This is a genomic window from Stenotrophomonas sp. I18B00994 (genome assembly GCF_014145825.1).
In the GTDB taxonomy this organism is placed as follows: domain Bacteria; phylum Pseudomonadota; class Gammaproteobacteria; order Xanthomonadales; family Xanthomonadaceae; genus Stenotrophomonas; species Stenotrophomonas maltophilia.
The window spans coordinates 1-95108 of sequence record NZ_JACIUW010000017.1 but is presented as its reverse complement, the minus strand read 5'-3'; the positions used below and the strand labels follow the sequence as shown (position 1 = coordinate 95108).

Below are 95108 nucleotides of genomic sequence, written 5' to 3'. Positions count from 1 at the left end.
GGCCGCTGGCCGGCAACCTAGCAATGCCACCGAAGATCATGAGGATGCCGGCCAGCGGCCGGCACTACCGGAATACCACGCGCTGTTGCGTCAGGCGACGCCCGGCGGACGGGAACGCGCGGCTGCGGCGGTTCTACGGCGAGCCGCCGAAGATCGAAACACGGTAGTGCCGGCCGCTGGCCGGCAACCTGGCAATGCCACCGAAGATCATGAGGATGCGGGCCAGCGGCCGGCACTACCGGAATACCACACGCTGTTGCGTCAGGCGACGCCCGGCGGACGGGAACGCGCGGCTGCGGCGGTTCTATGGCGAGCCGCCAAAGATCGAAACACGGTAGTGCCGGCCGCTGGCCGGCAACCTGGCAATGCCACCGAAGATCATGAGGATGCCGGCCAGCGGCCGGCACTAGATCATGAGGGTGCCGGCCAGCGGCCGGCACTACCGATTGCGAAGGTTTACGGCCCTGGCGGCAAACGCACTTCGAAACGGGCGCCGCCCAGTTCGCTGGAACGGCCGACGGCCAGTTCGCCGCGGTAATCCTTGATCAGGTCCTGCACGATCGACAGACCGATGCCGTGGCCCTGCACGCGCTCGTCGCCACGCACGCCACGCTGCAGCACCTTGCCGATGTCGTCCGGGGCGATACCCGGGCCATCGTCGTCCACCGCCAGCAGCAGGCCTGCGCGGCGCGCGTTCGGTGCCGGCAGCGGCTGCGCGGTCAGCAGCACGCGGCGGTTGGCCCACTTGAAGGCGTTTTCCAGCAGGTTGCCGAGCAGTTCCTGCAGGTCGCCCGGTTCGCCGTGGAAGCGCGCGGCCGGATCGATGTCGAACTCGCACAGCACGCCCTTGGAGGCGTAGACCTTCTCCAGGCCACGCACGATTTCCTCGGCGTTGGACTCGATCGGAAGCGGCGCGGAGAACAGCTTGTGGCCCGACGACGCAGCACGTGCCAGCTGGTACGAAACCAAGTTGTTCATGCGCTGCAGCTGCACGTCCAGCTCTTCTCGCAGCGCGCCATCGCCCGCGCCGCTGTCCATCTGCGTGCGCAGCACCGCAATGGGCGTCTTCAGGCTGTGTGCCAGGTCGGCCAGGGTGTTGCGCTGGCGCTCGAGGTTCTCGCGCTCGCTTTCGATGAAGGCGTTGATGCTGTCGGTCAGCGGTTCCAGCTCGCGCGGGTGGCGCTCGCTCATGCGCTCGGTCTCGCCGCGCTGCACCTTGGTCAGCTCGGTGATCACCCGACGCAGCGGACGCAGGCTCCACTGCAGGATGACGGTCTGCAGCAGCAGCAGGATCAGGCCGATGCCGCCCAGGTAGAACCAGACACGGCCACGGAACACGCGCAGCTGCGCGCCCAACGCGCGCGAGTCTTCCATCACATAGATGGTGTACGGGAATTCGGTGGCCGGGTCGGCGTCGGCGTCCCACACCAGGCCCAGGCCATAGCGGTACACCGAGCCCTGGCTGCCGTCGATCTGGATCATCGGCAGCGGGCCTTCGAACACTTCCTGGCGTGGCGCCAGCAGGCCGCCGCCGACGGTGGGCAGCATCGGGCCTTCGGCGGACATCGAATTGCCCTTGCCGTGCGGCATCACCACCTGCAGGTACAGGCCACTGCCCGGCACGTCGAAGCGCGAATCCGGCGGCTGCTCGCGGATGTACAGCGAGCGGTCGCGGGTGAAGTCGATGCCGGCCGCGTACGCGGTGGCGTAGTTCTTCAGGCGCTCACGCAGGTTCGCCTTCGCCGTATCGGCGAAGGCGGCGTCGAGTGCGTAACCGGCCAGGGCCAGGAACGCGACCAGGCCCACGGACGCGGCAAGCATCTGGCGCGCCTGCAGGGAGCGCGGCCGCCAGCGTCGGAAGAACCACAGACGGCCGGACATCATGGTCTCGCCAGGCTGAGCCGGCTCAGCCCTCGTTGCGCGGAATCGCGAAACGGTAGCCGCGGCCGCGCACGGTCTCGATCGGCTTCAGTTCGCCATCCGGGTCCAGCTTCTTGCGCAGGCGGCCGATGAACACTTCCAGCACGTTCGAGTCGCGGTCGAAGTCCTGCTGGTAGATGTGCTCGGTGAGGTCGGCCTTGGAGACCAGTTCACCGGCGTGCATCATCAGGTACTCCAGCACCTTGTATTCGTAGCTGGTCAGGTCGACATTGCTGCCGGCCACGCTGACGGTCTGCGCAGCCAGGTCCAGGGCGACCGGGCCGCATTCCAGGGTCGGCTTGCTCCAGCCGGCGGCGCGGCGCAGCAGCGCGTTGACGCGGGCCAGCAGCTCTTCAACGTGGAACGGCTTGACCAGGTAGTCGTCGGCGCCCTGCTTCAGGCCTTCGACCTTGTCCTGCCAGCTCGAACGCGCGGTCAGGATCAGCACCGGGAACTTCTTGCCTTCGTCACGCAGGGCCTTGATCAGCTCCATGCCCGACATCTTGGGCAGGCCGAGGTCGATGATGCCGACATCGAACGGAACTTCGCGCCCCATGTAGAGGCCTTCCTCGCCGTCCTGCGCAGCATCGACGGCAAAGCCTTCGCGCTTGAGCCGGGCTGCCAGGGTCTCACGCAGCGGGGCTTCGTCTTCGACCAGAAGGATACGCATGAACTCTCCCTAGTGTCCTGGGTGTGGCCCGGAGGCCTGTGGGGTACGGGTTGATAGCGACAACTATCCCTGTTCAGGGGTTATCGCCGCGTAGTGATGACATATCCGACCGCGGCGTGCGCGGCTGTGAACGCGACGGTGCGGGGTCGTCCATGTAGCGGACCCGGCCCCGGTCGTCCATGTACTTCACCCGGTTGATGTCACGCCCATCGAACGGCACGCGCTCGGCGCCGAGGATGTGGCCGCCGGTGGTGCGCTGCACGCGGCGCACGGCATCGGACAGCGAGCGCTCGTCGCCACGGCCACCGCGCTCGCCCCGCTCCATCATCTCCGCGCGCCCCTGATCGCCGCGCGGCGGCTGTTGCGCCAGCGCCGAAGACAGCGGCGCAGCCGCCAGCACCACGCAGGTGGCCAGGGCAATGCGGCGATGGAAGGGAGCGGAAGACATCGATGCGATCCTAGCCGAGCACGGCGATTCGTTCAAAAGTCGTAAATCCGGGAGCCGGGTTCGGGACCCGGCGCTTTACAAATCCTTTGCAAATTCTTGGTTTGGGGCAGTGAATCCGGTCTGAACTTTTCCGGCCCTGCGCTCGCGTCGTTCATCTAGGTGAACATTCGGGACGAATCGCCGCCCCTTGTCAAGTCAGGACCGTGACCGACGTCACGCCGCGGCGCGATCAGCTTCGCGTTCGGTGACCGCCAAGGCCTGTTCGATCAGGCTCCAGCCGGCGCCCGGGCGGTGTGCGCCCTCGCTCAGCACCTGGCGGAAGGCGCGACCACCGGGCTGGCCATGGAACAGGCCGAGCAGGTGGCGGGTGATGTGCTTCAGCGCCAGGCCTTCGCCCAGCCGCGCCTCGATGTAGGGGCGCATCGCGCGCAGCAGGTCACCACGTGCCTGTAGCGGGGCGCCGGTGTGCAGCGCCTCCAGCTGATGCAGCAGATAGGGGTCGTGATAGGCCGCCCGGCCCAGCATCACGCCATCGACGTGCGCGGCCTGCGCCTGTACCGCCTCGATGCTGGCCAGGCCACCGTTGATCACCACCGGCAGTGCTGGGCGTTCCTGCTTCAGGCGGTAGGCCCAGTCGTACTTCAGCGGCGGAACCTCGCGGTTCTCCTTCGGTGACAGGCCCTTCAGCCACGCGTTGCGCGCATGCACCACCACCATCGCCGCACCAGCGGCGACCTGGCGGTCGACGAAGCTGGCAAACACGTCGTAGTCGTTGTCCTCGTCCACGCCCAGGCGGCACTTCACCGTTACCGGGATGTCGGCCGCATCGACCATGGCCGCCACGCACTCGGCCACCAGTACCGGCTCGCGCATCAGGCAGGCGCCGAAACGCCCGGCCTGCACGCGGTCGGACGGGCAGCCGCAGTTGAGGTTGACCTCGTCGTATCCCCACTCGGCGGCAATGCGCGCAGCCTGCGCCAGCAGGGCCGGATCGCTGCCGCCCAGCTGCAGCGCCAGCGGCTGTTCGCTGCGGTCGAAGCCGAGCAAGCGCTCGCGGTCACCGTGGATGACCGCGTTGGCGTGCACCATCTCCGTGTACAGGCGTGCACCCGGCGCCAGCACGCGATGGAACACGCGGCAATGGCGGTCGGTCCAGTCCATCATCGGGGCAACGGACAGGCGCAGGGAATCAGCGTAACGGGCGGTGGCGGACGTCATCGGGGTGTTGATCGTGGAGACTGGCATTGTCAGTGAGATCAATAGTTTACACCGCTCGGCTGAATGGCGGCGGCTGGCGCCCGGATAGCGCTGGGGCGCCCGGGCCCGAGGGCCGTCCGCAGGCCGGGCGGCGCCACCCCACAATGACGGGCAACCGGTCACAGTTGTCGCGATTCGTTGACGACGACGAAATATTGACGCCGCTATAGTCCGTCGCTCGCAATGGATTGGACGTGTGGAGCAGATGATGCAGCACAAGCGTTTGAGCAGGACCCTCGCCACCGCGCTGGCGGTCGCCGTACTGGCCATCGGCACGGCAACCGCAGCACCGGCGGCCACCGGGCTGAGCCCGGCCTTCACCACCTGCCGTGACAAGGCACAGGGTGCGATCGAGCAGGCCGCCTGCCTGACCTCGGAAAGCGCACGCCAGGACCAGCGCCTGAACCAGGCCTACCGCCAGCTGCAGGCAAAGCTGAGTGGCGCAAAGAAGACCAAGCTGGTGAATGCCCAGCGCGCGTGGCTGCAGTCGCGCAGCCGCGATAGCGAACTGGATACCGCGCTGTACGACGATTCGCAGCCCGGCAACCTGCAGGGCGAGCTGAACGATGTGATGCGCCTGAGCGCGCGTGCCGACCAGCTGCAGAAGTATCTGCAGCTGCTGGACTGACCCTTGAGGGGCAAACCCTCTGACTGCACAAGGATGTAAGACATGCCAACCAACATCGATACCCATGATCTCGATGCCACCTCCGGCGCCGTGTATTTCGCCGTCGGCCGTGGTACCGAAGGGGGTCCCGCCTCCTACCATCTGGCCATCGCCGGCATCACCCAGGGCGTGACCGAACCGCACTGGGGCACAGTGAACAAAGTCGCGCAGAACAGCGGTTACAGCCTGGGCGCGATCCAGGTCGACTTCGGCCAGCGCGGCGAGTGGGCGCTGGGCGCCATCGACGGCCACGCACTGAAGGCGGGCGAGACGACCTATGTCGACGCCGTGATCGATCAGGCCAGCAGCTATGCCAAGGCGCACAACCTGCCGTTCACCCAGGACCACGCCGACCTGCGCCGCGACCTGCTCAGCCACGGCAATGGCCTGAGCGGGCGCAGCTCGATCCAGTTCATCGATACCAACACGCGCGACAGCATCAACGCCTGGGCCGGTTCGGCCGAGGGCAAGCAGTGGATCCACGCGAACATCGACTACCCGCAGGTGCGCAACGCCACCCGGATCGGCATGGCGATGGTGGACGCACACGGCAGCGGCATCGCCGAGGAAAACCGCTTCGAAGCGATCAGCCTGATCGCCAAGACCGCCAACCAGTTGCCCAGCCAGCTGCCCAAGCTGCAGAAGGTGCTGGAAGAAGGCGGTGACTACGAGGCGCTGCGCGCGAAGGCCGGGCAGATCCGCGAGACCTACCAGTACTTCGACGCGCCCAAGGCCGGCGACATCGCCGTGCGCTACGAAAATGCCTACGCCAACAACAAGGACGCAATGGACCGCGCCCATGCCAAGGTCAGCAGCCGCGACTACTCGCCCGCCGGTGAGCACAACGATGCGGACATCATGGTGGCGCTGGACCAGATCGGCGCACCGCGCCAGCAGGCCGGTTCGCAGACGTTGAAGGAAGGGTCCAGCGGCCGTGACGTGCTGAAGCTGGAGAGCAATCTGGTCACGCTGGGCTATGCCAGTGATGGCGGCCAGCAGACGCTGAATCCGGACCGGCGCTTCGATGCCACCACCCGCAAGGCGGTGGAAGACTTCCAGCGCGCACACAATCTGGACCCGGTGGACGGCAAGGCCGGGCCAGCCACGCTGGCCGCGATCGACCGCGACGCGCGCGAACTCCAGGGCAACCTGGCCGCGCTGGGGCTGACCGACGCCAAGGGTCAGGCCATCGGCAGCGACGGCTATCTGGGCGGTGGCAGCCGCCATGCGATCAACGCGTTCCAGCAGCAGCATGGCCTGCCTGCGACCGGCATTGCCGATGCGGAAACCCGCCAGGCGCTGGCCAATGAAGTGCAGCAGCGTGCGCAGGCACAGGGCAACACCCAGGAGCAGCAGGCCGCGGCCGAGCCTGCGCGCGAGACGGTGTACCCGATGTCCGACCCGCGCAGCCCGCAGAACTGGCTGTACACCGAGACCCTGGTGCAGGTGAAGTTCGCCGAGGAAGCGCGTGGCCTGCCCTCCGGCGAGCACAGCGAGAAGCTGGCCGCTGCGCTTACCGTGGAAGCTGCACGTGCCGGCCTGTACCGGGTTGATCGCGTTGAGCTGAACCAGGATGGCTCGATGGCGCGCGCGGTGCAGGCCAATGCGCTGCATGACGAAAGCGCGTTGAACCGCAATACCGCGCCGGTATCGACCGCTGACGCGATGCGCCAGAGCGTGCAGGAGAACAGCGAGCGGGCGTTGCAGGTGAGCGATCAGCAGCGCGAGCAGCAGAAGATCGACCAGCAGACCCAGCAGCACGGCCCGCGGGCCATGATGGCGTAAGAGAGCGGGCCCACGGGCCTGCGAGTGCCATTACCTTGCTCACCCCTCGTCGGCTTGAGGCCGACGGGGGCATTGGTTGAGGTGCGTCGAGGATTGTCGCAAATGCGAGGTCTTGCGCCTCGGAGCGTGCCCACGCTTCGAGGGAGTCGGCCTCGAGGTGTAGCCGATCCGGTTTGATCGCGTCGACGCTTTGACGACAGATAAGTCCGTCCGGAGCTTTCCCTAAGTGGTCAGTACCCGCCATCCATAGGCGGTCTGCTTCTTGAAACACTGCCGCCTCAGGCGGTCAGGTCTCACAGGTGGGCGTCGCGCAGATCAATCTGTACCTTCGGCGTCACGTGCGGGTAATCGAACACCGCACCCAGAGGGCCGGCCGAGGCAAAGAACACCTGCCCACGCACGCGGTAGACCTGCGTGTCACCGGCATCGTAGCGCTGCATATCCAGCATGCGGCCGAGGAGTTCGATGACCATGTTGGCCATGCCCTGGGCGACGAATCCGCGGTCACGCTCGCTGGGCGTCTCGGCGATGTCCTCGACGTTCTGCGACGATGCCGGACAGCGGAAGGCAGCGAAGCATGCCGCCGCTCTACAATCGGGCCATGGCCACCCACCGCCCGCAGTTCTTCGACCCCGCCACCGAACAGGGCGTGCTGCGCCTGTCGATCGCCGCCTCGCTGCTGCTGGCCGCCGCCGCAGTGGTATTCGGCCTGCTGGCCAATTCCTCGCTGATCATCTTCGACGGCATCTACGGCCTGATCGACGTGGTCATGACCTGGCTGTCGCTGCTGGTGGCACGCCTGATCGCGCTGTCCACCCAGACCGACGCGTTGCAGTCGAGGCTCAACCAACGCTTCACCATGGGCTTCTGGCACCTGGAACCGATCGTGCTGGGGGTCAGCGGCACGCTGATGATCGGTGCGGCACTGTATGCCCTGGTCAATGCGGTGGATGCACTGATGTCCGGTGGCCGCCACATCGCACTGGGCCCGGCCATCGCCTTCGCCGGGCTGTCCATCGTCGGCGAAGGCGCGCTGGCCTGGTTCATCCTGCGCGCCAACCGCCGCATCGGCTCGGAGTTCATCGCACTGGATGCGAAAAACTGGGTGATCGCGGCCAGCATGTCAGCCTGCTACCTGCTGGCCTTCCTCGGCGGCGTGCTGGTGCAGGGCACCTCGTGGGCCTGGGTCGGGCCGTACATCGACCCGGCCATCCTCGCCTTCGTCTGCGTGCTGGTGATGATCGCCCCGCTCGGCACCGTGCGCCGGGCGCTGGCCGGCATCCTGCTGGTCACCCCGCCGGAGCTGCAGGCGCACGTGGATGCCGTGGCACGCGCGATCGTGGCCAAGCATGGCTTCGTCGAGCACCGCAGCTACGTGGCGCAGGTGGGGCGAGGCGAGCAGATCGAGCTGTTCTTCGTGGTGCCGGAAAACGACCCGCCGCGGCCGCTGGTGGAATGGGACCAGCTGCGCGACGAGATCGGCGACGCGCTGGGCGAGGCCTCGCCGGACCGCTGGTTGACCATCATGTTCACCACCGACCGCGAGTGGACGATCTAGGCCACCAGGACGATCGATCAAGTTTTTCGTACGCCCTGCAACCCAACGTACGCGGAAACCGGGCAAAGTACGCTCCAACGCACCACCCACCCACCGACCAGGAGCATCCCGATGTCCATCGAAAAGGTTCTGTACACCGCCCAGGCCACCTCCACCGGCGGCCGTGAAGGCCGTTCCGTCTCCTCCGACAACGTGCTGGACATCCAGCTGTCGACCCCGCGCGAGCTGGGCGGCGCCGGTGGCCCGGGCACCAACCCGGAACAGCTGTTCGCCGCCGGCTACTCGGCCTGCTTCCTGGGCGCGCTGAAGTTCGTGGCCGGCCAGGCCAAGGTCGCGCTGCCGGCCGACACCACCGTCACTGGCAAGGTCGGCATCGGCCAGATCCCGACCGGCTTCGGCATCGAAGCCGAGCTGACCATCAGCGCTCCGGGCGTGCCGCGCGAGCAGCTGGAAGAGCTGGTGCAGAAGGCGCACATCGTGTGCCCGTACTCGAATGCCACCCGCGGCAACATCGACGTGACGCTGATCGTTGCCTGATGGGGTGCTGCCGGCCAGCGGCCGGCACTACCAACGTAAAGAGCAAAAAAATGGGCGGATGCCGGTCGAAACCGAACATCCGCCCATCCCACCTTCGTTGTCCCACAGGGGGGCATGAGGTTGCCGGCCAGCGGCCGGCACTACCAGGTCACTTCTCGCTCGTGATGAGCTGCACGACGCTGGAGAAATCCAGCTTGCCGCGGCCGGCCTGGTGGTTCATCGAGTACAGGTTGCGGGCCACTTCGCCCAGCGGAATCGAGGCACCGACACTCATCGCCGCTTCCACCGCCAGGCCCATGTCCTTCAGCATCAGATCGCTGCCGAAACCGCCGCTGTAGCCGCGCGAGGCCGGCGCGTTTTCCAGCACGCCCGGCCACGGGTTGCACACTTCAGTGGCCCAGCTGCGGCCGGTGCTGACCGCCATCATCTGCGACAGCACCTTCGGGTCCAGGCCGTGCGCCACGCCCAGCGCGATGGCTTCACCGGTCACCGCCATGATCACGCCCAGCGCCATGTTGTTGCACAGCTTGGCGACCTGGCCGGCGCCGCTGGCGCCGACATGGAAGATGTTCTTGCCCATCGCCTGCAGCACCGGGCGCGCGCGTTCCAGCGCGTCCTCTTCGCCACCGACGATGAAGGTCAGGGTGCCGGCCTGGGCACCGGCGGTACCGCCGGACACCGGTGCGTCGATCATCTGCAGGCCACGCGCGGCAGCGGCTTCGGAGACCTTGCGGGCGCTGGCCGGGGCGATCGTGCTGCAGTCGATGACCAGCGCACCGGCCGGAATCGCGGCAAGGATGCCGTCGTCGCCCAGGTACACGCCTTCGACATGGCGGCTGGCCGGCAGCATCGAGATCACCACTTCGGCATCGGCCAGGGTGTCGCGTGCCGACGAAGCAGCGCTGGCGCCGGCATCGACGGCGGCCTGCACCGCGGCCGGGACCAGATCGAACACGCGCACGCTGTGGCCGTTCTTGACCAGATTGGCGGCCATCGGGCCACCCATGTTGCCCAACCCGATGAATGCAATGCGGCTCATGCTAGGCTCCTTTCAACAAGGGGAGTACCCAGGTCGGCCAGCGGATGCGCGGCATCGGCCCAGGGGGAAGCGAAGAAGGTGTCGGCCCACGCGCCGGTGGCCTCGGCCAGGGTGGCCGGGTTCCACTGCGGATTGCGGTCCTTGTCGATCAGCAGCGCGCGGATGCCTTCGGCGAAATCACCGTGGGCGGCGCAGTGCAGGGCGACGATGTACTCCAGGCGATAGATCGCGGCCAGGTCCTGGCCGGCACTGCGGCGCTGCAGTTCGTACGCCAACCGTGCCGAACCCGGTGCGCCGGCAGCCAGGGTCTTCTGTGCCGCCTGCAGCCAGGCATCGTCGGTCTGCAGCTTGCTGATGCGGTTGATGATCGCGGGCAGGTCATCGCCCTCGCACAGCGCCTCGACCTGCGCGGCATTGGCCAGCAGCGGGCCGGTGGCGGCATCGCTGGCATGCGACTGCAGCAGATGGGTCAGGCGTTCGTGGTTGTGTGCGGAATCACTGGACCAGGCCACCTGCAGCAGCGCATCGAACACTGCACTGCGGCGCTCTTCGGCCACGTGCACGTCGGCCAGGCCGGCGTAGATGGCATCGCCCGGGTTGAGCAGTGCGCCGGTCAGCGCCAGGAACAGGCCGCCCTTGCCCGGTACGCGCGGCAGCAGCCAGCTGCCACCGACATCGGGGAACAGGCCGACGGTGATTTCCGGGAAGGCCAGCTTGGAACGCTCGCTGACCACGCGGTGGCTGGCGCCGGACATCAGGCCGATGCCGCCACCCATCACGATGCCATGGCCCCAGCACAGGATCGGCTTGGCGTAGGTGTGGATGAGATGATCGACGCGGTATTCGACGTCGAAGAACTCGGCGGCGTAGTCGTTCTCGCGGATGTCGCTGCAGCCGGCCTCGCGGAAGGCGACCATGCTCTTGTACAGGCTGTGCAGGTCGCCGCCGGCGCAGAACGCCTTCTCACCGGCGCCCTGCAGCACCACCATGGCGATGCCGTCGTCATCGGCCCAGGCCTTCAGCTGCTTCAGCAGCAGGTGCGCCATCGGCAGCGAGAAACCATTGAGCGTGCGCGGCGCGTTGAGCGTGGCGATGCCGATGCGCGCGCCGTTGCCGGCCACGCGCTCCTCGAACAGCACCGGTGCGTCGTCGGCAACGGTGTCGGTGCTCATGCGTTCTTCCACTGCGCGGTGCGCTTTTCCAGGAAGGCGGTCACGCCCTCGACCTGGTCGGCGGTGTCGAACAGGTCGACGAAGGCTTCACGCTCGGCCACCAGCGCCGAGGCGTGGGTGCCGGTGCGGGTGGACTGCACCAGGGTCTTGCAGGCGGCGATGCTGGTCGGGCTCTGCTTGCCGGCCTTCTTCGCCCATTCCAGGGCCAGTGCCTTGGCTTCGCCCTTGCCGACCTTTTCTTCGGCCAGGCCAATGCGCAGTGCGGTCTCGGCATTGATGCGCTCGCCCAGCAGGATCATGCGCTTGGCCCAGCCCTCGCCGACCAGGCGCGGCAGGTTCTGGGTGCCGCCAGCACACGGCAGCAGGCCGACGGTGGCCTCCGGCAGCGCGACCTGGGCGTGGTCTTCGATGATGCGCAGGTCGCAGGCCAGCGCGCATTCCAGGCCACCGCCCATGGCGTAGCCGTTGATCGCGGCGATCGACACGCCACGGAAACCGGACAGCGCTTCGAAGGCTTCACCGAAGCGGCGCGCGGCCTCGCGTGCAGCGGCCTTGTCGCCGGAGGCGAACTGGTTGAGGTCCGCACCGGCGGAGAAGAACTTCTCGCCGTCACCGGTGATCACCAGCGCGTAGATGTCGCGGTCTGCGTTGAGCGCGCCCACCAGGTCGCGCAGCGCCGACAGGCTGTGCACGGTCCAGGTGTGCGCCGGCGGGTTGTTCAGGGTGACCACGGCGGTGTGGCCATCCACCTCCACCTTCAGGCCCACGTGCTCCTGGGTACGCCAATCCTTCATCGCAGTTCCTCTTCGGTGTTGAGCAGGTGACGGGCAACGATCACCCGCATGATCTCGTTGGTGCCTTCCAGGATCTGGTGCACGCGGCAGTCACGCAGCAGGCGCTCGATCGGGTATTCGCGGATGTAGCCGTAGCCACCGTGGATCTGCAGCGCTTCGTTGCAGACGTTGAAGCCGGCATCGGTGGCGAAGCGCTTGGCCATCGCGCACCACACGTTGGCGTCGCTGGCACCGGCATCGAGCTTGCGCGCGGCGGTGTGCACCATCTGCCGGGCGGCGACCAGCTGGGTGACCATGTCGGCCAGCTTGAACTGCAGCGCCTGGAACTCGGCCAGCGCCTTGCCGAACTGGCGGCGCTCGCCCATGTAGCGGCGTGCGGCATCCAGCGCACCCTGCGCGGCACCCAGCGAGCAGGCGGCGATGTTGATGCGGCCGCCGTCCAGACCCTTCATCGCCAGCTTGAATCCGCCGCCTTCCTCTCCCAGAAGGTGGCTGACCGGCACGCGGACGTTTTCGAAGGTGATGCCACGGGTGGGCTGGCTGTTCCAGCCCATCTTCTCTTCCTTGCGGCCGAAGCTGATGCCCGGCAGGTCCGACGGCACCGCAATCGCGCTGACACCCCCGGCACCGGGGCCACCGGTGCGCGCCATCACCACCAGCAGCTCGGTGGCACCGGCGCCGGAAATGAAGGCCTTGGAGCCGTTCAGCACATAGAAGTCGCCATCGCGCACGGCGGTGGTCTTCAGCGACGCCGCATCGGAACCCGCACCCGGTTCGGTCAGGCAGTACGAGGCCAGCTTGCTGCCCGAGGACAGATCGGCGCCCCACGCATCGCGCAGGGCCGGCTGGCCCCACTTGGACACCATCCACGAGGCCATGTTGTGGATGCTGATGTACGCCGCGGTCGACGGATCGACGTTGGCGAGCTCCTCGATGACGACGGCGGCGTCCAGTCGGCTCAGGCCGCTGCCGCCCACTTCCGGGTCCATGTACAGGCCGCAGAAGCCCAGTTCACCGGCCTTGGCGATCGCCTCGCGCGGAAAGATGCCCTCCGCATCCCATCGCGCGGCGTGCGGCGCCAGTTCGGCCTGTGCGAAGTCGCGCGCCGCCTCGCGGTACGCCTGCTGCGCTTCTTCCAGTTCCGTCGTCATCGAGTGGCTCATGGCTGCTCCTGCCGTTACTTCAGGCTGATCGTGGTGTTGACGCCGTGGCTCAGCGTCTCGTCATCGAACCAGCGCGCGGTGACCGTCTTGGTCTGGGTGTAGAACAGCACCACCTGCTTGCCGTACGGGCCGAGGTCACCCAGCTTGGAGGCGCGCGAACCGGTGAACGAGAACAGCGGCACCGGCACCGGGATCGGCACGTTGATGCCGACCTGGCCGACGTCGATGTCTTCCTGGAACTTGCGCGCGGCCGCGCCGGACTGGGTGAACAGTGCGGTGCCGTTGCCGTTCGGGTTGCTGTTGACCATCGCGATGGCGTCTTCCAACGTTTCCGCTTCGAGGATGACCAGTACCGGCCCGAAGATTTCTTCCTGGTAGATGCGCATGTCGGTGGTGACACCGGCAAAGATGGTCGGGCCGACGAAGTTGCCCTTCTCGAAACCATCGACCTGCGGCTTGCGGCCGTCGAGTACCAGCTTGGCGCCCTGCTCCACGCCCGAGGCGATCAGGCCTTCCACGCGCTCACGGGCGCTGCAGGAAATGACCGGGCCGACGTCGGTGCCGGACACGGTGCCGGCGCTGACCTTCAACGTCTTGGCCTTTTCGACCAGGTCCTGCACCCAGTTGCGCGCCTCACCGACCAGCACCAGGGTGGAGGCGGCCATGCAGCGCTGGCCCGCGGCACCGAAGGCGGCACCGACCATCGCGTTGAGGGTCTGTTCCTTGTTGGCGTCCGGCAGCACCACGGCGTGGTTCTTGGCGCCCATCATGCACTGCACGCGCTTGCCGGCCAGCGAGGCGCGGTTGTAGACGTGGGTACCGACGCGGGTGGAGCCGACGAACGACACGGCCTTGATGTCCGGGTGGTCGCAGATCGCGTTGACCACTTCCTCGCCGCCGTGGACGACGTTCAGCACGCCCTTCGGAATGCCGGCTTCCAAGGCAAGCTCGACCAGGCGCATGGTGACCATCGGGTCCTGCTCGGACGGCTTGAGGATGAAGGTGTTGCCCGTTGCAATCGCCATCGGGAACATCCACAGCGGGATCATCGCCGGGAAGTTGAACGGGGTGATGCCAGCGCACACGCCCAGCGGCTGCATGATCGTGTAGGTGTCCACGCCATTGGCCACGTTGTTGGCCAGCTCGCCCAGCTGCAGGTTGCCGATGGCGGCGGCGTGCTCGACCACTTCCAGGCCACGGAACACATCGCCTTCGGCGTCCGGCAGGGTCTTGCCCTGTTCGGCGGTGAGGATGTGGGCCAGCTCGCTCATGTTCTCGCGGATCAGCTGCTGGTACTTCAGGAAGATGCGCGCGCGGGTACCGATCGGGGTCTTGCGCCAGGTCTTGAAGGCTTCCTTGGCAGCGGCGACGGCGGCGTCCACTTCGCCGGTGGTGGCGAACGGCACTTTGGCCAGCACGTCCTGGGTAGCCGGATTGATCACGTCCTGCCAGTGGGAGGTGGCCGATTCAACGAACTGGCCATCGATCAGCATGCGGATACGGGGCGCTGCAACAGTCATGACGACAATCCCACGGGGTGCGAAAGATGCTTGGCATTATTCACATCACCCGTCTCGATTTCCGGGCTGAATCCGCTTAATCTGGCCAACACGCCAGACGATTCATGTTAATTCTGTGAATTATTCAGCCACCCAGCGGCAGCTTGGCCTGCGCTTGCTACGGCTGCGCGAGCAACGCGGCTACAGCCAGGTGGACCTGGCCCGCGCCTTGGGCCTGTCGGCCAGTTACCTGAACCAGATCGAGCGCAACAAACGCCCACTCACCCCGGCCGTGCAGAAGAAGCTGGGCGAGGTATTGGGCGATGTTTCCTCACTGTTCGACGAAGATGAGCCCGCTGCCCTGCAGGAAGCCCTGGGCGAGACCCTGCGCGACCTCGGCTTGGCCGAAGTGAGCGCGACCGAGCTGCGCGCCCTGGCCGGCAACCTGCCGCAGGTCAGCCGCGCACTGCTGGACCTGCACCGCCGCCACCTGGCGCTGCGCGAGCATGCCGCCGCGCTGGAGTTCCAGCTGGGCGAGCCCGGTGCCGGCAGCACCCTGCCCGCCGGTGACCAGGTGCGCGAGTTCTTCAACCGCATGCACAACCACATCCCCGAACTGGACGAGCTGGCCGAGCAGCTGTTCGCCGAATGGGGGCTGTCGCCCGGGCATGTGGCACCGCGGCTGCGCCAGCTGCTGGCCGACCGCCATGGCGTGCTGGTGGAAGTGGCCGCACTGCAGGCCGGGCGCGAGAAACGGCAATACGATGCCGATGCGCGGCGGCTGTGGCTGCCCGATTACCTGGAGCCCGGCCAGCAGGCGTTCCAGATGGCGGCCGAGCTGGCCCTTCACGGCTACCTGCCGCAGATCGATGCGGTAGTGGCGCGCGCTGGCTTCAGCGATGAGGCACGCATCGCGCAGGCGCGGATTGGCTTGTCGAATTACTTCGCCGGTGCGTTGGTGATGCCGTACATGCGTTTCCTGCGTGCGGCCGAGACCAGCAGTTACGACATCGAGCTGCTGGCGCACCAGTTCGGCGTGGGCTTCGAAGCGGTCTGCCATCGGCTGAGCACGCTGGCACGGCGCAGTGCGCCCGGGCTGCCGTTCTTCTTCATCCGCGTGGACCGTGCCGGCAACGTGTCCAAACGCCATTCGGCCACCGATTTCCACTTCTCGCAGGTGGGAGGGTCGTGCCCGCTGTGGATCGTCTACGAGGCGTTCAACCAGCCCGGGCGCATCCTCACCCAGACCGCGCGCATGCCCGATGGCCGCCGTCATTTCTGGCTGGCGCGGCAGGTCAGCAGCGGGCCGGTGGGCCATGGCCAGCCACGCAAGACGTTCGCGGTGGCGTTGGGCTGCGACCTGCAGCATGCCGAACGCCTGGTGTATTCGCTGGGGCTGGATGTACAGAGCCCGGGGAACTCGGTGTCGATCGGGCCGGGTTGCCGGGTGTGCCCGCGCGAGGACTGCATGCAGCGCGCGTTCGCGCAGTTGCCGGGGCGGTAGGGTTGGTTCGGCAGGGCTGCGCCCTGCACCTGCTTCAATCCAAGGCAACAGCAAAAGCAACAGCGGGCTTTCCGTGGGATGGCGGGGTGGGTCCGGTGGCGGGGGACGCCGTAGACCCGTCCTTGGGGGCTTGGCCGCGGCATCCATGCCGCGGACACCCCCGCCACCGGACCCACCCCGCCTTCGACAGATCTCCGCGAGCTGTCAAAACGGCATCCTTTGCTGCTGTGGGTAGGTGTCGACCTTGGTCGACACGCTTGATCCACGCCACGCGTGGATGCTCTTCGATGAATGTTCGAAATGCTCGACTTCAACGGGGTTCCATCCACGCATGGCGTGGATCTGCTACCCGGTCAGTAGATCGGCGTCACCTTCATCTGCGGCAGCGGGCGTGGTGCGCCGTCGGTCAGGTCCGGGCCAAGGTCTTCCCAGGTGCGGCCCTGCTCGACCATCTGCGCCCACAGCTGCTGCGAGCCGCGACGCTTGTCGTCCGAGCCCAGCTTGTACGACGGCGGTGCCGGTTCACCCCGGGCGACCATCGAATAGGCCGCGCGGTAGGCCAGCACCTGCTGCGCCGGGTCGTCGGTACGCGCCACTTCCAGCGTGTAGCGCTGGTAGGCCGAGGCCAGGTTGCGCCAGCGGATCCAGTAGTGGTTCTCGAACGAGAACGAACAGAAGCGCGCACCGGCCAGGCTGCCCTTGTCGGCGATGCGGGTCAGCACCTCCTGCGGCATGTCCAGGTTCATGCCGCCTTCGTCGCCCTGCAGGCTGACGTGCACGATGCGGTCGCGGTAGCCCGGCGCGCGCGCCTGCAGCAGATCGCGCCAGTTCTGCATGGTCGCCACCACCGCGAACAGGAAGCGGCCCAGCTCGGCGGCCGCCAGCGGTGTGGCGATCGACTGGTAGGTGCGCTGCCAGCCGTGTCGGTTCTCGGTGGGCAGGAACACCGCGTGCTCCAGCGACTGGCGGCCACTGCTGCCGTGGTTCACCTCTTCAGCGTGCTGCGGGTAGACCAGATTGATGGCGAAGGTCGGCCAGCGCGGCAACGCGGCATCGAACAGATGGATCGGGAAATTGCTGCTGATGCCACCATCGGAGAACCAGCAGATGCGGAAGGCGGTGATCACCGGGCCGCAAGCCTGCCCGGCGCTGGTCAGCCCTTCCATGCTGTCGGCCACGTTGTGCTCGGGGTCGGCCGCCGGCGCGGTCGGCTCGCAGCGTCGTTCGCGGCGTGAGGGTTCATGCAGCGGCACCGCGCTGATCAGCAGCGGGAAGCTCAGGCTCATGCGCGTGGCCACCAGTACCGGCAGCTTCGGGCCCGGCGGCAGGTGGTAGTACTGCCGCCCTTCCACCTCCAGCGGCGGGCCGGCCTGCGTCACCAGCCACTGCACCACGCTGGCCGGGAACAGCTGCTCGAATTCCTCGCGCAGGAACCAGAACTGCGCGCCGCCCAGCGGCAGCGTGCGCGGCTCGTTGTGCGACACGCAGGTGGTGATCATCTGCAGGCTGATCGCATGCGGGCTGTCCGGCTCGCCGGCATAGCGCGGCGCATCGTGCAGGTCGGCGAAGGTGAGCGGTGCATCCAGCGGCTTGCCGGACAACTGCTGCAGGCATTCGTGCAGCCACTCGGTCAGTGCCGGCGTGCGTGCATCGCGGCCGAGGCCGCTGCACAGGCCCAGCAGATTGCGTCGCGCCACGCGTGCCACACGAAGCGCGGCACCGGCCACACCCGCACCGTACGCGCACAGCAGAGACGGCAGCAGCGTGGCCGCCACCCCGCTCCAACCACCGCCCCACCAGCCCAGGCCGAGCAGCAGCGCCAGCGACACCAGCACTTCCAGCGGCGCGATCTCGAACACGGCAACGGCCAGGCACAGCAGCTTGTGCGGCAGGCTGGCATTGCCGGTCAGCACCACCAGCAGGCGATAGGCCGCGCGTGCGCCGCGTGCGGGCTGGAACAGGCTGTAGATGAAGCCGCGCCGCGACAGCTGCGCCGACACCGCCGACAACCCGCCATAGCCTGCATCGCCGGGCAGGTGCTCGCCGGCCTGCTGGCGACGATCACCGCAGGCCGCCGCAGCCGCCACGGCGGCGGCGATGGCGCCGGCCGAAGTGCCGCCGATGCTCTTGAAGCGATACTCGCGCGCCAGCGCCAGTACCGCATTGGGGTACACGATGCCGCTGGTGATGCCGCCTTTCATGACCAGATCGCAGTACTTGTCCGCCACTGTCTTGCCCCCGAGCATGCCGTCCGCCGCGTGGGTGCCAGTATGGCGCAGGGGCTTCTCAGGGCCTGAGAACAACGGCGCAGTCCGCGCACGCAATGCGCCGTTCAGCAGAAAGCACGGCTGCAGGCTTGACCCGCCCCGCCATCGGCGTAGCATCTGCAGCAAGCCAAGGGACAGACCCGCGGCTGCCACAACGACATGAGGGATTCTCATGGAATTCGACTATCTCGTCTTCATCGGGCGATTCGAGCCCTTCCACAACGGCCACGCCGCCGTTGCCCGCCTGGCCCTGAGCCGGGCCCGCAAGCTGATCTTCCTGGTCGGCTCTGCCGATACCCCCCGCAGCCTGCGCAATCCCTGGACCGTGGCCGAACGCGCCGTGATGATCCAGGCCGCCCTCGATGGCCACACCGACCGTCTGCTGATCCGCCCGCTGCGTGACCACCTGTACAACGAAGCGCAGTGGATCGCCAACGTGCAGCGCCAGGTGGCTGAAGCCCTGCGCAACGACGGCGCCGCCGCCGATGCGAAGGTGGGCCTGATCGGCATGGACAAGGACGCGTCCAGCTACTACCTGCGCGAGTTCCCGCAGTGGCCGCTGGTGGACGTGCAGCATACCGCCACCCTGTCGGCCACCGAGCTGCGGCGCTACCTGTTCGAAGCCGGCGACGTCGACTTCCACGGCGCGCTGCTGATGCTGCGTGGCAATGTGCCGGCGCCGGTGTACGACATGCTCGAAGCGTTCCGCAAAAGCGCGCCTGCGTATGGCCAACTGGTGGCCGAGTACCGCTTCATCGAACAGTACAAGGCCGCCTGGAAGGATGCGCCCTACGCGCCCACCTTCGTCACCACCGATGCGGTGGTGGTGCATTCAGGACACGTGCTGCTGGTGCGTCGCCGCTCGGAACCCGGCAAGGGGCTGTGGGCGCTGCCCGGCGGCTTCGTCGGCCAGGAACAGAGCCTGCTCGACAGCTGCCTGCGCGAACTGCGCGAGGAAACCCGGCTGAAGATTCCACTGCCGGTGCTGAAGGGTTCGCTGAAGGGCCAGCAGGTCTTCGACCACCCCGACCGCAGCCAGCGCGGCCGCACCATCACCCACGGCTTCCACTTCGAGTTTCCGGCCGGTGACCTGCCGCCGGTGCGCGGCGGCGATGACGCCGACAAGGCGCGCTGGATACCGGTGAGTGAAGCCCTGGACATGGGCCCGCAGCTGTTCGAAGACCACCTGCACATCCTGGAGTATTTCCTCGGCCGCGGCTGACAGGCCCGGCCTCCCCACTGGCGGACAGACCGCTGGTGTCACTCGACGCGAAGGAGCTTCCGTCATGCACTACCTCGATAATCTTCTCCTCAACACCGACAGCTACAAGGTCAGCCATTGGCTGCAGTACCCGCCGGGTACCGATGCCACGTTCTTCTACGTCGAATCACGTGGCGGCCTGCACGATCGCACGGTGTTCTTCGGCCTGCAGGCGATCCTCAAGGACGCGCTGGCACGACCGGTCACCCACGCCGACATCGACGACGCTGCTGCGGTATTCGCCGCCCATGGCGAACCGTTCAACGAGGCCGGCTGGCGCGATATCGTCGACCGGCTTGGCGGCCACCTGCCGGTGCGCATCCGCGCCGTTCCCGAGGGCAGCGTGGTGCCCACCCACCAGGCACTGATGACCATCGAGTCGACCGATCCGGCTGCGTTCTGGGTGCCGTCGTATCTGGAAACGCTGCTGCTGCGCGTGTGGTATCCGGTCACCGTGGCCACCATCAGCTGGCACGCACGGCAGACCATCGCCGCGTTCCTGCAGCAGACCAGCGACGACCCGCAGGGGCAGCTGCCGTTCAAGCTGCACGACTTCGGCGCGCGCGGTGTATCGAGCCTGGAATCGGCCGCGTTGGGCGGTGCCGCGCACCTGGTCAACTTCCTCGGCACCGATACCGTGTCGGCGCTGTGCCTGGCACGCGCGCACTATCACGCGCCGATGGCCGGCTATTCGATTCCGGCCGCCGAGCACAGCACCATCACCAGTTGGGGCCGCGAACGCGAGGTGGACGCCTATCGCAACATGCTGCGCCAGTTCGGCAAGCCCGGTTCGATCGTGGCGGTGGTGTCGGACAGCTATGACATCTACCGCGCGATCAGCGAACACTGGGGCACCACCCTGCGCGATGACGTGATCGCGTCGGGCGCCACCCTGGTCATCCGTCCCGACTCGGGTGACCCGGTGGAGGTGGTGGCCGAAAGCCTGCGCCGGCTGGATGAAGCCTTCGGCCACAGCCTCAACGGCAAGGGCTATCGCGTGCTCAACCACGTGCGGGTGATCCAGGGCGATGGCATCAATCCGGACACCATCCGCGCGATCCTGCAGCGCATCACCGACGACGGCTACGCCGTCGACAACGTGGCCTTCGGCATGGGCGGTGCACTGCTGCAGCGGCTGGACCGCGATACGCAGAAGTTCGCGCTGAAGTGCTCGGCGGCGCGGGTCGAGGGTGAGTGGATCGACGTCTACAAGGATCCGGTCACCGACGCCGGCAAGGCCAGCAAGCGTGGCCGCATGCGCCTGCTGCGCCGCCTGGACGATGGCAGCCTGCATACGGTGCCACTGCCGGCCAATGGCGACGACACCCTGCCGGACGGCTTCGAGGACGCAATGGTGACCGTGTGGGAGAACGGCCGCCTGCTGCACGACCAGCGGCTGGACGACATCCGCACGCGGGCGGCCGTGGGGCATTGAAGGTGCATCCCGACCGGGAAGGTGCATCCCGACCGGGGTTGGATCCCGTTGCAGCGCAGCGGGCTCTGCCCCCTGCGCTCTTGACCGGCGCCACCAACAGGTCCACCTTGCACACGCCGAAGGTATCCCTCCCATCGCTGCGGCGCGGGGAGGGATTTAAACGGGAATCCGGTGAAGGCGCCTCGCGCGTCCATTCCGGAGCTGCCCCGCAGCGGTGAATGGAAACGAATCCTGCCAACAGCACTGGGCTCGCGCCTGGGAAGCGGCAGGTAGTAGGTGGGCTGCGGCCCGAGTCCATCAGCCCGAATACCGGCCCCGGCCGGGGGACACGACCGTCCCCTGACTCGACCTGGAATCTCCGCGGGGAGGTTGCCGGGGCCGTCGTCGTCCTGCGCGTGCAGGCGGTGTGGCCGCGCGCGTCCTGTTCACGGTATCCGGCCAGACCCGTTCACCCACGCGCTGATGCATGGGCCACCGCCGTTGCCGGCGGTCCATGCGGTACCTGACGATGACCGAGCTCCAACGCCCCACCCTGACCCTGCCCGCCGACGGCAAGCGCCTGCTGCTGCATTCGTGCTGCGCGCCCTGTTCCGGCGAAGTGATGGAGGCGATCACCGCCTCCGGGATCGACTACGCGATCTTCTTCTACAACCCCAACATCCACCCGGTGAAAGAGTACGAGCTGCGCAAGCAGGAGAACATCCGCTTCGCCGAGCAGCACGGCATTCCTTTCATCGACTGCGACTACGACACCGACAACTGGTTCAGCCGTGCACGCGGCATGGAAAACGAGCCCGAACGCGGCATCCGCTGCACGATGTGCTTCGACATGCGCTTCGAGCGCACTGCGCTGTACGCGCACGAGCACGGCTACGACACCATCAGTTCTTCGCTGGGCATCTCGCGCTGGAAGAACATGGCGCAGATCAACGACTGCGGCATCCGCGCCGCCTCGCGCTATGAAGGCCTGCAGTACTGGGACTACAACTGGCGCAAGGGCGGCGGTGCCAGCCGCATGATCGAGATCAGCAAGCGCGAGCAGTTCTACCAGCAGGAATACTGCGGCTGCGTGTACTCGCTGCGCGATGCCAACCGCCATCGCCGCGAGAATGGCCGCGAGCGGATCAAGATCGGCCTGTTGTACTACGGGCAGGACGCTGGGACGCCGCAGGACGATTGACGTGCAGGCATGGGGCGGCCACGCTGGTCGCCCCTTCTGTTGTACCGGAACTGCCATGACCGCCCTGCCCGCCGATGTCGCCCTGCTGGTGATCGACCTGCAGCCGGACTTCATGCCCGGTGGCGCCCTGGCCTGCGACCAGGGCGATGCGCTGGTGGCACCCATTGCCGATCTGCTGGCGCAGCGCCGCTACCGCACCGTGGTGGCAACACAGGACTGGCACCCGGCCGACCATGCCTCGTTCGCCAGCCAGCACCCCGGCCAACGCCCGTTCGAGACCATCCTGCTGCACGCGCAGCCGCAGACCCTGTGGCCGGACCACTGCGTGCAGGGCAGCGCCGGTGCCGCCCTGCACCCGGGCGTGGACTGGACCGTGGCCGACCTGATCCTGCGCAAGGGCACGCGCCAACAGGTGGATTCGTACAGCGCCTTCCGCGAGAACCACGGCCCCGAGGGCGAGCGCCCGGCCACCGGCCTGGCCGGCTGGCTGCATGAACGCCGCATCCGCGAAGTGCACGTATGCGGCCTGGCCCGTGACTACTGCGTGCTGTGGAGCGCGCAGGACGCGGTGAAGTCCGGCTTCCGGGTGAAGTTCCTGTGGGAGTTGACCAAGCCGGTGACCGAAGCCAACGACGTGATGGTGCGCGAGGCGCTGGGCAAGGCGGGGATCGCGATCGTCTGAGGCGTGACCGCCGGGCATGGCCCGGCGCGGCGCTACCGCGCACGTCGCCTATGCCGCTTGCGCGCTCCTGCCCACAACAACACAATCGATTCATCCAGCCCCCTAACTACGCCCCCCTATAGATCGCGGGACGGCCGAACCGGGGGCTTTTCATTGGATGAAATCAGGATTCGGTAGTGCCGGCCGCTGGCCGGCAACCTCGGGACCTCTGCAGTTGCCGGCCAGCGGCCGGCACTACCGGATAGCACCCGTGGTAGCGCCGGGCCATGCCCGGCGGACGCGGGATGGGCGATTACCGGAATACCACCGTGCGATGCCCGTTGAGCAGGATGCGGTGCTCCACATGGCGGCGAACCGCGCGCGCCAGCACCAGCGATTCGGTATCGCTGCCCAGCCGCACCAGTTCGCGCGGTGCCATCGCATGGTCCACGCGGGCCACGTCCTGTTCGATGATCGGGCCTTCGTCCAAGTCCTCGGTGACGTAGTGCGCGGTGGCGCCGATGATCTTGACCCCACGCGCGTGTGCCTGGTGGTACGGCTGCGCGCCCTTGAAGCTGGGCAGGAAGCTGTGGTGGATGTTGATCGCACGGCCGGCCAGCGCGCGGCACAGCGTGGGTGACAGGATCTGCATGTAGCGCGCCAGCACCACCAGGTCGATGCGCTCGCGCTCGACCAGGTCGATGATCTGCTGCTCCTGCACCGCGCGTGTATCGGCGGTCACCGGCAGGTGGTGGAACGGCACCTGGTAGGACGCCGCCAGCGGCGCAAAGTCGGCGTGGTTGGACGCCACTGCTGCGATGTCCACCTTCAGCTGGCCGCTGTGGGCGCGGAACAGCAGGTCGTTGAGGCAATGCCCCTGTTTGCTGACCAGCACCAGCAGCCGCGCGCGGCGTCGGCCATCGTGCAGCTGCCAGTCCATGCCGAAGCCTTCGGCAAGCGTGGCCATGGCGGCGTGCACGGTCTCCAGCGGCAGGCCGGCATCGCGGTCGAAGTGCACGCGCAGGAAGAAGCGGCCACTCTCCTCATCACCGAACTGCTGGGCGTCGAGGATGTTGCAGCCGTGGTCGAACAGCAGGCCGGACACGCGGTAGACGATGCCGGTGCGGTCGGGGCAGGACAGGGTAAGAATGGAATCGGGGCGCATCGCCACAGTGTAGGGCAGCGCCCTGCCCAGCGGCCGGATGATCACGGGTGCAACCGACCTGCTTGGTTCAGTACCAAGCGATACTTGGACCTTCCCGTGGCAAGCTGGTCGGTCATGAACCTGTTGCAACTGATCCGCAGCTTCACCCGCACCGCAGAGACCGGCAGCATTGCCGCCGCGGCCCGCATCCTTGGCATCAGCGCCACCGCGGTCGGCCAGAACATCAACCGGCTGGAGGCCCATCTGGGCGTACGGTTGCTGAACCGGAGTACGCGGCAGCTGGCCCTCAGCGAGGCCGGCGCGCTGTACCTGGCGCAGGTGCGCCACATCGAAGCCGACCTGGCGCGCGCGCAGGCGATGGTCACCGCCGGTGACATCGAACCGGCCGGGCCGCTGCGCATCGCCAGCAGCAGCGCGTTCGGTCGCCACGTGCTGGCACCGTTGCTGCCTTCACTGCAGCAGCGCTACCCGCAACTGCAGCTGGAGCTGCGCCTGACCGACCGCGCCGTGCAACATGGCCCGGAAGCGGTGGATGCCAGCATCCGCATCGGGGCGCAGCTGGAGGATGGGGTGGTCGCGCGGCAGCTGGCGCGTGTTCCGTTCGTGTTCTGTGCCTCGCCGGCCTACCTGAAGGCGCACGGCACCCCGCAGCAGCCTTCCGATCTGGGCGGTCATCGCGGGTTGCTGCACCGCTTCCCCACCGATGGCCGGCCATTGCGCTGGGGCCTGCTGAAGGACGGCCAGCGCGTGGACGCCGCGCTGCCACCGAGCATGGTCTGCGATGACATCGATGCGCTGGCGACGCTGGCGGCGGCCGGTGCCGGCATCACCCGGCTGGCCGCATTCGTGGCCGAGCCGTACCTGCGCGAGGGCCGCCTGCAGGCGGTGTTCGGCGCCGACACCGCGTGGCGCCCGGAACCGATGGAGGTCTACTTCTGCGTCAGCGACCGCCGCGATTTCACCGCCAAGATCCGCGCGCTGTTCGAACACCTTCAGGCCGGCATCGCGCCGGCCTGGCGGGTGTGAGCCTCAGCGCGTCTTGAACACGCCGCGCGCATCGCGCGGCTCGCAGCGCAGGTACTGTGGCGCAGGTTCCACGCTGTCGCGCAATGCGGCAGCGGCATGCCACGGCCAGCGCGGGTCGTAGAGGATGCCGCGCGCCAGGGCCACGGCATCGGCGTGGCGATGGCGCAGGATCGATTCGGCCTGCTCGGGCTCGGTGATCATGCCCACGGCGATGACCGGCATGCGCACCTTGGCCTTGATCGCTGCCGCGAACGGCACCTGGTAGCCCGGACCGACGGTGATCTTCTGGCGTTCGTCCAGGCCACCGCTGGAGACGTGCAGGAAATTGCAGCCGCGCGCGTCCAGCACCTGGGCCAGCGCTTCGCTCTGCACCAGATCCCAGCCGCCATCGACCCAGTCGCTGGCGGAGATGCGCACGCCCACGGCGACCTTGTCCGATACCGCCGCACGCACGGCGTCGAACACTTCCACCAGCAGGCGCAGGCGGTTCGGCAATGAGCCACCGTAGCCATCAGTGCGACGGTTGCTCAGCGGCGACAGGAACTGGTGCAGCAGGTAGCCGTGGGCGGCATGCAGCTCGATCAGCTCGAAGCCGAGGCGCTCGGCACGCACCGCACTGGCGGCGAAGGCGGCGATGACCTCGGCGATGCCGGCCTCGTCCAGTTCCTGCGGTGCCGGATCGGCGGCGTGGAACGGCAGCGGCGACGGCGCCACGGTGGCCCAGCCACGCGCATCGTCGGCCGGCAGCTGGCCACCGCCGTCCCAAGGGCGGTTCACCGAGGCCTTGCGACCGGCATGGCCGAGCTGGATGCCCAGCGGCATCGGCGACCAGCGGCGGACGCTGGCCAGTACCTGTGCCAACGCGGCCTCGGTGCCGTCATCCCAAAGGCCCAGGTCGGCCCAGCTGATGCGGCCACGCGGCTCGACCGCGGTGGCTTCCAGGATCAGCAGGCCGGCGCCGGATTGCGCCAGGTTGCCCAGGTGCATGGCATGCCAGTCGCTGGCGCGGCCGTCTTCGGCGGAGTACTGGCACATCGGCGCGACGACGATGCGGTTGGACAGGGTCAGGGGGCCGAACGAGATCGGCGAAAACAACTGGCTCAAGACAGTGATGGACGACGTAGGGGATGCGTATTCCACCGCCGCACGGCTCCGGGATCAACCATCTGGATGGATCGCTGTTTCGCGGCGGCGGGTGGCCTGTAGAGTCGACTGACAGTCGACTCTACCCAGCCGATGGTTCGATAACCGACGCCAGCGCCTCAGCACAATCGCGTTCATCCTTGAACTGCAGCAGGTCGTCGGCACGGGTGCGGCCGCGGTTCAGCGCCGCCACCGGCAACCCTGCCTTCGCCGCCGCCTGCACGAAGCGGAAGCCGGAATAGACCATCAGCGACGAGCCCACCACCAGCACCGCATCGGCCTGCTGCAGGTGCTCGTGCACCGCCTCCACCCGCTCGCGGGGCACGTTTTCGCCGAAAAATACCACGTCCGGCTTCAACACCCCGCCGCAGTGCGGGCACCCGGGTACCACGAAGCTGGAGAAATCGGTCTCCAGGTCGGCGTCGCCATCAGGCGCGACGCCGGCCTCCAGCGCATCCCAGCCGGGGTTGGCGTCCAGCAGGCGCTGCTGGAAGTCCTCGCGGCCACTGCGGCGCTCGCAGCCCATGCAGCGCACCAGGTCCAGGCGGCCATGCAGGTCGATCACGTTACGGCTGCCGGCGCGCTGGTGCAGGCCGTCCACGTTCTGGGTCAGCAGCACCTGCAGCTTGCCACGGCTTTCCAGTGCGGCCAGGGCCTGGTGGGTACCGTTGGGCCGGGCCAGGCCGAAGCGCGGCCAGCCCAGCAGGCTGCGCGCCCAGTAGCGCTGGCGGGTAGCCGTCTCGCCCATGAAGGCCTGGTAGGTCACCGGTGGCGTGCGTTTCCACTGGCCGTCGCTATCGCGGTAATCGGGAATGCCAGAGGCGGTGCTGCAGCCGGCGCCGGTCAGCACGAACAGGCGCTGGGCGCGGTCGATGAAGTCGGTCAGTGGCGGGGTCATGGCTGCCAGATGGGGGCGCCGCAGCGCCCCCGCAAGCGCCGGTCGGTTGTCCGGGTCAGGCCGCCGGCAGCGGCGGCACCGCGATCGGGTGGCCTTCCTCGTCCAGCGCGATCATCACGAAGTGGCCGCGGGTGCACAGCTTGCGCTCGCCGCTGTGCAGGTCTTCGGCGACCAGTTCCACCTCCACCTTCATCGAACTGCGGCCGACTTCGACGATGCGGCCGATGGTTTCCACCATCTGGCCGATGCGGATCGGCAGTTTGAAGTCGACCTGGTCGCTGCGCGCGGTCACCACGGTACGGCGCGAGTAGCGGGCGGCGGCCAGGAACGCGGCCTTGTCCATCCACGCCAGTGCCTGGCCACCGAACAGGGTGCCGAGGTGGTTGGTGTGGTTGGGGAAGACGATTTCGGCCATGCGCACTTCGATGGGCGGCACAGTCTCGGGGATCGGGGTCATGGGGGAGCTTCGGTGTGGGGTGCTGCGGATTCTAAGCGACCGGCGTGACGGCCATCGGAATGCATGTGCAACGGTCACCCGGCAGCGGTGCCTGCGCAGGCCGCGCCTGCAGCAGGCGTTACACTGCGCCACGCCCACTGCCAGGCCCCCCCATGCCCGCCACTTCCGATCTGCTGGCCTTTGCGCTGGTTTCGCTGGCCATGGTGCTCACGCCCGGGCCGAACATGATCTACGTCATCTCGCGCTCGATCTGTCAGGGGCCGATGGCGGGACTGATCTCGCTGGGCGGGGTGGCGCTGGGCTTCGTGTTCTACATGCTGTGCGCGGCACTGGGCATCACCGCCCTGCTGATGACCGTGCCGTTCGCCTACGACGCGCTGCGCATCGGTGGCGCGCTGTACCTGCTGTACCTGGCCTGGCAGGCGCTCAAGCCCGGTGGCCGTTCGCCGTTCGCGGTGCGCGAACTGCCGCAGGACAGCCCGCGCAAGCTGTTCACGATGGGATTCCTGACCAATCTGCTGAACCCGAAAGTGGCGGTGATGTACCTGTCGCTGCTGCCGCAGTTCCTGCACCCGGACAGCGAAGGCAGCGTGCTGATGCAGTCGATCGTGCTGGGCTCCACCCAGATCCTGGTCAGCGTCAGCGTGAACGGCATGATCGCGCTGACCGCCGGCAGCATCGCCGGCTTCCTGGCCGCACGCCCGACCTGGCAGATGGTGCAGCGCTGGCTGATGGGCACGGTGCTGGCCGGACTGGCGGTGCGCATGGCGGTGGAAGGGCGGCGCTGATCGCGGCGTGCCCTCCAGGCGATACGCCCGGCCCCGTAATCAGAACAGTTCAGCGTGGTAGAAGCTCGGTTGTGCCGACCAGGCCTTGATATCGCCACATTGCGGCACGCTGGTGTAGTACAGGCGGATAGGAATGGCAGAGACCTTCGCACTCATCAGCATCGCGTAGGTCGCCTTGCAGACCTCCGGCGGCATGCTGAAGTCGCCTTTGCTGACAATGTTGCAGACCGCGTGGATGGGCGAGACGGTGGTCGCCACGAACACCTTGCCGCTGGCGTCGATGGAAACGTTGGTCACCTTGGAATCGCAGTTCGTGCCATGGGCGAGGGACGGACAGGCGACCAGGACGGCGAACAGTCCTCCCGTCCACCCACGAAACACGGTCCTGCGGGTTGCTGTTCCAGGCACTGCAGTCTCCATTGCGACCTCCGGGGTCCATTCAGTTGCGCCACCATGGCAGGACCACGCGCACGGGAACCCGGCGCTGGGATTGTCCACGCGTCATTCCTGCAGTGGCATCCCCTCTTCCTCCCCAGGCCCGGCATGGATGCGAAGCACCGCCACCACTGGCGTCCAGCGAGAATAGCTCATCCTTCTGATGCGCAACGAAAAACCCCGGCATTGGCCGGGGTTCTTCGTTGCGACAGGCCGGGCCGGTTCGATCAGAAGTTCATGTCGAAGGCGACTTCGCCCTGCACGCCGACCTGGTAGGCCGAGACGCGGCGTTCGAAGAAGTTGGTCAGTTCCTGCACGTCCTGCAGTTCCATGAACGGCAGCGGGTTGCGCACGTTGTACTTCTTTTCCATGCCCAGCTTGGCGAAGTGCTGGTCGGCACAGTGCTGCAGGTACTGGCGCATGTCGCGGGTGGAGATGCCGGCCACGCCGCCGGACAGCACGTCCTCGGCGAACTGCACTTCGCATTCGATGGCTTCGGCCAGCATGTCGTAGACCTGCTGCTTCATCTCTTCGTCGAACAGGTCCGGTTCTTCCTCACGCACCACGCGCACCGACTCGAACGCGAACTCCATGTGCGCGCTCTCGTCGCGGAACACCCAGTTGGTGCCCGAGGCCAGGCCCGGCAGCAGGCCGCGCGAACGGAAGTAGTACACGTAGGCAAAGGCCGCGAAGAAGAACAGGCCTTCGATGCAGGCGGCGAAGCAGATCTGGTTGAGCAGGAACTGGCGGCGCTGTTCGCGGGTCTCGATGCGGGTCAGGCTCTGGATCGAGTCGATCCACTTGAAGCAGAAATCGGCCTTCTTCTTGATCGAGTCGATGTTCTCCACCGCCGAGAACGCCTTGGCGCGCTCTTCCGGATCCGGCAGGTAGTTGTCGAGCAGGGTCAGGTAGAACTGCACGTGCAGCGCTTCTTCATACAGCTGGCGCGACAGGTACATGCGCGCTTCCGGCGCATTGAGATGCTGGTACAGGTTCAGCACCAGGTTGTTGGACACGATCGAGTCGCCGGTGGCGAAGAACGCGACCAGACGGTGGATCAGGTGGCGCTCGCCCGGCGACATCTTGCTGTGCAGATCGGTGATGTCGATCTGGAAGTTGATCTCTTCCACCGTCCAGGTGTTCTTGATCGCGTTCCGGTACATGTCATAGAACTGCGGGTAGCGCATCGGGCGCAGGGTCAGTTCAAAACCGGGATCGAGCAGCATCTGCTTGGGCTTGTCGGCCATGGGTGTTTCCTTGAATTCCTGGGTGAGCCGCCGGGCGTGGCCCGGCGCTACCGTGGGTGTTTTTCCGCAGCCGAGCATGGCTCGGCTCTACAGGTGCGAGGTGTTCGAGTGCCGACCAACGGTCGGCACCCACCGCGCGGTGTGTTACTGGCAGGCCTCGCAGGCTTCCGGGTTTTCCAGCGAGCAGGCGATGGCTTCGTCCGGGCTGAATACCTTGGCCGGGGCCGCAGCGCTCACCGTGGTCTTGGCGATCTTGGTGGCCGGGCGCGAACGCAGGTAGTAGGTGGTCTTGATGCCCTGCTTCCAGGCGTACATGTACATGGAGGACATCGCGCCGATGTTCGGGCTTTCCATGAACAGGTTGAGCGAGGCCGACTGGTCGATGAAGGCGCCACGCTCGGCGGCCATGTCGATCAGCGAACGCATCGGCAGTTCCCACGCGGTGCGGTAGACCTCGCGCAGCGTTTCCGGAATCTGCGCCACGCCGGCGATGGAACCTTCGGCCAGCTTGATGGCATCGCGCATTTCCGGCGTCCACAGGCCCAGCTTCTTCAGCTCATTCACCAGGTAACGGTTGACCTGCAGGAAGTCACCGGACAGGGTTTCGCGCTTGAACAGGTTGGATACCTGCGGCTCGACGCACTCGTAGCAGCCGGCGATCGAGGCGATGGTCGCGGTCGGCGCAATCGCGATCATCAGCGAATTGCGCAGGCCGTGTTCCTTGATGCGGGCGCGCAGGGCGTCCCAGCGTGCGGTGTCTTCCGGCACCACGTTCCAGGCGTCGAACTGCAGTTCGCCACTGGCGGCGCGGGTGTCGTTGAACGACGGGTGCTTGCCACGTTCCTGGGCCAGCTCGCAGGAGGTTTCCAGCGCGTGGAAGTAGATCGCTTCGGCAATCTTCTTCGACAGGGCGCGGGCTTCGGCGCTGTCGAACGGCAGGCGCTTGCGGAAGAACACGTCCTGCAGGCCCATGCAGCCCAGGCCGACCGGACGCCAGCGCAGGTTCGCGCGGCGGGCGGTTTCGATCGGGTAGAAGTTCAGGTCGATGACGCGGTCGAGCTGGCGCACGGCCAGGCGCACGGTCTCGGCCAGCTTCTCGAAATCGAACTCGTTGTGCTCGTCGAAGTGGTTGCCCAGGTTGATCGAACCCAGGTTGCACACCGCGGTTTCATCGTTGGAGGTGACTTCCAGGATTTCCGTGCACAGGTTGGACAGGTGGATCACGTTGCCCGGACGCAAGGTCTGGTTGCTGGCGCGGTTGCACTTGTCCTTGAAGGTCATCCAGCCGTTGCCGGTCTCGGCCAGCGTACGCATCATGCGGGCGTACAGCTTGCGGGCAGAGATGGTGCGGTTGGCCTTGCCCTGGGCTTCGGCCTGCAGGTAGGCGGCCTCGAAGGCTTCGCCGAACAGGTCGGTGAACTCCGGCACGACGCGCGGATCGAACAGCGACCATTCCTGGTCGGCTTCGACGCGCTTCATGAACAGGTCCGGCACCCAGTTGGCCAGGTTCAGGTTGTGCGCGCGGCGGGCTTCGTCACCGGTGTTGTCACGCAGCTCGAGGAAGTCCTCGATGTCGGCGTGCCAGGTTTCCAGGTACACGCAGGCCGCGCCCTTGCGCTTGCCACCCTGGTTCACTGCGGCCACGGACGAATCCATGGTCTTCAGCCACGGCACGATGCCGTTGGAGTGGCCGTTGGTCGACTTGATGAGCGAACCACGCGAACGCACGCGGGTGTAGCTGACGCCGATGCCGCCGGAGAACTTCGACAGCTGGGCGATGTCGCCGTACTTGGAGTAGATCGACTCCAGCGAGTCCTGCGGCGAGTCCAGCAGGAAGCACGAGGACAGCTGCTCGTGGGTGGTGCCGGAATTGAACAGGGTCGGGCTGGACGGCAGGTAGTCCAGGTTGCCCATGCGCTTGTACAGCGCCAGGGTCTCGGACACGTCCTCGCTCAGCGCGCTGGCGATGCGCAGGAAGAACTGCTGCGGGGTCTCGATCACCTTGCGGGTGTGCGGGTGGCGCAGCAGGTAACGGTCGTACAGGGTACGCAGGCCGAAGTAATCGAAGTTCAGGTCCAGCGAGATGTCGATGGCATCGTTGAGCTTGCGCGCGTTGGTCTGCACGAAGTTCAGCAGGCGGTCGTTGATCAGGCCGACTTCATGGCCACGGCTGACCGACTGCGAGAAGGCGTAGATTTCCTGGCCCGAGACTTCCTTGGCGATGTAGTTGGCCAGCAGGCGCGCAGCCAGGCGGCCGTACTCGGGCTCTTCACCGATCAGCAGGGCGGCAGTGCGGATGGACAGTTCGTCCAGCTCGCGGGTGGTGGCGCCGTTGTACAGGCCGGAAATGGTGCGGGTGGCCACGCGCATCGGATCGACGGCGTGCAGGCCTTCGGAGGAACGCTGCACCGCGCGCACGATCTTGTTCAGGTCCACCAGTTCGGTCGTGCCATTGCGCTTGGTCACACTCATCGCGTTGGCCGTCGGCGGCGACGTCAACAGGAATTCGCTTTCCTTCTCGATGGTGGCGCTGGATTCGGTGGTCACGGCGTGTGTCCTCTTGGCGTGATTGGTGGGTGCTCGATGCATCGGGTGACGCAGCCCGGGACATGACAGCCCAGGATGGCAGGACGGCGTCGCAGCGGATGAGACCCTGCGCCTGCCACTGCCGTTGACGATCGCGGATGGGTACCCGGGCATCCCTGGAATTGGGGTTGCTGCGACCGACGGCCACAAGATAGTGGGGGTGATGGGGCCCGTCAACGCCAAATGTAGTGAAATTCGGCAATCCCTTGCGCCGCAAGGATCGTGCCACCGGCGTCCGGATCAGACGCTTCAGACCTGCCGGAACGGGCTGCGCAGTCAAGCCCGAAAGGCGTCATTGCGGTGGTACAACGCACCGCGAAAACGGAACAATGACAGCTTCACATGACAGTGATGAAACTGGCTAGGGACAACCCTGTGGATAGGTGGTGGGCAGCCGGTGGGAATCCGGTGGACGCCGGGACCGCCCGCCGGGCAGCGACCCGAGGCTGCATGTGTCGGCCAGGCCGGAGCAGCGGCCGCAGGGAAACGCCGTTGCACCCTTCCCCCGATCATTGCCGGCCAGCGGCCGGCACTACCGGAATCCCAGGGTGGTCGTGCCGGCCGCTGGCCGGCAACGTACGCCCGCAGGCCCCTCACGCCCGGTGCGGGGTACCCAGGTACTCGGCGCTCTGCATTTCGATCAGGCGCGAGGCGGTACGCTCGAACGCGCCCTGCAGGCGCTGGCCGGTGTACAGCTCGACCGGCGAGGTGCTGGCGGTGCAGACCAGGTTGACGTGGCGGTCGTACAGCTCGTCGATCAGGTTGACGAAGCGGCGCGCGGCATCTTCGTTCAGGCGGTCGAAGGCGGGAATGCCGCCCAGCAGCACCGTGTTGAACTCGTGCGCGATCTCGATGTAATCCGAGGGCCCGCGCGGGCCTTCGCACAGCGCGGCGAAATCGAACCAGGCAATGCTCTTGCCGCGGCCACGCACCGGGATCTTGCGGCCCTCGATCTCGATGTTGCCGGGCTTGGCCGGCTGGCCGCCGCTCAGCTCGTTCCAGCGCGTGGCCAGCCACTCATCGCTGTCGGCCGCCAGCGGTGCGCGGTATACCGGCGAGCGGGTCAGCGCGCGCATGCGGTAATCCTCGGTACCTTCGGCATACAGCTCGACGCAGAAGCGCTGCAGCAGGCCAATGGCCGGCAGGAAGCTCTGGCGCTGCAGGCCGTTGAGGTACAGGTTCTCCACTGCGGTGTTGGAGGTGGTGACCAGGGTCACGCCCTCGGCGAACAGGCGCTCCAGCAGCCGCGCCAGCAGCATCGCATCGCCGATGTCGGTGACGAAGAACTCGTCCAGCACCAGCACGCGCAGGTTGCTGCGCCATTCCTGGGCGATCTTCGCCAGCGGGTCGCTCTGGCCCTGGTGCTCGCGCAGGCGCTCGTGGACGCTGCGCATGAAGCGATGGAAGTGGGTCCGGTACTTCTGCTTGATCGGCAGCCCGTCGTAGAACAGGTCGACCAGGAAGGTCTTGCCGCGGCCGACGCCGCCCCAGAAGTACAGGCCCTTCACCGGCTCGGGCTTCTTCCAGAACGAGGACAGGCGGTCCAGCCAGCCGTCCTCGGCGCTGTCCAGCAGGCCCAGGTGGATGCGGTCCAGCTCGGCCAGCGCCGCATGCTGGGCCGGGTCGTTCTGCCAGTCGCCGCGGGCGACCCCTTCCGCGTACCGCTGCGACGGGGTCAACTCGGTTGCACTCATGCCGCTGTGCCCAGCCAATGCTTCACGCCGTGGGTCAGCGCGCCACGCAGGTCGATCAGCTTGCGGTGGAAGAAGTGGCTGGTCTCGGGCATGCGCACCAGCTCATGCGGGAAATCCAGCGTGTCCAGCCACTGGTAGACGGCCTGCGGGTCGACGATCTCGTCCTGCTCGCCCTGGATCACCAGCCAGCGCGCCGGCGGTGCGATGCCATCGAAATCCCAGCGGCCGGCCGGCGGCGCGATCGAGATCAGCGCTTCGGGCTGCAGCGCGGCAGCGGCCTTCAGCGAAACGAACGAACCGAAACTGAAACCGGCCAGCCACAGGCGGTCGTCGGGGCGCTGGCTCTGCACCCAGGCAGCCACGGCCTTCAGGTCGTCCTGCTCGCCCACGCCATGGTCGAACTCACCGGCCGAACCACCCACGCTGCGGAAGTTGAAGCGCACCGTGGCGATGCCCAGCTCGCGCAGGGTGGTGGCGGTCATGGTGACCACCTTGTTGTGCAGGGTGCCGCCTTCGGTGGACAGCGGATGGCAGATGATGGCCACGATCGGCTGCACCGGCGCATCGGCCTTGGGCAGGTCGACGACCACTTCCAGCGGGCCGGCCGGGCCGTCCAGTTCGAGGCAGGCGGTTTCGCCGGGGGCAACGGGGAACAAGGGCTTGTGCATGGCACCATGATACCGTCCCCCGCCCCTGCCCTGTGCCCGTCCCATGCTCTACCTGTCTTTGGCCGTGATCTGCAGCGTGCTGGTTTCGGTGTTGTTGAAGGTGGCCGGACGCCGCCAGCTGGATGTTTCGCAGATGGTCACCTGGAACTATCTGGTGGCGGCAACGCTCACCGCCGTGGTGCTGCGGCCGCCACTGGATGCGCTGCGCGCGCCGCACGCGCCGTGGCTGTCATTGCTGGCGCTGGCGGTGGTGCTGCCCTCGATTTTCCTGGTGCTGGGCCGCGCGGTGGCGGTGGCCGGCATCGTCCGCAGCGACGTGGCGCAGCGGCTGTCGCTGCTGCTGTCATTGGCGGCCGCCTTCCTGTTCTTCGGCCAGACTGCCACGCCGTGGAAGCTGGCCGGGCTCGGCCTGGGCCTGCTGGCGATGGTGGCCATCAGCCTGCGCCCGCGCGGCCCGGCGGTGGCGTCCTCGCCCGGTGGCTGGGGCTGGCTGCTGGCGGTATGGGCCGGCTTCGCGGTGGTGGACGTGCTGCTCAAGCAGGTGGCGCTGTCCGGCACGCCCTCGATGGCGGCGGTGCTGGCCAGCTTCAGCGTGGCCTTCGTGCTGATGCTGGCGTTGCAGCTGTGGCGGCACGCCAGTGGCCGCAGCCGGCTGGCCTGGCGCAACCTCGGCGCAGGTGCGCTGCTGGGCCTGCTCAATGGCGGCAACATCCTCTTCTATGTGCACGCTCACCAGTCGATGCCGGACAGCCCGGCCACCGTGTTCGCCGGCATGAACATCGGCGTGGTGGTGCTGGGCGCGCTGGTGGGCGTGTTCGCCTTCGGCGAGGCGACCACCCGGTGGAACCGCGCCGGCCTGGCGCTGGCGGTGCTGGCGATCGGGTTGATCGCCTGGGGGTGAGCGTTGGTTGCGGCGGGCCATTTCCGCGCCCGCGGTGGGATGTCACTTTTCTTTTCGCGCGAAAAGAAAAGTAACCAAAAGAAACGCGCCGCCAGCCGCGAGCCGGTGCTGTGCACCGGTTCCCTGCGCTTCTCGGTGAACCAGGGGACGGCGCCGAACTCGCTGCGCTCAAACATCGGCGCCTCTTCGCCCCTGATTCACCTGCGATGCTCGGCTCGCTTGAAGACGGAGTGGAAGATCAAAAGCAACGGCAGGATCCGTGCCGATCAAGGTCCCTCCCAGAGCAGGTCCCCGCCGAACCTTATCTGTCGAAACCCAACAACAGCGGGTCGTGGTCGGAGCTGCGCCACGGGCCCTGCACGTTGCGGCCCTGGTAGCCGCTGGCATCCTGCTCGTCGGCGTTGCTGTGCCACTCGGCGGCACCGCGCAGGCGCTTGGCCATGCCCGGGCTCAGCAGCGCGTGGTCGAGGCGGCCGGTATAGCCGTTGTAGACATAGCTGTAGGGATGCTCGATCTTGGCGACCTTGAACGCGTCCTGCCAGCCCAGGTCATGCAGGGTGCGGATCGGGTCTTCCATCGCGTAGGCATTGAAATCGCCGAGCAGCACCGCGTCCTTTGCACCGGTACCGGTCGGGTCGGTCTGCAGCCAGGCGTGCAGCTGCTGCGCCGAGGTCACGCGGGTGGCGTTCCAGCAGCCCTGGTTGTCGTTTTGGTCGGCGTCGGCACCGGCGGCGTCGCGGCAGCCCTTTGACTTGAAGTGGTTGGCCACCACCACGAACGGCGCGCCCTGCTTGTCCTGGAAGGCCTGCGCCAGCGGCACGCGGCTGTGCTCGACGAAGGGGCCACCGGTCAGCGTGGCCGGCTTGCCCACCGGCTGCAGGCGCGCGCTGCGGTAGATGATGCCGACCCGGATCGGGTTGTCACCGGGGCCGTTGCCCGCGTCGACAAAGCGCCAGTCGCCCTGCGCGCCACGGTCGCGGTTGAGCGCATCGACCAGTTCGGCGATGGCCGACTGCGGGCCGTAGCCGTCGTTCTCCAGCTCCATCAGCGCGGCGACGTCGGCGCCCAGCGCGTTGACCGTGGTGACCAGCTTGGCCACCTGCGCCTTGTGTTCCTCCAGCGTGCGTGCGCCGCGCAGGGTCGGGAAGCCACCGCCCTGGCCGTCGCCGTTGAAGAAGTTCTCCAGGTTGAAGGCCGCCACATGCAGGTTGCCCGGCACGGTCGGCACCGCCGGGCGCTTCAGCTCCGGCAGCTTCAGCGCGCCTTCGACCTGCAGGCGCGGATGGCCATGCGCATCCATGCGCACGATGCCCTGCACATCGCGCAGCTGCATGCCGGTGCGCAGCACCGGGTTGCCCGGCAGGTAAGCCACGCTGGCCGGGTCGCGGGCATCGCTGCCATCTTCCAGCACCAGGCGGCGGCGCTGGTTGTCGGCCATCACCTGCTCATAGCCGGCAGTGCCCGGCGTGGCCACTTCGGTCGGCTGCCAGAGGCGGCCATCGAAGGCCACGGTGAGCTGGCCGAAGCGCTCCAGGCCGTCGGTACCGGCCAGGGTCAGCGGTGCGGCGATGCGCACGCGCTGGCCATCCAGTGCACGCCAGTCGGCCGGCGCGGCGGTCAGCACCACGGTGGCGCTGCTGCGCGCAGCGGAGGGCGCCGCGGCCGGTGCGGCCTGCGGCTGGGCCTGGGCAAAGGCGCCGGCCGGCAGCAGCAGGGACAGGGCAAGGGCGAGGGAACGGCGGCGCATCGGCGGGCGACTCCATGGAAGAGGCGCACAGACTAACCTTGAAATGCGAAACCCCAGCGACGCGCGCGGTTTTGGCCTTGGCCGGCAAAGCCGCCGGCGGCAGACGGAGAACGACCGCGGCGATTGGGGCGACCGGCGGGTAGAGTCGACTGTTAATCGACTATCGCGCGCAGCGCGGGCTTTTTCGGTGGCGTTGGGAAGAGCAGTCGACCAACAGTCGACTCTACCCCCGTTCCGCGGTTCCGCCATCCCGTTCGGCGGTTCCATGTTCCGACGTTTCCGACGTTTCCGCCGTTTCGCGGTTTGGCCGTCCCGGCGCCTACTTCAGGTTGCCCAGCATCCAGTCCACGGTGGCGTGGATCTGTTCCTCGGTCAGCGCCGGGTTGCCACCCTTGGGCGGCATGATGCCGCCATCCGGGCCGGTGTAGCCCTCGATGGCGTGCTTGTAGAGGGTGTCCTTGCCCTGCGCGATGCGCTTGTCCCAGTGCGAATGGTCCAGCGTCGGCGCCATGCCCACGCCGGTGGTGTGGCAGGCGGTGCACAGGTTGTCGAAGATGACCTTGCCGTCCTTGGTGCCGCCGTAGGCCACCTGCGAGGCGGCCTTGGCCAGCGCGGCGGCCTTGGCCGCTGCCTGCGCGGCGGCGCCGGTGCTGCCGGCATAGACCGCGCCGGTGGGCGAAATGCGCTGTTCGGTGCGCTTGGCCGCCGTCGGCGACACCTCGGGTGGAATCCGGGTGTGGATGTAGGCGGCTAGGAGGATGAGGCCGAGGGTGATGGTCGCCAGCAGCGCGATCACCATGGAGAAGCGTTTCAGGAACTCCAGATCGTAATTCCGCACTCTTCGTTACCCCTGGCTGATAGTCGTTGGACCACGGCTGAGCGACTGCGTGATGGACCGAGTATAGAACGCGCTTTGCGTGCGACAACAGGCGTCACTGCTGGTGCGGCGCAACATGCCGGCCCGGTAGTGCCGGCCGCTGGCCGGCATCGCCATCCCGCCGGATGGATCGTGCAGAAGCCGGCCAGCGGCCGGCTCTACCACGTTACCGGGCGCCGATCGCGCGCAGGCAGAAGCTGCAGATCGCATCCACCAGCGCGTCTTCGTCGCGGTGCGCTTCGCGGCTGGGTGCGGTCGGGCCGACCATCGCCTCGGTGAAGGCGCCGACCAGGCAGGCGGCGGCCACATGCGCGTCCTGCGCAGGCAGCTCACCGGCGGCCACGCCCTCCTCCACCAGCCGCAGGAACACGTCGCCGAAGGCGCGACGACCACGCATGCGCTCAGCCTCCACGTCCGGATCGACCGGTTCGACGATGAAGGCATGCGCCAGCCCCGGCCCGGCCAGGGCGCGGCGAACGAAGGCGGTGATCGCCAGCCGCAGGCGCTCGCTGGCCACCTCCGGACCACTGGCGATGCGCTCCATGATCGCGACCTCGTGGGCCACCGCGGCGTTGAGCACCTCCACGAACAGCTCGGCCTTGGACGGGAAATGGCGATAGATCAGGCCAGTGGATACCCCCGCCTGGGTTGCCACGGCGGTCACCGGGGCGTTGCGCCAGCCGCCGGTGGCGACCAGCTCACGGGTGGCCAGCAGGATCCGTTCACGGGCCCCGGCCAGGCGTTCTTCCATCAGTGCAGAGCGTTTGTAGGCCATGTTTTGATTCTGGTTTCAATTTTTGAATTTGTATTCACTTCTTATCCGAACCCCGCTACGCTGGGTCCAATCGCCCGTGCGGGCAGCGGTCCTGCAGACCGCCGCCCGCTCCCCCGCCGGGTGCGTCCATTTCCTGCCATCCCGTCGTGGAGCCACCACAATGCACGTGCCATCCCTGAACTTCGACCTTGGCGAAGACATCGACCTGCTGCGCCAGAGCGTGGCCCATTTTGCCGCCGCCGAGGTCGCACCGCTGGCCGCCGAGGCCGATGCCAGCAACCAGTTCCCGCTGGCCCTGTGGCCGAAGCTGGGCGAACAGGGCCTGCTCGGCCTCACCGTGGAAGAAGCATACGGCGGCACCGGCATGGGCTACCTGGCCCACGTGGTGGCGATGGAAGAAATCTCGCGTGCCTCCGGCGGCATCGGCCTGTCCTATGGCGCGCACTCCAACCTGTGCGTGAACCAGCTGCGCAAGAACGGCAACGAAGAACAGAAGCAGCGCTTCCTGCCCGGCCTGTGCGACGGCAGCCTGGTCGGCGCGCTGGCAATGAGCGAGCCGGGTGCCGGTTCGGACGTAGTGTCGATGAAGCTGCGCGCCGACAAGCGCGGCGACCGCTACGTGCTCAACGGCAACAAGATGTGGATCACCAACGGCCCGGATGCCGACGTGCTGGTGGTCTATGCCAAGACCGACATGGACGCCGGCGCCAAGGGCATCACCGCGTTCCTGGTCGAGAAGGGCATGAAGGGCTTCTCCACCGCGCAGAAGCTGGACAAGCTGGGCATGCGCTCCTCGCCCACCTGCGAGCTGGTGTTCCAGGACTGCGAAGTGCCGGAAGAAAACGTGCTGGGCCAGGTTGGCGGTGGCGTGCGCGTGCTGATGTCCGGCCTGGACTACGAGCGCGTGGTGCTGTCCGGCGGCCCGCTGGGCCTGATGGCCGCGGCGATGGACGTGGTGATGCCGTACGTGCACGAGCGCCACCAGTTCGGTGAGGCGATCGGCAGCTTCCAGCTGATCCAGGCCAAGATCGCCGACATGTACGTCGGCCTGGGCGCCTGCCGCGCCTATGTCTATGCCGTGGCGCGCGCCTGCGACCAGGGCCGCACCACCCGCCAGGACGCCGCCGGTGCCATCCTGTACGCCGCCGAGAAGGCCACCTGGCTGACCGGCCAGGCGATCCAGATCCTGGGCGGCAACGGCTACATCAACGAATACCCGACCGGCCGCTTGTGGCGCGACGCCAAGCTGTATGAAATCGGCGCCGGCACCTCGGAGATCCGCCGCATGCTGATCGGCCGCGAACTGTTCCAGCGCACCCTGTAAGGCCACCGCGATGACCGTCCTGAACAGCCAGCTGCAACCGGGCAGCGATACCTTTGAAGCCAACCGCGCGGCCATGCAGGCCGTGGTTGACGATCTGCACGCCACCCTGGCGCGCACCGCGCTGGGTGGCAGCGAGGCCGCGCGCGCCAAGCACACCGCACGCGGCAAGCTGCTGGTGCGTGACCGCATCGACGCCCTGCTCGACCCCGGTAGCGCCTTCCTCGAAATCGCGCCGCTGGCCGCGCATGGCATGTACGAAGACGCCGTGCCGGCCGCCGGCGTGGTGGCCGGCATCGGCCGGGTGAGCGGCGTGGAGTGCGTGATCGTGGCCAACGATGCCACGGTCAAGGGCGGCACCTACTATCCCATGACGGTGAAGAAGCACCTGCGCGCGCAGGAGATTGCCGAACAGAACCACCTGCCGTGCATCTACCTGGTCGATTCCGGCGGCGCGTTCCTGCCGCTGCAGGACGAAGTCTTCCCCGACCGCGACCATTTCGGCCGCATCTTCTACAACCAGGCCAACCTGTCGGCGCAGGGCATTCCGCAGATCGCCTGCGTGATGGGCAGCTGCACCGCCGGTGGCGCCTACGTGCCGGCGATGAGCGACGAGACGGTGATCGTGCGCGAGCAGGGCACGATCTTCCTCGGCGGCCCGCCGCTGGTGAAGGCGGCCACCGGTGAAGTAGTGACCGCCGAGGAACTGGGCGGCGCCGACGTGCACACGCGCATATCCGGCGTGGCCGACCACATGGCTGACAACGATCTGCAGGCACTGGCACGGGTGCGTGCGATCATCGCGCAGCTGAACTGGCGCAAGCCGGAACCGGCGATGGCGGTGCAGGCCAGCGAAGAACCGCTGCTGCCGGCACACGAACTGTACGGTGTGATCCCGGCCGATACGCGCAAGCCCTACGACGTACGCGAGGTGATCGCGCGCCTGGTCGATGGCTCGCGCTTCGACGAATTCAAGCCGCGCTATGGCGCGACGCTGGTGACCGGCTTCGCCCATCTGAACGGCTACCCGATCGGCATCATCGCCAACAACGGCATCCTGTTCTCCGAGTCGGCGCTGAAGGGCGCGCACTTCATCGAGCTGTGCACCCAGCGCAACATTCCGCTGGTGTTCCTGCAGAACATCACCGGCTTCATGGTCGGCCGCAAGTACGAACAGGGCGGCATCGCCAAGGACGGCGCCAAGCTGGTGATGGCGGTGGCCTGCGCCAGGGTTCCCAAGTTCACCGTGGTGATCGGCGGTTCGTTCGGCGCCGGCAACTACGGCATGTGCGGCCGCGCGTACTCGCCGAACTTCCTGTGGATGTGGCCGAACGCACGCATCGGCGTGATGGGCGGCGAGCAGGCCGCCAGCGTGCTGGCCACGGTCAAGCGCGATGGCATCGAAGCCAAGGGCGGCCAGTGGCCGGCTGCGGAGGAAGACGCGTTCAAGGCGCCGATCCGCGACCAGTTCGAGCAGCAGGGCCACCCGTACTACGCCAGCGCGCGCCTGTGGGACGACGGCGTGATCGATCCGGCCGACACCCGCCGGGTGCTGGCCCTGGCGCTATCGGCCAGCCTCAACGCCGCCCCGCAGCAGACGCGCTTCGGCGTGTTCCGCATGTAATCCATGCCATGACCGAGCACGCTCCCATGAAGCCCGTTGCCATGTTCACCAAAGTCCTGATCGCCAACCGTGGCGAAATCGCCTGTCGCGTCATCGCCACCTGCCGCCGCCTCGGCATCGCCACCGTGGCGGTGTATTCCGATGCCGACCGCAACGCGCGCCACGTGCGCCTGGCCGACGAAGCCATCCGCATTGGTCCGGCCGCCGCGCGTGAGAGCTACCTGCGCGGCGATGCGCTGCTCGACGCGGCACGCGCGACCGGCGCGCAGGCCATCCACCCCGGCTACGGCTTCCTGTCCGAGAATGCCGACTTCGCCGATGCCTGCACCGCCGCCGGCATCACCTTCATCGGGCCGCCGGCCAGCGCCATCCGCGCGATGGGCGACAAGAGCGCGGCCAAGGCGCTGATGGCCAAGGCCGGCGTACCGCTGACCCCGGGCTACCACGGTGATCAGCAGGCACCGGACTTCCTGCGCACGCAGGCCGACGCCATCGGCTACCCGGTACTGATCAAGGCCAGCGCCGGTGGCGGTGGCAAGGGCATGCGCAAGGTCGAGCGCAGCGAGGACTTCGTCGATGCGCTGGCCAGCTGCCAGCGCGAGGCGGCCTCGGCGTTCGGCAACGACCACGTTCTGGTCGAGAAGTATGTCGAGCGCCCGCGTCATATCGAGATCCAGGTATTCGGCGACAGCCACGGTGACGCGGTGTACCTGTTCGAGCGCGACTGCTCGGTGCAGCGCCGCCACCAGAAGGTGCTGGAAGAAGCGCCGGCCCCGGGCATGAGCGCGGAACGTCGTGCGGCGATGGGCAAGGCGGCGGTCGATGCCGCGCGCGCGGTGGGCTATGAAGGTGCGGGCACGGTGGAGTTCATCGCCGGCCCGGACGGCGATTTCTACTTCATGGAAATGAACACCCGCCTGCAGGTCGAGCACCCGGTCACCGAGTACATCACCGGTACCGACCTGGTGGAATGGCAGCTGCGCGTGGCCTCGGGCCAGCCGCTGCCGCTGCGCCAGGAGCAGCTGGCCATCCACGGCCACGCGATCGAAGCGCGCCTGTATGCCGAAGATGCCGACCGTGGCTTCCTGCCCTCCACCGGCACCCTGCGCCGCCTGCGCCTGCCAATCCCGTCGGCCCATGTGCGCGTGGATACCGGCGTGGAGGAAGGCGACAGCATCACTCCGTACTACGACCCGATGATTGCCAAGCTGATCGTCTGGGACGTGGACCGCGATGCCGCGCTGCGCCGCATGAGCCAGGCGCTGGCCGACTGCCAGGTGGTAGGCGTGACCACCAATGCCGGCTTCCTGCGCCGGCTGGTGAATACCGATTCGTTCGCGCACGCCAGGCTGGATACCGCGCTGATCGAACGCGAACAGGCGGCATTGAGTGCAGTGGGCGAAACGGATGATGCCCTGTGGCAGCTGGCCGCCGTGGCCGCGGTTGCTGGCACTGCCGGTGCCAGCACCGACGCGCGCGACCCGCATTCGCCATGGCAGGCCCAGGATGGCTGGCGCCTCGGCGCATCGGCACCGCGCGTGCTGCCGCTGCAGCAGGGCGAACGCAAGCACACGCTCAAAGTGTGGGCACAGGCCGATGGCTGGCGCGTGCAGCGCGATGACGCCGCGCCGGTTCAGGTGATCGGCACAGCCGATGCGCAGCATCTTACCGTGCAGCTGGGCGAACGCCGCTGGTCGCTGCAGCTGCTGCGCGACGGTGACCAGCTGTACCTGTTCGGCGCCGACGGCCAGCACCGCTTCACCCTGCACGATCCGGTGGGCGAATCGGACCACGCCGTGGCGGATGCCGGCAGCCTGCTGGCGCCGATGCCGGGCAGGATCGTCGCCACGCTGGTCGCCGCCGGTACCGAGGTCAAGCGCGGCACGCCGCTGGTGGTGCTGGAAGCGATGAAGATGGAGCACACCCTGCAGGCACCGGCGGATGGGACGGTGAAGGGCTATCGCGCCAAGGCCGGCGACCAGGTGGGTGATGGCGCGGTACTGGTGGACTTCGAAGCGGCGTGATGCAGCAGAGGCCGCGCGGGGTCAGCCCGCGCGGTCTTCAAGGTTCCAGATCGTGCCTGCAGGGTCCAGCTCGGTCGTGGTCATGGTCGCGGCGCGCCAGCCGAAGCCGCACACAGCGAGCACGCCATCGGTGACGGGATCCAAGGAAAGGGCACGCTCGATTGCTTTCTCGTTGATTGCCGCAGTGATGAACGCACCCAGGCCATCGTCGGTCGCGGCCAGATACAGTGTCTGGGACAGATGGCCCGCCTCAAGGGCGATGACGCGGTAGCTTTTCGCGTGCTGGCGATACTTCCAGAATGTACGGTCGAAGCGCGGCGCCAGGATCACCAGCACGTGCGCATCGGCAAACCAGTGCTGCTGGCCCACAACATCCATCACGAAGTCACGGTCCACCTCGCTGTCCGAGGCCACCGGCTCCAGCACATGGGTATCGCCGCGATAGTGGTACAGGCCCGCCGGCAGCCCTTCGACGTGCTGCACCACCAGATAGGCCTCGATGGGATGCAGCCCGCCACCGGAGGGCACGTTCTTCTTCATGAACACCAGGTCCTCGCCGACACGGTGTTCTCCGGTACTGCCGAAGGTCCGCTGCAACATCCGCGCCAGCATCGGCAGCGGCAGCGGTCGCTGCCAGTCGAAGTTGCGACAGGTTGCGCGACGGGCCAGCAGCGTGTCGAAGGCTGCCGGCTCGGCCCTGGGCAGCGCAATGGCGCCTTCGCTGCAACGTGACACCGTGGTCGCAGGCGGCGCTCCCAGTGTTTCACGCATCTGCACGGCCGTCTCGGTCCTGGACGCGCGCATGTTGCCGACGGCATCCACCCCATCCCAGCGCGAGAATGCGTGCAGCACGGCAGCAAGCGGGTGCCAGTAGGTCGAGCGCAATGCCTCGTCGGCAATCGACGCTGCATCCGTCGCGCTGCCCTGGACAAACACCAGCCCTGCCTGCTGCAGGGGCGACACCATCCCCGCCTCCTCGCTATCCACCGCGACCTCCTGCCATGCGCTGGGGCTGAGCCGACCCAGCCAGGCCTGCTGCCTGGCATCCAGTTCGACCGGTTCGGGCAAGTGCGGCGCGAGCGCAAGCCAGGCCTGCCTGCGACGAAGCCCATCACCGCCCTGCATCAGGCCCTGCAGGTCGAACGTTACCGTTTCCCGCAGCTCCATCATCAGTACCGAACAGCGCCTGACCTGCATGTTCTTTCCTTTGGATATTCCTGCCACGTTATCGAGCGATACCGCGATTCCTTGATGGCAGCGCGGCGGTCACTCAAGAAGCGCTCCCCTGCGCCGACATCAAGGTTCCATATCGACGTTTCCGGACCCCACCATGCCCACCCTGCAGCTGGAACCTGCCGTCGCGCAGAATCTTGTGAACCTGCTCGCCACCGATGACGCATTCCGCGGCCGTTTCACCCAGTCGCCGGAGGCGGCGTTGCTGGAAGCCGGCCACGTTCCTGCAGATCCGGCCGAGCTGAGCCAGTTCGTCGCCATGTGCTGTGCCTCCATCGAGCTGGCGGACAAAGCCGTCATCGAGCAGGCACACGCGCAGATCGTCGCGATGCTGTCCAGTGGAACGGCCTACACCGTGCCAATGCTCGAGAACGGCAACACAGGTAATTCCCCGCGTACGCTCCGCTGAGAACCGCTCACCCTTCGGGCCTGGTCTCCGCTGCGGGCAAAGGCCGGGCAGCCTCGCGCACATCCAGCACGTTCATCGCCTGCAGGCAGTAACTGCATTCGATCTCTGCGTACGCAAGGCCGGGGTTGGAGGCCAGCCAACGCTTCTGGTCGAGCATCTGGGCATCCAAGCCCGCATCGCGGGCCGCCTTCATCGCCGCGACCCGCGATTGCACCCGCGAGCGAGCACCCAGATAGGGTTCGAGCAGCTGGAGTGCCTGCAGCGGTTTACCTGATGCGCGCAGCCTCTCCGCGCCCAGCACAGCATCGAATTCGCGGATGACGGCGCTTTCCGGCTTTCTCTGCAACGAAGCCCAGCGACGCTCGACCTGCCTGGCGTAGCGGGCGTCCCCCATGCGCAACCCTACAAGTGCCGCGGCCTGGGCGGTGACGATACGATCAACGGCATCGACCACGGGAACTGATTCGATGCCTTCGAATGTCCGGTGGATCGCCTCATCCAGCAGCGGTCCGACGCTTGAATGCTGGCCCGCCTGCAATCGCGCGACGGCCAGGGGAACATAGAAGTTGAAGCGGTCAACACCGGGCATGGCGTAGCTCCGCTGCATGCCGCGCTCGGCATTCCACAGCGCGGCCTGGATGTCACCCTTGTCCAGCTGGACGGAAATGCGGATGTTGTCGGCGTGATAGTCGCTGGCGTCGATCTTCTGCAACAAGCCCAGGGACCGTGCCAGGTCGCCTCGCGCCGCTGCAACGGTCGCCTGTCGCATCAGTGCTCCCTGCCAGCCGCTGGCCGCTGCAACGGAAAGCGCGCGGTCTGCTTCATCGAACCGCCCCATTGCCAGCAGGATGCGGCCGTACTGATCCTGGCCAACGCCCAATAGATCGACCTGGCTCATCGCAACGCGTTGCGCCAGCGGCAGTGCTTCGCTGAAACGGTTCTCGCAATAGAGGCTGATCGCAGCATTGTTCGCAGCCGGCAGATAGTCCGGATACAACTCGGCCATCTGCATCCATCCATCGGTTGCGCGGTCGGGGTCGCCCAGATGAAGGGTCCAGTTGCGCACGTAGAGCGCTTCACGTGTGGTCAGATGTCGGGACCATCGCTGTGCCTTCTTCAACACGCTGGCGGCACGGGAGAAATCCGCATCCGCGAAATGGCTGCGAGTCTGTCCCAGCCATGCCAGTGCGAATTCTGGATCGATTTCCGTGGCCTGCTGGTAAAACGCCAATGCTCCCTTGTAGTCACCGCGCACGTAGCGCTTCTGGCCCAAGGCAAACGCACGCAACGCATCCATGCTGCCCGTGGTCACCTCCGGCAGGGATTGGCTGTCGCGCTGGATCAATGCGGGCTCTTCGCCCAGGCGATCACGCAGCTGGCGCGAAACATCGTCCACCGCCGCCAGTACTGCACCGGCCTTCGCATCGGCGGATACCACGGCCAGGGTGCGCAGCGTCGACGGCTCGACCACCTCCACGCTGAAGCGGGTTCGGCCGCCGACATCGGTCGCCGATGGCATGAACACCAGGCGGGCGCCCGTGCGCACCGCCACAGCGGCGGCATCGCCACGTTCACGGACACCGCGATCCGGCGGTTTCCGCATCATCTCAAGGGTGCGGCCGACGCGGTCGTCACTGACGACGTTGACGTAGCGGGACTGCTCGAGACTGATCCGGAACGCCTGGTCCAGGGCGTCATCGAGCAGTCGATTGCCGGTGAGGTTATGCAGCCCGCCGAGCACCACCCAGTCGCGTTCGGCGAACGCGATGGCCGGCTGTGGCCGGGTCAGCAACCAGACACCAAGCACTGCGGCCAGCAGTACGGCGGCCTGCGCCGCCATCGCCAGCGGACGGCGCCACAACGGAAGATCACGCCGGGCCTTGGCCGTGTGCCGCAGCCGCCCCGGGGTGGGCATGCCCGCCGCCTGCACGCCGTAGACTTCGGCTGGCTGGCTCACGCCCTTGAAGCGCCATCGCCCGAACGATCGCCATTGCAGGCCTTCAGCCATCGCGCCCAGCGACCCACTGGAGCGACGCACGATGGATTCGGCCACCGCCGAAAGCAGGATCTGGCCCGGACGTGCCAACTGCATCAGGCGCGCCGCCGTCGGCTTGGCCAGGCCTTCGACTTCAATCGCCTTGGCGCCAGCCCGCACTGCCTCGGCGCTGTTCTCCCAGGTCAGCACATCGCCCACATGCAGACCGGCCCGCGCCTGCAGATGGATCTCGTGTCTCTGCCCCAGCGGTTGCAGCCCACGCTGGTAATCCAATGCGAAGCCAAGCGCGTCGATCGGGCGCTCGAACAGCATGAACAGCCCGTCGGAGCGATCGATCAGCTGGCCGTTCCAGCGCTGCTGCAGCGCCAGCACCAGCCGGTCGTGTTCCTGGAACAGTTCGGCGGCAGCGACATCGCCGATGCGTTCGACCAGCAGCAGCGAGTCACACAGGTCGGTGAACAGCAGGGCGCGCAGTTGCTGGTTGTGCGGCGCCGACGTTCCGTTGTCGCCATTCATCGCCTCTGTCTCCCGATCTAGGGTGAGTCCACTGCGTCTGCCCAACGCAGGCAGTTGCCACCATCACGCTTGGCCTGGTACAGCGCACGATCCGCGCTGGCGTACCACTCGCTCCAGCCCGCATCCGGGTCCAGCAGGCTGGCGCCGATGCTGACCAGGCTGACGTGCGGCGTGCCGTGGCTGCGCTCGAGCAGGCCGTGTACCGCGCTGAGGATGAACTCTGCCGCGTGCTGCACGATCTCGTGGTTGCCACGACGCAGGATCAGGCAGAACTCGTCACCGCCGAGCCGGCAGGCCAGGTCCTGCTCACCGGCCATCGAGCGCAGGATGTTGCCCATGCTCTGCAGCACGCGATCGCCGGCCTGGTGGCCATGGCGGTCATTGATCTGCTTGAAGCGGTCGCAGTCGATGAGCAGCAGCGCCTGCGGCAGCCCACTGCCATCGGCGCGGCATTCCTGCAGGTACAGGGTGAGGCCACGGCGGTTGTGCAGCCCGGTCAGTTCATCGGTACGCACCAGTTCACGGGTGTGGGTCAGCTGGTGGGTAGTGATGTACAGATTGTCCAGCGCGGTTTCCAGATCATGGTTGCGCCGGCGCAGCTGGCTGATCAGCGCCTGTTCGTTGGTCAGCACGCGCATGATCGTGCGGCGCAGGAAGTAGGCGACCAGGCCCGGATCGGATTCCACCAGACGATGGAAGTCGGCGGGCCCCAGCTCAAGCACCTCGCAGTCCACCAGAGCGCGCGCACTGGCGCTGCGCGGGTGATCACCCACCAGCAGGCCCAGCTCACCGAAGAACTCCTGCTGCCCGAGGGTCTTGATCACCAGGTCCTCGCCGAAGTCCAGTTCGATCTGGCCTTCCAGGATCACGTACATGCGCTCGCCACGGTGGCCACGCTGGAACAGCCACTGCCCGGCATGAAGCTTGCGTGGACGGGCAAATCTGGCGAACAATGCGACCTCGGCATCGGACAGCAGCGCATGCACGATCTCGGCCATCGCCACCCGGGCGATACCTGACGTCACATCACTGTTCTCGGCCGCACCCCTGCCGGTCATTCCCTGCACCCGCCGCCAGCGTCCCCTGGTGAGCCGCGGAGCATAGCACCGCTTTAAAATGTGCGCCCTATCTCATTTTGAGCCGTGTGGTCCGCTTTCCCGGTGTGAAGGCGCACGGTGGCCGTTCTGCCCGCCACGGTCCAGGGAAAAGTCGTTCCGGATCAATCTGATGGCCACCTTCACAGGGTTTCGGCCAAGTTGCCGGACTGTGGGGTGCGCTGGATTGACGCTGCATGCGTTCATCGCGTTTCCATCGATACAACAACGCCGGCAAGTCCCCCGACCGGCCGGCGTTGCCTGGCCCTTCCCTGGCCACCCTGATCGGATTCGCGACCCCGGTAGAGCCGGCCGCTGGCCGGCTTCTCCGTAGTGCCCGAAGGCGCACGTGGGTGCCGGCCAGCGGCCGGCACTACCGCATCACGCAGCGCGTTCGCTGCGCCCGCCGTGGAACTGTTCTTCTTCGGTCGAGCCGGTCAACGCGGTGGTCGACGACTGGCCCTGCTGGATCGCCTGGGTCACGGCATCGAAGTAGCCGGTGCCAACCTCACGCTGGTGCTTGACCGCGGTGAAGCCACGCTCGGCGGCTTCGAACTCGGCTTCCTGCAGTTCCACGAACGCGCTCATCTGGCGGCGTGCGTAGCCGTGGGCCAGATTGAACATGCCGTAGTTCAGCGCGTGGAAGCCGGCCAGGGTGATGAACTGGAACTTGTAGCCATAGCTGCCCAGCTCACGCTGGAACTTGGCGATGGTGGCGTCGTCCAGGTTCTTCTTCCAGTTGAAGCTGGGCGAGCAGTTGTAGGCCAGCAGCTTGCCCGGGAACTTCGCATGGATCGCCTCGGCGAACCTGCGTGCGAATTCCAGGTCCGGCTTGCCGGTCTCGCACCACACCAGGTCGGCGTATGGCGCGTAGGCCAGGCCACGGCTGATCGCCTGGTCCAGGCCATTGCGGGTCTTGTAGAAGCCCTCGACGGTGCGCTCGCCAGTGGTGAACGGGCGGTCGTTGCCGTCGATGTCACTGGTCAGCAGATCCGCGGCCTCGGCATCGGTGCGCGCGACCAGCAGGGTCGGCACGCCCAGCACGTCGGCGGCCAGGCGTGCGGCGTTGAGCTTCTCGATGGCCTCGCGGGTCGGCACCAGCACCTTGCCGCCCATGTGGCCGCACTTCTTCACCGACGCCAGCTGGTCTTCGAAATGCACGCCGGCGGCGCCGGCCTCGATCATCGCCTTCATCAGTTCGAAGGCGTTGAGTACGCCGCCGAAACCGGCTTCTGCGTCGGCCACGATGGGCTGCAGGAAGTCGATGTCATCCTTGCCTTCGGCGTGGTGCAGCTGATCGGCACGCAGCAGCGTGTTGTTGATGCGCTTGACCACCGCCGGCACCGAATCGGCCGGGTACAGCGACTGGTCCGGATACATCTGGCCGGCCAGGTTGGCGTCGGCCGCCACCTGCCAGCCGGACAGGTAGATCGCCTTCAGCCCGGCCTTGACCTGCTGCATGGCCTGGTTGCCGGTCAGTGCACCCAGCGCGTTGACGAACTCGCGCTCATGCAGCGATGCCCACAGCTTCTCCGCACCCAGGCGGGCCAGCGAATGCTCGATGTGGACGGTGCCGCGCAGGCGGACCACGTCGGCGGCGCTGTAGTTGCGCTGGATGCCTTCCCAACGCGGGTTGGTATCCCAGTCGTGCTGGATCTGTTCGGCAGTGGGCAGCTTGCTCATGTCTTTCTCCAGTTCGGTTCGTGCGTGCAACGGGGAGGGAAACGGCGGGTTTGCGGGCAGTCAGTCAGTCGATGCGCGCGTAGGCCGGCAGGGTCAGGAAATCGGTCAGTTCGTCGCTGCGGCTCAGTTCGCCGAGCAGGGCGATGGCCTCGCCGATGCGTGCGCCACCGGGCAGCGCGGCGGTATCGCCCAGCCGTGCCGGCAGCTGCGAGAGGGTGGAATCCAGCAGCGCGAGGTCGATCGCGGTGCCGTCGTCCAGCTGCTGGCCCGGCGTGTGCAGCCACTGCCACAGCTGGCTGCGACTGATCTCGGCGGTGGCCGCATCCTCCATCAGGTGGTGGATCGGCACGCAGCCGTTGCCATCCAGCCAAGCGGCCAGGTAGCGCACGCAGACTTCCACGTTGCCTTCGAAACCAGCGCGGGTGATGGTGCCCGGCGGCCGTGCGATCAGTTCGTCGCGGCCGACGCGCACGTCCTGGCGCAGCACGCTGTGCTGGTTCGCACCGGGCATGTGTTCGTCGAAGATCGCCATCGCCACCGGAATCAGCGCCGGGTGTGCAACCCAGGTGCCGTCATGGCCGGCGGTGACTTCGCGCAGCTTGTCGGCGCGCACACGGGCCATCGCCTGTTCGTTGGCGGCGGCATCGTTGTTGATCGGAATCTGCGCGGCCATGCCGCCCATCGCATGCGCACCGCGGCGGTGGCAGGTCTGGATCAGCAGCTCCGAATACGCTTTCAGGAACGGCTGGGTCATGGTCACCTGGCCGCGTTCGGGCAGCACGCGGTCGGCGTGGCGGCGGAAGGTCTTCAGGTACGAGAAGATGTAGTCCCAGCGCCCGCAGTTCAGGCCGACGATGCGGTCACGCAGCGCGTGCAGGATCTCGTCCATCTCGAACACCGCCGGCAGCGTTTCGATCAGCACCGTCACCTTGATCTGGCCATGCGGCAGGCCGAGCATGCCTTCGATGTGCGACAGCGCGGTCTCCCACAGCGCCGCCTCTTCCATGCTCTGCAGCTTGGGCAGGTAGAAGTACGGGCCGCGGTCCTTCGTCTGCAGGGTGCGGGCGTTGTGGAAGGCGAACACCGCCGCGTCGAACAGGCCACCGGCCAGCGGCTGGCCGTCGATGGCCACGTGCTTTTCGTCCAGGTGCCAGCCGCGCGGGCGCACGATCAGCACCGCCTGCTCGTCGTACGGGCGCAGGCTGTAGTGCTTGCCATTTGCAGCGGTGAATTGCAGGTCACCGCGCACCGCCGCCGCCAGCGACTGCTGGCCAGCCAGCAGGTTGCGCCAGGTCGGCGAGGTCGAATCCTCGAAGTCGGCCATGAACACCTTGGCGCCGGAGTTCAGCGCGTTGATGACCATCTTCGGGTCGGTCGGGCCGGTGATCTCGACGCGGCGGTCCTGCAGCGCGGCCGGCAGCGGGGCAACGCGCCAGTCGCCGTTGCGGATCGCGGTGGTGTCTTCGCGGAAGTCCGGCAGGCCGCCCTGGTCGAAGAACGCCTGGCGCTCGCGGCGGGCCTGCAGCCGTGCCTGCCGGCCCGGTTCCACCGCGCGGTGCAGCGACACCAGCAGGGCCAGCAACGGCGCCGGCAGCAGGGTGTCCTGGCCGGCCACGCGGGTCGCCAGGGCGATACCGGGGGTGGCCTTGCTGGCAGGGGTGGGAACAGCGGAAGCGACGGCGGACATGGGGCGACTCCAGCGGTGGGGGAACGACTCCACGGTGCCGCTGGGCCCGAGTATTTGGCAAAACAGTTTTTGCAATGTTCTACATAAGTTGTGCTAATACTCGTGACACGATGAGCACACGCACCCCGCCAAGTCCACGTTTTTCCTACAAATCCGACCGGCTGAAGCCGCTGCGCGCGTTCTGCCAGACCGTGCGCCTGGGTTCGGTCTCACGGGCGGCTGAGGCACTTTTCGTCAGCCAGCCGGCGATCAGCCTTCAGTTGCAGGCGCTGGAACGGGAGCTGGGGGTGCCGCTGTTCGAGCGCAGCGGGCGCCGCCTGGTGCCCAGCCGCGAGGGCCAGCTGCTGTATGAAATGGCGCAACCACTGGTGGAAAACCTGGACGGGCTGGAGGCGCGCTTCCGCGACAAGGTGCGCGGCCTGGATGCGGGCGAACTGAACATCGCCGCCAACAGTTCCACCATCCTCTACCTGCTGCCGAAGATCGTCGAACGCTTCCGCCTGCATCACCCGGACGTGCGTCTGACCCTGCACAACGCGATCAGCGCCGACGGCACCGACCTGCTGCGCGAGGATGCCGCCGACCTGGCGATCGGTTCGATGACCGATGTGCCGGCCGACCTGAGCTACGCCCCGGCCTACCGCTTCGAGCAGGTGCTGATCGCACCGCACGATCATCCGCTGGCCAGTGGCGGCGAGCTGGAGTTGGCCGACATCGCGCGCTATCCGCTGGTACTGCCGCCGAAGCGGCAGATCACCTACCGGCTGGTGGACCAGGTGTTCCAGCGCCACCGCATCGCCTACACCGTGGCACTGGAGGTCGGCGGCTGGGAGGTGATCAAGCAGTACGTGGCGATGGGCATGGGCATTTCGATCGTGCCGGCGCTGTGCCTGAACGAGGCCGACCGCGAGCGGTTGGCGGCGCGGTCGATGAAGCGCTGGTTCCCGGAACGCAGTTACGGGGTGATCGTGCGCCGGGGCAAGGCGCTGTCGGCGCAGGCGCGGGCGTTCATCGAGCTGATCCAGCCGGAGTTGTTCAGCCCGCGCGATTACGACCAGAGCGGGCATTCGGAGCGGTGAGGGGGTTCGGCAGGGCTGCGCCCTGCACCTGCCGAAGCCAAAGCCGAAGCAACAGCAGAAGCCGGCTATCCGTGGGATGGCAGGGCGGTGTGGGTGGGCAGGACACGCCGTAAACCCGTCCATGGGGGCTCGATGGCGCCATCCATGGCGCCAACGGTCCTGCCCACCCACACCGCCCCGCCTCTGACAGTTGGTCGCTGCTGTTGGTGGGTGCCGACCGTTGGTCGGCACGGGGTCAGAGCCCGTTGCTGTGCAACGGGCTCTGACCCCATCTCTGATTCATTTCCGGCCGGCGATGCATAGACTGGGCGCATGTCCATCGAACTCCGCCACCTGCGCTACTTCCTCGCCGTCGCCGATACGCTGCACTTCGGCCAGGCGGCGGAGCGGCTGGGCATGTCACAGCCGCCGCTCAGCCAACAGATCCGCCAGCTGGAAGAACTGATTGACGCGCGCCTGTTCGTGCGCAGCCATCGCCGCGTGCAGCTGACGCCTGCGGGCGAACTACTGCAGGAACGTGCACGCGCCATCGTGCAGCAGGTGGAAGCGGCGGTGGACGAGGTACAGCGCGCGCAGCGCGGTGAGCAGGGTGAACTGCACATCGGCCTGACCCGCGCCACGCCGCTGTCGCCGCAGATTCCGCGTTCGATCCTGCATTACCGCCAGCAGTATCCGCAGGTGCGGCTGCAGCTGAGCGAGATGAACACCCTGCAGCAGATCGACGCGCTGCTCGACGGCTCACTGGACGTGGGCATCATCCGCAAGCGTGCGCTGCCGCCGGAACTGGTGGCGCACAGCCTGTTCGTCGATCCGCTGGCGTTGATCGTGCATGCCGACCATCCTGCCCTGCGCAGACTGTCGAAGCAGGGCACGCTGTCGCTGCGCGACTTCGCGCAGGAGCCATTCGTGGCGTTCCGGCGCAGTGCCGGCGCGGGCATCCATGACCACATGATCGCGTTGTGCGCGGCTGCCGGATTCACACCGCGCATCGTGCAGGAGGCGGGTGAAGCCTCGACGCTGATCAGCCTGGCCGCCGCGGGCCTGGGCGCGGCGATCCTGCCGTCGTCGTGCGATCACATCCGGGTGGAAGGATCGCGCTTCGTCGCACTGGCCGATGCCGGTGCCCATTCGGAAGTGCAGCTGGCGTGGCATCGCGAACGGGTAACCCCGTTGATCCGCAATTTCGCCACGCTGCTGCGCGGGGCATTCGCCGGTAGAGTCGACTGTTAGTCGACTATCGCGCGCAGCGCGGGGTTTTCGCGATCTGATGGAAGAGCAGTCGACTAACAGTCGACTCTACCTCGGCAAACCCGCCACACCGTGGTTGCCGGCCAGCGGCCGGCACTACCGTGCGTTGGGTCACGCCGTGACCGGCTGTGGCGCGCGCTGCTGCAGCGTCCAGACGATGCCACCGCCGATCAGGGTCAGCGCGGCGGCGAACGCACACACGCCAAGCCAGTCCCAGGCTGCATAGGCCAGGCCACCCACACCGCCCAGCACGCTGGACCCCAGGTAGTAGGCGAACAGGTACAGCGCCGAGGCTTCCGCACGCATCGCACCGGCGCGGCTTCCAACCCAGCTGCTGGCCACGGAATGACCACCGAAGAAGCCGAAGGTCACCAGTGCGATACCCAGCGCCATCGTGCTCAGCCACGGCATCGCCAGCAGCGCGATGCCGGCGCCGATCAGCGCGAACGAGATCGACAGGATGCGGCCGCGTCCGTAGCGCGTGGCCTGCTGGCCCATCCACGCCGAACTGAAGGTACCCACCAGATAGACGCTGAAGATCAGCCCGACCACGGTCTGGCTGAGATGGTAGGGCGGCGCCAGCAGGTGATAGCCCAGGTAGTTGTAGAGGGTGACGAACACGCCCATCAGTACGAACGAGGTGGCGAACAGCCACGGCAGGCCCGGGTCGGCGAACAGCGTGCGCCAGCGCGACGGCAATTGGCGCAGGCCGCCGCGACGGGCATGGAAGTGCCGCGACGGTGGCAGCTGCAGCCACAGCAGCACGGTGCTGGCCACGGCGATGATCGAGACCACGCCGATGCCCCAGCGCCAGCCCCAATGGTCGGCGATGATGCCGGCCAGCAGGCGCCCGCTCATGCCACCGATGGCGTTGCCGCCGATGTACAGGCCCATCGCCAGGCCCAGCGCGCGGCCGTCCATTTCCTCGACCAGGTAGGTCATCGCCACCGCCGGCACGCCGCTCAGCGCCAGGCCAAGCAGGGTCCGCAGCACCAGCAGCGTGGTCCAGTCGTCCACCAGCGCGGTGCACAGCGACAGCATGGCCGACGCCAACAGCGCAACGATCATCAACGGGCGACGGCCGACCGCGTCGGACAGCAGACCGGCCAGCAGCATCGCCACCGCCAGCGTGCCAGTGGTCAACGACAGCGACATCGCGCTGCCGGCGGCGGACACGCCGAAGTGACGGCTGAACTCGGGCAGCAGCGGCTGCACCGTGTACAGCAGGCCGAAGGTGGAGAAGCCGGCCAGGAACAGCGCCATCGCGGTGCGGCGGAAGGCCGGGGTGCCCTGCTGGATGCGGGTGTCGGTGCCGGTATCGAGAGTGGAGGGACGGCCTTCAACGGCCGCCGCAGTTTCGCCAGTCATGGAATCGAAAGGCCGGTGGGGACGGCCGGGCGTGGGAGGGAACGGGCCTCAGACTAAGGCCCGTCCATCCAGTCGATCCATAACCTGATAAGTCAGGATTGATACTCAAGAAGTATCAATTCAGCTTACAGGCGCTGCCACTCGAAACCGTCGCCGCGGCGGTAGTACACCGCCACCGCACGGCCGTAGACCTTGTCGGCATCGACGAAGCCGAAGAAGCGGCCATCGAAGCTGTTGCCACGGTGGTCACCCAGCACGAGCACCTTGCCGTCCGGCACCACCAGGTCGGCGATGTCCGGGCCGCCCCCCATGTCCAGATCGAGGCTGGCACGGCGTTCACCAAAGGCTTCCACATCCTGCAGGTCCGCAGTCTGCAGCGGCTGGCCGTTGATGGTCAGGTGCCCTTCGTGCAGTTGCACATGGTCACCGGCCACTGCGGCAACGCGCTTGATCAGGCGGGTGCCGTCGGCTGGCGAATCGAATACCGCCACTTCGCCGCGCTGCGGCGTGCCGGTGGACATCAGCTCCCTGCTGGTGAATGGCAGGCGCAGGCCGTAGGCGCGCATGTCCACCACCACCCGGTCGCCGGGCTGCAGGGTCGGCTGCATCGAACCGCTGGGCACCACGTAGTGGTTGGCGAGGGTATCGCGGGCGGCGGCGAGCAGGCCGAGCATCACCAGCAACGGCAGCGCCTCCTTTTTCAGCCAGGCCAGCGCGCGATCGGAAAAGGGAGGGCGGGCAACGGCGTCCATGGCAGGCTCCGGGTGGGTGGTAGCTGCATCAGACCACACATGGGGGGAGAGGTTCCCGGTAGCGCCGGGTTACGCAGGTTTTACGCGCGGGACCGGCCGCCGGCATCGCACCTTTACGGCCAGCGCGCGCATCGTGTGCCCACCGCGCCACAGGGCGCATTCCGCAAGGTGTTGTATGACCCTCCTGGTGATCCGCCACGCATCTTCGTCCGCGCCGCGCCCGCAATTGCCGGCGCAGCTGAGCGGCCATCGCGTACTGTGCAGCGACTGCGCCAGCCTGTCCGAAGTGCGCCAGTGCCTGTGCCAGCCGCAGGCGCGTTCGGCCGACTGGGTGCTGCTGGATGTCGGCGTGGCCGACGAGGCGCAATGGCAGGCCGAGGGCGGTGCGCTGCAGGCGGCGCTGGAACGGCTGCCGGCGCAGTACATCGAGTTGCAGGCACCCAGCGAGCCCGGCCTGGAGTCGCGCCTGCGACTGCAGCATGGCCCCGCGGCGGTGGTCATCGACCAGCGCAGCCAGCAGGCCGGTTATCCGTTGTCGCTGGCCATCGTCGGCCGCCGCCTGGCGCAGGAGGGCTGAGCCATGTCGATCTTCATCATCCGTGGCCCGGAAGCCGCCGGTGCGCTGATCCGTACCGCCATGCCGCTGCCGGCACCGGTACTGAAGTCGTTGGTGCACCGGGCAATCGACGCCGGCACCAGCGTGGCGATACGCGCCTGCGGCTCGGAACAGGAACTGCTGGACGCCCTGCGCGTGGCCGACCACAGCCGTGGCGAGGTGACGCTGCTGGACCCGGGTGCGTGTGCCAACAGCCTGCGTCTTCAGCGCCTGCTGCCCTACCTGCACAACGCCTACGTGGAAGTACATGACGACGGCGCGGTGGCCGAGCCGTGCCTGCCGGCCGGTGTCGGCCAGCGCCTGGGCATCGCCGCCGGCTACGGTGCGCAGAGCTATGTGCTGGCGCTGGACATCGCGCTGGATCACCTGGGGCTGGCCGAACAAGCCAACCGGGTACACGTGGGGACGTGATGGCCGGGCTGTGCCCGGCACCCGGTAGTGCCGGCCGCTGGCCGGCAACCTCATCAGCAACAGCAACAGCCAAAGCCGGTTTCCTGGGGGATGGCGGGGTGGGTCCGGTTGCGGGGGACGCTGCAAGTACGTCCCTGTAAGCTTGGCCGCGGCATCCATGCCGCGGACACCCCCGCAACCGGACCCCCCCCGCCTTCGACAGATCTCCGCGAACTGTCGGAACAGCATGGCCTGCTTCTGGTGGGTGTCGACCTTGGTCGATACATGGATCCACGCCATGCGTGGATGAGCGGCACACTGCGGAATCTGTCGATGGCATCGATTCAACGAAAAACGGCGGGGTTTCCCCCGCCGTTATTTCTTTCGTACTTCAGGTCGCGCTTACTTCAGCCCGCGGAACTTCAGCAGCGGTTCCACCGACGGGTCCTTGCCGCGGAAATCGCGGTACAGGGTCGACAGCTCCACGCTGTTGCCGCGCGAGAGGATCTTGTCGCGGAATTCCTGGCCATTGGCGGCGGTCAGGCCACCGTGTTCGGTGAACCACTGGTAGGCGTCATGATCCAGCACTTCGGCCCAGAAGTAGGCGTAGTAGCCGGCCGAGTAACCGCCACCCCAGATGTGGTCGAAGTAGGTGGTGCGGTAACGCGGCGGCACCTGCGGCAGGTCGACCTTGAACTTCTTCAGCGCGCTCGCTTCAAAGGCGCCGACGTCCTGCAGCGGCGCGTCGGCCTTCTGCGTGTGCCAGGCCAGGTCCAGCAGTGCGGCCGACAGGTACTCGGTAGTCGCATAGCCCTGGTTGAAGCTGCGTGCCTTGAGGATCTTGTCGACCAGCTCCTGCGGCATCGCCTCGCCGGTCTTGTAGTGCTTGGCGTAGTTGGCGAACACCTTCGGGTCCAGCGCCCAGTGCTCGTTGAACTGCGACGGGAACTCGACGAAGTCGCGCGAGGTGGCGGTGCCGGCAATCGACGGATACTTCACGTTCGAGAACATGCCATGCAGTGCATGGCCGAACTCATGGAACATGGTGGTGACGTCGTCGAAGCTGATCAGCGCAGGCTGGCCGGCGGCCGGCTTGGTGAAGTTGCAGACGTTGTAGACCACCGGCTTGGCGCCGGTCAGGCCGTCCTGCTCGACGAACACGTCCATCCAGGCGCCGCCGGACTTGCTGTCACGCTTGAAGTAGTCGGTGTAGAACAGGGCCAGCGAGGTGCCGTCCTTGTCGAAGACTTCGTACACCTTCATGTCCGGGTTGTAGGTCGGAATGTCGGTACGCGGCTTGAAGGTGATGCCGTACAGCTGGGTGGCGGCGTAGAAGACGCCGTTCTGCAGCACGTTGTCCAGTTCGAAGTACGGCTTGATCTGCGACTCGTCCAGATCGTACTTGGCCTTGCGCACCTGCTCGGCGTAGAAATCCCAGTCCGAGGCGGCGACCTGGAAACCGCCCTTTTGCGCGTCGATCACCTTCTGGATCTCGCCGGCTTCTGCGCGGGCCTTGGCGGTGGCGGCCGGCACGGTGTCGGTCAGCAGCTTGAGCGCGGCGGCCGGGGTCTTGGCCATCTGGTCGCCCAGCTGGTAGTCGGCGAAGGTATCGAAGCCGAGCAGCTTGGCCTTCTGCGCGCGCAGCTGGGCCAGACGCTGCACGGTCTGCCGGGTGTCGTTGGCATCGCCACGCTCGGCACGGGTTTCCGAAGCCTTCAGCACGGCGGCACGCTGGTCACGATCACTCAGCGAACCGAGCACCGGCTGCTGGGTGGTGTTCTGCAGCGGCAGCAGGAACTTGCCATCCAGCTTGCGCTCCTTCGCTGCGTTGGCGGCGTTGTTGATCGCATCCTCGTCCAGGCCGGCCAGCTTGGCCTTGTCGTCAACGACAACGGCCGCAGCGGCGGTGGCAGCCACCAGGCGGGTATGGAACTGGGTGGAGAGCGTGGTCTCTTCCACGTTGAGCTTGCGCAGCGATGCCTTGTCGGCGTCGGACAGCTGTGCACCGGCGCGCACCAGGCCATCGTAGTAGTGCTCGACCAGGCGCTTCTGCACCGGATCCAGTTCAAGCGTGTCGCGCTGGTCATAGATCGACTTCACGCGCGCGAACAGCTTCGGGTCGAGGTTGATCTCGTCCTGGTGCGCGGCCAGCTTCGGCGCCACTTCTTCCTGGATCTTCTGGCGCGCATCGTTGGTATCGGCCTGGACCAGGCCGAAGAAGATGCGCGACACGCGGGTCAGGGTCTCGCCGCTGCGCTCCATCGCCACGATGGTGTTGTCGAAGGTGGCCGGCTCGCTGCTGTCGGCGATCTTGCGAACGTCGGCCAGGTGCTGGCGCATGCCTTCTTCGAAGGCCGGCAGGTAGTCGCTGTCCTTGATCTTGTCGAACTGCGGCGCCTGGAACGGCAGCGTGCTGGCGCTCAGCAGCGGATTGGTGGAGGCTTCGGCCGGCTGCTGGGCCGGGGCTTTCTGGGCATCGGACACGGGGGTGGACTCCTTGCCGGAACAGGCCGCCAGCGCCAGGCTGATGGCGGCGGCCAGGACTACGGTACGCGACATGTAAAACGCTCCTTGGGCAGACGGTATGGAATACCAGCCCTCCACCCTACTCCTGTCGCGCTCGCCCGGCATGTGCCGGACGTGGCGTCTATGCGACGGCCTGCGGCCGGCTCAGACCGTGCCGCGGGTCTTGCCGATCCACGGCCGGTAGAACTCGCGGATGGCAGCCATGTCGGCCACATCGTCGCCACTCGGGGTGAACAGCGGACCGATGCCGATGGTCTTTTCCGGATAGTGGAAATAGGCGGTCAGGATCGGCACGTCTGCCATCCGGGCGATCTTCAGGAAGCCGGCCTTCCACTCCTTCACCGCCTTGCGGGTGCCCTCGGGCGTGATGGCGAACCACATCTTCTCGTTGTTGCGAAGCAGGTCCACCGCCTGGCCCACCGTGCCCTGCGGCGAGCTGCGGTCCAGCGGGATCACGCCCAGCTTGTGCAGCAGCGGCCCCAGCGGCCACCAGAACAGCGAGGCCTTGCCCAGCACCTTCACCTTCATGCCCAGCGCGATCTTGGCCGCCATGCCCCACAGGCCGTCCCAGTTGGACGAATGCGGCGCGATGATGAACACCAGGCGCGGGATGTCAGGCAGGGTGCCGGTCACCTTCCAGCCGCCCATGCGCAGGGTGCAGCGCGCCAGCCAGCGCAGGAAGGCGTTGGGTTTGACCTGTGGCATCTGCGGCGGCACGGCCGGCAGCAGCGGAGTCGGGTTGTTCAAGCAATCACTCCCAGTCACGTGATGAGCGCCCGCGCTTGATCTGCGCGCGCCCGCGTTTGGCGTCCAGACGACGCAGTTTCGACCCGAGGGTCGGCTTGGTGGCCTTGCGCGGTTTGGGCACGCTCAGCCCGGCCTGGATGAAGGCCGCCAGCCGCTCGCGCGCATCCTCGCGATTGCGATCCTGGGTGCGGAAACGTTGCGCGTCGATGACCAGCACGCCTTCGCCGGTCATGCGCCGGTCACGCCGCGCCAGCAGGCGCGTGCGCAACGGTTCGGGCAACGAGGGCGAGTTGGCCACGTCGAAACGCAGTTCCACCGCAGTGGAGACCTTGTTGACGTTCTGGCCACCGGCACCGCTGGCACGCACGAACCGCTCGACGATCTCGCCGTCGGGGATTTCAAGCTGCGCGTTGATGGTGACCGGTCCACTGCCCATCCGCGCATTGTAGCGGCAGCCACGCGTCGGAGTGCGCATCGCGCGCCGTATGCCGCCGATCAGGTACCGAACACGCCGCCTTCGCCTTGGCTGCGGGTATGCTGGCCGTCCCATGTACCGCAGGAAGCTTCGCATGACCCGCTCCGCACCCGCCCTGCCCTCCCTGCTGCGCCGCGCCGCCCTGCTGCTGGCGCTGGCCGTGGCCAGTGTCCCCGCCCTGGCCGCGCCGCCGACCGATGGCGACATCAACCGTCTGCTGTCCGCGTCACGTGCGCAGAGCATGATCGACACCATGCTGCCGCAGATCGAGGCGATGCAGCAGCAGCAGTTCCAGCAGGTGGCCGCACAGCGCCAGCTCAATGCCCAGCAGCAGGAGCAGCTGAAGCGGATCCAGGCACGGACCAGCCAGACCCTGCGGCAGGCACTGTCCTGGCAGCAGCTGCGGCCGATGTACGTGGACCTGTACAAGAAGACTTTCAGCAAGGAAGACGTGCTGGCGATGGCCGAGTTCTACGAGAGCGCGGCCGGCCAGAGCCTGCTGGACAAGACCCCGGCCCTGATGCAGAACGTGATGGTGGCGATCCAGGCGCGCATGCAGCCGCTGTTCGCGGACCTGCAGAAGGACCTGGAAGCGATCGTCAACGAGCCGGAAAAGAAGTGAGGTCGTACCGGCCGCTGGCCGGCAACCTCGTACGGTTGGGATCAGGCAGATGCCGGCCAGCGGCCGGCACTACCGTCTATAGGTCCACCTGCCAGCCGAACAGGTCCAGCGCCTTCTGGAACTCACGATCCAGCGGCGCACTGACATCCACGTTGCCGCCCTCAGGATGCGGGAAGCGCAGGCGCTCGGCGTGCAGCAGCATGCGGTGCACACCCTGCATGCGGAAGATGCGGTTGTGGCGGCCATCACCATGGCTGGTGTCGCCGATCATGTGATGCGACAGGTGCTTGAGGTGCCGGCGGATCTGCCGGAAGCGCCCGGTCTGTGGCTGGCAGCGCAGCAACGCATAGCGCGAGCGGGTGAACTCGCCGACCGGCACCGACAGCTCGCCGGTGGCCAGGCGCTGGAAGTCGGTGACCGCCGGCTTTTTCACCGGTTTGCCCGGGCCGCCGTCCAGATCATGATCGACCTGCCAAGCGAGTTCGGCCGGCCAGCCCCGGCAGACGGTCAGGTAGTCCTTCAGCACCTCGCCACCCATCAGCGCCTTGCCCAGCGCACTGGCGGTCTCGCGGTCAAAGGCCAGCAGCAGGCAGCCACTGGTGGCCCGGTCCAGGCGATGCACGAGGAAGATCGGGCGGCCCAGCTGCTCGCGCAGGCGGTCGGTCAGGAAGTCGTCTTCGCCACGGGCCAGCTTGCTGTCGTGGACCATCAGCCCGGCAGGCTTGTTGACCACGGCCAGGCGCTCATCCAGGTGCAGCAGCTGCAGGGGCGCGGTTTCAGTCTCGACCGCGGCGAGGGTGTCAGGTTCGGTGCTCACGGCGGGATTATCGAGGCTGGGCACTGAATGCGGTAGAGCTGGCCGCTGGCCGGCTGCCTCAGGGTCGCCTGATTGCTGGAGTTGCCGGCCAGCGGCCGGCACTACCAGATCAGCGCGGGCAGCGCGGCGGTCAGGCGTTGCGTACGGCCAGCAGCTCGCCGTTGCCCACCGGCACCAGGCTGGTGCTGAAGTCCGGATCAGCGTCCAGCAGCACGCGCAACGGTTCCATCTCTCCCGCATGCGAGGTGGCGTTGTCCACCACCAGCAGGCCGCCCGGGCGCAGCACGCGGCGCAGCTGCGGCCACCAGCCGGCGTATTGCCCGCGGTCCGAATCGAGGAACAGCAGGTCAATGCTGGCATCGGCGGCCTCTGCCAGCCACGGCCCGGCATCGTCGTGGACCAGCGTGATGCGATCGGCCAGGCCACTGCGCGCGAAGGTGTCACGCGCCATCGCCGCCTTGTCCTCGGCGTATTCCAGCGTGGTCACGTGGCCGTCGATGGCGGCGGCAGCCTCGGCCAGCCACAGCGTCGAATAGCCGTTGGAGGTACCGATCTCCAGTACGCGGCGCGCAGTGCCGAAGCGGACCAGCACGGACAGGAATTCACCCGTCTCCGGCGTGATGTTGAGCATGCGGCGGCCACGCGCGCTTTCGCGGGCGTCGTTGTCGGCGCCGAAGCGGGCCAGTTCGTCCTTGAGTGCCTGCAGCATGGGGCCTACTTCCACCACGCGCGCAGCAGCGCCACTGCACCGACCGCACCGGACAGCCAGCTCCACGCCGGCACGTCGCCCCAGTACCAGCCCGGCGGCTGCAGCACATACATCAGTGCAGCGATGGCGAGCAGGCCGACGCCGGTGATCGCGCCCACGGCGCGCTTCTGCAGGCGCTGCAGGCTGGCGTCGAGCGCGACCAGATCGCGCGAACGCATCGCCAGTTCGTGGCGGCCTTCCACCTGCTGGGTCAGCCAGGCGTGCACCAGCCGCGGCATGTCCGGCGCATGGGTCATGATTTCCGGCAGGCGCTTGCCCAGCTCGCGCACCACCCGGCGCGGGCTGTAGCGCTCGCGCAGGATCTTCGCCAGCACCGGCTTGGCCACCGCCCAGATGTCGATCTGCGGGTCCAGCTGGCGGCCGACGCCCTCGATGTTCAGCAGGGTCTTCTGCAGCAGGATCAGCTGCGGCTGCAGCGTCAGCTGATAGCGCTGCGCCACCCGGAACAGCTTCATCAGCACTTCGGCCAGCGAGATCTGCGACAGCGGACGGGTGAAGTACGGCTCGCACACTGAACGCACGGCCGCTTCCAGATCGTCGATGCGTACGTGGTCGGGCATCCAGCGTGCCTGCACGTGCAGTTCGGCGATGCGGCGGTAATCGCGGTTGAAGATGGCCATGAAGTTCTCGGCCAGGTAGTACTGATCTTCCTGCGACAACTGGCCCATGATGCCGAAGTCCAGCGCAATGAAGCGCGGATTGGCACGGCGCGCCGGATCGGTGTCGACCCAGATGTTGCCGGCGTGCGCATCGGCGTGGAAGAAATTGTCGCGGAACACCTGGGTATAGAACACCCGCACGCCCTTGGCGGCCAGCGCCTTGCGGTCGATGCCGGCCTTGTCCAGTGCAGCGATGTCATCGGACGGAATGCCCCACACCCGCTCCAGGGTCAGCGCGCGCTCGGCGGTGTGGCTCCAGATCACTTCCGGCACGTACAGGTCGTCGGAGTTTTCCCAGAAGCGGCGCAGCACGCTGGCATTGGCGCCTTCGCGCTGCAGGTCCAGCTCGGCGGCCAGGGTGTTCTCGACCTCGGCCACCACTTCGCGCGGCCGGATCTTGTCGGCGCGCGGGTGGGTGCGCTCGACCAGGGCGGCCAGCGAATTGAGCAGGGCGATGTCGGCGTCGATCTGCTTCTCGATGCCCGGTCGAAGTACCTTGACCACCACCTGGCGACCATCAGCCAGCGTGGCCGCGTGCACCTGCGCGATCGAGGCCGAAGCCAGCGGTTCGGTGTCGAAGCTGGCGAAGGCCTCGCTGACCGGCAGGCCGAGCGCGTCCTCGACGATGCGGCGCGCGGTCTCGCCATCGAACGGCTTGACCCGGTCCTGCAGCAGGGTCAGTTCGTTGGCCACGTCCGGCGGCACCAGGTCGCGGCGGGTGGACAGGATCTGGCCGAACTTGACGAAGATCGGGCCGAGGTCCTGCAGCGCCAGGCGCAGGCGCGCACCGCGCGACTGCGAGGCGATGCTGGCCGAGGCGCGCGGCACGAACGGCTTGGCCAGGCGCAGCCAGCGCTCGGCCGGCGTGCCCTGCAGCAGGTCGTCGAGGCGGTAACGCAGGATCACCCGGCCAATGCGGCTGGCCCGCAGCACGGCCTTCATGCGGCACCCCGCAGGCGCTGCACGCGTGCACCAAGGCGCTCCACGTCATCGCGCAGCACATCCACGTCGTCGTGGAAGGCATCCAGCTCGGCGCGCGGCACCACATCGCGCGACTCCTCGGTGATGAACTCAGCGGCGCTGTGGGCCAGGTCGATCGCCCCCTGGCGCGCGTGCTGCAGGGCGCTGCGCAGGGTGTTGGCGACCTGCACGCCCAGTACTTCGCCGAATACGCTGACGAAAGGCTGCTGCCAGTCCGGATCGAAGCCCTTGGCCAGCTGCTGCAGGCGGCGCGCCAGCTCGGCATCGCCGGCCACGCGCACACGGCCCTTGCCGTTGTTGTCGCCGCGCCGCGCGTTGGCCAGCAGCGGCAGCTGCGCCAGCACGCCGGCCAGGCTGCTGCGCACGGCCAGGTCGGCTTCCTGCGCATCCACCGGGCCGACCCGCAGCTGCTCGCCGTCGACGCTGATGCGCATGGCCAGCGACGGCGCTTCCAGGGTCAGGTCGATATGCCGGCCGTCGAGGCTGGCCAATGCATGGCGGGTATCCGGATCCAGCGCCAGCGCGCGGTTCAGGGCGATCTGCAGGGCGCGGCCAGCGACCGGCTTGAGGGACTTGAGCAGGGAGAGAGCCATGTGCGCATTCTACCTGCGTGGGTGGGGGGCTTGGGCCGGGCTGCCGCCCGGCACCCGCAGATGCAACGGCAACGGCAATAGCCGAAGCAACAGCAACAGCGGGCATTCCGTGGGTTGGCGGGACGGGGCCGGTTGCGGGGGACGCCGTAAACCCGTCCGTGGGGGCTTGGCCGCGGCATCCATGCCGCGGACACCCCCGCAACCGGCCCACCCCGCCTTCGACAGGTTCCTGCTGCTCTTGGTGGGTGTCGACCTTGGTCGACACGGTAGATCCACGCCATGCGTGGATGGATTTCTGGTTCACCTGTGCCTCACGCGGATGGCCGATGAAGGTTCATGCTATGGGGCCACGCAACGCACAGGACATCGCACTCCCCATGGCACGGACCCGGGTCGGCATCATTTTCGGGGGCAAGTCCTCCGAGCACGAAGTTTCGCTGCAGTCGGCGAAGAACATCCTCGATGCGCTTGATCGCGAGCGCTTCGAGCCGGTGCTGGTCGGCATCGACAAGCAGGGCCAGTGGCATCTGAGCCAGCCGGATACCTTCCTGATCAATGCCGATGATCCGTCGCGCATCGCGCTGCATCGCTCGGGCCAGTCGCTGGCGGTGCGCCCGGGCGCCGAGCAGGCGCAGCTGCAGCCGTGCGATGCGGCCAGCGCGCTGGGCCAGATCGATGTGGTGTTGCCGATCCTGCATGGGCCACTCGGCGAAGACGGTGCGCTGCAGGGGCTGCTGCGCATGGCCAATCTGCCCTTCGTCGGTTCGCCGGTACTGGGCTCGGCGGTGGCGATGGACAAGGACGTGACCAAGCGCCTGCTGCGCGACGCGGGGCTGCAGGTGGCGCCGTGGCTGTGCATCCGTCGCCATCAGGCCGCGGAGGTCGATGCCGACGCGGTGATCGCCCAGCTCGGCCTGCCGCTGTTCGTGAAGCCGGCCAACCAGGGTTCGTCGGTGGGTGTGAGCAAGGTCAAGGATGCGGCGGGCTTCGCCGAGGCACTGGCATTGGCGCTGCGCTACGACCACAAGGTGCTGGTGGAATCGGCGGTGGTCGGCCGCGAGATCGAATGCGCAGTGCTGGGCAACGAGCACCCGCAGGCCAGCGTATGCGGCGAGGTGGTGGTGCACGACGAGTTCTACGCCTACGACACCAAGTACATCAATGACTATGGCGCTGAAGTGGTGGTGCCGGCCGACATCGACGCCGCCACCCAGGCGCGCATCCAGCAGATCGCGCGGCAGGCCTACCAGGCGCTGGAGTGTGCGGGCATGGCGCGCGTGGATGTGTTCCTCACCGCAGACGGCGAGATCGTCATCAACGAGGTCAACACGCTGCCGGGCTTCACCCGCATCAGCATGTACCCGAAGTTGTGGGGCGCCAGCGGTGTCGACTACACCGCGCTGATCACGCGCCTGATCGAGCTGGCGCTGGAACGCCACGAAGCTGATCGCGGGCTGCAGAGCGCTGTGTAACGTGGTGATCGCCCGCAGAGTCGAGCATGGCTCGACTCTGCGGAAAGCGATGCCGGCCAGCGGCCGGCACTACCGGCTAGCCGCGCTTGCGGAACATCGAGATCACCGCAAGGATCAGGAACACCACGAACAGGATCCAGGCGATGTTCGTTGCGGCGCCGGCGATACCGGAGAAACCCAGAACGGCGGCGATGATGGCGATGACAAAGAAAATGATGGCGTAGTGCAGCATGGCGCTCCTCGCGGGTGGTCGAGCCTTGGATGGCGTGGGTCCATCCTCCCGATCCTGCGGTGTGCAACCAGTGATGGCGATCTATGCAGCAGATGAAGCCTTCAGCCTGCGCAGCCCTTCTTCGATGCTGACCTGCGGCACATAGCCGAAGTCACGGCGGGCGGGCTCCATGCTGTACCAGTGCGGCGTGCACAGCTGTTCGGCCAGGAACCGGGTCAACGGCGGTTCGCCGCGCAGGCGCAGCAGCGGCCACAGCCGCTCGCAGATGGCGCCGATACGGTACGCGGTCTTGAAGCTGATCGCCTTGTCCACGGTCGGTGCACCCACCGCCTGCAGCAGCTTGTTGACCAGCTCGCGCATCGGCAGCGGTTCGCCGTTGGAAATGAAGTAGGCCTTGCCTGCACATGCGGCACCGGGCGCCAGTGCCTCGAAGGCGAGGAAGTGGGCAAGCGCGGCGTTGTCGATGTAGGTGGTATCGACCTTGTTGCTGCCATCGCCCACCAGGCGCAGGCGGCCCTGTCGCGCACGTTCGGCCAGGCGCGGTACCAGCTGCTGGTCGCCAGGGCCCCAGATCAGGCGCGGACGCAGCGCCACCGTCGCCAGCGAGGCGTCATTGGCTGCCAGCACGCGCTGTTCGGCAATCGCCTTGGTGGCCGCATAGGGCGCCTGGAAATCTTCGCCGTACGGCACTTCGTCGGCGCCGAGGCCTTCTACGGGGTGCGTGGCCCGGTGCGTCACGCTGGGCGTGGAGGTGTAGACCAGCCGGCCGATACCGTGCGCACGGCAGGCGGCGATGACGTTGTCGGTGCCGACCACATTGGCCTGGTGGTAGCTGTCATAACTGCCCCACGCACCGGCCTTGGCACCGTTGTGGAATACCGCATCGACGCCGGCCACCGCATGCAGGACCGCCTGCGGGTCGGCCAGGTCGCCACGGATCTGGCCGACGCCCATCACCTGCAGCTCCGGGTAATGGCTGCGGTTGAACGCCAGTACCTGGTGGCCACGTTCGACCAGCCCGCGGCACAGCGCCTGGCCAAGGAACCCACCACCACCGGTGACCAGGATCTTCATGCGCGCTTCTCCAGTTCGGCGCTGGCCCAGACGGCGAGCTTCTCGCGGCCGATCTTGGCGTTGTGACGGATATCGACGGGGAACGCCGGATGCACCAGGAAGTGCTGCAGGCCGGCCTCAGGCGTGCGCGCTGCGGCGTGCGCACGCAGCGCTTCCTGCAGCGCCGGGCTGTCGGACTGGCCGCGCAGCAGTTCCACGCACAGCACCGGCACCTGCGCACCGGCGGCGCCGACACCGACCAGCGCGGTGCGCGCCACGCCTGCGACGGTGTTGAACACCGGCTCGACCTGTTCGGTGTACAGCGGTCCGCGCGCGGTTTCCACGCGCTGCGTCTTGCGCCCGCAGAACCACAGGCGACCCTGCGCATCGAAGTAACCGACGTCGCCCATGCGATGCACCACGCGGGTGCTGCCATCGGCCAGCGTCTCGCGGATCTTCGCTGCAGCCGTGGCCTGCGGGCGGTTGAAGTAGCTGTCGGTGGCGGTCGGGCCAGCCACCGTGATTTCACCCACTTCGCCGACCGCCAGCACGCGCGCCTGCGACCAGTCGGCCAGCGGCGCGTCATCGATGGCGATGATGCGCACTTCGTTCGGCGCCACCACGCTGCCCACGCAGGTGCCGGCGCCGGCCTCGGTGGCGGCGCGCGTGCGTTCCAGCTCGCGGCCTTCGACCACCGCTACCGGCAGGCACTCGGTAGCGCCATACGGCGTCCAGAACTGCGCGTCGGCCGGCAGCAGGCTGCGGATGGTGGCGACTACGTCCGGCGGCACCGGCGCACCCGCCGAGGTCACCCGGGTCACCGTCGGCAGCGGCCGGCCATGCTTCGCCAGCACCCGCATCAGCGCCGGCGAGCCGAACAGCTGGGTCACGCCGAAGCGCTGGATGGCGTCATGCAGGCGGGCCGGGTCGGCCTGTGCCGGCCGGGTCGGGTCCATGTCCGGGATGACCGAGGTCAGGCCCAGCGCAGGATCGAACAGGGCAAACGGCGGGAAGGTCGGCAGGTCCACCCCGCCCGCTTCCATGCCGAAGGCGCTGCCCAGCAGCTGGATCTGGCCGACGAAGTGGCGATGGCGGTAGACCACGCCCTTGGGCACGCCGGTGGAGCCGCTGGTGAACAGGATCGCGGCCATGTCCTCGCCGTCGGTGGCGGCCAGCATCGGCCCACCCTTGGCGCCGGCGCGCTCCAGCGCGGCCAGCGTGGCCCCGCCCCAGCCGAGGCGGCGGCCCACGGTCACCAGGCGCGCCGCCGAGGGTGCCCAGCGCAGCACCAGCCGCGCCAAGTGCGCCAGCGGAATGCCGATGAAGGCCTCCGGCTGCGCCTCGTCCAGGCACTGCTTCAGCGCGCGCCTGTCGATGCCCGGGTCGACCAGCACCGGCACCGCGCCCAGCTTGAACAGGGCAAACATCAGCAGGAAGAACTCCGGCGACGGCCGCACCATCACCACCGTGCGCACTCCACGGCCGATCCCGTAGCCGGCCAGGCCGGCCGCCATGGCGTCGCTGCGGGCGTCCAGCTGGCGGTAATCCAGGGTCACGTCGTAGGCGGCCATGCCGTTGCCGGCGCCACGGCGGCCAGGGCAGCGGATGGCGATCTGATCAGGCCGTTCACGCGCCAGTTCAGGCAAGCGGGCGGCAATATTGCAGGGTCGGTTCATCCGTTCATTGTCGCCGCTTACGGAATTTCTTGCGCGGCGGCCCACTTCGTGGAAAATCCGCACCCTCGTTCCTGATTCCGACTGCCGCCCGAGGCGGCTTGCCCATGCAACATCCCTGCATGACCTGCGGCGCCTGCTGCACCCAGTACCGCGTGGCCTTCCACTGGATGGAATCAGACGAGGTCACCCCCGGCGGCGTGCCGCACCAGCTCACCGAGGTGCTGGACCCGCACCGCCTGTGCATGCGCGGCACCCATTCCAAGCCGGTGCGCTGCGTGGCGCTGGATGCGCAGATCGGCGTGTATTCACGCTGCACCATCCATCCCAACCGGCCCAGCGTGTGCCGCGAGGTGGATGCATCGTGGGAGTATGGCAAGGCCAGCCCGCAGTGCGACAAGGCGCGCATCGCCTATGGCCTGGATCCGTTGACGCCGGCCGACTGGCGCTGGCGCGATGACGCCGACAACGACGACGACCATCCGGACGACAACGGCAACAGCCCTTCCTCGCCGCCGCAGGCGCCGGTCGCCGCGTAATGGTAGTGCCGGCCGCTGGCCGGCAACCTCATCAACCCTTCGGGTGTGCCGACCAACGGTCGGCACCCACCGGAAGAGGAAGGGGTGGATGCCGACCGTTGGTCGGCACACCGATCAGATCGGGTTCTTGTCCAGAAAGGCGCGGATCTCCGGCACCAGCACTTCGTGCTTGTCTTCCAGCACGTAGTGGCCGGCGTCCTCGAACGCATGTACCTGGGCCTGCGGCAGCGCGGCCTGGAAGCCCTTCAGGAAGTGGTGGTCGAACACGAAGTCGCGCAGGCCCCAGCCGAGGAAGGCCGGCCGGTCGGCGAACGACGGCAGCGCCTTGCCGGCACGTTCCAGCAGCGACCACGCCTTGTCGGCCGGCGACAGCGGGATGTCCTGCATGAAGCGGATGGTGCTGATGCGGTTGGCGTAGCTGTTGTACGGCGACACGTAGGCGCGGCGCACGTCGGCCGGCATCTTCCGCTCCACGCCCAGCCACGAGGCACCTGACGAGAACGCGTTGAAGGTGCGGATGATCCACTCGCCTATCTTCCAGTGGCGGCCCAGCGCGATCTGCCACGGCATCTTCTTCGCCGCCGGCATCGGGAACGCGGCGGTGTTGAGCACCACCAGGCGCTTCACCTGGTCGTGATGCGACAGCGTCCAGCCGAAACCGATCATGCCGCCCCAGTCGTGCACCGCCAGGGTCACCGGACCGGTGATGCCCAGGTGCTTGAGCAGCGCATCGAGGTCGTCAACGCGCGACTGCAGCGTGTACTCGTAGCGGCTGTCATCGGGCTTGTCCGACAGGCCCATGCCGATGTGGTCCGGCACGATGCAGCGGTACGTGTCCGACAGGCCGGCGACCAGCGTGCGCCAGTAATAGCTCCACGACGGGTTGCCATGCACCATCACCACCACCTCGCCGTCGCGCGGGCCTTCGTCGAGATAGTTCATCGACAGGCCGGGGCGTACCTCGAAGCGCTGCGGGTGGGCGGGGTAACCGGGAAGCTGGGACATCGGATCGCACCTGTAGAAAGGGCCGGTAAACCGGCCCTTGAACACTTGGAAAAATCATCGCTGCCCGTCGTGCAGCAGGTCAGCGGTGACTCTTTTACCAGACCACTTCAGCCATCGAGCAGTTCAGGCCCGAGCCGATACCCAGAAGCGCGATGCGATCGCCCTTCTTCAGCTTGCCCAGCTGCTTGAGCTTGCTCAGCACGATCGGCACCGAGGCCGGGCCGATGTTGCCGTGCTCGCCGAAGATGGTCATCACCTTCTTCGGGTCGATGCCGAAGTTCTTGATGAACGCCGCGGTGTGCGGCTGGCTGACCTGGTGGATCACGAACTGGTCCAGCTCTTCCACGGCCCAGCCCAAGGCGATCTTGGCAGCGGTGAAGGTCTTCTGTGCCAGCTTGATGCCTTCGATCAGCAGCAGGCGGGTGTCGGTGACCATGCGGTCCAGGTTGCCCAGGCACAGCTGGTTCCACTCGGTGGCCGAGCGCGTCACGCCGCCCTTGTAGCGCGGCGCGTCCGGCACCAGCTCCGAGCGCGCCATCACCATCGCCGCGGCACCCGAACCGGTGGTCAGGGCGGCCAGCTCGTTGCGGAAATCGTCGGCGGTGACGTCCGGGGCGGTCATGCGCTCCAGGGTCTTCTCGTACACCAGGTTGGCGGTCTCGCCGTCCACCACCAGCGCGTAGTCGATGTCACCGCGCTCGATCATGCGCGCGGCGATGTCCATGCCGTTGATGAAGGCCAGGCAGGCATTGGCGACGTCGAAGGTCATGCACTCGTCGCTGACGCCGAGGTTGCCCGAGACGATGGAGGCCGTGGACGGCTCCAGGTAGTCGCGGCTGACCGAGGTGTTGACCAGCAGGCCAACCTGCGTCGCATTGATGCCTGCGTCTTCCAGTGCCTTGCGGCCTGCCATGGTGGCAGCGTCGGACGCCAGCACGCCGTTGTCCCACAGGCGGCGCGCGTGGATGCCGGCGATGTCGCCGAGCACGTCGGTGCGGATTCCCAGGCGATCCAACGTCGGCTGCAGGCGTTCGTTGATTTCCTTGGTGGTCAGCGTATGCGGCGCGTCGACGTGTGCCAGGCCGGCGATCGAGACATTCTTGAAGAGCATCGAGGTTAGCGCCAAGGCTCAGGCAAAAGGGGGCGCTATTCTATAACCCCCGGGGCCTTCACCGCATCTTTACGAATTCAGCCTTGGCCGTATGGTGAAGCGTTCAGCGCGGCGGGCACTGGAATGCGGCGAAGCGCTGGCTGCCATCGGCCGGGGCCGCGGCGGCCTGCACGGCATTGGCGCCGGCGCTCGGGGCCTCGTTGCGGGCCAGGGTTTCCAGCTCTTCCTGCACGCGCAGCGGGTTGCGGTTGTAGAAGCCGACCTTGCTCTTCACGGTCACCACCACCTCGCCCTTGGCAATGCAGCCAGCGGGAACCGGGCCTGCCGGCAGCACGCGGGTCGCCTTGCCGGCCGGTTCGATCGGCACCCAGGTACAGGCGGTGACGGTGAGCAGCAGGAAGGAAAGCAGCAGAACGCGCATGGGCAGATCCTGGAAGGGTATGGAGGGATTCTGCCTGAACCGCCTGAATCGGGGGTAGCCGGTGGGGGGACGGATCCCCCGCAGCGGGCTCTGACCCCGCCTTCGGGTCACGGCGTTGCCGGCCAGCGGCCGGCACTACCTGGGGAGGCCTGCCCGCGGGGGCGGGCAGGCGCATCCCTTATTTCTTGACCGGGTTGCCTTCGGCGTCGATCACCGTCACCTCGCCCAGGTTCAGCGCACGCACGGCCGCTTCGGTCTGCTTGAGATCACCCACCACCACCCAGGTCAGCGCCTGCGGCTTGATCTCGGCGGCGGCCTGCTGCACCTGCGCCGGGGTCATCGCCTCGATCTCGGTCTTGCGGCGCAGCACGTAGTCGTCCGGACGCTTGAACTGCACGATCGAACCGATGGTCGAGGCGACCGCGCTGGCGGTCTCGTAGGCACCGGGCAGGCTCAGGGTCTGGATGTTGCGGATGCGGTTCACCTCGGCGGCGGTGGCCGGCTTGCTGCCATCGGCGAACGCGGCGATTTCCTTGCGCATTTCCGCCATCGCCGGGCCGGTCTTGTCGATCTGCACCGGCGCGCTGGCCATCCACGGGCGCTGGCCCACCGAGTTGATCGCGCTGCTGCGCGCACCGTACGACCAGTGCTTGTCCTCACGCAGGTTCATGTTCAGGCGCGAGGTGAAGTCGCCGCCGATCACGCCGTTGGCGATATCGAAGCGGGTCGAACTGGCGGCGCTGGACGGCGCCACCACCTGGCCGGCGAACAGGTTGGCCTGCACCGCACCCGGCTGGTCGATCAGGAACACGCGCGGGCCCTTCGGCAATGCCACGTCGGTGGCGGCCTTCACCTGCGGGGCGTCGCCCGCAGCCTTCCAGTCGCCCAGCTGCTTGTCCAGCAGCGGCACGATCTCGGCCAGGGTGGTGTCACCGACCACGATCAGGGTTCCGTTCTGCGGGCGCAGCCAGTCGCGGTGGAAGTCGACCAGGTCTTCGCGGGTCAGGCCGTTGATCGCTGCTTCGTCACCGCTGCCGGTGAACGGAATGGCATACGGGTGGCCCTTGCCGTACAGCAGCGGCGGCAGCACGCGCATCGCCACCGCACCCGGGTTGACCTTCTCCTGCTGGATGCCGGCAATCCAGCTCGCCTTGACCCGGTCGATCTCACCCTGCTCGAAGCGCGGTTCGCGCAGCAGGTCCCGATACAGCGCCAGCGACGGTGCCAGGTTTTCCTTCAGCGCCGACAGGTCCACGCTCATGGAGTCCAGGCCGGCCGAGGCATCCAGGCTGGCGCCCAGTGCGTCAGCAGCATCGGCGAAGGCCAGCGAGCCGAGCTTGCCGGCGCCTTCGGTCATCAGGCTCATGGTGAAGTTGGCGGTGCCCGGCTTGCGGCCCTGGTCGGCGCTGAAGCCACCCGGGAACTGGTAGCTGAACTGCACCACCGGAATCTCGTGGCGCTCGGCCAGGATCACCTGGGTGCCGTTCTTCAGCGTGGCGCGCTGCAGCGCCGGGAACTTCAGCTGCGGGAACTCGCGGGTCTGCGGTACGCCGGCCTTGCGGTCGACCTGCTCGGGCAGCGTGCTGTACTTGGGATCCACCGCCGGCACGCTGAACGGCTTCGGCGCCTGGCTCGGGTCTTCCTTCAGCGCCACGCGCTCACCCGGTGCAATCACCAGAGTGTGGCTGCCCTTGTCCAGCCACTGCGCGCCCAGACGGCTCAGATCAGCAGCACTGGCCTTCTCGATGTTGGCCAGCGAGGTGCGGAAGCAGCCCGGGTCGCCGGTGAACACCGCGCACTCGGCCAGTGCGTCGGCCTTGCCGCCGAAGCCGCCGATGCGTTCGATGCCGCGGATGAAACCGGCGCGGGCACCGGTCTTGGCGCGTTCCAGCTCGGCCGCGGTCGGGCCCTGCTTGATCAGCCGGTCCAGTTCCTCGTCGATGATCTTCTCGACCTTGGCAGGGTCCTGGCCCTGCTTGACCGTCGCCATGATCACGAAGTTCGAACCCAGCTGCGACGTCGACAGGCCTGCCGCGATGCTGTCCACCAGCTTGTCCTGGTGCTGCAGGCGCTGGCTCAGCCGCGAGGACTTGGCACCGCCCAGTACCTGCGCGAACAGCTGCAGCTGATCGACCTCGGTGGTACCGACCTGCGGCACGTTCCAGGCGCGGTAGATACGCGCCTGCGGCACCTTGTCGGTCATCGTCTCGCGCGTGTCGGCGCTGCGCTTGGCCACGTTCACCGCCGGCTGCGCCATGGTCGGGCCGGCCGGGATGCTGCCGAAGTACTTGCCAACCTTTTCCTTGGCGGTGGCCAGGTCGATGTCGCCAGCCAGCACCAGCACGGCGTTGTTCGGGCCGTACCAGGTGCGGAACCAGGTCTTCACGTCATCCAGCGACGCCGCGTTCAGATCGTTCATCGAACCGATCACGCCGTGGTGGTACGGGTGGCCAACTGGATACAGCGCCTTGTTGAGCTGGTCCCAGGCCTGGCCGTAGGGCTGGTTCTCGCCCTGGCGCTTCTCGTTCTGCACCACGCCACGCTGCTCGTCCAGCGCCGCCTGGTCGATCGCACCGACCAGATGGCCCATGCGGTCCGATTCCATCCACAGCGCCATGTCCAGCGCAGTGGTGGGCACGTTCTCGAAGTAGTTGGTGCGGTCGGTATTGGTGGTGCCGTTCTGGTTGGTGGCACCCACCTGCTTGAACGGCTCGAAGAACTCGCCATCGTGGTTTTCGCTGCCCTGGAACATCAGGTGTTCGAACAGGTGCGCGAAGCCGGTGCGGCCGGCCGGTTCGTCCTTGCTGCCGACGTGATACCAGACGTTGACCGCGACGATCGGCGCCTTGCGATCGGTGTGCACGATCACGCGCAGGCCGTTGGGCAGGGTGAACTGCTCATACGGGATATCGACCTTGGCCGGTGCGGCCGGCTTTGCCGCCAACGCATGGGAAGGCACAAGCGTGCCCAGGGCGGTGCTGAGGGCAACGGCCAGCAGCGCAGTGCGCGGGCGAAGGGCGAGAGACATATCCGGATCCTTGGTCACATAGGTGAACCCCGATCCTAGCGTGCGCGCGCAACGGCAGGAATCGGTCGCCAGTCACTGGGGGTGTTTGCCCCTGTGCGCCATCCGCGGAGCCGATCTGCCCTGTCCGGGCCGTCACAAGCACCCGCCGGCGACGTCCGGACAGTGTCCGCAGCACATCGAATGGACAGGTGTCCGCCCGTCGGACACTTTTCGATGACCATAAAACCCTTGCAAATCAATAATTAAAAGTTGGCACGGGGATTGCTTGGTAGTTCCTGCACTAGGAAGGGCTTCAGACAAAAGCTGACTGAAGGATGAACAAACGCAGGAAATCGAAAATTTTCCTTGCAAGCCCAGAACTGGTGTACTACCTTACTACCACACCACTGATCACCAACACTAAACAGGCCCCGTCATGAACGCCAAGACCATTGCCATCGCCATCGCCCTGATCGCCGGCACCGCGGTTGTTTCGTCGGTGCAGGCCTCCGAATCCATCAAGACCCTGTCCACCGTGCAGGTTCGTCCGGCCGCCGACCAGCTGGCCCAGCAGGCTTGGGAACAGGCCAGCGGCATCCCGACCCTGGCCACCGTGGAAGTGCGCCCAAGCGCCGACCAGCTGGCCGAGCGCAGCGGCTACGTCGCCGCCCCGGTCGCCGCCGCGATGCCGATCACCACCCTGGCCTCGGTTGAAGTGCGCCCGAGCCTGGAACAGCGCGTCGCCCTGGCCGCCGAACTGGAAGCCCAGCGCTACGCCGCCACCCTGGCCGCCGCCGCCACCAACGTCGCCAACTCGGTCATCGTCAACCTGCCGGCCCTGCAGGTGCGCCCGAGCGCTGCCGACCTGCAGGCACTGGCCACCGAAACCGCCCAGGTCCTGCTGCGCCCGTAAGCGGTGCCGCCCTGCCCAGCGCAGGGCGCGCGCCGTAAAGCCGGCCGCCGTCGCAGGTACACTGCGCCGATGAATGCCGCGCCCCCGTTCCACGTGATCCTGTTCCAACCGGAAATCCCGCCCAACACGGGCAATGTGATCCGGCTCTGTGCCAACACCGGCGCGCAGCTGCACCTGGTCGAGCCGCTCGGCTTCGCACTGGAAGACAAGCAGCTCAAGCGCGCCGGCCTGGACTACCACGAGTACTCGCGCCTGCAGGTGCACCCCGACCTGGACACCGCGCTAGCGCGGATCGCTCCGAATCGGTTGTTCGCACTCAGTACCCGCGCCAGCGTGCGCTACGACAGCGTGGCCTTTGAAGAGGGCGATGCCTTCCTGTTCGGCCCGGAAAGCCGTGGCCTGCCGCAGGACGTGCTCGATGCGCTGCCGGATGGCCGCCGCCTGCGCCTGCCGATGCGGCCGGGCAACCGCAGCCTCAATCTTTCCAACACCGTTGCCGTGGTGATGTACGAGGCGTGGCGGCAGCACGGGTTTGCCGGCGGCGCGTAACGCCACGCGTCTCTCTTCTGCCTGGTCGTTGCTGTGGCGGGCGCATGCGTTCATGGGCGTTACTTTTCTTTCCGCGCGGAAAGAAAAGTAACCAAAAGAAACGCGCCGCCATCCGCGAGCCGGTGCTGCGCACCGGTGCCCTGCGCTCCTTGGCCCGCCGGGGGACGGCGCGGAACTCGCTGCGCTCAGACACCCGCGCCTCTTCGCCCCCGCCGGACCTGCGGTGCTCGGCTCGCTTCAAGGCGGACCCAACAGCCGCGCGGTACAGGCTGTCCTTGAACCCATCTCGATACAGTGCGCGGTTCGATACACCGATCGCTCGCCTGCGAGTACGCTACTGGGCAATGCCGGCCAGCGGCCGGCACTACCAACTCAATGCCGGCCAGCGGCCGGCACTACCGGTGCACTCAGAACGCGTTGATGCCGGTCAGTTCGCGGCCGATCACCAGCTGGTGCACGGTCTCGGTGCCTTCATAGGTGATCACCGATTCGAGGTTCAGCGCGTGCCGGATCGCCACGTGTTCGGTGGTGATGCCGGCGCCACCCAGCAGGTCACGGCATTCGCGGGCAATGTCGATCGCCATGCGGCAGTTGTTCCACTTGGCCAGGCTGACCTGCTGCGGCTGCAGCTGGCCGGCTTCCTTCAGGCGGCCCAGCTGCAGGGCCAGCAGCTGCGCGGTGGTGATGCGGCGGGCCATCTCGGCCAGCTTGATCTGCGCGCTCTGCGTGGCCGCCAGCGGGCGACCGAACAGCACGCGCTCCTTGGCATAACCCAGTGCTTCATCCAGGCAGGCAATCGCCGCACCGATCGGGCCCCAGCTGATGCCATAGCGGGCCTGGGTCAGGCAGCCCAGCGGCCCCTTCAGGCCCTTCACGTTCGGCAGCCGGTGGCTGTCAGGCACGCGCACGTCATCGAAGAACAGCGCACCGGTCAGCGATGCGCGCAGGCTCATCTTGTGCTTGATTTCCTGCGTGGTGAAGCCGGCCATGCCTTTTTCCAGCACGAAGCCCTGGATGCCGTCCTCGGTCTGCGCCCAGACGATGGCCAGGTCGGCCACCGGGCCGCTGGTGATCCACATCTTGCTGCCGCTGATGCGCCAGTCGCTGCCGTCGCGCACCGCTCGGGTCTTCATGCTGGCCGGATCGGAACCCCCATGCGCCTCGGTCAGGCCGAAGCAACCGATCAGTTCGCCGCGCGCCATCGCCGGCAGCCACTGCTGGCGCTGCTCCTCGCTGCCATAGGCGTAGATCGGGTACATGCACAGCGAGCTCTGCACCGAGACGAAGCTGCGCAGGCCCGAATCGCCGCGCTCCAGCTCCTGGCAGATCAGGCCGTAGCTGACCGCGCCGAGGCCACCGCCACCGTATTCGGCCGGCAGTGTCGCGCCGAGCAGGCCCAGAGACGCGATCTCCGGCACCAGCTCGGCGGGGAAACGGGCCTGGTCGAAGGCATCGCCGATGATCGGCAGCACGCGCTCGTTGGTGAAGCGGGCGACGCTCTCCTGCACCGCGCGCTCTTCCTCGTTGAGCAGGGAACGGACATCGAACAGATCGTACGGATGCAAAGCCATGGCACTCACGCGCAGTCAGGACCGGGCTATTGTCGGTCATCCGCGAGCATCGCGTCTGGTAGGTGTGGACCTTGGTCCACACGGATGCGGGTCCGGGCGGTGAAACAATGTGCCAACCAAGGTTGGCACCTACCCGGCCGCGAGCATTACGCTGCACCGCAGCAATCATGACGTGAACATCGGCGATCTAGCTCGATCACGCGCGTCCCGGTACCCTGACACATTCAAACAACCGTTTCGCCCGTGGCTGCACGCGCGATTCCCAGGCACCGCCGGTGGCCCCGATGCCGGCCCTACCCACGAGTCATGCAATCGATGAGCGCTGAAGCCAACGCCCTGCCCCCGCGTGAAGTAATGGAATTCGACGTGGTGATCGTCGGCGCCGGCCCCGCCGGCCTGGCCACCGCGATCCGCCTGCGCCAGCGCGCGATCGAAGCCGGCCGCGAGTTGTCGGTGTGCGTGCTGGAGAAGGGGTCCGAACCAGGCGCGCACGTGCTGTCCGGCGCGGTGATGGATCCGCGCGCGCTGGCCGAACTGTTCCCGGACTGGGCCGAGCGTGGCGCACCGCTGAAGCAGAAGGTCACCCGCGACGAATTCCTGTTCCTCAGCGAAACCGGCGCACGCAGCACGCCCAACGCGCTGCTGCCGGAGTGCTTCCACAACGAAGGCAACTACATCATCAGCCTGGGCGAAGTGACCCGCTGGCTGGCGCAGCAGGCCGAGGCGCTGGAAGTGGCGATCTTCCCGGGCTTTGCCGCCGCCGAGGTGCTGTATGGCGACAACGGTGAAGTGATCGGCGTAGCGACCGGCGACATGGGCATCGAGAAGGACGGCAGCATCGGCCCGGCCTTCGAGCGCGGCATGGCGCTGCACGCCAGGTACACGATCTTCGCCGAAGGCGCACGCGGCCACCTCGGTCGCCAGCTGATCGCCCGCTACAAGCTGGACGAAGGCAAGGACCCGCAGGCCTACGGCATCGGCATCAAGGAACTGTGGCAGATCGACCCGGCCAAGCATGAGCCGGGCCTGGTGGTGCATGCCGCCGGCTGGCCGCTGGACAGCGACACCTACGGCGGCGCGTTCCTGTACCACGCCGACGGCGGCAAGGTCGCCATCGGCTACGTGGTCGGCCTGGACTACAGGAACCCGTGGCTGAGCCCGTTTGAAGAGTTCCAGCGTTTCAAGACCCATCCTTCCATCCGCAAGCACCTGGAGGGTGGCACCCGCATCGGTTACGGCGCGCGTGCGATCACCGCCGGTGGCCTGTTGTCGCTGCCGAAGACGGTGTTCCCCGGTGGCGCGCTGGTCGGCTGCGAGGCCGGCTACCTCAACGCCAGCCGCATCAAGGGCAGCCACGCCGCGATCAAGACCGGCATGCTGTGCGCCGACGCCGCGTTCGATGCACTGGCCGCCGACCGCCAGCACGATGAACTGAGTGCCTATCCGACGGCGTTCGAAGCCAGCTGGCTGTTCACCGAACTGCAGCAGGCCAAGAACTTCAAGCAGTGGTTCAAGAAGGGCCAGACCGTGGCCACGCTGATGACCGGCGTGGAGCAGTGGCTGCTTCCCAAGCTGGGCGTGCGCAACCCGCCGTGGACCCTGCACCGCACCCAACCCGACCACGCCTGCCTGGAACCGGCGGCCAAGCACACCCGCATCGCCTACCCGAAGCCGGATGGCGTGCTGACCTTCGATCGACTCAGCTCGGTGTTCCTGAGCAGCACCAACCACGACGAGAACCAGCCCAGCCACCTGACGCTGAAGGACCCGAGCATTCCGGTGAAGGTGAACCTGGCCGAGTACGCAGGCCCGGAAGCGCGCTACTGCCCGGCCGGCGTGTACGAGTTCGTCGGCGAAGCCGACAGCGCGCGACTGCAGATCAACGCGCAGAACTGCGTGCACTGCAAGACCTGCGACATCAAGGACCCCACCCAGAACATCGTGTGGGTGACCCCGCAGGGCGGCGGCGGCCCGAACTACTCGGGCATGTGAACGCCACGGGCTGCGACCGCGTGTCGCAGCCCGTCGCTTGCCGCGCACCGCTATCCTGCCCGCCCATGCGTGCATCATTCCTGCTCATCGCTGTTGCCGTGGCCCTGGCGGCCACGGCCTGCCAGCGCCCGCCTGCAGCGCCCGCCACGCCGGAACAGGCGCAGCAGCAGGCCATGCAACGCGCGTTCGAGTTGTGTGCCGGCTGCCACACGTGCAGCCCGGGGGCATCCACCGCTTCGGCCCGAACCTGCACGGCGTGATCGGCCGTCGCGCCGGCAGCCTGCCCGACTACGGCTATTCCGACGGCATGCGCCGCGCCGACATCACCTGGTCCGCGCAGACCCTGGATGCGTTCCTGCAGTCACCCACCCATGTTGTACCGGGCACACGCATGTACAACGCCTTCCCCAGCGCCGAACGCCGTGCGCTGGTGATCGCCTACCTGCATCAGCAGTCGGCTCAGTGAGCCAGGCGCTGCAACTGCTGTTGCAGCCGCGCCACGAATGCCGCCACCGCGGTGAACAACGGCTCCGGATCGGTCTCGGCCGCATCCTGCAGGCGTTCGACCAGGGCATTGGCCTGCGCAGCCAGCACCGTCGCTCCCACCGCGCCCAAGCCACCGGCCTGGCGATGCAGGTGCAGCGCGGCAGCCTCACGGTCGCCGGCCTCCAGCGCGCGCTGCACAGCGGCCAGGTCACCTGCACTGGCCTGCAGCAGGCTGTCGCGCAACCGCTCGGCCACCGCACGTGAGCCGAAGCGCCGCTGCAGGCTGTCCAGATCGGGCAGCGTCCTGTCATCGACGGCAGCGGACTCGGCCAGGGGCTCCTCGAACCGTTGCCCCTGCGCCTGCGGCAACCAGCGCAGCAGTGCCGCGCGCAGCGTCGCCAATGACAATGGCTTGGCCAGCACCTCATCCATGCCGGCTTCACGGCAACGACGCGCATCGTCGTCCAGCACGCTGGCGGTCAGCGCCAGCACGGCCAGCCGGGGTTGCCCGGTGCGTCCCTCGCGTTCGCGCAGCAGCCGGGTGAAGCCAAAGCCATCCAGCACCGGCATCCGGCAGTCAGTGATCACCAGATCGAAGCTCTCCGACGACAGCCGATCCAGTCCCTGCTGGCCGTCACCGACAATCACGTGCGGCACGCCCAGCTGCTGCAGGCGCCAGGCCATCATCGCCTGGTTGGTCGGATGGTCCTCGATCACCAGCACCCGTGCCTCGCGCAGCGGCGCAGGCAGCAGCGCCACCTGATCCTGCTCGGCCACCAGGGCCTCGACATCGCCACTACCGGCCTCCACCAGCGACAGCCGCACCTCGGCGCGGGTGCCCTCGCCCAGCGTACTGTGCAACGCCAGCTCGCCGTCCATCATCTGCACCAGACGCTGGCAGATGCTCAAGCCCAACCCGGTGCCACCGTGGTCTCGCTGGATGTAGGCACCGGCCTGGGTGAACGGCGCGAACAGGTGCTGCAGTTGTTCCGGTGCAATGCCGATGCCGGTATCGGTGACACTCAGGCACAGCGGCTGAGCCCCCTCCTCGCTGGTCGGCCCCAGCACCTCCAGCTGCAGGCGAACCTCGCCCTGCGCGGTGAACTTGATGGCGTTGCTGAGCAGGTTGAACACGATCTGGCGCAGGCGTACGCCATCCACTTCGTGGGCCGGCGCCAGCTGCGGGTCAATCTGCACGTGCAGCGCCAACCCACGTGCACTGGCCTGTGCGGAGAGCAGGCGGCACACGCTCTCCAGCAACGGCCGCAGCGGCTGCGGCACCGGCTCAAGGCGCAGTGCGCCAGCCTCCAGCCGTGAGTAGTCGAGGATGTCGTCCAGGATCTGCCGCAGCATCTGCGCCGAGTCCTCGATCACCCCCAGGATGCGCTGCTGTTCGATGTCCAGCGGCGAATGCGCCAGCACTTCCAGCATGCCCAGCACGCCACTCATCGGCGTGCGGATTTCATGGCTCATGGTCGCCAGGAAGCGCGACTTCGCTTCCGCCGCCTGCTCGGCCTCGGCCTTGGCCGTGACCAGGGCGTCGGCCTGTGCACGCGCTTCGCTCACATCCACCCAGTAGCCACTCCAGGTCACCGCACCGGCTTCTGCGGCATACGGATGGGCCTGGCTGCGCACCCAGCGCGCGCCTTCGCCCTCGGCGCGCAGGCGGAACTCGAGGATCAGCGGCGCGAACTGGCGCGCGGCCTGTTCGACGGCCTGCAGGATGTGTGCGCGATCGTCTTCCTCAATGCGTTCCAGCAGCGTCCTGGCGTCCTGCTCGGCCTGCTGCCGGCTGATTCCGAACAACGCCTGCAGATCACCGGCGATGAACGGGAAGCTGAGCACGCCATCGGCGTCGCGGCGTGCCTGGTAGACCACCGCAGGCAGGTTGTCGGTGACCTCGGCCAGTCGCTGTTCCAGATGACGCCGACTGGTCACTTCGCGGCGCAGGCGCCAGTAGCCGATGCCATGCACCAACAACGCGGTCAGCAGCACCACCAGCAGTGGCAGGCCCCAGTGCAGTGCGCTTTTCCAGTCAACGCCATTGCGATACTCCACCGCCAGCCAGTCGCCACGCAGCGCCTCATGCTTGCGCGGCGTCATCTGCAGCAGCAGGCGATCGAAGGTGGTCGCCAGTGCGGCATGCCGCCGCTCCACCGCCAGCACCAGCTGATCGTTGAAGCCCGCCGGTGCAGCGACCTGCAGGCGGCCGGGGAAACGACTGCGCAGCAGGTAGTCGACCACCGCCAGATTGCCCACGTAGGCATCGGCCTCGCCATCAAGCAGCCGCTGCATCGCCTGTTCCGCACTGCGTGCCGCCATGATCCGGGCCTGCGGTGCCTGCTGCAGCACGTAGCCCCGCACACGCTCGGGATCGGACAGCAGCACGCGCTTGCCCTGCAGGTCCGACATGCCCAGCAGGGCTGGGCTGTCGACGCGGCTGACGATCACGTTCGGCACACTGATGAAGGGCTGGCTGAACACCCAATCCGGCCCCAGGTAGCGCGAATCGGCCGGAATTCCCATCACCGCCTGCAGCTCGCCACGGCGGGCCTTCTCGCGCACCTCATACCAGTCGTGGCTGCTCTCCGGCTGCAGGTTGGCGCCGGCCTGCATCAGACGGCGCAGGTACTCACTGGCCAGGCCGCTGGGCTTGCCCTGCTCGTCGGTGAACGACAGCGGCGCCGCGTTCGGTGCGAAACCGATCTTCAACGGCTGTTCCAGCACCCGCTTCTCGGCCCGGCTCAGCGCCATCTGCGCCGATGCCGACCACTGCGGTGGCGGCAGCCAGCGCTGCACCAGGGCATCGCGCTGGGCCTGGCTGGTCGCAGCCAGGGCCAGATCCAACGCTTCTGCCAGCGGCTGCTTGCTGTTGGGTACACCGAAGTGCAGGCGTTCGGGAGGCAGATCGCTCGGCCGCAGCAGCACCACGCCCTGCAGGCGCTGGGTGGCGATCAGTTCGGTGGCGACATAGGCATTGCCGATATAGACATCAGCTTTGTCGTCTCTGACCATCTCGAGTGCCGCCAACGAGCTGTTTGCGACAAGCTGACGGGCCTGTGGAAAACGCGCGCGCACCTGCGGGCCGGTCAGGAAATCCTGCTCGATCACCACCCGCAGTCCATCCAGATCGGGATTGTCCGAGGCACGCAGGTCGTCGGGGCGGCCCACCAGGGCCAGCGGTGCCTCGCCATAGGCGGCGGTATAGACCATGCAGCGGGTGCGGTCGGCACTCAGACCGACATTCATCACCACATCGATCTCGCCACGACATGCCGCATCCAGCACGGAGGTCCAATCCGGAAAACGACGGGCCTCGACCTTCACACCCAACTGACGGGCAAGAAGCGACAGATAATCCGGACCCAGACCCACCTGCTGGCCATCACGGAGTGACTCGAATGGTGGCCAGCCGCTGTCATACTGCCCCACGACGATGCTTGGGTGGGCGGCGAGGTACTCGCGCTGCAGGGGACTGAGCGGCAACAGCCCAGGCACTGCCTGTGCCAGCGCCACGGGCAGCACCAGCACGGCCAGCAGCAGGACCAGCCCGCGAACAGCCCAGCTACGCATCGGCGTCGATCTCCTAGAATCCTGACAGGGCCGCGATGGTCGCGGCCCGGCTTGCCCGGTGGCCATACTAGAGCAATGAGCTTGCGCATCATCATCGCAGACGACCACCCTGTGGTCCGTATCGGTACCCGCGCCGTCATCGAATCGAGCGGGGTCGGCCGCGTGGTCGGCGAGGCTGACAGCGCGCAGGCGCTGATGGCCCTGCTCGGCAGCCAACCCTGCGACCTGCTGGTGACCGACTATTCCATGCCGGGCAGTCCACAGGCCGACGGCTTCGCCATGATCGGCATGATCCGCCGCCGCTTCCCCGACCTGCCGGTGCTGATGCTCAGCGTCTCCAACAACCTGGCGATCCTGCGCATGGTGCTCGACAGCGGCGTGCTCGGCCTGGTCGACAAGAGCTCGTCGATGGACGAACTGCCGCAGGCCATCCAGGCGGTCTATCGGGGCCAGCCCTACATCAGCCGGAGCCTGCGTGAGCGGGTCGAGGCTGCGGGCAGCTGGCGCATGCGCGAGGGCGACGGCAAGCCTTTGTCGCCACGCGAGGTGGAAGTGCTGCGGCTGCTCGGCACCGGCATGACGGTGAAGGAGATCTCGCTGCAGCTGCACAAGAGCGTCAGCACCATCAGCCGGCAGAAAGGCGACGCCATGCTCAAATTGGGCCTGAAGGGCGACGCCGAACTGTTCGACTACCTGCGCGACGGCAAGATCTGAGAACCAGATCACACTGTGAGGGCATCTGTCACCGCCCTCTTTGACCGGCCGCCGTTCTGTGCCAAGATGACCCGGCATGGGTTTTCAATGCGAGGTCGAAGGAATCGGCCGGCTCATGTCCTCGCTCCCGTCCCAGGTGGATGGGGTGCGGTTTCCTGCCGGCCGTCTGGCCCGGCAACGCTGACCATGGAGAGGCGCATGCATCCCCCCCCCGAGCCATGTTGGACCCTGCCGTTGCGGCCCCTGCGCGCATTCGCGGCGTGCCTGCTCGTCTCTCTTTCCGCTGCGGCCTGCAGCGCCGCCGATCCGGCCCCCTCGTCCTCCCAGCCTGGCGCCCCCGTGCAGGCTGCCGATGCGCCCCGACAGGATGTTGCCCCGATGCAGAACACCTCTCCCGACACCGCCGTCACCCCGCCCGACGCGCCGACCGTGATGTATTTCACCTACCAGGTGGACGGTGATGGCGCGACCTCCTACGAGGTCCAGAACGGCAGCGTGGCGACCTTCTGGTTCGGCCACACCTTCACCCTCGATGGCACCACGTATTACACGGGTTTCTCCTGGGATACCCGCGAGCACTACGGCAAGCCGGGCGAGCAGTCGCCGGCTGGCCCGGATGATCGCGCCAACCTCGCCGAGGCCACTTTCGTGCTGGCCGGCGCCGACGCCAAGAAGCCATGGAAGTTCCGTGGCCAAGAATGGACCATCGGCGCGCTGGGCGCGTACGACAAGGCCGACGATGTCGATACCCGGCGCAAGCCGCTTGAACATCGCACCGCCGACGGTCGCCTGCTGCTGGCGGTGCCGACCAGCAGCTTCGACCGCGGCATCAGCAGCACCGGCTATGCGCTGCTGCTGTTCAACCCCAAGCGCAGCGAAGACGACGTGGACAGCAAGGTCTGGCGCTATGTCGGCTCGGTGCGTACGGGCGAGGACAACAGCGCCGCCTGCGACGAAGGCAACGTGATGCCCTGCACCGACAGCGATGGCGAACTGGCCTTCGCTGCCGACGGCAGCGGCCTGCCGCGACTGACCGTGACCTTCAAGGGCACCACCATCGAAGGCCCCGGCAAGACCCGTGAGCTGGGCGCCGGCGACGCCGTGCACTACACCTTCGACAGCGCGACCCAGCAGTACGTCGCGCCCTGATAGCACCCGCCCACGCGCGGGTTTCCTGTTGACCGACATGTTCTTGACTCACGGATGAGTCCGGTTGGCGATTCGCGGCATGCGCCGCTCCATCAACCCCGAGGAAAACGTCATGGCACAGCATGACTACAGCAGAAAGGAAGTTCTGGACATCGTCGAGCAGGTCGCCCGGCAGAAAGGCCTTCCGGTCGATGACTTCATGCGCTTCGCGCACATCGAGACCGGCGGCACCTTCAACGAGCGCGCCCACAATACCTCGTCCGGCGCCAAGGGCCTGTTCCAGTTCGTGCCCGGCTCCGCGCGCCAGTACCACCTGACCGGCCACGAGTTCGACCCGACCCGCAACACCGAAGCGGCCGCAAAGATGTACCAGGACAACCTGGACTCGATGGCACGCCGCAACGAGCGCACCGGCCACCCGTACCTGTCCGGAGGCAGTACGCCGACCGGCCTGGACCTGTACCTGGCCCACCAGCAGGGCAGCGCCGGCTATGGCTCGGTGCAGACCGCGATTGCCACCGGCACCTTCGGCGTGGTCCGCAACGGCCACGGCGAAGAGATCAACATGCGCCGCAACGTGCTGAACCAGATCGGTTCCGACGCGAAGGCGCTGACCGGCCACACCCTGGCCGAGATGCGCGGCATGAACGATGGCGACCTGGCGCGGACGTTCTCCAGCTACTACATCCACAAGTACGCGGCGATCAGCATTCCGGAAAAGAACATCGAACCGCAGGCGGTGGCGCAGGGCCAGGGCCAGGCCCCGGCCGCGCCTGCACAGGCCAGCGCAGCCGTGGCGGCGGGTGCAGCCACGCTGGCGGCAACCGCAGCGGCGGCTGCCACACCGAAGCCGGGCATCGAACTGCAGGCCGCCTACGAGGCCGGCGTGAAGTACGACCACGTGAAGTACGCCATCAACATTCCGGGTCACGCGCTGTACGTACCGGGCAAGACCGGCAAGAACGTGGAGCAGGGTTACATCGACTGCTCCGGCTGGGTCGGCACGCTGCAGAACCGCACCATGGACGAGATCAACCAGAAGGCCGGGCATGCGGTCTTCAGCAAGGCCGATCGCATCGACCTGGGCAACCTGGGTTCCGGCGGCATCGTGCGCAAGGCATTCGACCAGTCCGGCGTGCTGCTTGACCGCGACGCGATCCTCAAGCCCGGTGCGCTGAAGGAAGGCATGATCATCGGCCTGGATACGGCCAGGACCCGCCACGAGCACTGGAACGGCATCGACCACATCGTGATGGTGGTGCGCGACCCCACCACCGACAAGCTGCTGATCAGCCAGTCCACCGGCAGCAAGGGCGTGCACACCATGCCGGTCGAGGACTACCTCAAGCAGGTGAAGGACCACCCGAACTGGAAGCTGTACGCCTCCGATCCGCTGTCCAAGGCGCGCGACCTGCTGGAAAACCGCACCCCGTCGCACGAGCAGGCCCAGGGCAAGCCTGCCGCCGAGCACAAGGCCGCTGCCACGCCGCACGCCGAACTGTACAAGCAGGGCGCGCACAGCGAGGGCGTGCGCAAGGTGCAGGAGCAGCTGGGCCACCTCGGCTACGTCGGTGCCGACGGCAAGCCGCTGGTCGAGGATGGCCGCTTCGGCCGCAACACCGACGCGGCGGTGCGCCAGCTGCAGAAGGACAACGGCCTGGTGGCCGACGGCATTGTCGGGGCGAAGACGCTGGAGGCCATCAAGGAAGCCCGCGAGCGCCCGCTGCTGAACGACGAACGGCACCCGCGCAATCCGCTCTTCATCCAGGCCAGCAAGGGTCTGGAACTGTTGCCGGCCGGCACCTTCAAGGATCGCCACGCGCTGGAAAGCGCCGCGGCGGCCCTGACCAAGGAGGCGCATGCCGCCGGCCTGCAGCGCATCGACACGGTGGTGCCCAGCCCGAACGGTGAACGCCTGTTTGCCGTGCAGGGCACGATCGGTGACCCGGCGGCCAGCCGCGTGGCGGTGGAGGCCCGAGCCGCCAGCGAGCAGAGCATCGCGCTCAGCAGCGGTGCCGTGCAGGGCGCGCCTAACGTGCTGCACCAGCAGCAGGACGCCCAGCAGGAGCAGGCCCGGCAGGCACAGAAGGCGATGGGCATCTAAGCCCGCAACGCCTTGGCAGAGAAGGGAGGGCCACGTCCGCGTGGCCTTTTCCCTTTCTGCCAGCTGAGCGGCCGAGGCCGCTTTCAGCCTTGCTTCATGCCGCCTGCCGCTAGATGAATGCGCAAGCCGCACGGTGGACCAGGCAATGTTCCGGCAATGTTGGAACGTCAGCGTGGTCTCCACGGCAGCCGGGGCGCCCGCGCCCTCCCTGCCCAGCGTGGCATGCACCTCACAGGAGAACGAACATGCTCAGTACTTCCACACTCAGCTTCCGTGGTCTGGCGATGGCCCTGGCACTGGTTGCCGGTGTCGCCGTGGTCAGCGATGCCAGCGCGATGTCGAGGAAGGACAAGCGCACCCTGGTCGGCGCCGTGGTCGGTGGCGTGGCCGGCAACCTGCTCTCCAACGGCGATCCCGCTGCCACCGTCGGCGGCGCCGTGGCCGGCGGCGCGATCGGCAACCTGACCACCTCCGACCGCCGCGACCGCCGTTACTACGACAATCGCCGTTACGACGACCGCTACGATCGCCGTTACGACCGTGGCTACTACCGCAGCGGCTACTACGACCGCGGTGATGACCGTCGCTGGCAGCGCGAGCGCTACTACGACAACCGCTACTACCACGACCGCGGTCGCCATCGCGGCTGGTAAGCAGCGCGGCATCTCCCATGCCGATGCACGGACGGGCGGGTCGATGACCCGCCCGTTTGCGTTGGCCGCGTGCATGGCGTTGAATGCGCAGCCTTGGATGTGACTTTCCCCACTGGGGCTGCGGCATGACTTCTTCCTCCCACCGCGTGCAGGGCCTCAACAACGACGAGGTCGCTGCCGACTGGCCACCGATCAGCGCGGCGGACATCGCGTGGCTGCGCCAGCACTACCCGCAGCTGGACGAGCGCAGCGAACCGCGCTGGCACAGCCCGCGGCCGCTGTCGGCTGCCGCCATCGTCAACGGCGTGGAAGGCGCGGTGTTCATCAAGCGCCACCACCACAGCGTGCGCAGCACGGCCTGCCTGGAAGAAGAGCATCGCTTCATCGCCCATCTCGCCGCAGCGGGCGTACCGGTGGTGCAGGTGCTGCCAGCGGCCGATGGCCACACTGCGGCCGAACATGGCGAATGGACGTTCGAGCTGCATGCGATCGGCGTCGGCGAGGACCTGTACCGCGACGCCGTGTCGTGGTCGCTGCTGACCGATGTCGCGCAGGCCCGCGAAGCCGGGCGCACACTCGCGCAGCTGCACCGGGCCGCCGCCAGCTACCACGCGCCCCAACGCAGCACCCATGTGCTGGTCGCGCGCGACGATCTGATCCGTGCTGACGATCCGATCGCGGCCATCAAGGCAGGGCTGCACGAGCGTCCCGGGCTGGCCCGCTATCTCGCGCGCATTCCATGGGAAGCGCAGTTGCAGCGCGACGTGCTGCCGTGGCATGCCGGCCTGGCCGAGCGCCTGCGCGATGAGCCACGGTTGTGGGCGCACAACGACTGGCACGTTTCCAACCTGCTGTGGCGCGATGGGCAGATCAGTACCGTGCTGGATTTCGGCCTGGCCTCGCCCACCAGTGCGCTGTTCGACCTCGCCACGGCGATCGAGCGCAACGCGGTGGCGTGGCTGGAACTGGAGCGCGGCATGGAGGCGGTGCGCATCGATATTGCGCTGGCCCTGCTCGACGGCTACCGCCAGGTGCTGCCGCTGTCGGCGGCACGCGTGCACCTGCTGGCCGACCTGCTGCCGATGGTCCATTTCGACTTCGCACTGTCCGAAGTGGAGTATTTCGAGGGCGTCACCGGCTCGACCGCCAATGCCGATGTGGCGTGGCAGCCCTTCATGCTCGGCCATCCGGCGTGGTTCCATACCGCCCCGGGGCAGGCACTGCTCAACGCGCTGCACGCGGCAGCCTGAAGGACGCCGGCTCGCAAATCCGTACCATTTGTAGTGAAATGGTCACCTGAAGCGGGGGTGCCTGGATCTGCCAGGCTGAGAGAGTCCCTTGGAACCTGATCCGGTTTGCACCGGCGTAGGGAGCTTTGAGCCGCAGCCACACCCCCGTCATGGGCCGGTGCACCTGCGCGCCGTCGCTTCGTCTCCCTTGTTGTCCGAAGACGAACCGAATGAACCGCTGCCTGCGCCCCACCCTGCTCTGCCTCGCCCTCTGCGCCGCGCTGCCGCTGCACGCCAGCGAGGCCGAAACGTCCCCCGATGCGGCTGCCACCGGCGCCGAGCGCTCGCCGACCGAACTGGCGGCGGTGCGCGTGCAGGCCGGCAAACCGAAGGCCGATACCTCGCGCGTGAATGCCTTCGGTGGCGGCAGCTGGAAGGACACGCCCGCGTCGATGAACGTGCTCGAGCGCGATTACCTCGACGGTCGCCAGGTACGTTCGCTGTCCGAGCTGGCCAGCAACGATGCCTCGCTGGGTGATGCCTACGCGCCGGTGGGCTACTACCAGAACATCGCCATCCGAGGCTTCGCACTGGACGCGGCCACCGGCTACCGCTTCAACGGGCTGTCCATCGCCGGCGAACAACGCCTGGCGCTGGAGAACGTGCAGTCGGTGGAGATCCTCAAGGGTGAAGCCGGCCTGGCGGCAGGCGTGATGGCGCCGGGCGGAATCATCAATTACATCGGCAAGCGCCCGGCGGAAGTGCGCACCGCCACGCTCGGCACCGATTCGGAAGGCTCGCGCTACGTTGCCGTCGATGTCGGCCACTGGATCACCCCGCGCTTCGGCGTCCGCCTGAATGCCGCATGGGATTCCAGCAATTCCTACGTCGAGCACGCCGATGGCCGCCGCAACTTCTACTCGCTGGCCGCCGACTGGCTGATCGGCGAGCGCGGCAAGCTGGAAGTGGATGCCAACTACCAGACCAGCTCGCAGCGCTCGGTGTCCGGCTACCAGCTGCTGGGCGCGCGTGACCTGCCGCGCGGTGTCGACCGCGAGCATCTGCTCGGCTACCAGCCGTGGCAGCGCCCGGTGGATATCGCCAGCACCAACATCACCGCGCTGCATACCTACGACTTCAACGACGCCTGGCAATCACGTGTATCGGTCGGCCACAGCCGTTCGGTGATCGATGACAACGTCGCCTTCGCCTACGGCTGCTACTACGCCGCGCAATGTGCCGATGGCAGCGTGCCAGGCAACTACTTCGCACCCAACGGCGACTATGACATCTACGACTACCGCAGCCCGGACGACACCCGCCGCAACCAGCAGGCCCGTGCCGAACTGCGCGGCCGCTTCGAGACCGGCAGCGTCGGTCACCAGCTGACCGTCGGCGCCGACTACTTCCGCCGCACCGTGGACAAGCGCCCGAGCGTCAACGAGTACGTCGGTACCAGCAACATCCACGAGGCACCGGTGCCGGTGTTCGCGCCATCGCCGAAGATGCCGGGCCCATCCGCACGTCGCCTGGACAGCCGCCAGACCGCGTTCTTCGCGCTGGACCGGGTGAGCTTCGGTGACGACTGGCAGTGGCTGGCCGGTGGCCGCTTCGTGCGCCTCGATGAGCGCGCCTACGACAAGCGTGGCACCCTGCAGCGGCACAGCCGCCTGTCGCGCTTCCTGCCGCAGACCGCGGTGGTGTGGAAGGCCACCGACCAGCTCAATGCCTATGCCAGCTACGTGCGCGGCATTTCGCTGGGCCAGGAAGCGCCGTTCTGGACCAGCAACGCCGACACCTTCCTGCCGTCGGTGCAGTCGCGGCAGCTGGAAGTGGGCGTGAAGTACGTGCCGGTCGAAGCGCTGACCCTGGGCGCGGCCGTGTTCCGCATTTCGCAGCCGTACCAGTACGCCAAGCCGGACAGCAGCGACGTCGGCTACACCTTCGTCGAGGAAGGCACGCAGACCCACACCGGCCTGGAGCTGACCGCCAACGGCCAGCTGACCGATGCGCTGCAGATCGTGGCCAGCGCCAGCGTGCTGCAGGCGCGCGCGCGCGACACCGGCACGCCGTCCTATGAAGGCCATCAGCTGGTGAACGTGCCGAAGGTGCGCGCCAGCGTGCACCTGGCCTATGCGCTGCCGTTCGTGCAAGGCCTGGACGTGACCGGCGGCTGGCGCTATGCCGGTGCCAACGTGGCCCGCGCCGACGGTGGCGTGCGCGCACCCGACTATTCAGTGTTCGACGCTGGCCTGCGTTTCCAGCATCGCCTGCGCGAGCGCACAGTGACCTGGAACCTGTCGGTGGACAACGTGTTCAACCGCTTCTACTGGCGCGATACCGGCAGCAGCGGCGGTGACTACTACCTGTTCCCCGGCGCACCGCGACAGGCCCGCCTGTCGGTGACGTTCGCGCTGTGAGCGGCGTGATGCTCGAGTGGACCGCCGCACTATGCAGCATCCTCGGCGTCTGGCTGATGGCCCGGCGCCGGCTGGCGGCGTGGCCGGTGGGCCTGCTGTCGGTGGCGCTGTATGGCCTGGTGTTCGCCGAGGCCAAGCTGTACTCGGACACCCTGCTGCAGATCGCCTTCGGTGGTTTCCTGGTCTATGGCTGGCTCAACTGGCGACAGCATGCCGCCGATGAGGGCAGCATCCGCATCGTGCCGCTGGCACGCGGCACGCTGCTGCGCGACCTGGCCATCGGCCTGTGCGGTGGCGTGGCGCTGGGTGCAGCCATGCACAGCTTCACCGACGCTGCCCTGCCGTGGTTGGATGCGCTGCTGACCGGTCTGAGCCTGGTCGGGCAATGGTGGCAGGCCCGCCGCCACGTGGCCTGCTGGTGGGTATGGATCGCAGTGGACGTGGTCTATGTGGGTGCGTACCTGTTCAAGTCGCTGCACGTGACCGCCGCGCTGTACGTGTTCTTCCTCGGCCTGGCCGTGTTCGGCCTGCGCGCATGGAGCGCCGCCGCTCGCGAGCCACAGGTGGCAACCCGGTAGGGCCACGCCATGCGTGGCTGGGCTACCGGTAGTCGCCAACCTTGGTTGGCGTGCGTGCCGACCAAGGTCGGCATCTACCCAGAACATCCACGCATGGCGTGGATCTTATCTCTTGCCAATCTGGCACCTTGGGTGCCGAGAGCCCGGCGTGGGCGACCGTGTGGATCCAGGTCTTGCGACCGAGAAGTAGCTTGGGTCCCCACGCCGGATT

At 67.3% G+C, this 95108-nt stretch carries 78 protein-coding genes, 2 pseudogenes and 2 riboswitches; of the genes and pseudogenes, 34 read left to right on the top strand and 46 right to left on the bottom strand.

Annotation, left to right across the window (positions count from 1 at the left end):
* Nucleotides 1–456: 456 nt before the first annotated feature.
* The 4 genes from H4O10_RS17065 to dusA all read right to left on the bottom strand — a co-directional run bounded on the left by H4O10_RS17065 (nt 457) and on the right by dusA (nt 4283).
* A complete protein-coding gene (locus H4O10_RS17065; RefSeq protein ID WP_032953760.1) occupies nt 457–1881 on the bottom strand; it encodes a sensor histidine kinase in 1425 nt (474 codons plus the stop codon).
* Nucleotides 1882–1906: 25 nt separating this feature from the next.
* The gene (locus H4O10_RS17060; protein ID WP_004136763.1) at nt 1907–2590 is read right to left on the bottom strand and encodes a response regulator transcription factor; all 684 of its coding nucleotides are present in this window, start codon (nt 2588–2590) and stop codon (nt 1907–1909) included.
* A gap of 73 nt (nt 2591–2663) precedes the next feature.
* Nucleotides 2664–3038, bottom strand: coding sequence for a hypothetical protein (locus H4O10_RS17055; protein WP_005407693.1), 375 nt, complete (start codon nt 3036–3038; stop codon nt 2664–2666).
* Between the two features lie 213 nt (nt 3039–3251).
* Nucleotides 3252–4283, bottom strand: coding sequence for a tRNA dihydrouridine(20/20a) synthase DusA (gene dusA / locus H4O10_RS17050; RefSeq protein WP_033833505.1), 1032 nt, complete (start codon nt 4281–4283; stop codon nt 3252–3254).
* A gap of 220 nt (nt 4284–4503) precedes the next feature.
* On the opposite strand from dusA, the gene H4O10_RS17045 reads away from it, so the two are divergent.
* Together H4O10_RS17045 and H4O10_RS17040 are read left to right on the top strand one after the other, a co-directional pair.
* Nucleotides 4504–4923, top strand: a complete 420-nt coding sequence (locus H4O10_RS17045) for a lysozyme inhibitor LprI family protein (protein ID WP_219630397.1) — start codon at nt 4504–4506, stop codon at nt 4921–4923.
* Between the two features lie 42 nt (nt 4924–4965).
* Complete coding sequence (locus tag H4O10_RS17040) at nt 4966–6747, top strand: peptidoglycan-binding protein (protein ID WP_049452547.1); 1782 nt, start codon at nt 4966–4968, stop codon at nt 6745–6747.
* Between the two features lie 293 nt (nt 6748–7040).
* On the opposite strand, the gene H4O10_RS17035 is transcribed toward H4O10_RS17040, so the two are convergent.
* Nucleotides 7041–7220 (bottom strand): hypothetical protein, encoded by a 180-nt coding sequence (locus H4O10_RS17035; protein ID WP_033833506.1) that lies wholly within the window; start codon nt 7218–7220, stop codon nt 7041–7043.
* Nucleotides 7221–7324: 104 nt separating this feature from the next.
* Between H4O10_RS17035 and H4O10_RS17030 the strand changes: the two genes are divergently transcribed.
* Together H4O10_RS17030 and H4O10_RS17025 are read left to right on the top strand one after the other, a co-directional pair.
* Nucleotides 7325–8305, top strand: coding sequence for a cation transporter (locus tag H4O10_RS17030; protein ID WP_005407688.1), 981 nt, complete (start codon nt 7325–7327; stop codon nt 8303–8305).
* 111 nt (nt 8306–8416) lie between these two features.
* Nucleotides 8417–8842 (top strand): organic hydroperoxide resistance protein, encoded by a 426-nt coding sequence (locus H4O10_RS17025; RefSeq protein WP_014035621.1) that lies wholly within the window; start codon nt 8417–8419, stop codon nt 8840–8842.
* A gap of 148 nt (nt 8843–8990) precedes the next feature.
* Here the strand turns inward: H4O10_RS17025 and mmsB are convergent, their stop codons facing one another.
* From mmsB to H4O10_RS17000, 5 genes are read right to left on the bottom strand one after another with little or no spacing between them, the layout of a single operon-like run.
* Nucleotides 8991–9881, bottom strand: a complete 891-nt coding sequence (gene mmsB / locus H4O10_RS17020; protein ID WP_005407687.1) for a 3-hydroxyisobutyrate dehydrogenase — start codon at nt 9879–9881, stop codon at nt 8991–8993.
* The gene (locus tag H4O10_RS17015) at nt 9878–11053 is read right to left on the bottom strand and encodes an enoyl-CoA hydratase/isomerase family protein (protein ID WP_049452548.1); all 1176 of its coding nucleotides are present in this window, start codon (nt 11051–11053) and stop codon (nt 9878–9880) included. The genes mmsB and H4O10_RS17015 overlap by 4 nt, the downstream gene beginning before the upstream one ends.
* The gene (locus H4O10_RS17010) at nt 11050–11847 is read right to left on the bottom strand and encodes an enoyl-CoA hydratase (protein ID WP_005411946.1); all 798 of its coding nucleotides are present in this window, start codon (nt 11845–11847) and stop codon (nt 11050–11052) included. The genes H4O10_RS17015 and H4O10_RS17010 overlap by 4 nt, the downstream gene beginning before the upstream one ends.
* Nucleotides 11844–13010 carry an acyl-CoA dehydrogenase family protein gene (locus tag H4O10_RS17005; RefSeq protein ID WP_033833499.1) on the bottom strand — a complete coding sequence of 389 codons (1167 nt, stop codon included), beginning with the start codon at nt 13008–13010 and terminating at the stop codon, nt 11844–11846. The genes H4O10_RS17010 and H4O10_RS17005 overlap by 4 nt, the downstream gene beginning before the upstream one ends.
* Nucleotides 13011–13024: 14 nt before the next feature.
* Nucleotides 13025–14530: a CoA-acylating methylmalonate-semialdehyde dehydrogenase gene (locus H4O10_RS17000; RefSeq protein ID WP_012478809.1), complete on the bottom strand. Its 1506-nt coding sequence runs from the start codon at nt 14528–14530 to the stop codon at nt 13025–13027.
* A gap of 115 nt (nt 14531–14645) precedes the next feature.
* On the opposite strand from H4O10_RS17000, the gene H4O10_RS16995 reads away from it, so the two are divergent.
* Entirely contained in the window at nt 14646–16013 is a 1368-nt protein-coding gene (locus H4O10_RS16995; protein ID WP_049452549.1) for a short-chain fatty acyl-CoA regulator family protein, read from the top strand.
* 353 nt (nt 16014–16366) lie between these two features.
* On the opposite strand, the gene H4O10_RS16990 is transcribed toward H4O10_RS16995, so the two are convergent.
* Complete coding sequence (locus H4O10_RS16990; RefSeq protein ID WP_049454250.1) at nt 16367–18259, bottom strand: patatin-like phospholipase family protein; 1893 nt, start codon at nt 18257–18259, stop codon at nt 16367–16369.
* A gap of 187 nt (nt 18260–18446) precedes the next feature.
* Between H4O10_RS16990 and H4O10_RS16985 the strand changes: the two genes are divergently transcribed.
* From H4O10_RS16985 to pncA, 4 genes are all read left to right on the top strand, one after another.
* Nucleotides 18447–19502, top strand: coding sequence for a bifunctional nicotinamide-nucleotide adenylyltransferase/Nudix hydroxylase (locus tag H4O10_RS16985; protein WP_086016255.1), 1056 nt, complete (start codon nt 18447–18449; stop codon nt 19500–19502).
* 64 nt (nt 19503–19566) lie between these two features.
* Entirely contained in the window at nt 19567–20976 is a 1410-nt protein-coding gene (locus H4O10_RS16980; RefSeq protein WP_049454251.1) for a nicotinate phosphoribosyltransferase, read from the top strand.
* 103 nt (nt 20977–21079) lie between these two features.
* A riboswitch (cobalamin riboswitch) is annotated at nt 21080–21309 on the top strand.
* A gap of 175 nt (nt 21310–21484) precedes the next feature.
* A complete protein-coding gene (locus H4O10_RS16975) occupies nt 21485–22156 on the top strand; it encodes an epoxyqueuosine reductase QueH (RefSeq protein ID WP_005411939.1) in 672 nt (223 codons plus the stop codon).
* A gap of 55 nt (nt 22157–22211) precedes the next feature.
* Nucleotides 22212–22838: a bifunctional nicotinamidase/pyrazinamidase gene (gene pncA / locus H4O10_RS16970; protein WP_049403799.1), complete on the top strand. Its 627-nt coding sequence runs from the start codon at nt 22212–22214 to the stop codon at nt 22836–22838.
* Nucleotides 22839–23130: 292 nt separating this feature from the next.
* Here pncA and purU read toward each other — a convergent pair whose 3' ends face one another.
* Entirely contained in the window at nt 23131–23982 is an 852-nt protein-coding gene (gene purU / locus H4O10_RS16965) for a formyltetrahydrofolate deformylase (protein ID WP_005411937.1), read from the bottom strand.
* A 114-nt stretch (nt 23983–24096) separates the two neighbouring features.
* Between purU and H4O10_RS16960 the strand changes: the two genes are divergently transcribed.
* The gene (locus H4O10_RS16960; protein ID WP_033833250.1) at nt 24097–25008 is read left to right on the top strand and encodes a LysR family transcriptional regulator; all 912 of its coding nucleotides are present in this window, start codon (nt 24097–24099) and stop codon (nt 25006–25008) included.
* Nucleotides 25009–25011: 3 nt separating this feature from the next.
* Here H4O10_RS16960 and H4O10_RS16955 read toward each other — a convergent pair whose 3' ends face one another.
* From H4O10_RS16955 to H4O10_RS16945, 3 genes are all read right to left on the bottom strand, one after another.
* Nucleotides 25012–26112: an NADH:flavin oxidoreductase/NADH oxidase gene (locus H4O10_RS16955; protein ID WP_005411935.1), complete on the bottom strand. Its 1101-nt coding sequence runs from the start codon at nt 26110–26112 to the stop codon at nt 25012–25014.
* Between the two features lie 121 nt (nt 26113–26233).
* Nucleotides 26234–27049, bottom strand: coding sequence for an NAD-dependent protein deacetylase (locus H4O10_RS16950; RefSeq protein ID WP_049403802.1), 816 nt, complete (start codon nt 27047–27049; stop codon nt 26234–26236).
* A gap of 55 nt (nt 27050–27104) precedes the next feature.
* Nucleotides 27105–27506, bottom strand: a complete 402-nt coding sequence (locus H4O10_RS16945) for an acyl-CoA thioesterase (protein WP_005407672.1) — start codon at nt 27504–27506, stop codon at nt 27105–27107.
* A gap of 152 nt (nt 27507–27658) precedes the next feature.
* Here H4O10_RS16945 and H4O10_RS16940 point away from each other — a divergent pair, with 152 nt between their 5' ends.
* Complete coding sequence (locus H4O10_RS16940) at nt 27659–28294, top strand: LysE family translocator (RefSeq protein ID WP_005407671.1); 636 nt, start codon at nt 27659–27661, stop codon at nt 28292–28294.
* Nucleotides 28295–28333: 39 nt separating this feature from the next.
* On the opposite strand, the gene H4O10_RS16935 is transcribed toward H4O10_RS16940, so the two are convergent.
* The 5 genes from H4O10_RS16935 to H4O10_RS16915 all read right to left on the bottom strand — a co-directional run bounded on the left by H4O10_RS16935 (nt 28334) and on the right by H4O10_RS16915 (nt 34924).
* On the bottom strand, nt 28334–28591 hold the full coding sequence (locus H4O10_RS16935) for a hypothetical protein (RefSeq protein ID WP_005411932.1): 258 nt from the start codon (nt 28589–28591) through the stop codon (nt 28334–28336).
* Between the two features lie 365 nt (nt 28592–28956).
* Entirely contained in the window at nt 28957–29976 is a 1020-nt protein-coding gene (locus H4O10_RS16930; protein WP_005407669.1) for a ribonucleotide-diphosphate reductase subunit beta, read from the bottom strand.
* Between the two features lie 144 nt (nt 29977–30120).
* Nucleotides 30121–32523, bottom strand: coding sequence for a ribonucleoside-diphosphate reductase subunit alpha (locus tag H4O10_RS16925; protein ID WP_005407668.1), 2403 nt, complete (start codon nt 32521–32523; stop codon nt 30121–30123).
* A 632-nt stretch (nt 32524–33155) separates the two neighbouring features.
* Nucleotides 33156–34256, bottom strand: a complete 1101-nt coding sequence (zapE, locus tag H4O10_RS16920) for a cell division protein ZapE (RefSeq protein ID WP_049454253.1) — start codon at nt 34254–34256, stop codon at nt 33156–33158.
* On the bottom strand, nt 34253–34924 hold the full coding sequence (locus H4O10_RS16915) for a CocE/NonD family hydrolase (RefSeq protein WP_033833264.1): 672 nt from the start codon (nt 34922–34924) through the stop codon (nt 34253–34255). The genes zapE and H4O10_RS16915 overlap by 4 nt, the downstream gene beginning before the upstream one ends.
* 43 nt (nt 34925–34967) lie before the next feature.
* Here H4O10_RS16915 and H4O10_RS16910 point away from each other — a divergent pair, with 43 nt between their 5' ends.
* The gene (locus H4O10_RS16910; protein WP_049454255.1) at nt 34968–35825 is read left to right on the top strand and encodes a hypothetical protein; all 858 of its coding nucleotides are present in this window, start codon (nt 34968–34970) and stop codon (nt 35823–35825) included.
* A 301-nt stretch (nt 35826–36126) separates the two neighbouring features.
* Here H4O10_RS16910 and H4O10_RS16905 read toward each other — a convergent pair whose 3' ends face one another.
* From H4O10_RS16905 to H4O10_RS16895, 3 genes are all read right to left on the bottom strand, one after another.
* A complete protein-coding gene (locus H4O10_RS16905; protein ID WP_033833262.1) occupies nt 36127–37572 on the bottom strand; it encodes an ExeM/NucH family extracellular endonuclease in 1446 nt (481 codons plus the stop codon).
* 319 nt (nt 37573–37891) lie between these two features.
* Entirely contained in the window at nt 37892–38410 is a 519-nt protein-coding gene (locus H4O10_RS16900) for a c-type cytochrome (RefSeq protein WP_005407662.1), read from the bottom strand.
* A 205-nt stretch (nt 38411–38615) separates the two neighbouring features.
* Nucleotides 38616–39224 (bottom strand): TetR/AcrR family transcriptional regulator, encoded by a 609-nt coding sequence (locus H4O10_RS16895; protein ID WP_005407661.1) that lies wholly within the window; start codon nt 39222–39224, stop codon nt 38616–38618.
* A 160-nt stretch (nt 39225–39384) separates the two neighbouring features.
* Between H4O10_RS16895 and H4O10_RS16890 the strand changes: the two genes are divergently transcribed.
* Genes H4O10_RS16890 through H4O10_RS16880 form a run of 3 tightly spaced genes read left to right on the top strand, consistent with a single transcriptional unit; the run spans nt 39385 to nt 44193 of the window.
* A complete protein-coding gene (locus H4O10_RS16890; protein WP_005407660.1) occupies nt 39385–40548 on the top strand; it encodes an isovaleryl-CoA dehydrogenase in 1164 nt (387 codons plus the stop codon).
* A gap of 10 nt (nt 40549–40558) precedes the next feature.
* The gene (locus tag H4O10_RS16885) at nt 40559–42169 is read left to right on the top strand and encodes a carboxyl transferase domain-containing protein (protein WP_005407659.1); all 1611 of its coding nucleotides are present in this window, start codon (nt 40559–40561) and stop codon (nt 42167–42169) included.
* A 41-nt stretch (nt 42170–42210) separates the two neighbouring features.
* The gene (locus H4O10_RS16880) at nt 42211–44193 is read left to right on the top strand and encodes an acetyl/propionyl/methylcrotonyl-CoA carboxylase subunit alpha (RefSeq protein WP_049452945.1); all 1983 of its coding nucleotides are present in this window, start codon (nt 42211–42213) and stop codon (nt 44191–44193) included.
* A 21-nt stretch (nt 44194–44214) separates the two neighbouring features.
* Here the strand turns inward: H4O10_RS16880 and H4O10_RS16875 are convergent, their stop codons facing one another.
* On the bottom strand, nt 44215–45390 hold the full coding sequence (locus tag H4O10_RS16875) for a putative peptide maturation dehydrogenase (protein WP_049452943.1): 1176 nt from the start codon (nt 45388–45390) through the stop codon (nt 44215–44217).
* Between the two features lie 133 nt (nt 45391–45523).
* Here H4O10_RS16875 and H4O10_RS16870 point away from each other — a divergent pair, with 133 nt between their 5' ends.
* The gene (locus H4O10_RS16870; protein ID WP_049452942.1) at nt 45524–45835 is read left to right on the top strand and encodes an NHLP-related RiPP peptide; all 312 of its coding nucleotides are present in this window, start codon (nt 45524–45526) and stop codon (nt 45833–45835) included.
* Nucleotides 45836–45842: 7 nt separating this feature from the next.
* Here the strand turns inward: H4O10_RS16870 and H4O10_RS16865 are convergent, their stop codons facing one another.
* From H4O10_RS16865 to aceB, 4 genes are all read right to left on the bottom strand, one after another.
* Nucleotides 45843–48347 carry a putative peptide modification system cyclase gene (locus tag H4O10_RS16865; protein ID WP_049452940.1) on the bottom strand — a complete coding sequence of 835 codons (2505 nt, stop codon included), beginning with the start codon at nt 48345–48347 and terminating at the stop codon, nt 45843–45845.
* A 17-nt stretch (nt 48348–48364) separates the two neighbouring features.
* The gene (locus H4O10_RS16860; RefSeq protein ID WP_024956231.1) at nt 48365–49405 is read right to left on the bottom strand and encodes a GGDEF domain-containing protein; all 1041 of its coding nucleotides are present in this window, start codon (nt 49403–49405) and stop codon (nt 48365–48367) included.
* A 417-nt stretch (nt 49406–49822) separates the two neighbouring features.
* Entirely contained in the window at nt 49823–51124 is a 1302-nt protein-coding gene (aceA, locus tag H4O10_RS16855) for an isocitrate lyase (protein ID WP_005407653.1), read from the bottom strand.
* Between the two features lie 64 nt (nt 51125–51188).
* Complete coding sequence (gene aceB, locus H4O10_RS16850; RefSeq protein ID WP_049452936.1) at nt 51189–52811, bottom strand: malate synthase A; 1623 nt, start codon at nt 52809–52811, stop codon at nt 51189–51191.
* Between the two features lie 110 nt (nt 52812–52921).
* On the opposite strand from aceB, the gene H4O10_RS16845 reads away from it, so the two are divergent.
* The gene (locus tag H4O10_RS16845; RefSeq protein ID WP_005407651.1) at nt 52922–53890 is read left to right on the top strand and encodes a LysR family transcriptional regulator; all 969 of its coding nucleotides are present in this window, start codon (nt 52922–52924) and stop codon (nt 53888–53890) included.
* A 312-nt stretch (nt 53891–54202) separates the two neighbouring features.
* Nucleotides 54203–55120 carry a LysR family transcriptional regulator gene (locus H4O10_RS16840; protein ID WP_049452080.1) on the top strand — a complete coding sequence of 306 codons (918 nt, stop codon included), beginning with the start codon at nt 54203–54205 and terminating at the stop codon, nt 55118–55120.
* A 129-nt stretch (nt 55121–55249) separates the two neighbouring features.
* Here H4O10_RS16840 and H4O10_RS16835 read toward each other — a convergent pair whose 3' ends face one another.
* Nucleotides 55250–56506: an MFS transporter gene (locus H4O10_RS16835; protein WP_049454208.1), complete on the bottom strand. Its 1257-nt coding sequence runs from the start codon at nt 56504–56506 to the stop codon at nt 55250–55252.
* 125 nt (nt 56507–56631) lie between these two features.
* Nucleotides 56632–57258 carry a signal peptidase I gene (lepB, locus tag H4O10_RS16830; RefSeq protein WP_005407648.1) on the bottom strand — a complete coding sequence of 209 codons (627 nt, stop codon included), beginning with the start codon at nt 57256–57258 and terminating at the stop codon, nt 56632–56634.
* Nucleotides 57259–57433: 175 nt separating this feature from the next.
* On the opposite strand from lepB, the gene H4O10_RS16825 reads away from it, so the two are divergent.
* Complete coding sequence (locus H4O10_RS16825; protein WP_033835527.1) at nt 57434–57835, top strand: hypothetical protein; 402 nt, start codon at nt 57434–57436, stop codon at nt 57833–57835.
* Between the two features lie 3 nt (nt 57836–57838).
* Nucleotides 57839–58285 (top strand): 3-dehydroquinate dehydratase, encoded by a 447-nt coding sequence (locus tag H4O10_RS16820; RefSeq protein ID WP_004153636.1) that lies wholly within the window; start codon nt 57839–57841, stop codon nt 58283–58285.
* Between the two features lie 381 nt (nt 58286–58666).
* Here the strand turns inward: H4O10_RS16820 and dcp are convergent, their stop codons facing one another.
* The 3 genes from dcp to arfB form a co-directional block, all read right to left on the bottom strand.
* Nucleotides 58667–60823, bottom strand: a complete 2157-nt coding sequence (gene dcp, locus H4O10_RS16815) for a peptidyl-dipeptidase Dcp (RefSeq protein ID WP_012478784.1) — start codon at nt 60821–60823, stop codon at nt 58667–58669.
* 111 nt (nt 60824–60934) lie between these two features.
* Nucleotides 60935–61537 (bottom strand): lysophospholipid acyltransferase family protein, encoded by a 603-nt coding sequence (locus H4O10_RS16810; RefSeq protein ID WP_033835525.1) that lies wholly within the window; start codon nt 61535–61537, stop codon nt 60935–60937.
* A 4-nt stretch (nt 61538–61541) separates the two neighbouring features.
* The gene (arfB, locus tag H4O10_RS16805) at nt 61542–61973 is read right to left on the bottom strand and encodes an alternative ribosome rescue aminoacyl-tRNA hydrolase ArfB (RefSeq protein ID WP_005407644.1); all 432 of its coding nucleotides are present in this window, start codon (nt 61971–61973) and stop codon (nt 61542–61544) included.
* Nucleotides 61974–62106: 133 nt separating this feature from the next.
* Between arfB and H4O10_RS16800 the strand changes: the two genes are divergently transcribed.
* Entirely contained in the window at nt 62107–62634 is a 528-nt protein-coding gene (locus tag H4O10_RS16800) for a DUF2059 domain-containing protein (RefSeq protein WP_005407643.1), read from the top strand.
* 76 nt (nt 62635–62710) lie between these two features.
* Here the strand turns inward: H4O10_RS16800 and H4O10_RS16795 are convergent.
* The 4 genes and pseudogenes from H4O10_RS16795 to H4O10_RS16780 form a co-directional block, all read right to left on the bottom strand.
* Nucleotides 62711–63400, bottom strand: a pseudogene (locus H4O10_RS16795) (pseudouridine synthase); the annotation flags it as partial.
* A 181-nt stretch (nt 63401–63581) separates the two neighbouring features.
* The gene (locus tag H4O10_RS16790) at nt 63582–64160 is read right to left on the bottom strand and encodes an O-methyltransferase (protein WP_049452628.1); all 579 of its coding nucleotides are present in this window, start codon (nt 64158–64160) and stop codon (nt 63582–63584) included.
* A gap of 5 nt (nt 64161–64165) precedes the next feature.
* Entirely contained in the window at nt 64166–65821 is a 1656-nt protein-coding gene (gene ubiB, locus H4O10_RS16785) for a ubiquinone biosynthesis regulatory protein kinase UbiB (protein WP_049452627.1), read from the bottom strand.
* Complete coding sequence (locus H4O10_RS16780; protein WP_049452626.1) at nt 65818–66453, bottom strand: SCP2 sterol-binding domain-containing protein; 636 nt, start codon at nt 66451–66453, stop codon at nt 65818–65820. Before H4O10_RS16780 ends, ubiB begins: the two co-directional genes overlap by 4 nt.
* Nucleotides 66454–66830: 377 nt before the next feature.
* On the opposite strand from H4O10_RS16780, the gene ddlA reads away from it, so the two are divergent.
* On the top strand, nt 66831–67925 hold the full coding sequence (gene ddlA / locus H4O10_RS16775; protein WP_033835522.1) for a D-alanine--D-alanine ligase: 1095 nt from the start codon (nt 66831–66833) through the stop codon (nt 67923–67925).
* Between the two features lie 76 nt (nt 67926–68001).
* Here the strand turns inward: ddlA and H4O10_RS16770 are convergent, their stop codons facing one another.
* The 3 genes from H4O10_RS16770 to oleC all read right to left on the bottom strand — a co-directional run bounded on the left by H4O10_RS16770 (nt 68002) and on the right by oleC (nt 70886).
* Entirely contained in the window at nt 68002–68157 is a 156-nt protein-coding gene (locus H4O10_RS16770; RefSeq protein WP_005407633.1) for a DUF1328 domain-containing protein, read from the bottom strand.
* Between the two features lie 81 nt (nt 68158–68238).
* Entirely contained in the window at nt 68239–69231 is a 993-nt protein-coding gene (gene oleD / locus H4O10_RS16765) for a 2-alkyl-3-oxoalkanoate reductase (RefSeq protein ID WP_005407632.1), read from the bottom strand.
* Entirely contained in the window at nt 69228–70886 is a 1659-nt protein-coding gene (oleC, locus tag H4O10_RS16760; protein WP_049432631.1) for an olefin beta-lactone synthetase, read from the bottom strand. The genes oleD and oleC overlap by 4 nt, the downstream gene beginning before the upstream one ends.
* A 104-nt stretch (nt 70887–70990) precedes the next feature.
* On the opposite strand from oleC, the gene H4O10_RS16755 reads away from it, so the two are divergent.
* Nucleotides 70991–71422, top strand: a complete 432-nt coding sequence (locus tag H4O10_RS16755; protein ID WP_005407630.1) for a YkgJ family cysteine cluster protein — start codon at nt 70991–70993, stop codon at nt 71420–71422.
* A 114-nt stretch (nt 71423–71536) separates the two neighbouring features.
* Here the strand turns inward: H4O10_RS16755 and H4O10_RS16750 are convergent, their stop codons facing one another.
* From H4O10_RS16750 to H4O10_RS16735, 4 genes are all read right to left on the bottom strand, one after another.
* Nucleotides 71537–72427: an alpha/beta fold hydrolase gene (locus H4O10_RS16750; protein ID WP_049455017.1), complete on the bottom strand. Its 891-nt coding sequence runs from the start codon at nt 72425–72427 to the stop codon at nt 71537–71539.
* 94 nt (nt 72428–72521) lie between these two features.
* Nucleotides 72522–73538 (bottom strand): 3-oxoacyl-ACP synthase III, encoded by a 1017-nt coding sequence (locus H4O10_RS16745; RefSeq protein ID WP_004135358.1) that lies wholly within the window; start codon nt 73536–73538, stop codon nt 72522–72524.
* A gap of 103 nt (nt 73539–73641) precedes the next feature.
* Nucleotides 73642–73959 (bottom strand): DUF4156 domain-containing protein, encoded by a 318-nt coding sequence (locus tag H4O10_RS16740; RefSeq protein ID WP_049455013.1) that lies wholly within the window; start codon nt 73957–73959, stop codon nt 73642–73644.
* Between the two features lie 178 nt (nt 73960–74137).
* Nucleotides 74138–76987, bottom strand: coding sequence for a pitrilysin family protein (locus tag H4O10_RS16735; protein ID WP_049455012.1), 2850 nt, complete (start codon nt 76985–76987; stop codon nt 74138–74140).
* 415 nt (nt 76988–77402) lie between these two features.
* On the opposite strand from H4O10_RS16735, the gene H4O10_RS16730 reads away from it, so the two are divergent.
* Both H4O10_RS16730 and H4O10_RS16725 read left to right on the top strand, forming a co-directional pair.
* Entirely contained in the window at nt 77403–77879 is a 477-nt protein-coding gene (locus H4O10_RS16730) for a hypothetical protein (RefSeq protein ID WP_049402662.1), read from the top strand.
* 69 nt (nt 77880–77948) lie between these two features.
* Complete coding sequence (locus H4O10_RS16725; RefSeq protein WP_049455011.1) at nt 77949–78428, top strand: tRNA (cytidine(34)-2'-O)-methyltransferase; 480 nt, start codon at nt 77949–77951, stop codon at nt 78426–78428.
* Nucleotides 78429–78835: 407 nt separating this feature from the next.
* On the opposite strand, the gene H4O10_RS16720 is transcribed toward H4O10_RS16725, so the two are convergent.
* Entirely contained in the window at nt 78836–79999 is a 1164-nt protein-coding gene (locus tag H4O10_RS16720; protein ID WP_033835514.1) for an acyl-CoA dehydrogenase family protein, read from the bottom strand.
* Nucleotides 80000–80314: 315 nt separating this feature from the next.
* On the opposite strand from H4O10_RS16720, the gene H4O10_RS16715 reads away from it, so the two are divergent.
* Both H4O10_RS16715 and H4O10_RS22425 read left to right on the top strand, forming a co-directional pair.
* A complete protein-coding gene (locus H4O10_RS16715; protein WP_049455009.1) occupies nt 80315–81991 on the top strand; it encodes an electron transfer flavoprotein-ubiquinone oxidoreductase in 1677 nt (558 codons plus the stop codon).
* Nucleotides 81992–82056: 65 nt separating this feature from the next.
* Nucleotides 82057–82457 (top strand): annotated as a pseudogene (locus H4O10_RS22425) (c-type cytochrome).
* On the opposite strand, the gene H4O10_RS16705 reads toward H4O10_RS22425, so the two are convergent.
* On the bottom strand, nt 82451–86050 hold the full coding sequence (locus H4O10_RS16705) for a transporter substrate-binding domain-containing protein (protein ID WP_049402843.1): 3600 nt from the start codon (nt 86048–86050) through the stop codon (nt 82451–82453). The pseudogene H4O10_RS22425 and the gene H4O10_RS16705 sit on opposite strands and share 7 nt — an antisense overlap.
* 75 nt (nt 86051–86125) lie before the next feature.
* On the opposite strand from H4O10_RS16705, the gene H4O10_RS16700 reads away from it, so the two are divergent.
* The 7 genes from H4O10_RS16700 (at nt 86126) to pnuC (ending at nt 94897) form a co-directional block, all read left to right on the top strand.
* Nucleotides 86126–86764 carry a response regulator transcription factor gene (locus tag H4O10_RS16700; protein ID WP_005407620.1) on the top strand — a complete coding sequence of 213 codons (639 nt, stop codon included), beginning with the start codon at nt 86126–86128 and terminating at the stop codon, nt 86762–86764.
* Nucleotides 86765–87142: 378 nt separating this feature from the next.
* Complete coding sequence (locus tag H4O10_RS16695; protein WP_033835103.1) at nt 87143–87913, top strand: hypothetical protein; 771 nt, start codon at nt 87143–87145, stop codon at nt 87911–87913.
* A gap of 112 nt (nt 87914–88025) precedes the next feature.
* Complete coding sequence (locus tag H4O10_RS16690) at nt 88026–90017, top strand: peptidoglycan-binding protein (protein ID WP_033835107.1); 1992 nt, start codon at nt 88026–88028, stop codon at nt 90015–90017.
* A 245-nt stretch (nt 90018–90262) separates the two neighbouring features.
* Entirely contained in the window at nt 90263–90670 is a 408-nt protein-coding gene (locus H4O10_RS16685; RefSeq protein WP_014645533.1) for a glycine zipper 2TM domain-containing protein, read from the top strand.
* 125 nt (nt 90671–90795) lie between these two features.
* Nucleotides 90796–91920, top strand: coding sequence for a phosphotransferase (locus tag H4O10_RS16680; RefSeq protein ID WP_033835102.1), 1125 nt, complete (start codon nt 90796–90798; stop codon nt 91918–91920).
* 43 nt (nt 91921–91963) lie between these two features.
* Nucleotides 91964–92059, top strand: a riboswitch (TPP riboswitch).
* Nucleotides 92060–92129: 70 nt separating this feature from the next.
* Nucleotides 92130–94319 (top strand): TonB-dependent siderophore receptor, encoded by a 2190-nt coding sequence (locus H4O10_RS16675; RefSeq protein ID WP_033835101.1) that lies wholly within the window; start codon nt 92130–92132, stop codon nt 94317–94319.
* Between the two features lie 8 nt (nt 94320–94327).
* Entirely contained in the window at nt 94328–94897 is a 570-nt protein-coding gene (gene pnuC, locus H4O10_RS16670) for a nicotinamide riboside transporter PnuC (protein WP_005407614.1), read from the top strand.
* Nucleotides 94898–95108: the final 211 nt, after the last annotated feature.

Bases quoted from the DNA above. Each gene is read 5' to 3' on its own strand.
- H4O10_RS17065 (WP_032953760.1), bottom strand. From the start codon at position 1,881: ATGTCCGGCCGTCTGTGGTTCTTCCGACGCTGGCGGCCGCGCTCCCTG.
- H4O10_RS17060 (WP_004136763.1), bottom strand. From the start codon at position 2,590: ATGCGTATCCTTCTGGTCGAAGACGAAGCCCCGCTGCGTGAGACCCTG.
- H4O10_RS17055 (WP_005407693.1), bottom strand. From the start codon at position 3,038: ATGTCTTCCGCTCCCTTCCATCGCCGCATTGCCCTGGCCACCTGCGTG.
- dusA (WP_033833505.1), bottom strand. From the start codon at position 4,283: ATGCCAGTCTCCACGATCAACACCCCGATGACGTCCGCCACCGCCCGT.
- H4O10_RS17045 (WP_219630397.1), top strand. From the start codon at position 4,504: ATGCAGCACAAGCGTTTGAGCAGGACCCTCGCCACCGCGCTGGCGGTC.
- H4O10_RS17040 (WP_049452547.1), top strand. From the start codon at position 4,966: ATGCCAACCAACATCGATACCCATGATCTCGATGCCACCTCCGGCGCC.
- H4O10_RS17035 (WP_033833506.1), bottom strand. From the start codon at position 7,220: ATGGTCATCGAACTCCTCGGCCGCATGCTGGATATGCAGCGCTACGAT.
- H4O10_RS17030 (WP_005407688.1), top strand. From the start codon at position 7,325: ATGCCGCCGCTCTACAATCGGGCCATGGCCACCCACCGCCCGCAGTTC.
- H4O10_RS17025 (WP_014035621.1), top strand. From the start codon at position 8,417: ATGTCCATCGAAAAGGTTCTGTACACCGCCCAGGCCACCTCCACCGGC.
- mmsB (WP_005407687.1), bottom strand. From the start codon at position 9,881: ATGAGCCGCATTGCATTCATCGGGTTGGGCAACATGGGTGGCCCGATG.
- H4O10_RS17015 (WP_049452548.1), bottom strand. From the start codon at position 11,053: ATGAGCACCGACACCGTTGCCGACGACGCACCGGTGCTGTTCGAGGAG.
- H4O10_RS17010 (WP_005411946.1), bottom strand. From the start codon at position 11,847: ATGAAGGATTGGCGTACCCAGGAGCACGTGGGCCTGAAGGTGGAGGTG.
- H4O10_RS17005 (WP_033833499.1), bottom strand. From the start codon at position 13,010: ATGAGCCACTCGATGACGACGGAACTGGAAGAAGCGCAGCAGGCGTAC.
- H4O10_RS17000 (WP_012478809.1), bottom strand. From the start codon at position 14,530: ATGACTGTTGCAGCGCCCCGTATCCGCATGCTGATCGATGGCCAGTTC.
- H4O10_RS16990 (WP_049454250.1), bottom strand. From the start codon at position 18,259: ATGCTCGGGGGCAAGACAGTGGCGGACAAGTACTGCGATCTGGTCATG.
- H4O10_RS16980 (WP_049454251.1), top strand. From the start codon at position 19,567: ATGCACTACCTCGATAATCTTCTCCTCAACACCGACAGCTACAAGGTC.
- H4O10_RS16975 (WP_005411939.1), top strand. From the start codon at position 21,485: ATGACCGAGCTCCAACGCCCCACCCTGACCCTGCCCGCCGACGGCAAG.
- pncA (WP_049403799.1), top strand. From the start codon at position 22,212: ATGACCGCCCTGCCCGCCGATGTCGCCCTGCTGGTGATCGACCTGCAG.
- purU (WP_005411937.1), bottom strand. From the start codon at position 23,982: ATGCGCCCCGATTCCATTCTTACCCTGTCCTGCCCCGACCGCACCGGC.
- H4O10_RS16960 (WP_033833250.1), top strand. From the start codon at position 24,097: ATGAACCTGTTGCAACTGATCCGCAGCTTCACCCGCACCGCAGAGACC.
- H4O10_RS16950 (WP_049403802.1), bottom strand. From the start codon at position 27,049: ATGACCCCGCCACTGACCGACTTCATCGACCGCGCCCAGCGCCTGTTC.
- H4O10_RS16945 (WP_005407672.1), bottom strand. From the start codon at position 27,506: ATGACCCCGATCCCCGAGACTGTGCCGCCCATCGAAGTGCGCATGGCC.
- H4O10_RS16940 (WP_005407671.1), top strand. From the start codon at position 27,659: ATGCCCGCCACTTCCGATCTGCTGGCCTTTGCGCTGGTTTCGCTGGCC.
- H4O10_RS16930 (WP_005407669.1), bottom strand. From the start codon at position 29,976: ATGGCCGACAAGCCCAAGCAGATGCTGCTCGATCCCGGTTTTGAACTG.
- zapE (WP_049454253.1), bottom strand. From the start codon at position 34,256: ATGAGTGCAACCGAGTTGACCCCGTCGCAGCGGTACGCGGAAGGGGTC.
- H4O10_RS16915 (WP_033833264.1), bottom strand. From the start codon at position 34,924: ATGCACAAGCCCTTGTTCCCCGTTGCCCCCGGCGAAACCGCCTGCCTC.
- H4O10_RS16910 (WP_049454255.1), top strand. From the start codon at position 34,968: ATGCTCTACCTGTCTTTGGCCGTGATCTGCAGCGTGCTGGTTTCGGTG.
- H4O10_RS16905 (WP_033833262.1), bottom strand. From the start codon at position 37,572: ATGCGCCGCCGTTCCCTCGCCCTTGCCCTGTCCCTGCTGCTGCCGGCC.
- H4O10_RS16895 (WP_005407661.1), bottom strand. From the start codon at position 39,224: ATGGCCTACAAACGCTCTGCACTGATGGAAGAACGCCTGGCCGGGGCC.
- H4O10_RS16890 (WP_005407660.1), top strand. From the start codon at position 39,385: ATGCACGTGCCATCCCTGAACTTCGACCTTGGCGAAGACATCGACCTG.
- H4O10_RS16885 (WP_005407659.1), top strand. From the start codon at position 40,559: ATGACCGTCCTGAACAGCCAGCTGCAACCGGGCAGCGATACCTTTGAA.
- H4O10_RS16880 (WP_049452945.1), top strand. From the start codon at position 42,211: ATGTTCACCAAAGTCCTGATCGCCAACCGTGGCGAAATCGCCTGTCGC.
- H4O10_RS16875 (WP_049452943.1), bottom strand. From the start codon at position 45,390: ATGCAGGTCAGGCGCTGTTCGGTACTGATGATGGAGCTGCGGGAAACG.
- H4O10_RS16870 (WP_049452942.1), top strand. From the start codon at position 45,524: ATGCCCACCCTGCAGCTGGAACCTGCCGTCGCGCAGAATCTTGTGAAC.
- H4O10_RS16865 (WP_049452940.1), bottom strand. From the start codon at position 48,347: ATGAATGGCGACAACGGAACGTCGGCGCCGCACAACCAGCAACTGCGC.
- H4O10_RS16860 (WP_024956231.1), bottom strand. From the start codon at position 49,405: ATGACCGGCAGGGGTGCGGCCGAGAACAGTGATGTGACGTCAGGTATC.
- aceA (WP_005407653.1), bottom strand. From the start codon at position 51,124: ATGAGCAAGCTGCCCACTGCCGAACAGATCCAGCACGACTGGGATACC.
- aceB (WP_049452936.1), bottom strand. From the start codon at position 52,811: ATGTCCGCCGTCGCTTCCGCTGTTCCCACCCCTGCCAGCAAGGCCACC.
- H4O10_RS16845 (WP_005407651.1), top strand. From the start codon at position 52,922: ATGAGCACACGCACCCCGCCAAGTCCACGTTTTTCCTACAAATCCGAC.
- H4O10_RS16840 (WP_049452080.1), top strand. From the start codon at position 54,203: ATGTCCATCGAACTCCGCCACCTGCGCTACTTCCTCGCCGTCGCCGAT.
- H4O10_RS16835 (WP_049454208.1), bottom strand. From the start codon at position 56,506: ATGACTGGCGAAACTGCGGCGGCCGTTGAAGGCCGTCCCTCCACTCTC.
- lepB (WP_005407648.1), bottom strand. From the start codon at position 57,258: ATGGACGCCGTTGCCCGCCCTCCCTTTTCCGATCGCGCGCTGGCCTGG.
- H4O10_RS16825 (WP_033835527.1), top strand. From the start codon at position 57,434: ATGACCCTCCTGGTGATCCGCCACGCATCTTCGTCCGCGCCGCGCCCG.
- H4O10_RS16820 (WP_004153636.1), top strand. From the start codon at position 57,839: ATGTCGATCTTCATCATCCGTGGCCCGGAAGCCGCCGGTGCGCTGATC.
- dcp (WP_012478784.1), bottom strand. From the start codon at position 60,823: ATGTCGCGTACCGTAGTCCTGGCCGCCGCCATCAGCCTGGCGCTGGCG.
- arfB (WP_005407644.1), bottom strand. From the start codon at position 61,973: ATGGGCAGTGGACCGGTCACCATCAACGCGCAGCTTGAAATCCCCGAC.
- H4O10_RS16800 (WP_005407643.1), top strand. From the start codon at position 62,107: ATGACCCGCTCCGCACCCGCCCTGCCCTCCCTGCTGCGCCGCGCCGCC.
- H4O10_RS16790 (WP_049452628.1), bottom strand. From the start codon at position 64,160: ATGCTGCAGGCACTCAAGGACGAACTGGCCCGCTTCGGCGCCGACAAC.
- ubiB (WP_049452627.1), bottom strand. From the start codon at position 65,821: ATGAAGGCCGTGCTGCGGGCCAGCCGCATTGGCCGGGTGATCCTGCGT.
- H4O10_RS16780 (WP_049452626.1), bottom strand. From the start codon at position 66,453: ATGGCTCTCTCCCTGCTCAAGTCCCTCAAGCCGGTCGCTGGCCGCGCC.
- ddlA (WP_033835522.1), top strand. From the start codon at position 66,831: ATGGCACGGACCCGGGTCGGCATCATTTTCGGGGGCAAGTCCTCCGAG.
- H4O10_RS16770 (WP_005407633.1), bottom strand. From the start codon at position 68,157: ATGCTGCACTACGCCATCATTTTCTTTGTCATCGCCATCATCGCCGCC.
- oleD (WP_005407632.1), bottom strand. From the start codon at position 69,231: ATGAAGATCCTGGTCACCGGTGGTGGTGGGTTCCTTGGCCAGGCGCTG.
- oleC (WP_049432631.1), bottom strand. From the start codon at position 70,886: ATGAACCGACCCTGCAATATTGCCGCCCGCTTGCCTGAACTGGCGCGT.
- H4O10_RS16755 (WP_005407630.1), top strand. From the start codon at position 70,991: ATGCAACATCCCTGCATGACCTGCGGCGCCTGCTGCACCCAGTACCGC.
- H4O10_RS16750 (WP_049455017.1), bottom strand. From the start codon at position 72,427: ATGTCCCAGCTTCCCGGTTACCCCGCCCACCCGCAGCGCTTCGAGGTA.
- H4O10_RS16745 (WP_004135358.1), bottom strand. From the start codon at position 73,538: ATGCTCTTCAAGAATGTCTCGATCGCCGGCCTGGCACACGTCGACGCG.
- H4O10_RS16740 (WP_049455013.1), bottom strand. From the start codon at position 73,959: ATGCGCGTTCTGCTGCTTTCCTTCCTGCTGCTCACCGTCACCGCCTGT.
- H4O10_RS16735 (WP_049455012.1), bottom strand. From the start codon at position 76,987: ATGTCTCTCGCCCTTCGCCCGCGCACTGCGCTGCTGGCCGTTGCCCTC.
- H4O10_RS16730 (WP_049402662.1), top strand. From the start codon at position 77,403: ATGAACGCCAAGACCATTGCCATCGCCATCGCCCTGATCGCCGGCACC.
- H4O10_RS16725 (WP_049455011.1), top strand. From the start codon at position 77,949: ATGAATGCCGCGCCCCCGTTCCACGTGATCCTGTTCCAACCGGAAATC.
- H4O10_RS16720 (WP_033835514.1), bottom strand. From the start codon at position 79,999: ATGGCTTTGCATCCGTACGATCTGTTCGATGTCCGTTCCCTGCTCAAC.
- H4O10_RS16715 (WP_049455009.1), top strand. From the start codon at position 80,315: ATGAGCGCTGAAGCCAACGCCCTGCCCCCGCGTGAAGTAATGGAATTC.
- H4O10_RS16705 (WP_049402843.1), bottom strand. From the start codon at position 86,050: ATGCGTAGCTGGGCTGTTCGCGGGCTGGTCCTGCTGCTGGCCGTGCTG.
- H4O10_RS16700 (WP_005407620.1), top strand. From the start codon at position 86,126: ATGAGCTTGCGCATCATCATCGCAGACGACCACCCTGTGGTCCGTATC.
- H4O10_RS16695 (WP_033835103.1), top strand. From the start codon at position 87,143: ATGCAGAACACCTCTCCCGACACCGCCGTCACCCCGCCCGACGCGCCG.
- H4O10_RS16690 (WP_033835107.1), top strand. From the start codon at position 88,026: ATGGCACAGCATGACTACAGCAGAAAGGAAGTTCTGGACATCGTCGAG.
- H4O10_RS16685 (WP_014645533.1), top strand. From the start codon at position 90,263: ATGCTCAGTACTTCCACACTCAGCTTCCGTGGTCTGGCGATGGCCCTG.
- H4O10_RS16680 (WP_033835102.1), top strand. From the start codon at position 90,796: ATGACTTCTTCCTCCCACCGCGTGCAGGGCCTCAACAACGACGAGGTC.
- H4O10_RS16675 (WP_033835101.1), top strand. From the start codon at position 92,130: ATGAACCGCTGCCTGCGCCCCACCCTGCTCTGCCTCGCCCTCTGCGCC.
- pnuC (WP_005407614.1), top strand. From the start codon at position 94,328: ATGCTCGAGTGGACCGCCGCACTATGCAGCATCCTCGGCGTCTGGCTG.